This window comes from Achromobacter sp. 2789STDY5608621 (assembly GCF_001299375.1).
GTDB lineage: Bacteria > Pseudomonadota > Gammaproteobacteria > Burkholderiales > Burkholderiaceae_B > Achromobacter > Achromobacter insuavis.
Window position 1 is genome coordinate 1 of the sequence record NZ_CYTU01000008.1, and the last position, 112677, is coordinate 112677.

The window sequence follows — 112677 nt, forward strand, 5'->3', positions numbered from 1 at the left end:
GGCGGCGTCGGTCGCCGGCCTGCTGGTGTCGTACCACTTCAATGTGCCGGCCTCGCCCGCCATCATCCTGGCCGCCGGCGTCTGTTACCTGTTTTCCATCGTCTGCGGCCCGCATGGCGGGTTGCTGCGGGCGCCGCGCGTCTCGCGCCGGGCCTGAACTCTCAAGGAGATTCACCATGTCTTCCCTCTTTCCGGCGCTGGCGCGCCGCCGTGTCATGCTGGCCGCGGCCGGCCTGTGGCTGTCCACCGCCTTCGGCGCGGCGCAGGCGGCCGAACCGTTGCCGGTCGTGGCCAGCTTCTCGATCCTGGGCGACATCGTGCAGGAAGTCGGCGGCGCCGACATCAAGGTGAGCACGCTGGTGGGCCCGGACGGCGATGCCCACGAATACGAACCCACGCCCGCCGACGCCAAGAAGCTGGCGGCCGCCAAGGTGCTGTTCGTCAACGGCCTGGACTTCGAGGCCTGGCTGCCGCGCCTGGTCAAGGCCTCCGGCTTTGCCGGGCCGACCGTGGTCGCCTCCAAGGGCGTGACGCCGCGCAAGTTCGCGGGCCATGGCGACGAGCACGGTGACAAGCATGACGACAAGGACCACGATCATGGCCATGCCCACGACCACGGCGGCCATCACCACCACGACGCCGATCCGCACGCCTGGCAGAACCTGGCCAACGGCGTGATCTACGCGCGCAACGTGGCCGACGGCCTGGCCGCCGCCGATCCGGCCCATGCCGATGCCTACCGCAAGCGCGCCGATGCCTACATCGCCCGCGTGCAGGCGGCGGATGCGGCCGTGCGCAAAACCTTCGCGGCGATTCCGGCGGAGCGCCGCAAGGTGGTCACCTCGCATGATGCGTTCGGCTATTTCGGCGATGCCTATGGCGTGAGCTTCATCGCGGCGATGGGCATCTCGACCGAAGCCGAGCCGTCCGCCGGCGACGTGGCCCGCATCATCGAGCAGGTCAAGCGCGACAAGGTGCCGGCGGTGTTCATCGAGAACATCACCAGCCCGCGCCTGGTGCAGCAGATCGCGCGTGAAACCGGCGCGAAGGTGGGTGGTACGCTGTATTCCGATGCCCTGTCCAAGCCCGGACAGCCCGGCGCCACCTACCTGGAAATGTTTGAATGGAACGTTCGTCAACTCGCCGCGGCCTTGCAGCCCTGATCGCCGTGGCGGGCGCGCTGGCGGCCGGCGCCGCCGGCGCCCACCCGCATATGTGGATCGACGCGCGCGCCGTCATCGACCTGGACGAGCAGCACCGCGTGACGGCGGTGCGCCAGGTCTGGCTGTTCGATGAGATGTTCGGCGCCTATGCCACGCAGGGACTCAAGAAAGGCAAGGGCGGCGCCTTGCCCGAAGACACCCTGAAAGGCATGGCGCAGGATTGGATGAAGGCGCTGGGCGAACCGGTGTCGCATTACTTCACGCGGGTCACCGTGGCGGGCAAGAGCGCGGTGTTCGCCGCGCCGCGCGATGCGCGCGTGACCTGGAACGCCAAGACCGGCCGGCTGGCGCTGGCGTTCACGCTGCCGCTGGCCGAGCCCGCCGCGCTGGACGCCGCGGGCGCGCAGGTGGACATCTACGACCCGACCTACTTCGTGGCCTACGCCTTCGACGACAAGGGGGCGGTCGCGCTGGGCGGACCCGGCGCGGCGGCCTGCAAGCAGGCTTACCGCAAGCCCAAGGAACTGGATTGGAACACCATGCAGCAACTGGCCGCGATCCCGGCCGATCCGGACGCGCTGCCGGAAGAGCTTTTCGCCATCACCAAGGGGCTGACGCACCGTATCGAGGTGCAATGTTCGTAGCGCGACGTCCGACCGCCGCGCTGGCGTGGCTGTTCGCGCTGGCCGCGATGGCCTGGGCCGGCCTGGCCGACGCGCAGGGCGCGCATCCCTTCGGCGTGCCGGAGAGCGGCGCCGGCCTGGGCGGTCCCGGTTGGCTGGCGGGCTTCTTCGGCCAGGTTTCGGTGTGGCAGACCCATTTCTACCGCCAGCTCACCGCGGCTGTGCGCGCCTGGCAGGCCGATGGCGGCGCCTGGCTGCTGATCGGGCTGTCGTTCGCCTACGGCGTGTTCCATGCGCTCGGCCCGGGCCATGGCAAGGCGGTGATTTCCTCTTATGTGCTGGCAAACCGGCAGACCGCGCGCAACGGCGCGCTGCTGGCGTTGGTGTCGTCGCTGGTGCAGGCGCTGGTGGCGATCGCCATGGTGGCGGTGCTGGCGCTGGTGTTCAACGCCACGGCCGCGGCGATGAACCAGGCCACGCGCTGGCTGGAGCTGGCCTCGTATGGGCTGGTGACCCTGCTGGGCGCGTGGCTGGTCTGGATCAAGGCGATCCGGCCGCTGTTGCGGCGGCGTCCGGCCCGTGCTGCCGCGGTGGTCGCATCGCCTGCCGTGGCGGCGCCGGCCCTGAAGGGGGCCGCGGCCTTGCGCGCCATTGCGATCCACGCGCCGGCGCCGATTGCCCAGGGCGAGGTTCGTGGAGAGGGCCATGGTCACGCGCACGTTCATCCGCATGACCATCACGACGATTGCGGCTGCGGCCATGCCCATGTGCCACCGCCGGAGCAGGTGGCGGGGCCGTTGAACTGGCGCCGCGCCTGGTCGGCCATTTTCGCCGTGGGCTTGCGGCCCTGCAGCGGCGCGCTGATCGTGCTGGTGTTCGCGCTGTCGCAGGGATTCTTTCTGGCCGGGGTGGCCTCGGCCCTGGCGATGGGCCTGGGCACGGGCCTGACGGTGGCGGCGCTGGCCTGCCTGGCGGTCGCGGCCGGCGGCGCGGCCAATGCGCTGGGCGCGCGCCTGTCGGGCGTCGCGGCGGCGCGTTTGCGTTATGGGGTGGAAGCCTTGGCGGCGCTGGCGGTGCTGGCGCTGGGCGTGCTGCTGCTGGGCGGCATGCTGGCCGGCGGCGGTTGAAACGCCGCCGCGTTCAGGATTTGCGGCCCGCGCGCGGATGGGCCTGGTCGTAGGCCCGCGCCAGGTGCTGGAAGTCCAGCCGGGTATAGATCTGGGTGGTCGAGATGTTGGCGTGGCCCAGCATTTCCTGCACGGCGCGCAGGTCCTGCGCCGATTGCAACACGTGGCTGGCGAAGCTGTGGCGCAGCACGTGCGGATGCACATGGGTCGGCAGGCCGGCGGCCTGCGCGATCTGGGCCAGTTGCAATTGCACCACGCGCGGCGAGATACGCCGTCCACGGGCGCCAAGGAACAGGGCGGCGGCATCGTCGGCCGACGCGGCCGGGGGCGCCAACTGCTCGCGCACGTCGATCCAGCGCCGCAGCGCCGCCAAAGCGGCCTGGCCCACCGGCACCGAGCGGCGCTTGCCGCCCTTGCCCAGCACGATCACCTCGGCCTCTTCCAGGCTGAGCCAGCCGCGCGATTCATGCTCGGCCGAGCGCGTGTAGCGCAGGTCCAGCCCGACCAGTTCCGACAGCCGCAGGCCGCTGGAATACAGCAATTCGAACATGGCCTGGTCGCGCAGGGCGGCCGGCTCGGTGGCGACCTTGGCCGCAGGGCGATCCAGCAAGGCCTGGGTCTGTTCCACCGACAGGGCCTTGGGCAGGCCGCGCGGCGCCTTGGGCGCGCGCACCCCGGCCACCGGGTTGCCGGCCAGGCCGATCGTGGGCGCCCACCATTGGTAGAAGCCGCGCCAGGCCGCCAGCGTGCGCGCCAGGCTGCGCGGGCCGCGGCCCTGCGCATGCAGCCGCGCGACGAATTGGCGGATGTGGCCGTTGCCGAGCTTGTCGAGCGGCAGCTTGGCGCGTTCGGCCAGTTCGATCAGGAAGCGCAGCTCGCGCCGGTAGCCGTCCAGCGTGTGGGGCGAATAGCGGCGATTGCTTTCCAGATGGCGCAGCCAGGCGGCCATCGGATCGGGCAGTGGGGCGTCCGGCGCTTGCGTTGGCATGGCGTGTTCCGGGGCCCCCGCCGTCATGATCGGCTCAGGCCTTGGGCGCGGCCGGGTTCAGCCGGTGCAGCGCCGCCGAGGCCAACTGGCCGATGGCTTCCAGGAACGCGGTGCCCATCTCGGGCGTAAAGCGTTCGGCGTCGTCCGACCCCAGCACCAGCAGGCCGACGCTGGCGCCTTCGGCCTCCAGGCGCAGCGGCACCAGGGCCAGCGACTTGGGCTTGGCGTCCAGCCAGCCGACGGCTTCGAAGGCCGTGTCGGTGCCGCAGTACGGCGTCTTCAGGCTGTCGGTGAAGGTGCGCACGTCCTGCGTGACGGGTTCGCCATAGCCGGTGTCGGGCAGCTCGGGCAGGTTCCACAGGCGCAGCGCCACGTGGTTCAGTTCGAATTGTTCAGCCAGGCCCAGGGCGATTTCGCCGGGCACCAATTGCGGATCCGGTTCGGACAGCAGGCGGCAGCACCATTTGGAGATGTGGCTGCCGATGGTTTCGTTGGCGGTGGCGTTGCGCACCAGCTCGTTCAGGCGCCACTCGAGTTCGCGGTTGCGTTCGCGCAGCGTGAGGATCTGGCGTTCGCCCAGCGAAATGGCGCGCGAGCCGTGCGGGTGCGGCACCTGCAGCGTGGCGAAGACGTCGGCGTGCTCGTCGAAGAAGCCGGGGTGTTCCTGCAGGAAGTTGGCGATGTCCTGGGCGGTGAAAGCGGTATCGGTCATGGGGTTATCGGTTCAGCGCCATGGAGAAGACGAGCTTGTCGATGTCGACCTGCCCCGTGAAGACGGATTCGGCCGGTCCGGTCATGCGCAGCTGGTCGCCGTTCCAGGCGATGGTCAGCACGCCGCCGCGCGTCTGCACGCGCACCGGGGAATCGAGCAGGCCGCGGCGGATGCCGGCCGCGACGGCGGCGCAGGCGCCGGTGCCGCAGGCCAGCGTCTCGCCGGCGCCGCGTTCGTGCACGCGCAGGCGGATGTTGTGGCGATCGACGATCTGCATGAAACCGGCGTTGACGCGGCGGGCAAAGCGCGGGTGGTTCTCGATCAGCGGACCGACGATGGCGACCGGCGCGGTGTCGACGTTGTCCACCACCTGCACGGCGTGCGGGTTGGAGATGGCCACGGCCGACAGGGCCACGCTGCGCGGCAGGCCGGCGGGCACGTCGAGTTCCAGCTCCCACAGCGTGTCCTGGCCTTCGGTGCGGGAGGCGAGCCCGGAGGTGTCGAACGGCAACGCGGCCGGGTCGAAGCGGGTGCTGCCCATGTCGACCGTGACCTGCTCGTCGTCGCCCTCGTCCAGCACCAGGATGCCGGTGGCGATCTCGGCGCGCAGCGGGTTGCGGTCGGACAGGCCCTGCTCGTGCACGAAGCGCACGAAGCAGCGCGCGCCGTTGCCGCAGTGCTCGACCTCGCTGCCGTCGGAATTGAAGATGCGGTAGCGGAAGTCGGCGTCGGGCCGGGTGGCGCGTTCGACCAGCAGGATCTGGTCGGCGCCGATGCCGAAGTGGCGGTCGCCCAGCGCGCGGGCGCGCTCGGGCGTCATTTCGATGGCCTGGCGGACCCCGTCCAGGACGACGAAGTCGTTGCCCGCGCCATGCATTTTGGTGAAGTTCCAGTTCATGGGGGGATTATCGCCCATTCTGGCCCGGGAAACCGCCCCGGCGCGGGCCTGCCCTAGTAGATCTTGGGCTCGCCCGGCGGACGGGTCTTGAAACGGCGGTGGACCCAGTAATACTGGCTGGGGCAGCGCCGCACCCAGCCCTCCAGCTCGCGGTTCAGGCGCGCCGTGGCTTCTTCCAGCGTATCGTCGCCGGGGAAGTTCTCCAGCGGCGGCAGCACCTCGGCGTGGTAGCGGCCAGTCTCCGGGTTCCAGAAATCCAGGATCGGCAGCACGGCCGCGTCCCATTTCTTGGCCAGCTGCGCGGTGGCCAGCAGGGTCGCCGCCTGGATGCCGAAGAACGGCGCGAACACGGCGCCCTGGCGGCCGAAGTCCATGTCGGGCAGGTAGTACACCGGGCGCGGCGCGCGCAGGTGGCGGATCAGGTCGCGCACGCCGTCCTTGCGGCTGACCAGGAACACCTCGTTGAAGCGGGCGCGGCCGGCGGCCACCACGGCGTCGATGTGCGGGTCGCTCTGCGGCGTGTACATGGTGGCCGCGCTCGGCACTTCCATGGTGAGGCGGGTGGCGGCCGCGTCCAGGCCGATGAAGTGCGGCGCCAGCAGGATCACCGCGCGGCCCTGGGCGGTCAGTTCATTGATGCGGTCGGCGCCACTCTGCGTGACCATGTCCTTGATGGCTTCGGGGGTGCCGTACCACAGCACGCCGCGGTCGACGATGGACTGCGCCAGCGCCCGGAAGTGCTCGCGCACCCAGCGTTCGCGCACTTCCTCGGGCTGCTCGGGAAAGCACAGTTCGAGATTGCGGCGCACGATGCGGGTGCGCGATTTGGCCAGGCGCATGGCCAGCCAGCCGAGCGCGGCGCCGATGCGTAGCCGGGTGGACGGCCGCATGCGGCCGAACCATTTCAGCAGATTGACCAGCGTGCGCGTTTTCGATTCTTTCATGGACAGGTGGGGAGCTTGAGACCAGGGCGGCGGGGCGTGGGCGGCCGGCTTCAGTGGGGCGCGGTGGCCGCGTCGTCGGCGGGGGCGGGCGGGGCGCCGCGCGGGGTCTTGTAGCGGTTGTAGCTCCAGAGATACTGCTGCGGGCAGCGGCGGATCAGCGTTTCCATGGCGGCGTTGAGCAGCGCGGCCTGGGCTTGCGGATCGGCGGGCAGCGGCTCGGGCACCCGCACATAGTGGATGCGCCAGCCGCGGCCGCCCGGCAGGCGTTCGCCGGCGGTCAGGATGATGGGGACGCCGGTCTGGGTGGCCAGTTTGCCGGGCAGGGTCATGGTGTACGCCATGCGTCCGAAAAATGGCGCCCAGACGCCGTCGCCGACGCCCGGCGCCTGGTCGGGCAGCATGCCGACCGACTCGCCGCGCCGCAGGGCCCGCACGAATTCCCGCACGCCCTGCATGGTGGCCGGCACGGCGTTGACGGCGGAGCCGTTGCGCGCGGTTTCCAGCAGCGGCGCCAGGATGTCCTTGCGCGGCGGGCGGAACATCACCGTCATGGGCATCAGGCGGGCCAGATAGCGCGCGGTGATCTCGAAACAGCCCAGGTGAGGGGTCAGGAACAGGATGCCGCGGTTCTCGGCGCGGGCCGCGGCCACCACGTCGTTGTCGTCGGACACGACCTGGGCCAGGCTTTGTTCATTGCGGAACCAGACCCGCGGCATCTCCAGGATCATGGCGCCGGCCTCGCCGGCCGCGCGGCGGGCAAAGGCCGCGTCGGGGTAGCCGGCCTGCGTCGCATTGGCCCGCAGGCGGCGCCGGTACTTGCCGGGAAACGCATACGCGATGCGGCCGAGCAGGCGCCCGAGCGCGTGCGCGACGGGCAGGGGCAGGGATGCGAACAGGCGGAACAGGGCGAGCAGCATGCGGCAAATGGGCGATATCGGGCATGGTGGTGCCGGTGCTCGGGCGAAAGACCCCACCCGTGGCACAAGCATAAGAACCGCATTTTCGCTTAAAATCGACCCGTCGCCGAGTTAACCGACAACTTGCGGGGCGACGGCAGGATCCCGGCGCGTTGCGCGTCGCTTGCCAAATCCGCTAAAGCGTCGCGCCCAGATCAGCGTATTCCATGCAGTCCGGGGTGCAACGCGCCTCGTGAACCTAAGTTCCGGCTGTACCGGACATCAAAGGACGCATCTGTGGCCAATAACGACTTTCTCTTCACCTCCGAATCCGTTTCCGAAGGGCACCCCGACAAGGTAGCCGACCAGGTTTCCGACGCGATTCTGGACGCCATCTTCACCCAGGACCCGAACGCCCGCGTGGCCGCGGAGACCCTGTGCAACACGGGTCTGGTCGTGCTGGCCGGTGAAATCACCACCACCGCCAACGTCGACTACATCCAGGTCGCGCGCGACACGATCCGCCGCATCGGCTACGACAACACCGAGTACGGCATCGACTACAAGGGTTGCGCGGTGCTGGTCGCCTACGACAAGCAATCGCCGGACATCGCCCAGGGCGTGGACCGCAGCTCGGAAGACTACCTGAACCAGGGCGCGGGCGACCAAGGCCTGATGTTCGGCTACGCCTGCGACGAAACCCCCGACCTGATGCCGGCCCCGATCTGGTACGCGCACCGCCTGGTGCAGCGCCAGAGCGAACTGCGCAAGGACGGCCGCCTGGCGTGGCTGCGCCCGGACGCCAAGTCGCAAGTGACCTTCCGCTACGTCGACGGCCGCCCGGCCGAAGTCGACACCGTGGTGCTCTCGACCCAGCACGCGCCGGAAGTCTCGCAGGAGACCATCCGCGAAGCCGTGATCGAAGACATCATCAAGCCCAGCTTCCCCGACGGCCTGATCACGCCCAAGACCAAGTTCCTGGTCAACCCGACCGGCCGCTTCGTCATCGGCGGCCCGCAGGGCGATTGCGGCCTGACCGGCCGCAAGATCATCGTCGACACCTACGGCGGCGCATGCCCGCACGGTGGCGGCGCGTTCTCGGGCAAGGATCCGTCCAAGGTCGACCGTTCGGCCGCCTACGCCGCCCGCTACGTGGCCAAGAACATCGTGGCCGCCGGCCTGGCGCGCCAGTGCCAGGTGCAGGTCAGCTACGCCATCGGCGTGGCCGAGCCCATCAACATCACCGTCTACACCGAAGGCACCGGCGTCATTCCCGACGACCAGATCGCCAAGCTGGTGCGCGAGCACTTCGACCTGCGTCCGAAGGGCATCGTCAACATGCTCGACCTGCTGCGCCCGATCTACACCAAGACCGCCGCGTATGGCCACTTCGGCCGTTCCGAGCCGGAATTCTCGTGGGAAGCCACGGACAAGGTCCAGGAACTGAAGAAGGGCGTGTAACGCACCCTTTCGAAGTAGAAAAAGCCCCGGCATGCCGGGGCTTTTTTTCATGGGCGCGAGCGTCGCGGTCAGAGGCCCCAGGCCGATAGATCGGGGGTCCGCGCGACCGGCGCCAGCACTGGTTCCAGCATCGCGGCCCGATCCAGCAGGGCCGCGTCGCCGCCGGCGGGCGCCAGCAACTGCACCGCCATCGGCATGCCTTCCTCGTCGAAGCCGGCCGGCAGGGCGATCGCGGCCGCGCCCAGGAAGTTGGCCGGGCGCAGCAGCCTGCCCAAGCCGGCGTGGCGGACGTCGGCCGCGTCCAGTGCCTGGGCCGCCTGGTCGCAGGCCGGCATCAGCAGGGCATCGATGCCTTGCATGGCGGCGGCGAACGTCGCCATGTCGGCCTGGCGCCGTTGCAGCGCCGCCTCGTAGTCGGCCCGGGCGATGCGGCCGCCGGCGGCGATGCGCGCGCGCACCACGTCCCACAGCGGCTGGGCCGGGTCTTCGGCCAGCGCGCCGAAGTAGCGATAGGCCTCGTAGGCCAGCACCAGCGAATTGTCGTCCGCCATGCGGGCGAACGACAGCGAGGCGGGCGGATGCCAGGTTTCGGGCGTCAGGCCGGCCTGATCCAGGCGTTCCTGCGCCTCGTGCCAGATCCGCAGGCCTTCATCGGCCAGCGGCGCGGGCCAGGCCTGCGGCGCCAGCACGGCGACGGCGCTGCCGCGCGGCGCGGCGGGGCGGCGCAGGGCGGCGATGCAGGCCGCTGGCAGCGCCAGGGTGGCGTCGTCGTCGATGTCGGGGCCGGCCAGCGCCTGGGTCAGCAAGCGGGCGTCGGCCACGCTGCGGGCGATGGGGCCGAGCACGTCCAGGGTGTCCGACAGCGGCAGGCAGCCGGCGCGGCTGATGACGCCCGATGACGGCTTGTAGCCCACCACGCCGTTCAGCGCGGCGGGGGCGCGCACCGAGCCGCCGGTGTCGCCGCCCAGCGCCAGCGGCGCCAGGCCGGCCGCCACCGCGACCCCGGCGCCGCTGGACGAGCCGCCGGGCGCGCGCGCGGTGACCGCGTCCCAGGGGTTGCGGGCCGTGCCCTGGGTCGGATTCTGGCCCGACAGGCCGAACGCGAATTCAGTCATGCGGGTCTTGCCCAGGATCACCATGCCCTGCGCCGACAGGCCGCGCACGGCGGCGGAGGTTTCATCGCTGACGATGTCGCGCCGGGCTTGCGAGCCACCGCTGGCGACGGTGCCCGCCCATTGCACGCTGTCCTTCACCGCCACCGGCACGCCATGCAGCGGGCCCATCGAAATACCGGCGGCCAGCAGCCGGTCGGCCGCTTCGGCCTGGGCCAGGGCGCGTTCGGCGGTGACCACGCTGTACGCGGCCAGGTCGGGCGCGCGGGCGATGCGATCCAGGAAATGGGCGGTGACCTGGCGCGAACTCAGTTCCCCCGCGCGGATGGCGCGGGCGAGTTCGCGGGCTTCTCGGAAATGCAGGGCGGTGTCTTGGTCTGGCATGGCTCTCACGAAAAGGAAAAGCTTTCCGGTCCTGGCGGAACCGGAAAGCGTTGATGCGGGGCGTCAGGGCCTGAGCGGGTCTTACTTCAGCGATTGGCCGCGGGTTTCAGGCATGCGGATGAAGGTGATCAACGTGATCACGGCGCCAGCCAGCACGTAATAGAAGAACCAGCGCTCCATGCCCTTGCTCTGCAGCCAGGTCAGCAGGTAGGGGGTGGTGCCGCCCAGCAGCGCCACGACCAGGTTGTACGGGGTGCCGATGCCGACGGCGCGCACGCTGGTGGGGAATTGCTCCGACATGATGGCCGGCGCGATCGACGTGTACATGGCGTACAGCACCAGGCCGAACAGTTCCACGGCCAGGATCGAGCCGAACGATGGGCCCAGCGTGGTCATCAGCGGGTAGAAGAACACCAGGTAGCCGGCGGCGAAGAAGATCAGCTGCGGCTTGCGGCCGATGCGGTCGGACAGCATGCCGAACACGGGCTGCACCAGCATGAAGACGATCAGCGCGACGGTGTTGGCGGCGAACGCGACCTGCGGATCGGCCTTGACCTGGCGGATGGCGTAGGTCGGCACGTAGGCCACGAAGATATAGAAGGCGAACGTCGTCAGGATCGAGAAGCCGACGATGCGCAGCACTTCACGCGGGTGCTCGCGCAGCAGGGTGCGCAGCGGCTGCTTTTCGATGCCGGCCTTCTTGGCGTGCGAGAACGCCTCGGTTTCCGGAATCGCGCGGCGGATCCACATGCCGGCCAGGCCGCCCAGCGCGCCCAGGAAGAACGGGATGCGCCAGCCCCAGTCGGCCATTTCGGCCTTGGTCAGGGTCGAGGTCAGCAGCCAGCCCACGGCGGACGCGGCCAGGATGCCCACGGCGGCGCTGAAGAAGACGAAGCTGGAATAGAAGCCGCGCTTGTTGGGCGGCGCCATTTCCGCCAGGAAGGTCGTGGCCGAGGCATACTCTCCGCCCAGCGACAGGCCTTGCAGCAGGCGCGCGGCGGTCAGCAGCAGCGGCGCGGCCAGGCCGATGGTGGCATAGGTCGGGGTGACGGCGATGATCAGCGAACCGCCGGCCATCATCAGGATGGTCAGGCCCAGCGCGGCCTTGCGGCCGTAGCGGTCGGAGAAGATGCCGAGCACCCAGCCGCCGACCGGGCGCATGAAGAAGCCGACGGCGAAAATGCCGAAGGTGGCCAGCAGGGCGGTGGTCTCGTTGCCATCGGGAAAGAACTGCTTTGAGAAGAAAATGGCGAATGACGCATAGATGGTCCAATCGAACCATTCCACCGCATTGCCTACACTACCGGCCAGAATCGTGCGGGCGCGCGACACGGGCGCGGCGTTTGCCCCCTGCGTGGCGCGCAGGGTTGCGGAAGGGGTACTCATAACGTCCTCGATTTTATTTTTGGTCAAATAGACCGTTAAATTTTATGTTTTTATCAATGCGCGAACGTTAGATTAATGAATATGGTCACGTCAAGTAAGGGTAAGCCCCTAATGCCGGCGCTCGATGACACCGATCTGGCCTGCCTGATCGCCCTGCAGGCCGACCCGCGCGCCTCCTGGCGCGAGCTGGGCGCGGCCACCGGCATCGCCGAGCGCACGGTGGCGCGCCGCATCAAGCGGCTGATGGATGCCGACGCCCTGCGCGTCATCGCCGAGGCCGATCCGCTGGCCACGGGCCGCGGCGTGGTGCTGCACGCCTGGGTGCGCTGCCGCTCGGGCCGCGTGGCCGAAGCGGCCGAGGCCCTGGCGCGGCTCGGCATCACCCAGCTGGTCGTGACGCTGGCCGGCACGGCCGATCTGATGGCGGAGCTGACGCTGGCGGATGCCGCCGACATGCCCGACGTGGTGACGCGCGTGCTGCCGTCCATCGACGGCGTCGAGCAGGTCGAAGCGCGCTTGGTGCTGCGGCCGTTCCGCCGCGCCGGCCAGTGGCGCATCCAGGCCGACGGCGCGGCGCCCGAGGCGCCGGATCCGGCCAGCCAGGCCCCGCTGGCGCTGACCGAGCCCGAGCAGCGCATCGTGGCCCATCTGATGCGCGACGGCCGCGCCAGCCTGGCCGAGTTGTCGGCCCACGCCGAGGTCAGCGAGCCGACCGCCCAGCGCCTGTTGCAGCACCTGGTCGAGCGGCGCGCGCTCAGCTTCCGCGTGGAGGTCGAACCGGCCCTGGTGGGCTTTCCGGTCGAGGCGGTGATCTCGGTGCAGGTGCGTCCGCAGGTCGTCGACGCCCTGGCCGCGCACCTGGCGCTGGATCCGAACACGCGTTGCCTGTTCGGCACCAGCGGCGCCTCGCAGTTGTTCTGGCATGTGCTGTGCCGCGATAGCCTGCACCTGTGGGACGTGGTCACGCGCAGGCTGGGCGAGCTCGATGGCGTGCTGGCCAGCGAGGTGGGCGTGGTGATGCGCGCCTACAAGCGCTGCGGCATCGTGCGCGAAGGCGCGCGGCTGGGCGCCGACGCCGCCTGAGCCTGCCGCGGCAGGAAACCCGACGCGCGTGGCGCGCCGGGCTGTCGCGCCTCAGGCGCCGAGATAGGCGCGCGCCAGCGTCCCATCCGCGGCGATCTCGCGCGCCGTGCCGTGCGCCGCCACGCGGCCGGATTCCAGCACGTAGGCGCGGTCCGCCAGCGACAGGGCCAGCGCCGCCATCTGGTCCACCAGCAGTATCGTCATCGATTCGGCCCGCAACCTGTCCAGCGCTTCGAACAATTCGTCGATGATCTTGGGCGCCAGGCCCAATGACGGTTCGTCCAGCAGCAGGATCACCGGCTTGGACATCAGCCCACGCGCGATCGCCAGCATCTGCTGCTCGCCGCCGGACAGCAGGCCGGCGCGCTGGTGCTGCCGCTCGCGCAGGCGGGGAAAGCGCGTCAGCATCTCCTGCACCCGGGCTTCGCGATCCGCCGGATGCAGGAAGGCGCCCAGCCGGATGTTGTCGAGCACGCTCAGGTCGGGGAACACCTGCCGCCCCTCGGGCACCAGGACCAGCCCTCGCGCCACGATGCGGTCCGCGCTCAACCCCTGCAATTCCTGTCCTTGCAGGTGCATGCCGCCCTGAGCGGGTCGATGCAGTCCGGCCAGGGTGCGCATCAGCGTCGACTTGCCGGCGCCGTTGGCGCCCAGCAGCGCCACCATTTCGCCCTCGCGGACCTGCAGGTCGATGCCATGCAGCACCGGGTTGGCGCCGTAGCCCGTGGTCAGGCTGCCCACGCCCAGCACTTCCGGCGCGACGCGGGAAGCGGCCGGACGCGCGCGCGCCGCGGGGGCGTGTCGCGCCGCGTCGTCGCCCAGATAGGCCTGCCGCACGGCCGCGGACTGCTGGATCTCGCCGGTGGATCCCTGCGCCAATTCGCGCCCCGCGTCGATGGCGACAACGTGGTCGGACACGCCCATCACCAAGGCCATGTCGTGCTCGACCAGCAGCACCCCGGCACCGGCGTCGGCAATGCGCCGCAGCAGGGCCGCCAGCCGGGTCTTGTCCTCGCGTGACAGACCCGCCGCAGGCTCGTCCATCAACAGGATGTCGGCGTCGGTGGCCAGCGCGCGGGCGATCTCCACCAGCCTGCGGTCCACGTGCGCCAGGTCGGCGGCCGGCGCATCGAGCGCGCCCTGATAGCCGCAGAAGGCCAACAGGGCGCGGGCGCGCTCGCGTGCATCGGACGACAGATAGCGGCGCGCGGCCAGCAGGCCCCCCAGCCGGCCGCGCAACAGGCCCAGCGCCACGTTATCCTCGACGCTCAGGGTGTCGAACAGTTGCGAGGTCTGGTAGGTGCGCGCGATGCCTTCGCGGGCCACGCGGTAGGCGGGCAGGCCGGCCAGCGGGGTCGCGCCCAGCGCGACGCTGCCGCGGGTCGGCTGGTAATAGCCGCTGAGCATGTTGATGACGGTGGACTTGCCGGCGCCGTTGGGACCGATCAAGGCGGTGACGGCGGCGGGCGCGACCTGGAACGATACGCCTTGCACCGCGCGTACGCCGCCGAACGTCATGGCCAGCGCGTCGGCGCGCAGGACGCGCCGCGCCTGGCCAGTGGCCGCCAGTCCGCCCTGGCGCGGCGTCAGCCGGGGCTGCGCGCCGCGTCGCCGCCAGCGGGCCAGGAGACCCGCCGCACCGTCGGGCGCGGCCCACAGTACCACCAGCAGGAAGGCGCCGAAGAACAACAGGCGATATTCCTCCAGGCTCGACAGCAGTTCGGGCAGCAGTCCGACCACCACCGCGCCCAGCAACGGGCCCGCCAGCGAGCCGGCGCCGCCGATGGTGACGGCCAGCACGAACAGGATCGATTGCATGAAGTTGAAGTTGTGCGGCGTGATCATGCCGGCCTGCGGCGCATACAGGCCGCCCGCCAGGCCCACCACCGCCGCCGAGACCATGAAGGCCACGGCCTTCACCAGCAAGGGGTTGATGCCGATGGATTCGCTGGCCGTTTCGCTGTCCTTGACCGCGCGCATCGCCGCGCCCCAGCTGCCGCGCGCAAGCAGGGCATAGCCGGCCAGCGCGGCGAACACGGCCACGATCGCGAGCATCGCCACGCCGCGGTCGCCGCCCAGCCCGCCGAGCGCGGGTTGGGCAATGCCCATCAACCCGTTCTGGCCGCCGGTGAGCTCGCCACCCTCGACCAGGGCATGTTCCACGATGAAGCCGAAGGCGATCGTGATCATCGCCAGGTAGGGCCCCTGGACCCGCAGCGCCGGCAGCGCCAGCAGCAGCCCGAATGCGCCCGCCACCAGCGCGGCCGCGGGCCACGCCAGCCAGAAACTCCAGCCCGCCTGGCCGGTCAGGATCGCCACCGTATAGGCGCCGATGGCGTAGAACGCGGCATGGCCGAAGGACATCTGGCCGGTCAGGCCCAGCAGCACGTTCAGGCCGATGCCGGCCAGCGCCAGCAGGGCCACGTTGCCGATTACGAAAACATAGTAGCCATTGACATAGGCCGCCAACGCCAGGCTGGCGATGGCCAGCAGGACATAGACAGCCAGCATCGGCCGCAACAGCGCAGATTGCCTGGCCATCAGACTTTCCTCACGGCCGCGCGGCCGAACAATCCGTTGGGCCGCATGGCCAGGATGGCGATGACCAGCGCGAAGCTGATGATCTGGGTGTAGCCGGAACCCAGCGCGACGGTGATCAGCCCTTCGGCCACGCCAAACAGCAGGCCGGCGAGCATGACGCCCCAGGCGCTGGTAATGCCGCCGAGGATGGCGACCACGAAAGCCTTCAGGCCGAACAGCGTCCCCATGTCGGCCTGGACGTTGAACAGCGGCGCGACCAGCGCGCCGGCCACGCCCGCGAACAGGGTCGAGACGGCAAAGGCCGCCATGATGGCGCGCCGCACCGGAATGCCCATCAGCCGCGCGGCGTTCGGGTTCTGCACCACGGCCAGCAGCGCCACGCCCCAGCGTGTGCGGCGCGACAGCGCATGCAGGGCGGCGGCCAATGCCAGTCCCACCAGGGGAATCAGCAATTGCAGCGGATAGACCCCCAGGCCCAGTCCGCCGATTTCCAGCGGCGCTTGCGCCAGCGGGGATGGCAAGCTGCGGGGCTCCTTGCCGAAGGTGAACATCACCAGGTTGTCCAGCACGATGCCAAGGGCCACAGTCGACATCAGCCAGGCGTTCGAGCCGCGGCTGGCGAATGGCCGCACCGCCAGCCGCTCGACCACCAGGCCATACAACGCGCACAAGGCCAGCGCGAGCGGCAGGGCGGCCAGCAGCGGCCAGCCCAGCGTCTGCGCGAAGGTATAGGTCAGCACCGCGCCCAGCATCATGGAGCTGCCCTGGGCGAAATTGACCGTGCCGGACACGGCGTAGGTCAGGTAGAAGCCCAGGGCCATCAGCCCATACATGCTACCCAGCCCCAGGCCGCTGACGATGGCGGACATCCACAGCATGCGTGTCTCCCCGGCGCTTATTGCGCGCCCTTGACGGGCAGGATGCGGTTGTCGACGAAGTGCGTCCACACGTAGTCGTCTTCGCGCAAGGCGTCGTGCGAGGCCGGCGTGAAAGGCTGCTCGTAGGTCTTGATCAGGCCGTCGTACTTGCCGATCTTGTAGAAGCCCTGGCGCACGGCATCGCCGTCGGTGGAGCCGGCCTGCGTGATCGCCAGCGCCGCCAGTTGCATGCCGTCATAGGCATTGGCGACGCCCACGGCCGGGGTGATGTCCTGCGGGCCCTTGATGTCCGAATATTTGGCCTTGAGCGCCTGCATCACTTTCTCGCCCACCGGCCCCTGCTTGCCGAAGAAACTGTAGGTCTGCACGAAGTGCACGTTCTTGGCGTTGGGGCCGGCCAGTTCGGTGAAGCGGCCGCCGGCCGGGCCCCAGTGCGACACCACCGGCACCTTCCAGCCCATGCGGTCCAGCGACTTCACCACCTGCGCCGACGGCCCGACGTTGCCCACCAGGAACAGCGTATCGGCGCCCGCCGCCTTCAGGCGGCTCAGCTGCGGCGTGATGTCGAGGTCGGCAGGCTGGAATTTCTCGACGCCCGCCGGCGTGATCTTGGCGGCGGCCAGCGCGGCATCCAATCCCTTTTCGTTCGATTCGCCCCAGGGATTGTTCACCAGGATCATGCCCGGCTTGGCGCTCTGGAAGGTCTTGCGGGCGTACTGCACCATGGCGCTGTCGACGATCTCGTCCATGGCCGAGACGCGGAACACGAAGTTGGGGTTGCCCTTGTTGTGCGTGATCGCGGTGCCGGCGGCCCAGGGCCCCATGAAGGGCACTTTTTCCTGGTTGACGATGGGCACGATGGCCATCGACACCGGCGTGTCCAGGCCGCCGAACAGCACGGCGACCTTTTCCTTGTAGATCAGCTCACGCGCCGCGGCCATGCCCTTGGCAGGGTTGCCTTCGTCGTCGCGCCGCACCAGCACGACCTGGCGTCCGTCCAGCAGGCCGCCCCTGGCGTTGATCTCGTCGATGGCGATGGTCATGCCGCGCGTCAAGGCCTCGCCGGCGCGCGCCGATTCCCCCGACAGGGCGGTGATCAGGCCGATCTTGATCGGATCGGCGGCCAGCGCGGGTTGCGCGGCCAGGCCCGCCGCGAACAGGGCGGCGGTGGCGCGGAGCATGAAGGAACGGCGGGTGGGACGCATCGGGGCACTCCTGGAAAAGTGGAATGGATCTTGCATGGGAGAGGTGCTGCTGCCGTTCCCGATGCAAGATCCATGCCACCCGACCCACGGGGGTATGCGCCAGGGGGAAGCCGGTGGTTTGTCGACGTTGGATCCTGTTTTTGTTTTCAAAAATCCAGGGTTTTGTTCACAATCATGCATCAGGATTTGCACCAAAATGAATCCATCCCTGCTTCAAGGCACTAATGCGGGGCTTGCCGCGCCCTGGACGCCCGCGCCGCTGGCCGGCCACGACCGCTTCGCCTACCAGCCCATCACGGAGCGCGCGGACTACGCCTGGCCGAACGGCGCGCGGCTGGCCGTCTACCTGGGGTTCAACATCGAGCATTTCGCTTTTGGCGAGGGGCTGGGCGCCGAGCTGGGCCCGGCCTCGCCGCACCCGGACGTGCTCAATTACGCCTGGCGCGAGTACGGCAACCGGGTAGGCGCGTGGCGCTGCCTGGAACTGTTCGACGCGTTGGGGCTGCCCGCGGGGGCGCTGATCAACACCGCGCTGTATGACCATTGCCCCGAGCTGGTGGACGCCTGCCTGGCGCGTGGCGATGAGCTGATCGGCCACGGCTACAGCAACGCGCATCGCCAGGGAGGGCTGGGCGAAGCCGAGGAAAGGGCGCTGCTGGAACATTGCCGCGACCGCATCGGCCGCCACGCCGGCAGTGCCCCGGCCGGCTGGCTGTCGCCCTGGATTTCGGAGAGCCGCGCCACGCCCGACCTGCTGGCCGAGGCCGGCTATCGCTACACCTTGAACTGGTGCCACGACGACCAGCCCACGCGCATGCGCACGCGCGCCGGCGACCTGTGGGCGATTCCCTACCCGCAGGAGCTGAACGACATTCCCATGATCATGGGCCGCAAGATGGACGCACGCGACTTTGCCGATATGATTCTCGACCAGTTCGAGGAAATGCGGCTCCAGGCGCAGCGCCAGCCTCTGGTGATGGGCATCGCGCTGCATCCTTACATCGTCGGGCAGCCCTATCGCCTGCGGCACCTGCGCCGGGCGCTGGCCCCGCTGGCGGCCGCGCGCGACCGGGGCGAGATCTGGTTTGCCACGCCCGGCCAGATCTGCCGGCACGTCGATGGCCTGTCGCCGGCGCCCGGACTGCCTTCCCGTTGATCGACCCCTTGCCTTCGTTGCCACCGAGTCCGCCATGCCTACCCGCGATCCCGCCAAATCCCGTCCCAAGGCGACGCCTGCGCGCCGCGCCGCCGCCGTGTCCGAACACCTGGAGGACGCGGCCCCCGATGCCGACATGGAGCGCCGCATCTGCGAGGCGGTCTATGAAAGCGTCATGAGCCAGCGGCTGACGCCCGGCACCAAGCTGCCCGAGGCGGCGCTGTGTGACATCTTCGGCGTGTCGCGCTCCGTCGCGCGCAAGGCGCTGCAGCGCCTGGCGCACGAGCACGTGGTCGACCTGCACCACAATCGCGGCGCGGTGGTGGCCGAGCCCACGGCCGAGGACACGCGCCAGATCTTCGAGGCGCGGCGCGCGCTGGAAGCGGCCCTCGTGCCGCTGGCGGCCGCGCGCGCCACCAAGGCCGACTACGCCTCGCTGCGCAAGCAGTTGCGCGATGAGCATGCCTTGCTGCACCGCGCCGGCCAGCCCGCCTGGGCGCGGCAGGCCAGCGCCTTTCATGTGCGCCTGGGCGAGTTGTCCGGCAACGGGATCCTGCACGGCTATCTGGCCGAACTGGTGTCGCGCTGCTCGCTGATCGTGGCTTTGTATGAACCGCCCGGCAACGCGGCCTGCGAGCATGGCGAACACGTGCAGATCGTCGATCTGATGGAACGGGGGCAGGTGGCCGAGGCGGTCAAGATCAACGACAACCATCTCGCGGACCTGGAGCGGCGCATCAGCCTGGAGCGCCCGCAGCCCGCACAAACCCTGGCCCAGATGCTGGGAATGGCCTGACATGGACATCGACTTCGATTCAATCACCGAATACCAGCGCTACAAGCTGATGGCCAGCCTGATCGTGCCGCGGCCGATCGCGCTGATCACCACCCTGTCCGAGACCGGCGTGGTCAACGCCGCGCCCTTCAGCATGTTCAACATGCTGGGCGAGGATCCGCCCATCGTCATGGTCAGCATCAACCGGCTCGAGGATGGCAACCTGAAGGACACCGCGCGCAACATCGCCCGCGACCGCGAGTTCGTGGTGCACCTGACCGACGAGGCCATGGCCGAGAAAATGCACCGCTGCGGCGACCGCCTGCCGGCGGATGTCAGCGAGCTGGCGCATGCCGGCCTGGACGCCGCGCCCAGCCAGCGGGTGGCGCCGCCGCGCATCGCGCAGGCGCCGGTGGCGTTCGAATGCACCTTGTTCGAGACCCTGGAAACCGCCAGCCGCCAGATCTTCATCGGCCAGGTGCGCTGGCTGCATGCGCGCGACGGCCTGATCGACACGGACACCTGGCGCGTGCGGCTGCAGGAGTATTTTCCGGTGGGCCGCTTTGGCGCCAGCTTCTACGTCACCACGCGCGATCGCTACGCCATCGGCGACATGCCGGCCAGCACCGCCATCGACGAGATCTGAGCGCGTGCAGTGCGCGTCACCACACCGCGGCCTGCGAGCCTGGCGCGCGCAGGTGGCGGGCGAAGCGCTGCGCCAGGAAATCGACGAAGGCCAGCGTCTTGGCCGGCAGGTTCAGGCGCTCCGGGTACAGCACGTGGATGTCGGCCGGCGGCGTCGACCATTCCGTCAGGATCTGCCGCAGGCGGCCGGCCCGCAGGTGGTCGGCGGTCTCCCATTCCGACCGCATGACGATGCCGTGGCCGTCCAGGGCCCATTCCAGCGCGCTCTGGCCGTCGTTGGAACTGACCGGGCCGCGCACCTTCACGGTCTCGGCGCGCTGGCCGGATTCGAGCCGCCAGGTGCCATAGGCGACATCGTTCTCGCGCACCACGATGCAGCGGTGGCGCTGCAGCTCGCCCGGCGCGCGCGGCTCGCCGAAGCTCTCCAGGTAGCGCGGCGAGGCACACAGCAGGCGCCGGTTGGAGGCGATCTTGCGGGCCGTCAGGCGCGCGTCGGGCAGGTCGCCGAAACGCACCGCCACGTCGAAACCTTCCTCGATCAGGTTCAGGGGCCGGTCGGTCAGGCGCAACTGCACCTCGACTTCCGGATACTGACGGGCGAAATCCGAGACGGCCGGGGCCACGTAGGCGCGGCCGAAACCGAAGGTGGCGTTCAGGCGCAGCAGCCCCTGCGGCTGCGCCCGGCTGCTGGAGACCGAGCGCTCCAGCGCCTGCAGGTCCGCCAGGATGCGGCCGCCTTCCGCCAGATACAGCTCGCCTTCCTGCGTGACGCTGACGCGGCGCGTGCTGCGATTGAGCAGGCGCACGCCCAGGCGCTGTTCCAGCTTGGCCAGCCGCGTGCTGACCGCCGGCGGCGTCAGCCCCAGCTCGCGCGCGGCCGCGGACAGGTTGCCGTGCTTGACCAGCAGCGAGAAGAAGGCCAGGTCGGAGAGCGCATCCATGGCGTTATTTATAAATCAGATTTAATAAAGATTTAGGTATTTAGCTAATTATAAGAATGAAGTGGGCTTATACACTGGGTTGACCGACATCTAGAGCCGCCCGACGCGGCCGTCCACGAGGAGACCCGACCCATGAAGATTCCCCACCTGTTGCGCAGCCTGGGCGTGCTTGCCGCCGCTTCCTGTTGGATGGCGCCGGCCGCCGCGGCCGACGCCTTTCCCCAGCGGCCCGTCACCCTGATGGTGCCGTTCGCGCCCGGCGGCAGCGTCGACATCGCCGCCCGCCTGATCTCCGACGCCTGGGGCAAGGCCCTGGGCCAGAGCGTGATCGTCGAGAACCGCGCCGGCGCCTCCGGCAACATCGGCATGGCCGCGGTGGCCCGCGCCGAGCCGAACGGCTACACGCTGGCCATCAACACCATGTCGCTGGCGATCAATCCGGCTTTGTTCCGCACCATGCCGTTCGACACCGTGCGCGACCTGCGCTCGGTCGGCACCGTCGGCACGTCGCAGCACGTGCTGACCGTGGCGCCGTCGCTGCCGGTGAACAACGTCAAGGAACTGCTCGACTACATCCGCGCGCGCCCCGCCAATGAGCTGAGCTTCGGCTCGGCCGGCACCGGCAGCACCTTCCACATGGCCGCCGAGCTGTTCAAGTCGGTGTCCGGCACGCAGATGCTGCACGTGCCCTACAAGGGCGGCGGCCCGGCCATGGTGGACACCATCAGCGGCCAGGTGCAGATGAGCTTTCCGGTGTTGTCGGCGGCCAAGCCGCAGGTCGATGGCAAGAAGCTCAAGGCGTTGGGCGTGACCGGCACCGCGCGGTCGCCGCTGCTGCCGGACGTGCCCACCATCGCCGAGTCCGGCCTGCCCGGCTACGCCTTCACCACCTGGTTCGTGATCAGCGCGCCCGCCGGCACGCCGCAGGCGGTGGTGGACACGCTCAACGCCAGGCTGGCGCAGGCGCTGCAATCGCCCGAGCTGTCCGAACGCATGCGCCGCGAGGGCTTCGATCCGCTGGTTTCCACGCCCGCCGAGACCGATGCCATGGTCAAGGGCGAGATGACGCGCTGGGCCGGCATCGTCAAGGACGCCGGCATCGAGGCCAACTGAGCGGCGCCGCAGGTTTCATCGCGTCCCCGCGCGGGCGCGTCTTTTTGCAAGGAAGCACCGACATGCCCGGCATGACGCTATACGACAAACTGGTGGCCAGCCATGAGGTGGCCCGCATCGACGACGAGCACATCCTGCTGTACGTCGATCTGCACATCATGAACGAGTACACCAGTCCGCAGGCCTTCAGCGGCCTGGCCGCCCGCGGCCGCGACGTCCTGCGGCCCGGGCAGCAGATGGCGGTGGTGGACCACATCATCCCCACCCACCCTGTGCCGGCCGCGTTGCGCGTGATTCCGGACGACGCCTCGTCGCGCCAGGCCCGCAACCTCAAGCGCAATTGCGACGAACAGCGCATCGCGCTGTTCGACACCACCGACCCGCTGCAGGGCATCGAGCACGTGATCGCGCCCGAGCACGGCATGATCCTGCCGGGCATGGTGGTGCTGTGCGGCGACAGCCACACCACCACCTACGGCGCGCTGGGGGCGCTGGGCTTCGGCATCGGCACCTCGGAAGTCGAGCACATCCTGGCGACGCAGACGCTGGTCTACCGGGTCGCGCGCAACATGCGCATCCGCGTCGATGGCCGCCTGGGCGTGGGCGTCTCGGCCAAGGATCTGGTGATCTACGTGGTGCACCGCATCGGCGCGCAGGGCGCGCGCGGCCACGCCGTGGAGTTCTGCGGCAGCGCCATCGACGGCCTCTCGGCGGAGGCGCGCATGACCCTGTGCAACATGACCGTGGAGGCCGGCGCGCGCGCCGCGCTGATCGCGCCGGACGCCACCACCGACGCCTATGTCGCGGCCCGCGCGCGGCACCTGGATGCCGCCGAGCTGGCGCAGGCGCGGGCCTACTGGGCCACGCTGCGCACGGATGCCGACGCCGTGTTCGACGCCGAGCATGTCTTCGACGCGGCGCGGATCGCGCCCTTCGTGACCTGGGGCACCAGCCCCGACCAGGCCATGCCGATCACCGGCACGGTCCCCGATCCCCAGGCCGAGCCGGACGCGCTGGCGCGCCTGGCGCTGGAAAAGGCCGTGGACTACATCGGCCTGCGACCCGGCGCGCCGATCGCCGGCGTGCCGATCGAGCGGGTCTTCATCGGCTCGTGCACAAACGGCCGCATCGAGGACCTGCGCGTGGTGGCCGATATCGTGCGCGGCCGCAGGGTGGCGGATGGCGTGCGCGCCATGGTGGTGCCGGGCTCGGGCGCGGTGCGCGCCCAGGCCGAGGCCGAGGGCATCGCCGCCACGCTGGTCGACGCCGGCTTCGAATGGCGCCAGCCGGGCTGTTCGATGTGCCTGGCCATGAACGACGATGTGCTGCGGCCGGGCGAGCGCTGCGCATCCACCACCAACCGCAACTTCGAGGGCCGCCAGGGCCGCGCCGGACGCACCCATCTGATGAGTCCGGCCATGGCCGCCGCCGCCGCGCTGGCCGGCCGCATCGTCGACGTGCGCGACCTGGAGAACCTGCAATGAACCAGATCATCAGCGGCGTCGCCGCGCCCCTGCCGTACTCCAATCTGGACACCGACCAGATCATGCCCAAGCAGTTCCTGCGCATCATCGACAAGGCCGGGCTGGACCGCGGCCTGCTCTATGACCTGCGCTTCGACGCCGACGGCGCGCCGCGGCCGGACTGCGTGCTGAACCAGCCCGCCTACGCCGGCGCCTCCGTGCTGGTGGCGGGGCCCAATTTCGGCTGCGGCTCCAGCCGCGAACACGCGGTCTGGGGCCTGATGCAGTACGGTATCCGCGCGGTCGTGGCGGCCAGCTTCGGCGAGATTTTCTATTTCAACGCCCTCAACAACGGCCTGCTGCTGGTGAGCCTGCCGCCGGCCGAGGTCGATGCGTTGCTGGCGCGGGTGTCCGATCCCGCCGGCAACCGCGTCGAGATCGACGCGCTGGCGGGCACGGTGCGGGCCGCGGACGGCTGGATCGGGCATTTCGACCTGCCGGCGCGGCACCGCCGCATGTTCTCGCAGGGGCAGGACATGGTGGGCGCCTCGTTACAGCAGTTGCCGGATGTGGAACACTTCGAGGCTGGCCACTGGGCCCGGCATCCCTGGATGAAAGACGTGGCGCGCCGCGTGCGCGACCGGCTCGGCCAATGAACGCCACAGACTGAGAGGCACAGACCGCAATGACCGCTTTCTTCGATCTTCCCGTGCGCCGCCACGAGGTCAATGGCATCCACATCGCCGCCCGCATCGACGGCCAGGGACCACCGCTGCTGCTGCTGCATGGCCATCCGCAGACCCACGCCATCTGGCACCGGGTGTGGCCCGAACTGACGCGCCGCCACACCTGTGTCGCGGCCGACCTGCGCGGCTACGGCGACAGCGACAAGCCCGCCGCGTCGCCCGACCACGCGGCCCATTCCAAGCGCGCCATGGCCGCCGACATGGTGGCGCTGATGCGCGCCCTGGGGCATGAACGCTTCGACGTGCTGGCCCACGACCGCGGCGCCCGCGTCGCGCACCGCCTGGCGCTGGACCATGCCGACGCCGTCGGACGCATGATGCTGCTGGATATCGCGCCGACGCTGGACATGTACGAGAACACCACCCGCGCCTTCGCCCAGGCCTATTACCACTGGTTCTGGCTGATCCAGCCGGCGCCCATGCCCGAGACCATGATCGAGCGCGACCCGGTGTTCTACCTGCGGTCGGTCATGGGCGGCCGCCCCGGCGGCCTGGCGCATTTTTCCGACGAAGCGATGGCCGAGTACGAGCGCACCGCGCGCCTGCCTGGCTGGGCCACCGGCATCTGCGAGGACTACCGCGCCTCGGCCACGCTCGACCTGGAGCACGACCGCCAGGGACGCGCGGCGGGCGAGCGCCTGCGCCTGCCGTTGCGCGTCCTGTGGGGCGAACGCGGCGCGGTGGGGCGCAATTTCGACGTGCTGGGCCTGTGGCGCGCGGTGGCGGACGACGTCTCCGGCGGATCGCTGCCTGGCGCCCACTACCTGGCCGAGGAGACGCCAGACGCCTTGTTGCGCGAGGTGTCCGATTTTTTTGGCTGGGACCGCGGCTAGCCGGCTGTCAATCAAGCCACGGCAGGGGGTAGGGACATCCAAAAAGGGACGCAACCCTGGTGGTAACCTTCGGCCATGAATGCTTCCTTTGCCGATCTGACCGAATTGCCTGAGCCCGAGGACGCGCAACGCGCGTTCCGGACCTCGGATTCCCCCTGCGTTGCCGTTTGTTCCACGCTGTTCGACGACATCTGCAGGGGCTGCGGCCGCACCGCCATGGAAGTGGCCAACTGGGTCTTCATGACCGAAGAGGAAAAGCGCGAGGTCTGGGTCCGCATCAAGGCCCAGGGGTATCCGCGCCGCAACAACTAGCGGCGGCGGGCGGCCGCGGGGGGCGCGGTCTTGAGCATGTCACATGCCGCGGGCTAAATCGCGCTATTGCCCACTTCCGGCCCCATCATGCGCATCGTCCTGGTTACGGATGCCTGGCATCCGCAAGTCAACGGCGTCGTCCGCACCTGGACGACCATGCAGCAGATCCTCACCGAATGGGGCCACGAACTGATCGTGGTGAATCCCCAGGGCAGCCGCACCGTGCCGGCCCCGTCCGAGCCGGACCTGCGCCTGTGCCTGCAGCCCGGGCGGCAACTGCGCCGCATCCTCGGCGACATCGTCCCCGACGCCCTGCACATCGCCACCGAAGGCCCGCTGGGCCTGGCGGCGCGGCGCATGGCGCTGTCGCGCGGCTGGCGCTTCACCACTTCGTTCCACACCATGTTCCCCGACTACCTGCAGGCGCGCATGGGCATTCCCGCCGCGCTGCCGTGGCGCTTCCTGCGCTGGTTCCACCGGCCGTCGCAATGCGTGCTGGTGCCGACGCCGACGGTGCGCGACATCCTGGTGCGGCGCGAGTTCGCCAACCTGCGCGTCTGGTCGCGCGGGGTCGATCCGCGCAAGTTCCAGCCGACCCCCGGCCAGGCGTTCCAGGACCTGCCGCGGCCGGTCTTCCTGTCGGTCGGCCGCGTGGCGCGCGAGAAGAATCTGGACGCGTTCCTGTCGCTGGACCTGCCCGGCAGCAAGGTGGTGGTCGGCGCCGGTCCCGACGAGGCGCGGCTGAAGAAGCGCTTTCCCGAGGCCGTGTTCCTCGGCATGCAGAACGATGACGCCTTGCCGGCCTTTTACAGCGCGGCCGATGTGTTCGTCTTTCCCAGCCTGACGGATACTTTTGGTCTGGTAATGCTGGAGGCCATGGCCTGCGGCACGCCGGTGGCCGCGTTCCGCAGCGAGGCGCCGCTGGCGGTGGTGGCGCAAGGTGTCACCGGTTTCCTCGACGAGGACCTGGCGCATGCCTGTCGCGCCGCGCTGACGCTGGACCGGCACGCGGTGCGCGAGCATGCGCTGACGCGCAGCTGGGATTCGGTGGCCTCGGACCTGCTGGCGTCGCTGGTGCCGCTGACGCCGGGCGCGGAACTGGCCAAACCGCTGATCCAGGCGGGCTGAGCCGCGTTCAGGGACGGGGCGGCCTGCCGTCGCTCCCGCCCGCCGGGCATTCCCCCAGGCAGGCCAAACCGGTACAATGCTCGGCAATCCTGAGGAGCGCTGCGACGACCCTGCGGTTCCCGTCATGGACCATGCCCTGGCCCATGACCCGCGGAACCCGGTTCGCCAGGCTCAGGAATCCTTGTTCAAACGTCGCGCCATGCGCGGCGTTACAGCAACGGCGCTCACCTTTGTCGCGTATGGCGGAAAAGGCGAGCACTCGATTGTCGTGGTGGTTTCGCGTTGTCCGGCCGTATCGTGCGCCGTTCGTTTTTCACGTGGAGCCTACAACACCATGAACGCTGTAACCGATAAATCCTTCTCCGACTACCTCGTCGCCGACATGTCGCTGGCCGGCTGGGGCCGCCGCGAGCTGGCCATCGCCGAAACCGAAATGCCCGGCCTGATGGCCATCCGCGAAGAGTTCGCCGCCAAGCAGCCGCTCAAGGGCGCCCGCATCGCCGGCAGCCTGCACATGACCATCCAGACCGGCGTCCTGATCGAGACGCTGGTGGCCCTGGGCGCCGAAGTGCGCTGGGCCTCGTGCAACATCTTCTCCACCCAGGACCACGCCGCCGCCGCCATCGCCGCGTCGGGCACGCCGGTCTTCGCCGTCAAGGGCGAAACGCTGGAAGAGTACTGGCAGTACACCCACAAGATCTTCGAATGGCCCAATGGCCAGAACGCCAACATGATCCTCGACGATGGCGGCGACGCCACGTTGATGCTGCACCTGGGCACCAAGGCCGAGAAGGACATCTCGGTGCTTGCCAACCCCGGCAGCGAAGAAGAGCGCGTGCTGTACGCCGCCATCAAGAAAACGCTGGAGCGTGATCCGAAGTGGTACTCGACCCGCCTCGCCCTGATCAAAGGCGTGACCGAGGAAACCACCACCGGCGTGCACCGTCTGTACCAGATGTCGCAGAAGGGCGAGCTGGCCTTCGCCGCCATCAACGTCAACGACTCGGTCACCAAGTCCAAGTTCGACAACCTGTACGGCTGCCGCGAATCGCTGGTCGACGGCATCAAGCGCGCCACTGACGTGATGGTCGCCGGCAAGATCGCCGTGGTCGCCGGCTACGGCGACGTGGGCAAGGGTTGCGCCCAGGCGCTGGTCGCCCTGCGCGCCCAGGTGTGGGTCACCGAAATCGACCCGATCTGCGCCCTGCAGGCCGCCATGGAAGGCTTCAAGGTCGTGACCATGGAAGAAGCCGCCGCCCACGGCGACATCTTCGTCACCGCCACCGGCAACTTCCACGTCATCACGCGTGACCACATGAACGCCATGAAGGACCAGGCGATCGTCTGCAACATCGGCCACTTCGACAACGAAATCGACGTCGCCGGCCTGGCCGACTGCAAGTGGGAAGAGATCAAGCCGCAAGTCGACCACGTCATCTTCCCGGACGGCAAGCGCATCATCCTGCTGGCCCAGGGCCGCCTGGTGAACCTGGGTTGCGCCACCGGCCACCCGTCGTTCGTGATGTCGTCGTCGTTCGCCAACCAGACCATCGCCCAGATCGAACTGTTCACGCGCAACGAAGCCTACAAGTCGGGCGAAGTCTACGTGCTGCCCAAGCACCTGGACGAGAAGGTCGCGCGCCTGCACCTGAAGAAGCTGGGCGTGAACCTGACCACGCTGCGCAAGGATCAGGCCGACTACATCAGCGTGCCGGTCGAAGGTCCTTACAAGCCGAATCACTACCGCTACTGATGCTTGTAGCAAAATAGGGAAGTACCGCGCCATGTCGGCGCGGGCTTTCCGGTCCGCGGGGGTTCCCCGTTTCGCCTGGCGATGACGGGGCCGCGGAGCGTCAATACTGGAGGTCGAACATGGCATTGATACTCGTCTGGATCCTGAACGCGGTGGCCCTGCTGGTGGTGGCCTACCTGCTGCCCGGCATCACCGTGGCCAGCTTCGGGTCGGCGCTCATCGCCGCGCTGGTGCTGGGTCTGGTCAACATGCTGGTCAAGCCGGTGCTGGTGTTGCTGACGTTGCCCATCACGATCGTCACGCTGGGTCTCTTCCTCATCGTCATCAACGCCTTGTTGTTCTGGTTCGTCGGCTCCGTGCTGAAGGGCTTCCAGGTCAACGGGTTCTGGTGGGCCGTGGGCGGTGCGATCCTGTACAGCATCATTTCGGGCCTGCTGACCAAACTGATCCCCTGAATTCCCACCCCCGAGCGCTACGCGCTCCCCCTCAAGGGGGCGTGCCAGCGGACCGGCAAAGCCGGCTCCGCGGCACCCCGAGGGGGCGCGCCTGTTTCATGCGATGCGCGTAGCGCTATGGATAACTGATCCGATATGTCCGACTCGACTTCCCCAGCATTCAGCCTGGAATTCTTCCCGCCGCGCGATCTCGCCGGCCAGGAACGGCTGGTCCGCGCGGCCAAGCAGATGCTGGCGATCCAGCCCAAGTACGTCAGCGTGACCTTCGGCGCGGGCGGCTCCACCCGCGCCGGCACGGCCGATGCCGTGCGCACGCTGCGCAACCTGGGCTGCGATGCCGCGCCGCACCTGTCGTGCGTCGGCGCCTCGCGCCAGGACCTGCGCGAGATCCTGCAGACGTACAAGAACGAAGGCGTGCGGCGCGTGGTCGCCCTGCGCGGCGACCTGCCCTCGGGCATGGGCGGCGACGCCGGCGAGCTGCGCTACGCCAACGAACTGGTCTCCTTCATCCGCGAGGAAACGGGCGACTGGTTCCACATCGAAGTGGCGGCCTATCCCGAAATGCATCCCCAGGCGGCCAGCGTATCGGCCGACATGGATCACTTCGTGGCCAAGGTCAAAGCCGGCGCCGATGCCGCCATCACCCAGTACTTCTTCAACGCCGATGCCTACTTCGACTTCGTCGACCGGGCCCAGGCCAAGGGCGTGCGGGTGCCGATCGTGCCGGGCATCATGCCGATCACGAACCACTCCCAGCTGCTGCGCTTCTCGGAAATGTGCGGCGCCGAAGTGCCGCGCTGGATCCGCCTGCGCCTGGCGGAACTGGGCGACGACAAGGCCTCGATCCGCGCTTTCGGCGTGGACGTGATCACCGAGCTGTGCCAGAACCTGCTGGACAACGGCGCGCCGGGCCTGCATTTCTACACGCTCAACCACGCGGAAGCGCCGTTGGCGGTGTGGAAGGAACTGGGCGTGTGATGCTCACGCCGCGCACCGCGCGGCAACGGCAAGGCCGGCATGCATGCCGGCCTTTTTTTTGATGTCGTCCACGGTTGTCTTACGGGGCTGCCATCAGGCGCGTCCTGCCGCCCCGGCCCGTCGGCGAGATCGCGCCATCGCCCGTCGATGGCGCGAGCCCGGCGGGTCAGTCCGCGTACACCCCGGCCTTGCGGATGACCGGGCCCCACTTGTCCACTTCGGACTGCAGCCAGCTCTGCAGCCCCGCGGGCGTCTGCTTGGATTCAGGCACGATCTCGGCGCCCAGTTCGGCCATTTTCTGCGTGAATGCCGGGTCTTTCAGCGCCGCGCGCAAGGCCTCGTTGAACTTGGCGATCACCTCGGGCGGCGTGCCCTTGGGGCCGTATACGCCGTGCCAGACCTTGACCTCGAAGCCTTTCAGGCCGTTCTCCTGCAGGGTCGGCGCATCCGGTAAGGTCTTGATGCGGTCCAGCGTGGTGACGCCATAGAGCTTCACGCGCTGCGCCTTGATATGCGGAATGGTCTGGGTGGTCTGGTCGCACAGCACATCCACCTGGCCGCCCAGCAGCGCAGTCAGCGCGGGCGCGGTGCCGGCATACGGAATGGTCGTGAATTGCGTGCCCAGCGCCTCCTGCAGCAGCATGCCGCACAGCTGCGACACCGCGCCCAGCCCGGCGTTGGCCAGGTTGATCTTGTTGCCGTTGGCGCGCGCGTACTTGATGAATTCGACCATGTCGCCCGGCGGCAGGTCCTTGCGGCCCAACAGCGTCATGGGCACGTCCGCCACCTGGCCGACATAGGTGAAATCGGTCAACGGATTGAACGGCAGCTTGCGGTACAGCGCCGGCGCCGTCGCCATGCCATTGTGGTGGATCAGAAAGGTATAGCCGTCGGGCGCGGCGCGCGCCACGTGGGTGGCCGCCAGCGTGCCGCCCGCGCCGGGACGGTTCTCGACCACGATGCTCTGGCCCAGCGTCTTCGACATGGCGGCGCCCAGGCTGCGCGCCACCACGTCGGTGGGACCGCCCGCCGCGAACGGCACGACCAGCGAAATGGGGTGGTTGGGATAGCCGCTCTGGGCCGCGGCGGTGCCGCCGGCCAGGCAGCCCAGGGCCAGCAACGGCCCGGCCAGGCGCCGCCAGGCGCGCGGGAAAATAGGGGTCATGTCTCGTCCTTATCGGTGTTATCGCAACCCGCAAGGCAAGGCATGGCGGGCTGGCGCCAGTGTGGCGCGCCAGCCGGAAGATGAGAATTTGCGGTTTTACAAGCCGGGCTTAGGGAAGGGGAAAGCCGGGTTTGTACGGTGGGACGGGTCCTGCGCCCCTATTCCCTAGTTCGGCTGATCCTTCCCCGGATCCTCCGCCAGCACCTGCGGCGCGGGATAGACCGCCTGCGGCACGTCCACGGGTTCGGCGCGCAGGGGCTGGTGGACGCGGCTGGCGGGGACCAGCGAGGCGGGGTCCTCGGGGCTGGCCCAGAGCGGGTCGGGGATCTCGGCGAAGACCTGGCGCAGGCGTTCGCCCCAGGTGCCGCGGATCATGCGGAAATACTCGTTGTGCTCGTCGATGCTGGCGAAGTGCGTGACGCGCAGCGCGTTGGTGTCGTACACCAGCAGGTCCAGCGGCAGGCCGACCGAGATGTTCGAGCGCAGCGTCGAGTCCATCGAGATCAGCGCGCACTTGGCGGCCTCGTCCAGCGTGGTGTCCGGGCGCAGCACGCGATCCAGGATGGGCTTGCCGTACTTGGCCTCGCCGATCTGGAAGTACGGGCATTCGGAGCCGGCCTCGATGAAGTTGCCGGCCGAATACACCTGGAACAGGCGGCAGCGCTCGGCGCCGATCTGGCCGCCGAAGATCAGGCTGACGTTGAAGTCCACGCCCTGCTCGTGCAGGGCCGCGGCCTCGCGCTGGTAGACCGCGCGCACCGCGGCGCCGACTCGGCGGGTGGCCTCGAACATGTCGGGCGCGTTCCAGACGGTTTCGCCGCCTTCGTCGTGCTGGCGCGCCAGCGCGTTCAGCACGGCCTGGCTGACGGCCAGGTTGCCGGACGTCATCAGCACCATCATGCGCTCGCCCGGACGCTCGAAGACGGTCATCTTGCGGAATACGCTGATCTGGTCGACCCCGGCGTTGGTGCGGGAGTCGGACAGGAACACCAGGCCGGAATCGAGGCGGGCTGCTACGCAGTAGGTCATGATCGGAAAAATAGGAAAACCACGCCGCAATTGTATTGCGGCGCGGCCGGCCGGGGTTTTATTGCTGGGAGGCGGTCTGGACCTGCACGCTGATCTCCATGGATTCGTCGCCGCCGCCGCTGCGCACGCCGCGCACGGGCGAGGCCGAGTCGTAATCGCGTCCCACCGCCAGGCGGCAGTGGCAATCGGACGCGAATTGGCGATTGGTGACGTCCACGCTGGTCCATCCGACGCCCGGCAGCCAGACGTCGGCCCAGGCGTGGCTGGCGGCGTGTTCGGCGGTGGTGTACAGGTAGCCGCTGACGTAGCGGGCCGGCACGCCCAGGCCGCGCACGCAGGCCAGGAACAGGTGAGCATGGTCCTGGCAGACGCCATGGCCCAGCGCCAGCACCTGGCCGGCGGCGGTGGTGACGTCGGTGGTGCCCGGCTCGTAAGCCACCCGGTCGTAGATGGCGCTGGCCAGCGTCAGTACGTCCGCCGGCGCGTTCAGGCCGTCCGGCAGCACGTCGCGGGCGAAGGACAGGATGGTGTCGTCGGCCTGCGTCAGCGGCGTCTGTACGCAATAGGCGTGCACCGGCAGGCGGCTGTCCTCGCCGCCCAGCGCGCCCTGCGCGAGCGAGCCGACCAGCACCTGCCCGACCACGCGCAGTTCGATCTCGGTGTGCGGACGGTTCAGTGTCAGCGTGTGGGTGATGTTGCCGTAGGCGTCCACCTGCTGCTCCAGCGCGCCGGGCGCCTCGATGTGCCAGCGCAGCACGCGCTGGTGCTCGTCGTCGCGCGGCGTCAGCCGCAGGGTCTGGATGCTGTAGGTGACGGGCGCGGTGTAGCGGTAGTGCGTGACGTGCGTGATGATCTGTTTCATGCCTGTCTCCTTTGTCATGCCGACAGCGGCACCAGGAAGTCCTGGCTGATGCGGTTGCCCAGGTCGTTGATGCGGTCCAGGAAGTGTTCCAGGTACTGGTGCAGGCCGTTGTGCAGGATGTCCTCGACTCGGCCGAACTGCAGCTCGGCGCACAGCATGCCGGCGCGCCGCTCGGTCTCGGTCGAGCGCTGGTTCGAGACGCGCGCCAGGTCGTCGGCCACCGCGCGCATCGCCGCCAGTAGCGAACGCGGCATGTCCGGATGCAGGATCAGCAGCTCGGCCACGCGGTCGGGCGTGATCACGTCGCGATAGACCTTGCGGTAGATCTCCAGCCCGGACATCGAACTGAGCAGCGCCGACCAGCGGTAGAACTCGCTTTGCAGCGAGCCGGACGCGCCTTGCTCGCCGCGGCCTTCCTGCTGCTGTTGCGGCGTGCCGTCGCCATCGCGTTCGTGAAACTTCACATCCAGCATGCGCGCGGTGTTGTCGGCGCGCTCCAGGTGCATGCCGATGCGCAGGAAGTACAGCGCTTCGTCTTCCAGCATGGTGCCGATGGTGACGCCGCGCGCCAGGTGCGAGCGGAACTTGACCCACTCGAAGAACTCGCCCGGGTTGCGTTCCAGCAGCCCGGTGTGCAGGTGCTTGAGCAGCTCCAGCCAGGTGGTGTTGTAGGTCTCCCAGACTTCGGTGGTGAGGCTGCCGCGCACGGCGCGGGCGTTCTCGCGGGCGGCGCGCATGCAGCTGTAGATGGACGAGGGGTTCTCGGCATCGCGCACCATGTACTGCAGCACATCCTGCGGCGACACCACGGCGTGCTTGGCGTGGTACAGCCGCTGCAGCTCGGAGATGCGCAGCACGGCGTTCCACGAGCCTTCGCGCGTCTGTGCGTCCTGTGGCAGCAGCGACATCTGCAGGTTCACGTCCAGCATGCGGGCGGTGTTCTCGGCGCGCTCGGTGTAGCGGCACATCCAGAACAGGTTGTCGGCGGTTCGGCTCAGCATCGTTATTCCTCCAGAACCCAGGTGTCCTTGGTGCCGCCGCCCTGGCTGCTGTTGACCACCAGCGAGCCCTCGGTCAGCGCCACGCGGCACAGGCCGCCCGGCACGGTGCGGATGTCCTTGCCGCACAGCACATAGGGGCGCAGGTCGACGTGGCGCGGCGCCACGCCCGACTCGACGTAGGTCGGCACCGTGGACAGCGCCAGCGTGGGTTGCGCGATGTAGTTGGCGGGGTTGGCGCGCACGCGGTCCTTGAACGCCTCGACCTCGGCGCGGGTGGCCGACGGGCCGACCAGCATGCCGTAGCCGCCGGCGCCGTGCACTTCCTTGACCACCAGGTCATGCATGTTGGCCAGCACGTGCGACAGCTCGTCCGGCCGCCCGCAGCGCCATGTGGGCACGTTCGACAGGATCGGCTCCTCGCCCAGGTAGAAGCGGATCATGTCCGGCACGTAGAGGTAGGTGGACTTGTCGTCGGCAATGCCGGTGCCGATGGCGTTGGCCAGCGTCACGCGGCCGGCGCGGTACACCGACAGCAGGCCCGGCACGCCCAGCGCCGAATCGGCGCGGAACGACAGCGGATCGAGGAAGTCGTCATCCAGCCGGCGGTAGATCACGTCGACCTTGCGCGGTCCCTGCGTGGTGCGCATGTACACCGTGTTCTGTTCGACGAACAGGTCCTGGCCCTCCACCAGCTCCACGCCCATCTGCTGCGCCAGGAAGGCATGCTCGAAGTAGGCCGAGTTGTACATGCCGGGCGTCAGCACCACCACGGTGGGATCGTCGCCGCCATGCGGCGCCACTTCGCGCAGGTTGTCCAGCAGCAGGTCGGGGTAGTGCGCCACCGGCTCGACCTTGATGCGGCTGAACGCGGCGGGCATCAGGCGCATCGACATCTTGCGGTTCTCCAGCATGTACGACACGCCGGACGGCACCCGCAGGTTGTCCTCCAGCACGTAGAACTCGCCGGCGCCGGCGCGCACGATGTCGACGCCGGCGATGTGGCAGTAGATGTCCTCGGCCACATCCACGTCCTGCATCTCGGGGCGGTATTGGGCGTTCAGGAACACCTGCTCGGCCGGCACCACGCCGGCGCGGACGATGTCATGGCCGTGGTAGATGTCGTGGATGAACATGTTCAGCGCCCGCACCCGCTGCTTCAGGCCGGCTTCCAGGCCGCGCCACTCGTCGGCGGGGATGATGCGCGGGATCATGTCGAACGGGATCAGGCGTTCGGTGCCGGCGGCGTCGCCGGCCACCGAAAAGGTGATGCCGACCCGCCGGAAACTCAGGTCGGCCTCCAGGCGGCGCGCCGCCATGGCTTCCGCCGATTGCTCCTGGTGCCAGCGCTCGAAGGCCTGGTAATGGGAGCGTATGCCGCCGGCGCTGTCGCGCATTTCGTCATAGGCGGCGGGACGGGATGGTCTGTCCTTCATGGCTCCTCCGTTGCAGATGCTGACGGCCGGCTTGGGCGCGGCCGTTGTCCGGTCCGTGCAGGACCGGTCTGACTGAATAAGCAACCCGCATGCCAGCTTGGGCAGGCGCGCGCGGGGGCCGCCCTGGAGGTAAATATCCTCTCGTCGGCGGCGGATGGCTACCCTCCGGATGAACGGCGGGTTCGATGGCGCAAGCGGGACGGCAGGCCCCGCTTGGGGGTGAATGGCGGCAATGCCGGGGTGAAACGGGTCGGAATCCTGGCGGCGAGGGGTGACGACGGCAGGGCGGACGGGCCGCGCGGGCGACGCGGGGGTCGCCCGCGGGGGACGCCGCGCGAGGCGGCAATCGGCAATATCAGGGGCAGATCATAGGGCTTGCACCGTTTTGGTGCAAGCCCTTGGGCGAGACTGGTGCGTCAGCGCAGGGTGTAGTGGTGCAGCGTGGTGCCGCCCGGGCCCGGTTGCTCGTTGGGCACATGCGGCACCCAGCCGTCCGGAGTGATGACGGCATCCAGGCGGAAGTCGTGCGCGGCCGGCGCGTAGTCGGCATCCAGCTCGCCGCAGCTCCAGGCCACGCCGATGGCGGTGAAGGCATGGCCGCGGTCGCGCAGCGCCGCCAGGGTGCGGTCGTAGTAGCCGCCGCCATAGCCCAGGCGGTCGGCGGATTCGGTGTAACCCAGCGTGGGCACCAGCAGCACGTCGGGCAGCACTTCGGCGCCGTGCACCGGTTCCTGGATGCCGTAGGGGCCGGCGCGCAGTTCGGCGTCGGGCGTCCAGGGCAGGAAGGCCAGGGGCGCGTTGCGTTCACGCACCACCGGCAGCGCCACCGTGACACCGTTTTCCGTCCACTGCTCCAGCAACGGACGCAGGTCGGGCTCGTCTTCCATGGGCCAGAAGGCGGCCACGGTGCGGGGGGCGGGCCGGCCGGCGCGGACGGCTTCGTCTCGGGCCACGTTGAGCCAGGTGAACAGGCGCGCGCGCATCAGCAGGCCGCCGCGGCTGCGCTGGTCTTCGGGCAATTCGGCACGCAGTTTCCGCAATCGCGTGCGTAGCTGGCTTGCGGTATCCTCTGGAGTATTTTGCGTAGTCATGCGGTAGCTGTAACAGGGGTGAAAAATGAAGGCGACAATGCGGGTCAGCGATAACACGTATAACGGCGCGAACCTGCGCGCGAACCACCGCGTCGGCAACCGCGCCAATGACCGCGCGTATCACCACGCCTGTCTATGCGCCTATCACTGCGCCGACCCGCAAGCCGCCGCCAAGGTCCGCGCATGAAGGCCGCGCGCAACCCCATGACGGCAGTCCGGGCCCCGCAATCCGGACGGTATCAGAAAACCGGCGGGAAATCCCCGCGCGGCGCCGACGCCCGCGCCGGCCTGCGCCGCTGGCTGCCCCTGCTGGCGCTGTTCACCGCCGCGTGCGCGCCGGTCGACGCCCAGCAGCGCACCGCGGCCGTCAGTCCCCAGCCGCAACCCGCCGCGCAGGCGCCGCAGCCGGCCATCGCCGTGCCGCCGGCCGTGCTGGCGGGCCTGCCGCCCACCGCCGATACGCCGGCGCTGGCCGCCGTGGTGGCCGCGCGCGAAGCGATGAACCGCAAGCAGTGGTCGGTGCTGGGGGCGCTGGTGCCCCAGGCCAAGTCCGACCCGCTCGGCATGTACCCGGAATACTGGCTGTTGCGCTACCAGCTGTGGAGCCCGCCCGCGGGCGGCCGGCCCAACACCGACCTGCAGAAATTCATCAGCGGCAACGGCGATGCCTACCTGGCCGACCGCTTGCGCGCCGACTGGCTGCTGGCCGCCGCGCGCAGCGGCGATTTCGACCTGGTGCGCAAGCTCGCGCCGGTCAAGAACAGCAACGCCCAGGTCGAGTGCGCCATCCTCAACGCCAAGCACATGACCGGCCAGCGCGCCACGGCCGCGCAGGCCATGGCCGTGTTCGCGCCGGGCGGCGCCTGCTGGACGCTGTACGACCAGCTGGTCGCCGACAACGTCCTGGGCTGGGATCAGCTCGAACCGCAGTTGCGCGACGCCATCGAGGCCAACAAGACCACCGACGCGCGCAAGTTCGTGCAGTACATGTTCGAGCCGCGCGACCAGAAGACCTACGACGTCCTCATCAAGGACCCGATGCGCTGGCTGACGCGGCAGGACCGCCTGCCGGTGGGCCGCAACGAAAAAGAGCTGGTCACCATCGCGCTGGCGCGCCTGGCCCGCTCCGACATCAATGTCGCCGATTCCTACCTGCGGCGCGAATGGGCCAAGTCCATGGCCAAGTCGAACCTGGCCTGGATCCGCGGCCAGTACGCGCTGGTGGCCGCGCTCAACCTGGACAGCCGCGCCGACGACTGGTACCACGAGGCCGGCCACATCCGCATGACGGAATACAACGCCGGCTGGAAGGTGCGGGCCGCGCTGCGCCAGCCCAAGATCGACTGGAAGTGGGTCATCGACTCCATCGACCAGATGCCGGAGGCGCAACGCCAGGATCCGTCCTGGGTCTACTGGAAGGCGCGCGGCATGGCCGCCACCGGCCGCCGCGACCAGGCCAACGCGGCCTACGCGTCCATCGCCGACCGCTTCGACTTCTACGGCCAGCTGTCCGCCGAGGAATTGGGCCGCCGCATCACCGTGCCGCCGCGTCCGGCGCCCATCAGCGATAGCGAGATCGCCGAGGCGCGCGCCAATCCGGGCCTGCGCCGCGCGGTGCAGCTGTTCCGCCTGGGCTGGCGCCAGGAAGCCGTGCCCGAATGGAACTACGCGCTGCGCGGCATGAGCGACCGCCAACTGCTCGCCGCCGCCGAATTGGCGCGCGCCGAGAACATCTACGACCGCGTGGTCAACACGTCCGATCGCACCGAGAAGGAATTCGACTTCAGCCAGCGCTTCATCGCGCCGTTCGAAGGCCGCGTCGCCGCCAAGGCCAACGCCATCGCGCTGGACCCGGCCTGGGTCTACGGCCTGATCCGCCAGGAATCGCGCTTCATCATGGACGCGCGCTCGCACGTCGGCGCCTCCGGTCTGATGCAGCTGATGCCGGCCACGGCCAAGTGGGTCGCGGGCAAGATCGGCATGAGCAACTTCACGCCCGACAGCGTCAACGACTTCGATACCAACACCGAGCTGGGCACCAACTACCTGAACATGGTGCTGCGCGACCTGAACGGCTCGCAGATGCTGGCCAGCGCCGGCTACAACGCCGGACCGCGCCGTCCGCACAACTGGCGCTCCACCTTCAACCATCCGGTCGAAGGCGCGATCTTCGCCGAGACCATCCCGTTCAACGAGACGCGCACCTACGTCAAGAACGTGATGTCCAACTCGGTCTACTACGCCGCCATGTTCAGCGGCCAGTCGCAGTCGCTGAAAGAGCGGCTGGGCAACGTGGTGCCGCTGGGCGCGGAAAGCACCACCCTGCCATGACGGGGGATGCGGCAACAGCGGGCCTGCAGGTCTACATCGTGGGCGGGGCGGTGCGCGATGCGCTGCTCGGCCTGACGCCCGGCGATCACGACTGGGTGGTGGTCGGCGCCACGCCCGAGGACATGGCGCGGCGCGGCTTCATGCCGGTGGGCGGCGATTTCCCGGTGTTCCTGCACCCGGTGACCAAAGAGGAATACGCGCTGGCGCGCACCGAGCGCAAATCGGGCCGCGGCTACAAGGGCTTCACCTTCTACACCGGCGCCGACGTCACGCTTGAAGAAGACCTGCGCCGCCGCGACCTGACCGTCAACGCCATCGCGCAGAAGCAGAACGGCGAGCTGGTCGACCCGCTCGGCGGCGCCGCCGATGTGCGGGCGCATGTGTTCCGCCACGTCGGCGAGGCCTTCGAGGAAGACCCCGTGCGCATCCTGCGCCTGGCCCGCTTCGCCGCGCGCTTCGCCGATTTCAGCGTCGCGCCCGAGACCCTGGCGCTGTGCCGCCGCATGGTCGAGGCCGGCGAGGCCGATGCCCTGGTGGCCGAGCGCGTCTGGAAAGAAGTGTCGCGCGGCCTGATGGCCGCCGCGCCGTCGCGCATGCTGGACGTGCTGCGGCAGTCCGGCGCGCTGCAACGTGTGATGCCTGAATTGCAGGGGTCCGAGGAAACCGGCGGCGATGTCGATCGCGCGGCCTCCCGCAAGCTGTCCTTGCCCGGCCGCTATGCGCTGCTGTGCCGCCTGTCGCCCGAACGGGAAGCCCTGGGCCGGCGCCTGCGCGTGCCGACCGAATGCAACGACTACGCGCGTCTTCTACCCGAGATGTTGACGGGGTTGGCGGCCGCGCAAGCCGCCGGCGTCGATCAGGCCGACGCGCAGCTCGCGCTGATGGAGCGCGTCGATGCGCTGCGCAAGCCCGAACGCTTTTTCGATCTGCTCGAGACGGTGGCGGTGTTGCGGCCGGTGGATATCGACGCCTGGCGCGAACGCGCCGAGGCGGTGCGCGGCGTGGATGCCGGCGCCATCGCCCGGGCCTGCGCCGGCGATCCGGCGCGCATCAAGCAGAGCGTGCGCGAGGCGCGGCTGGAGCGTCTGCGCGCCGCCTGAAGCCGCTTCTTCTACAGCTTGCCGAGACGGTCGCCGCGGGCAAAGCCGATCAGCGGCTGCGTGATGCCGCGGCCCACCGCCAGCACCTTGAACAGTTCGCCCATCTCGGCTTCCGACAGCAGCTTCTGCACGGGCGCCACCGCCTGCGCGTAGGCCTGCGCATCGGTCGGATCCAGCTGCGCCAGCAATTCCATCAGCCCGGCGTTCATCAGGAAGCGCGCCTGCGACGTATAGCCCAGCACCTGCAGGCCGGCCGCCTGCGCCGCGTCCGCCATGGCGGTGAAGTCGACGTGCGCCGTGATGTCCTGCAGGCCGGGGGCGGTGAACGGGTCGCCATGCGCGTGGTGGCGCAGATGGCACATCAGCGTGCCGCCGGCGCGCTGCGGGTGGTAGTACTCGTTGCGTGGAAAACCGTAGTCGATCAACAACGCCGCGCCCTGTTCCAGCCAGCCGTTCAAGCCGTCGATCCAGGCCTCGGCCTGCAGGTTGATCTCGGACACATAGCCCGGCAGCGCCGGCATGCGCGCCGTCACCGCGTCGGCCAGGCGCGGCGGGGCCGGCCGGTCTTCCCAGACAAAATCCTGTGCGGCGTCCAGCGCCACGCCGCGCTCCAGCACCACGCCGTCGTCGCTCCAACGGAACAGCGATACCGGCATGGCGTCCAGCACCTCGTTGGCCAGCACGCAGCCACGAAAGCCCGTGGGCAGCGCGTCCAGCCAGCGCACCCGGTCGCCGAACGGCGCCAGCCGCTCGACCTGGCGCGCGCGCAGGTCGGCCGACACTTCGAGAATCAGGTACTGCGTGTCCGGCAAGCCCTGCGCGTCCAGCTCGCGCAGCACGCCTTCGGCCAGCGCGCCGGTGCCGGCGCCGAACTCCAGCACCGTCTGGGTATCGGTCTGGCGCAGCACCTGGGCTGCCTGGCGCGCCAGGGTGCGCGCGAACAGCGGCGTCAATTGCGGCGCCGTGACGAAATCGCCTGCGGGTGCGCGTGCATCGGCTTGCGCCAGCTTGACGTTGCCGGCCGCGTAGTAGCCCAACCCCGGCGCATACAGCGCCTCGGCCATCCAGTGATCGAACGGCAGCCAGCCTGAAGCGGCCGCGATCGCGGCGCGCAGGTGCGCGGCGGTGGCGTCGCTGTGGGCCTGGTCGGCGGGAGAGAGGGGGGGCAGGTTGGCGGGAGCGGGGCGTTGCATGGCGAAAGAAGGGCGTCGTGAATAAGGCATTTTCCCAAAAAACAAACCCCGCGACAGGCGCGGGGTTTGCTGGGTAGCCTCAGGGCTTAGCCGCGGCGGGCGCCGGCCGGCTTGTTGAAGCGCTTGGCGGGGCCGCCGGGGCGCTTGTCGAAGCTGGGACGGTCACGGAAGCCGCCTTCCGGGCGGTCGCCGCCGCGGAAGCCGCCTTCACGCTGCGGACGGTCGCCGAAGCTGGGGCGATCGCTGAAGCTCGGGCGCGAATCGCGGTCGCCGCCACGGAAGCCGCCTTCACGCGGGCCGCGCTCGTTGAACGGGCGCGGGTCGCGCTGCGGGCGATCACCGAAGCTGGGACGGTCGCCGAAGCTGGCGCGGTCGTTGTTGTAGCTCGGACGCGAATCACGGTCGCCGCCGCGGAAGCCGCCTTCACGCTGCGGACGGTCGCCGAAGGGACGATTGCCCTGGTAGCCGCCTTCGCGCTGGGGACGATCGCCGAAGCTGGGACGATCGCTGAACGAACGGGCCGGGCGGTCGCCGAACGGGCGATTGCCTTGGTAGCCACCAGCGCCGCCTTCGCGGGCGCCCTGGTAACCGCCTTCACGCGGCTTGAATTCGCCACGCGGGCCGCCGAACGAACGGCCTTCACGCGAACCGCCTTCACGGTGACCCTGGTAGCCGCCGCCGAAGCCGCCCGGACGCTTGCCGAAAGGCTTGCCGCCACGCGGCGCGCCGCCGGTCGAGGGGCGCGGGGTGCGCTTGGGTTCCAGGCCGGCGATCACTTCGGGCGTGATGGACTGGCCGATGTAGTGTTCGATGCGGCGCACCTTGTGGCGCTCGGAGTGCGTGGCCAGCGTGAACGCCAGGCCATTGCGACCGGCGCGGCCGGTACGGCCGATACGGTGCACGTAGTCTTCGGCCTGCATCGGCAGGTCGAAGTTGACGGCGTGGCTGATGCCCTGCACGTCGATGCCGCGGGCGGCCACATCGGTGGCCACCAGGATGCGCAGCTGGCCGCGTTGCAGTTGCGACAGCGTGCGGGTGCGTTGGCGCTGGTTCATGTCGCCGTGCAGGGCGGCGGCGGCAAAGCCCTGGTCGGCCAGACGGTCGGCCAGATCATCGGCGCCGCGCTTGGTCGACGTGAAGACGATGGCCTGGTCCAGCGAGGCGTCGCGCAGGACGTGGTCCAGCAGCTGCATCTTGTGGCTGGCGTCGTCCGCGTACAGCAGGCTCTGCGTGATGTTGGTGTGCTTTTCCTTGGCGCCGGCGATCTCGATGCGCTGCGGATCGCGCATCATGCGCGCGGCCAGCTTGGCAACGGTGCCGTCCAGCGTGGCCGAGAACAGCAGCGTCTGGCGTTCGGCCGGCAGGCGGCCGATGATGGTTTCGATATCCTCGATGAAACCCATGTCCAGCATGCGGTCAGCTTCGTCCAGCACCACCGTGTGAACGGTGTTGAGTTTGACGCGGCCCGAGTTCAGGTGATCGATCAGGCGGCCGGGGGTAGCGACCAGCACGTCGACGCGGCGCGACAGCGCCTTCAGTTGCGCGCCGTAGGGCATGCCGCCGACAACGGTGGCGGTGCGCAGGTCGGCCAGCTTGCGGCCGTAGGTGGCGGTGGCGTCGGTGACCTGCAGGGCCAGCTCGCGGGTCGGGGTCAGCACCAGCACTTGCACGCCGACGCCCTTGTTGGCGGGCATCTGGGCGATGCGGTGCAGGGCCGGCAGCATGAAGGCCGCGGTCTTGCCGCTACCCGTCTGCGAGGACACCATCAGGTCGTGGCCGGCCAGCGCTTGCGGAATGGCCGAGGCTTGCACGGCGGTGGGGGTGCTGAAGCCAGCTTCTTGCAGGGCCGACAACAGAGCGGGCGCGAGGCCCAGGTTTTCGAAAGACATAACTTTCCCTTGCCGCGATCAAATGCGACGCAGTGCTTGGTCGGGCCAGGGGATTAGGCGGCCGGATCCAGGCGACGGTTGATGGAGCATCGTGCCGACCGAATCAACCGTGCGCGTGGCGCGTTCCCGTAATGCTGCTTGGAACGCAGGGCGAAAGGAAAGGAGGTCAGGAATCGATGATGTTCGGCATGGGCCTGGGCTTGGTTGCCCGGCAGACTGCTGAAATTTCCGCTAAATCAAGGCGGTAAATGCCGAACTCGTTTGGTGCAGTGCGGCGATCATAACCCGAATTCGCCTTGCAGGGGAATTGTTTTTTTGTCCAGCCCCCAATCAATAGGGTTTTTCCCTTGGTCGGCCAGCCACCGGTTGGTCGCCAGGAAGTGGCCGCAGCCCAGGAACGGCACGGGCGGGCGCCGGGCGGACAACGGCGAGGGATGATTGGACATCAGGACCAGGTGGCCACTGTTGTCCGGAAGCAACGCCTGCTTGGCCTGGGCGTGCGCGCCCCACAGCATGAAGACCTTGGGCGACGGATCCTGCGCGACCCGGGCGATCAGGGCGTCCGTCACCGTTTCCCAGCCACGCTTGGCGTGCGACGCGGGCTGGCCGTCTTCCACTGTCAGCGCGGTATTTAGCAGCAGCACGCCCTGTGCGGTCCACGGACTGAGGTCGTTGCCGGCCGGCAGCGGCGTGCCCGGATATTCCTGGGCGATCTCATTGAAGATGTTGCGCAGGCTGGGCGGACGCTTGCAATCGTCCGGCACGGAAAACGCCAGCCCCTGCGCCTGGCCGGGGCCGTGATACGGATCCTGTCCCAGGATCACCACCCGCACATCCGAGGGCGCCAGCCCGTGCAAGGCGCGAAACGGTTCGGCCGGATACACCACCGCGCCTTCGGCCAGGCGCTTTTCCACATGGGCGGTCACGGCCTCCAGCGCCGCGGCGACGCGCGGGGCCTGCAGGGCGGCCTGCCAGGCGGCGGGCAATTGCGCCGTCTGGGCGGCGAGGGCGGAGGGAATCAGGCGGTTGTCGATTGGCATGGGCGCGATTTTGGCACAGCGCGGGCTGCGTCAGCGTGGCCGGCAATGCGGGGTTCTCCGGTGATTTCAGACGGTTCTCATCGCCAGCCAACCACCGGGCCGCTAACTTGTCGACGTAATGGCATGTAACTGTGTGGCCATTGCCTCGGCGCTGCATATTCTCGATTGTCGCCAGAAAATCCGTGAAAAAGCTGGCATAAATTGAAATATGCGCTTAATTAATCCGATTTCTCTCCGTTATGGGAAGAAACCGGTAATTTCAATAAGAAACACGTGCATACCATCGTATCGCGAAGCCGCCTCCGGCAGAGGCTGCTTCCCTGCCTGGCGCTGTCCGTTTCGTCCATCGCCTTCCTGCCCCCCCTGGCCGCGCAATCCCTGCCCGTGGAGGCCGCCACGCGCGCCAGCGAGATCCAACGCCGTCAGGAGCAGGAGCTCGACGCCCAGCGCGCCCGCGCCGCCGAACGGCCGGACGTGCTGTCGGCGCCGCCCGCCGTCGCCGGCGAGGGACCGCTCGTCTTCCCCGAGGAATCGCCCTGCTTCACGATCGGCCAGGTGGTCTGGGATGGCGCCGGCCCGCCGACCGCGTTGCGCCGCGACGCCGAGACCACGCTGGGGCAGTGCATCGGCGGGCAGGGGCTGCGCGTGCTGCAGGAACACCTGATGGCGCGCCTGATCGACCGCGGCCAGATCACCGCCCGCGTGCTGGTGCCGGAGCAATCGCTGGCCACGGGCACGTTGACGCTGCGCTACGTGCCCGGCCGCATTTCGGGCGTCAAGAGCGAGGGCGCGCCCGGCTGGTGGCGCACCGCGCTGCCCACCTGGCCGGGCGGCGAGGTCAACCAGCGCGACCTCGACCAGGCGCTGGAAAACATCCGCCGGCTGGCCGGCCAGGCCGACGCTTCCATCGACGTGGCGCCGGGTCCCGAACTGGGCGACTCGGACATCATCATCAAGCCAGGCACCGGCAAGCGCTGGCACGCCTATGTGGGCGGGGACAACGCCGGCATGGAGTCCACCGGCAAGAACCAGGTCAACGCCGGTCTCACGCTCGATTCGCCGCTGTTCCTGTACGACCAGTTGTCGGTCTCCTGGAACAGCAACGCCGACCTGCGCAACAGCGACGCCGGCTCGCGCGCCGCTTCCATCAACTACAGCATCCCGTTCGGCTACTGGACGTTATTCGCCGGCGCCAGCAAGTCGCGCTACCGCCAGACCGTGGCCGGCTTCGATGAACCCATCGTCTACGGCGGCACCAGCAAGCAGGTGGAGGCGGGCGTGTCGGTGGTGCCCTACCGCGGCGCCAGCTACAAGGGCACCGCCATGCTGAAGTTCCTGCGCAAGCGCGCCAACAGCACCCTCAACGACATCGACATCGAGGTGCAGCGGCGCGACGTGGTCGGCTACGAGTTCAGCTATGGCCATCGTCACTATATCGACCAGATGGTGCTGGACCTCGGCGGCGGCGTGCGCGGCACGCTGCCCCAGTTCTCCGACCAGCCCGGCTACGTCTACGGCGATCCCGACTGGAACGGCCGCAGCACCATCCTGACGGCCAATGCCGGCCTGTACCTGCCCTTCAAGGTGGCCGGCCAGCAGCTCGCCTATCAAGCCAATTGGCAGATCCAGCGCGCCAAGACGCCCATCGTGCCCGCCGACTACTTCACCATCGGCAACCGCTACGCGGTGCGCGGCTTCGATGGCCAGATGACGCTGGCCGCGGAAGACGGCTGGACCCTGCGCAATGACCTGTCGTTGAACCTGGGCAACCTGGGCCAGCAACTGTACGCCGGCCTGGACGCCGGCCGCGTTGGCGGCCCGGCGGCGCAGTACCTGGCCAGCCGCACCCTGGTTGGCGCGGTCGCGGGGTTGCGCGGCCGCATCGCCGTGCCCGGGGTTGCCAATGCGGTCAACGCCAGCTACGACCTGTCGGCCGGCTGGCCGCTGAAAAAGCCCGACAACCTGAAGACCCAAAGCACGGTCTTCGCCGCCACGCTGATGTTCGAGTTCTAGACCGGGCGGGGCCCGTGCGCCCCGCCCGCCGTCCGACAAGTTGCTTCACGCTTACCGGGAGTTGCCTCGCCATGTCCAAGCTTCGCTCCGCAGTTGTCTGGTTGGTCCTGTACACGCAGATCTGGACGCCCGTCCTGGCGCAGACGCTGCCCATCTCCGTCGACAAGAGCGTGCCGGGCCAGAAGCCCGTGGTGGGCGTGACCAATGGCGTGCCGGTGGTCAACATCGCGCCGCCTTCGGCCGGCGGCGTCTCGAACAACCGCTACACCCAGTTCAACGTCGGCCCCTCGGGCGTGGTGCTGAACAACAGCGGCGCGGCCAGCCAGACACAACTGGCCGGGCAGGTCGCGGGCAACCCGATGCTGGGCAACCAGCGCGCCGCCACCATCCTGAACCAGGTGACGGCGCCCAACCCGTCGCAACTGATGGGCATGCTGGAAGTGGCGGGCAACCGCGCCAACGTCATCGTCGCCAACCCGGCCGGCATCACCTGCAACGGCTGCGGCTTCCTGAACGCCAACCGCGCCACGCTGACCACCGGCAAGCCGGTCATCGGTCCGGATGGCACGCTGGGCTTCGACATCACGGGCGGCCGCCTGGGCATCGAAGGCGCGGGCCTGTACGGCGCCAACCTCAGCCAGCTCGACCTGATGGCGCGCACGCTGGAACTGAACGCGCAGATCTGGGCCAACGACCTGAACGTGGTCGCGGGCGCGGCTCGCGTGGGCTATGGCGGCATCGACGTCTCCGCCCTGACCGGCGCCGGCGTCGGCACCGGCGTGGCATTGGACGTCGCCGCGCTGGGCGGCATGTACGCCAACAGCATCCGCCTGATCGGCACGGAAGCCGGGGTGGGCGTGAACATCGGCGGCAACCTGGCGGCGTTGACCGGCACGCTGACGGTCAGCGCCAACGGCGACGTCCGGATCCAGCCGTCGGGCCGGCTGCAGGCCGCCACCAACCTGTCGGTGCAAAGCGGTCGCGACATCGTCAACGACGGCACGGTCGCCGCGGGCGGCGCGCTGGGCTTGAGCGCCGCCGCCAAGGTCATCAACAACCAGGCCATGTCCTCGGCGGGCAACGCCAGCATCGTGGCGCGCCAGCTGGAAAACCGTGGCGGACTCACGGCCGGCCTGCAGGCCGATGGCTCCATCAGCCCGCTCGGCGCGCTGAGCGCGCAGGTGGACCAGTTGCTCAACCCCGGCACGCTGGTGGCGGGCGGCGATGCCGCCATCACCGCGAATGTCCTGGGACTGTCGGGCGGCAAGCTTGTCGCCGGCGGCGCATTGCGCGTGGACGCCACGGGCGCGGTCACCAATCGCGGCGGCTCGGTCTATGGCGGCTCCGTGGCATTGCGCGCGGCCGGCCTGGACAACACGGGCGGCAAGCTCACCAGCGGCGCGGCGCTCGACGGCCAGGTGGCGGGCGCCATCGACAACACCGGCGGCACGCTGGCCGGCGCCGGCGCGGTGGACCTGCGCGGCCGCTCCGTGGTCAACGCGGCCGGCGGCGTGGTTTCGGGCCAGAGCGTGGCGCTGCGCGGCGCCGACGGCATCGACAATCAGGGTGGTTCGGTGCAGGCCAACGACGCCTTGCGCGTCGAGACGGCGGGGGCGCTCGACAACCGGGGCGGCAAGCTGCTTGGCGGCAGCGCCGACATCCAGGCGGCCGCCGTCGACAATCGCAATGGCATCGCCCAGGCCGACGGCAAGCTCGCCGTCACCACCGGCGGCGCGCTGCAGAACCAGGCGGGCGGCCTGTATGGCGGCACGCTTGGCATCGACGCCGCGAGCCTGGCCAACAGCGGCGGCAAGGTCGCCAGTGGCGGCGCATTGGACCTGAAGACGGTCGGCGCGATCGACAACACCGGCGGCACCGTCGCCGCCCAGGGCCTGGCCACGCTGAATGCGCAAAGCCTGTCCAACACGCGCGGCATCATCGCGGCCGGCGGCCTGACGCTCAAGACGCAAGGCGTGCTGGACAACAGCGCCGGCCTGATCCAGGCCGACGACGCACTGGCATTGACCGCCGGCAGCCTGAAGAACCGTGACACCCTTGCCAACGGCATCGCCGGCGCGGGCGGCACGACCGCGGGCGCCCTGGGCCTGATGGGCAAGCAGGTCACGCTGGACACAACCGCCATCGACAACCAGGCCGGCCGCATCGGCGCCGGCCAGGACCTGGCCCTGACCACCGGCGCGCTCGACAACGCGCGCGGCAACGTGTCGTCGGACGCCAAGGCCAAGCTCGCCTTCAGCAGCATGACCAACACCGGCGGCGCGTTGACCGCCGGCACCTCGCTGGAGCTGGTCACCGGCAACCTCGACAACGACGGCAAGATCCACGCCGGCCAGGACCTGAAGATCACCGCGACGACCCTGACCAACCGGGCCGGCGGCGAGCTGATCGCGGCGCGCAACAACGAACTGAACATCGCCGGCCTGTTGAGCAACGCCGGCCTGATCGACGGCGGTTACACCTTCATCACCGCCGGCAATCTCCTCAACACCGGCCGCATCTATGGCGATCGCATCGGCATCAAGACGCCGCTGCTGCAGAACGAGCCCAACGCCGTCATCGCCTCGCGCGGCGACATGGACCTGGGCGTGGGCACGCTGACCAATCGCGAGCACGCGCTGATCTACGCCGCGGGCGACCTGCGGCTGGGCGGCACGCTGGACGCCACCGGCAAGGCCACCGGCCAGGCCGCGCTGTTGTCCAACGAGTCCGCCACCATCGAGGTCGAGCGCAACGCCGACATCGCCGCGGCCAGCATCCAGAACCGCAACCTGCACTTCGCCAGCGAAAGCGTCGAGGTCGGCCGCGAAGCCAAATGGTTCTATCGCCTGGACGGCACCACCGACATCGTCGACGGCGAAGGCATGTGGTTCTGCAACACCGTCAAGTCCATCTGCGGCCGCGACCCCAGCTGGATGGGGCAGTACGACGAGCGGCGCCTGCTGATGCCGTCCGCGCGTTATCCGGAAAGCCAGTATGGGCCGCCGTTCGATTACAGCAACATCCAGGAGGACCAGCAGGGGCGCGCGGGTGTCAGCGCGCCGATCGGCCTGGCGTACATTCCGGAGATCTATGACTGCAGTGGCGGTGACGCGGGCAACTGCTACACGAATCCTGCCCAGTTTCTCTACAAGCCGGACGCCAAGATCTGGTCCGTATTCGAAGTGGAGCGCCCCAGCGGAATCCGGCGGCCGCCGTCGCCCGATGACTGCGGCTGGCGTTGCCCCGCGGATCTGGCCCAGCAACAGGCCCAGTACGACCACGACCTGGTGCTGTACGACACGCTGAACGAGAAGATCAAGGCCTTCAACGCCGACTTCCGCGGCAGCCGCATGATCAAGGACTTCACCTTCTACCAGGTGACCGAGATCACGCGCGAGACCCGCATCACGGAGAGCGATCCAGGCAAGATCATCGTCGGCGGCAACGCGCGCTTTTCCGGCAACATCGTCAACGACAAGAGCCGCATTCTCGCCGGCGGCACCCTGAAAACCGAGGGCGGCACGCTGAGCAACGTCGGCGCCGAGGGGCTGCGCACGGTCGATCGTGTCGGCACCATGGCCTACACCTACGAGAAGAACGACTCCCGCAAGTACAACCGTTCCGACTACAACGCCACCGTCCTGGCCGAACGCATCGAGACCGGCCTGGGCGACGCGAAGGGCGGCGTCGCGGTCACGCCCTCCGTCCCGGCGCCCGGGGCCAGCACCGTCGTCCAGGCGCTGCCGCCGGCAACGCTGACGCGCATCACGCTGCCCGGCAACCAGACCATTGCCGTCGTCGTGCTGCCGCCGACCATCCCGACCAGCAAGCTGTACCAGGTCATCACGGCGCCCAACGCGCCTTACCTGATCGCCACCGACAGCCAGTTCGTCGGTTCGCGCGCCGTGGTGTCCAGCGACTTCCTGCTGGAGAAACTGAAGCAGGACCCGGGCCACATCCTCAAGCGCCTGGGCGACGGCTTCTACGAGCAGAAGCTGGTGGCCGAGCAGGTCATGCTGGCCACCGGCCAGCGTTTTGTCGGCGACTACACCGACAACGAAACCCAGTACAAGGCGCTGCTTACCGCCGGCGCCGACTTCGCCAACCAGTTCGGCCTGGCCGTGGGCACCGCGCTCACCGAAGAGCAGATGCGCCATCTGACCAGCGACATCGTCTGGATGGTGGAGCAGACCGTCACGCTGCCCGACGGCACGCAGCAGAAGGTGCTGGCGCCGCAGGTCTACCTGGCCGTCAAGCCGGGCGACCTGCGCGGTGATGGCACGCTGATCGCCGGTCGCGACACGCAGATCAGCGCGACGGGCGACGTGGACAACAGCGGCACCCTCGGCGCGCGCAACGCGTTGGTGGTGGATGCGCAGAACGTGCGCAACACCGTGGGCACGATCCAGGGCAAGACCGTTAACCTGAATGCGCGCAACGACATCGACAACCTGGCCGGGCTGCTCAAGGGTGACGGCGTCACGCTGACCGCGGGCCGCGACATCAACCTCACGGCCAGCACCCAATCGAACGTGCGTGGCGGAATCAGCAACACCATCGTTGACGGGGTTGCCCGTATCGACGCCGGAACGCTGAATGCGCAGGCGGGCCGCGACGTCAACGCCCAGGCCGCCGCCATCGTCGCCAGCGGTGACGCGAGCATTCGCGCCGGCAACGATATCAATCTGATTGCCGCGGGGACGAGCTATGGGGAATCCTTCAACTTCGGCAAGAAGAACCGGTCGGAGATGCGTACGACGGAAGACGTGGGAACCCGCATTGCCGCTGCCGGAAATCTGACGTTGATGGCCGCGCAGGATATCAATGCCATTGCCGCGCAAGTGTCTTCCGACAAGCAGTTGGCGGTGGGAGCGGGGCGCGACATCAATGTGCTGGCGGGGGATTCCAGCGGGTATACGTATAACGAGATTTACTACAAGACGAAGGGGTTCCTTTCCAGTAAGACGACGCACCGCGTCAAGGAAGCGTCTTGGACCCAGGCGGTGTCTTCCACCTTCACCGGCGATAGCGCCGTGATGGTGGCTGGGCGTGATCTGAATGTGCTGGGTTCCAATGTGGCGGCACAGAACGACTTGGTTATGTCGGCGGATCGCAATGTCAATATCGTTGCCGAAAAGAACTCCGCCAACGAATACCAGTACGAGAAGATCAAGAAGTCCGGCTTTGGTGGACTGGGAGGCCTCAGCTACGGATCCCGTCAGACGACGGATTGGATGGACACCAAGCGTGGCCTGAATACTGGTAGCACCATCGGCAGTGTGACGGGAGACGTACTGATCAACGCGGGCGGTTCGTTGAACGTGCTTGGCAGCGATGTCCTGGCACGGCAAGGCGACATCACCATGATCGGCCGGGACGTCAGTATCGTTGGCAGTTTCGACACGATGCGCCAGCGTGAAGTGCACGAGATGAAGCAGTCTGGCTTCAGTGTCACGGCCAGCACACCTGTGGTCAGCGCCATGCAAACGGCCGGACGTATGGCGGAAGCATCCGGAAAGTCCGGCAATCCTGTCATGACCGCGCTGGCGGGTGGAACCACAGCGCTTGCGGCCAGTAACGCCTATGACGCAGTCAAGGCCGCCGGCGCGGTAAAGGACGCCGGTGCCATCGACAAGATGGGCGGCGGCAGCATCAAGATTAGCTTCGGCAGCAGCAAGAGCAGCAGCACTACGGATAGAAGCTCGTCCACCTCGGTCGGCTCGAACATTGCCGCGGGCAGGGATCTGACGATTGTCGCAAAGGGTGCGGGGAGCGCATCGGACATCACGGTTTCAGGTTCCAACCTGTCGGCGGGTAACAATGCCGTTCTGAAGGCCGATGGCGATATCCTGCTGCAGGCGGCCAAGAATTTCTACGAGCAGAAGACGGATAGCAAGAGCAGCGGATTCAGTATAGGTATCGGCTACAGCACCGGCACATCCAACGGCTTGACGGTGGAGTTGGGAGCCTCCATTGCACGGGGCAAGGAGAACGGCCGGGACGACAGCTGGACCAACAGTTCCATCACCGCGGGCAACGTGCTCGCATTGCAATCAGGCGGAGACACGACGCTAAGAGGCGCATCCGGAAAGGCGGAGCAGATTCTGGCCTCGGTCGGAGGCAACCTGTTGCTGGAGAGCCTGCAAGATACAAGCACGTACACCTCAAAACAGACCAGCGCTGGCGTGAATATCACGTTGTGCATTCCGCCATATTGCTATGGCCAGAGTACGGCTGCCGCTAACTTCGGCACCGGCAAGATGAACAGCAACTTCAAGTCTGTCACTGAACAGACGGGTTTGTGGGCGGGCGACGGCGGGTTCCTGATCGACGTCAAGAACAACACGACCTTGATCGGCAGCGTCATCGCCAGCAGTGACAAGGCTGTAGCGGAGGGCCTGAACAAGCTCAGCACGGGCACCCTGGTCACGCAGGACATCAAGAACTCCGCCAGCTACAGCGCCAATCAGATTGCGGTAGGCGGTGGCTTCGGGTTTGGCGGCGGGGCCTCGAAAGAGGGGTCGGCGGGGCTGGGCACCACCAAGGGCAACCAGGTGGCGGGCGGCGCGACCAAGGACGCAGGCACTTCCTTGGCGTCGAGTGGGGGCTTTTCCGCCAATCTACCGACCGTGGTTGCGGCCAGCGGCAATAGCAGTTCCACGACCCAAAGCGCCATCAGTGGCGGCACCATCATCATCCGCGATGAAGAAGGACAGCGGGCGCTGACAGGCAAGACTGCGGCGGAGATGATTGCGGCGCTGAATCGGGATACGTCGGATACGTTGAACACGCTAAAGCCGATCTTTGACAAGGAGAAGATCGAGGCGGGGTTTGAAATCGTGTCGGAAGCCAGTCGGCAGACGGGACAGTTCTTGACGAATCGGGCTAAAGAGGCTGATGCGCTCAAGAAGGCAATGGATGACGAGACCGACCCTGCGCTAAAGAAAGATCTCAAGGCTCGGTATGAAGAAGCAGCCAAATGGGGGCCGGACGGCTCGTATCGGATTGGGTTGACCGCAATTTCGGCCGCTGCGGGAGGAAACGTCACTGGAAGCGCGGGTCAATTCCTGCAGTCCGCCGCGGCGAACTATCTGCAGGCGTTAGGCGCAGGCAAGGTGAAGCAGATTGCTGATGCGTTGGATAGCGAGGCGGCTCGGACAGCGTTACAAGGCTTGGTGGGTTGTGCTGGAGCTGCAGGTCAAGGAAGTAGTTGTAGTGCTGCCGCGGCAGGGGCGGCTGCGAGCGTGGTCCTCAACAACCTCATCCAGGGGCTCTCTGCTCAAGACGCGAAAGAGTTGACGGCCGAGCAGAAAGAAGCACGCGTCAACCTTGTCGCTAGCCTTGTCGCTGGCCTTACTGTTGCATTGGGTGGAGATAGCGCTGTCGCGACGTTGGCCGCCCAGATCGAGACCGAGAACAACTATCTCGGGCAGAAACCCGAGGGGTTCTGGGCTGCCGAACAGCGCCAATTCGACGCGGCAATCGCTTCTTGCGGTCCCGGGAATCCAGATGCCTGCAATCGGGCGCGAGAACTGGGAGGCATATCGGCGCAACGCGACAAAGACCTGGCAAGCGCCTGCGCGGATCGGACATCTCCCCTGTGCGGCGTGGCAATCCAACTGGCAACAACGAGCGGTAACGTTGTGTTCTTCGATCAGCACGGTGTGCCTTTTGCCGTGCCGGCTGATTCTCCTATGATTCAAGCGACGCCCGATCCTCGCGATGGAAGTTGGCATTACACGATCGCCGCCAGTGTTGCTGAGGGACTGGCGATTGATAGTGGTGGCGGGGCGCTGATGGGCGTTGGCTCAGCAATCCGAGGCTTATTTAGACCTGGCGTGGCGGAAATAGCCGCCGGGGCAAAAGGAACGAAGGTCCTGAATCGAGCTACGACAGGCATTGAATGGGGTAAAGGCATTCAGGGGCAGGGGCTACCGTGGGAAAATTACTTGGCGACCCAATTGCCCTCGGGGTCCCGGCTGCCAGCCAAATTCAAGACTTTCGACTTTTATGAGGCCTCGACGGGTACTGCAATTAGTGCCAAAACGCTGGATACGACAACAGTTGCGAGATTGACGAATCCTGCTCAGATATATTCCTCGTTGAAAGGAAACATCAACGCTGCTGCCAAATTTGAATCATATAAGCTTGCAGACGTTCCCTTGAATAGCGGCATGATCAATTCACGAGAGCTTCATGTTGCCATTCCTGCGAAGACGACATCCGCGCAATGGGATCAAATAAATAGGGCGATCGACTATGGTCATTCCCAGGGTGTGAAATTAATCATAACGTTGATAAAGTGATTGAGAATGAGCGGACCTGCCAAAAAACCTTGTATCTACGTTAAGTCAAATAATGAATTCATTTTCTTGGAAACGTACTCCGGGTATTGGAATTTTCTACCGGATTCAGAAGGGGAGCGGTACTTGTTGTCGCATTCTTCTTCCGATGCTGATCTAGGTTCAGCTGCGATTGCAGCAATTTCTGCGAGTCGCCAAATTGATCCAAAAAATGATCCGAACTTTTTTGATATTGCTGGGCGGGTCGTTCCAAAATACAAAGATTGGGTATCCGAAATGATGGAGAGGTTTGGGTATAAAACCAAGCGGTCCATGTTCAAGGATATGAAGAGTTGTTCGGTGGAATTGGTGGGGGGGGCATATGTAATGCAGCCTAGCCATCATGAAAAGCTGGAAGCTTGGAGCGGAGAGGGGTTGACTGAAAATGATTATGTGCTCCTGCCAGCGGATAGCTCCTCGGAGCGAGTGGGCGCTGCCTTGCGGTTGACTCTCGCCCGGTGCACGTAAAAAGGGAGCCTTGTCGGCTCGGCCCCCGTTTTGCCCGTCCGTCGTTTAATAGCAGGATATGTCCTGTTTCTCAACCGGCAAGCCTTCGGCTTCCGAGAAGCTGCTACTTGAGTCAATTCAAAAGCACGCCGAATGGAAGTTGAAGGTCCGTTCCGCCATCAGCAGAAAGGAACAGATGGATGCGGAAACCATCGGCAAGGACAATTGTTGCCAGCTTGGGGTCTGGCTATATGGTGAAGGGAAGCTGAAATACAGCGCCAAACCCGAGTTTGGCGCAATCATCCAGAAGCACAAGGTGTTTCATGCCGAGGCGGGCAAGATCGCCCGGCTGATCAACAGCAATCAGTACGCGTTGGCGGAAAAGGAGATGGGCACGGGCACGCCGTATTCCCAGGCTTCCAGCGCGGTGGGCGCGGCCATCATCGCGTTCAAGCGGCACCTGTAGGGGGTGCGACGCGGCGCCTGCCGCACGGCCGGCGCCGCGTCTTGCTTCACACCGGCCATTCCCCCAACCGATACGCCGAATCCCAGAACATCCATTCCAACTGCGCCGCATGTGTATAGGCGCGGTGCATCTCATCCCGCGTCTGTGCCGACGCCTTGTCCGCCGCCTGGTCCACCGATGCGATCACTTCGCGCACCAGGGTGTGGAATTCTTCTCCGGCGTAGGTATCGATCCACGCGCCATAGGGATTGGGACGCGTCGCGCGCGAGTGGATGTCGCGCCCGATCTCGGCATAGATCCAGAAGCACGGCAGCAACGCCGCCAGGGCCACGGGATACGGCGCGCTCCACGCGGTGGCGATGAGGAAGCTGGTGTAGTGATGGCTGGCCGGCGACAGCGGGGTGCTGGCGAACGTGTCGCCATCGATGCCGAATTGCTTCATGAAGCCTTCGTGCAGGCTGCGTTCGACCACCACGGCGTTCTTGGCGGCGTCGGCGAACTGCACCACGCCGTCGGCATGGTCGGCCTTGGCGGCGGCGACCGCCAGGGCGCGGCCGAAGGCCAGCAGGTAGTGGGCGTCCTGGATCATGTAGTGGCGGAACGCCTGTTCGCTGAGCTGGCCGCTGGCCAGTTCCTGATTGAACGGCATGGTGCGCGTTTTTTCGTACAGCGCGGCGTTGCGCGCCCAGGCGTCGGTGCTGAAAGACATGGCAATCCTCAAGGCAGGGTCGAACGGTGCGCCAGGGCGCGCCGTGGTGGTGGACCCAAGGGTATCAAGACGGGCGCGCAGGCAAGCATGGCGCGGACTGGCAGCGCCCAGTGTATTCATTAATTGAGAATCATTGTTAATATGGCCGTCCTTTTTGCCTTGACGCGACGTTCGGCCCAATGCCCCGCCCCATTAACCCCCTGAAAGGTTGGCTCGCCTATTACGGCGAGCTGGTGGGTTCGTGGGCCAAGCGCAATTCGCGTCCTTGCGACGCGGAGGATGCGGCGCAGGATGTGATGGCGCATCTGTTGAGCGATGGCAACGTGGCGGCGGCTGCACCCAAGTCCTATCTGTACCGGGCGACGCAGAATCGGCTGATCAGCGAGATCCGGCGGCAGGAACGCCACCCGCAGACTTCGCTGGAGATGCTGGCGGCCGAAGACCATCCGCTGCTGCACGATCCCGAAGCGGGCGTGCGCGCGCGGCAGTTGGCCGAGGCGCTGGAACAGGCATTGGCGAGCCTGCCGCTGAAGAAGCGGCAGGCCTATGTGTGGCACAGGCTGGAAGGCTATTCGCAGCCGGAAATCGCGCAGCGCATGGGCCTGGCGCTCAATACGGTTGAACGCTATATCATGGACGCCACCCGTGAAATGCGCGAACAGCTCGAACGTTTCTGCCCGGATTGACCCGCCGCGCGATGACTGACTCCCCCGACCCCGACACCCTGCGTGACCCGCGCGATGCCGCCGCGTACTGGTTCGCGCGCGTCCGTTCGGGGCGGATGGATGCCGCGCAGCAACAGCGCTTCGACGCCTGGCGGCAGGCGGACCCGGCGCATGAGCGGGAATACCAACGGGCCTGCGGCCTCTGGAATGGGTTTGCGTTGGTGAATCCGGCCAGGTTGCGGGCGCTGGCGGCCGAACCGGCGCCGCGCTCCGGGCGGGGTTCCCGCTCGCGCAAGCCTTTGGGGGTTGGCCTGGGACTGGCGTGTGCCGTGGTCGTTGCCGGCGTGGCGCTGCCGCAGTGGTTCATGGGGACGCCGGCGTTCAGCCAGCAGTACGCAACGCAACCGGGTCAGCGTATGCAGGCATCGCTGCCGGACGCCTCCGTGGTGGACCTGAACACCGCGACGCGATTGTCGGTGCGCCTGTTCGAGGATCGCCGCGTTGTCGAACTCCAGGCGGGCGAGGCCACTTTCACGGTGACGCCGGATCCGCAGCGGCCTTTCTACGTGGAGACGGGCGCGACCACCGTCCGCGTCACGGGCACGCGCTTCAATGTGCGCCGCGATGGCGAACAGGTGCGGGTGGCGGTGGATTCGGGCACCGTGGCCGTGCAATCCGGCCACTGGTGGAATCGCAGCCAGGTGTTGCTGACTGGCGGCCAGGGCACGCGCACGCTGGCGCAGGGCGGGTTGTCGCCGTCGGAAAAGGTGGCGGTGTCGGACTTGCTGGCCTGGCATGCGGGACGGGTGGTGTTCCGCGACCAGGCGTTGGCGGATGCCGTGGCCGAGATGAACCGCTATGGCCGCATGGACATGCGCGTCGCGGACGTGGCCGTCGGGCGCATCCATATTTCCGGGGTGTTCAGCGTGGACAACCCGCAAGCGTTTCTCGATCTCCTGCCCGCGATCGCACCGGTGCGGGTGCAGACCGCGGCCGATGGCGTCGCGACGATCCAGGCACGTTGATCTGGCTGGCACGACAGCTTGCGCCGCTGGTCGGTCCGGAAAATGCCGTCCGCGGCGCGTTGCATTTAGTTTCAAATAATCGATGATTTTTCATCAGGAATTGGGCGCGCCACGGCGTCCTGGGGATAGGCGTGCCGATCAGCGCCGCTTCATATCGCCACGTTCGCGGGCTGCTCAGGCCCGCTGCTGCCGATCCCGGGAAAATCATCAGGAAAGCTCGTTCCGTGAACCGTTCAACCATTGGATTCTATTCATCGCCGCGCAGGCTGGCGTCTGCCCAAGGCCTGGGTGCGCTGGCTTTGTCGTTGCTGCTGGGGGTGGCGTTGTCGCCGACCGTCGCGCAGGCGCAGGAAGCGGCGCTGCAGCTCAACATGCCGGCGCAATCGCTGGAAAGCGCGCTGGTCGACCTGGCCACGCGGGCCTCGTGGGATCTGGCGTATTCGCCGGATGCCGTGCGTAATCTGCGTGCGCCGGCCGTGTCGGGCCGGCTGACGCCGGACGAGGCGTTGCGCGCCTTGCTGGCGGGCTCTGGCCTGGTGTTTGAAAGAACGGGCAACCGGGTTGCCCTGTCGCGCGGTGCCGGCGATGCCAGTGTGGTGATGCAGAGCATCACGGTCGTGGGCAAGGGTAATGAGTTCACGGAAGGCACCGGCTCGTACACTACCGGCGCGATGAACACGGCGACCAAGCTGCCGCTGACCATCCAGGAAACGCCGCAGTCCGTCAGCGTGGTGACACGCCAGAAGCTGGATGACTTCGCGATGCAGACCATCGATGACGTCGCCAACAGCACCACCGGCGTGACGGTGAACCACTGGAGCAATGATCGCTCGCGTTATTTTTCCCGGGGCTTCACGATCAATACATTCCTGCTGGACGGGATGCCGGTGACCTACGAGACGGACACGTCCACCTACAGCACCACGGCGATGTACGACCACGTGGAGGTGGTGCGAGGACCGACCGGCCTGATGACGGGCATGGGCGATCCATCGGGCGCCATCAACTTCGTGCGCAAGCAGCCGACCGACGTGGCGCAGTTCATCGCCACCGCGCGCGCGGGCAACTGGGATAATTTCTCGGGCGAATTCGATGCGAGCGGCCCGTTGAATGACAGCGGCTCGATCCGGGGGCGCTTCGTCACGTCGCAGCAGTCGCGGCAGTATTTCACGGATGGCTACAGCAGCCGCAAGCACCTGTACTACGGCGTCGTCGATATCGATCTGACCTCGCGCACCACGCTGAGCCTGGGCGGCCATTCCAACACCGAGGACAATCCGGGGTCCGAATGGATGGGGGTTCCCACGGCCCCCGACGGTTCGCCGCTGGATATCCGGCGGTCACGGCGGTTTTCGCCATCATGGAGCTATTGGGACAAGAAGGAATCGAGCCTGTTCGCCGAGCTCAAGCACAAGTTCGACAGCGGCTGGGTGGCCAAGGCCGCCGCCCGCTCCGTCAATGCGTCGTCGGCGCTGGACGGCGCCTATTTCGTCAGTGGCAGCTATGATGCGCAGGGCAATATGCTTTACGACGTGATGGGCGGCCGCTATGACTACGATAAGAAGCAGCAGAGCTTCGACGTGTCGGCGCAAGGGCCGGTCAAGCTGTTCGGCCGTTTCCACGACATTGCGTTCGGGGCGAGCTACCGCAAGGATACGTGGCGCGACGATGGCTACAGCTACCTGGATTCGCCGACCGGCTATTACATGCTGGGCGGCGTCAATCCGTACACGTGGGACCCGGATTCGATTCGCCGTTCCGACTTCGTGAAGGACACGCTCTGGAGCCGCGACCAGCGCTCGGCACTGACGTCGGCCTACGCCACCGGCCGTTTCCGCCTGGCGGACCCGCTCAGCATGATTCTGGGCGCGCGGCTGGATTGGTTCGACTTCGACAACAAGCAGTATCAAGGCGCATGGAGCAGTCATCGCAAGTTCAGCGAAGACAAGCACTTCACGCCGTATGCCGCGCTGACCTATGATCTGAACGACAACCACTCGGTCTACGCCAGCTATTCCAGCATCTTCAAACCGCAGTACTACCTGGACACGTCGGGTACGGTGCTCAAGCCGGTGGAGGGCACCAACTACGAAATCGGCCTGAAGGGCAGCTATCTGGACGAGCGTATCAACGCCGCCATCGCGGTGTTCTCGACGACGCAGTCCAACCTGCCGCAGGCGGTGACCGACATCTCGTCGTGCTTCGTCGCCACCAATTGCTATCGGGCGGTGGGCGAGGTCAAGAGCGAAGGCGTGGAGATCGACATCAATGGCGAGCTGCTGCCACGCCTGAACGTGGGCATCGGTTATTCCTACACGCGCGCCAAGGTGTCTTCGGGCGGCATCGACGGCGCCGCAGGCCAGCCCTATGCCAGCTATGTCCCGCAGCACCAGTTGAAAGTCGCCGCCATGTATCACCTGCCGGGGGCGTACGAGAAATGGCGTATCGGCGGCGCGGTGCGGGCACAGAGCAAGACCTCGACGCAATCGTTGACGAGCGCGGAGGGCTACGTGGTCAAGCAGTCGCCGTTCACGGTGGTGGATCTGGTGGCCGGCTACAAGGTGAACCGGCAGCTGGATATCCAGTTCAACGTCAACAACCTGTTCGACAAGCGCTATTTCGAGTCGATGCAGGGTAACAATGGCGGCAACTACTACGGTACGCCGCGTAGTTTCCTGCTGACGACACGCTATCAGTTCTAGCGGCATGGCTGGCTGCGCATCGCGATGGCGATGGCGCAGTCAGCCGTGGCGGCCTCATCGTCGGGGGGAGTTCGTCCGACGGCGTTCGGGCGAGGGCTAGACGTCGTCGAAATAGAACGCCTTGTCGATCTTCGCTTCAAGCGCGAGATAGGTGGGCGATTCCTGCCAGTTCTGGGTGAAGCCGATCAGCAGCAGCGCGCCGACGACCGCGCCGATGGCGCCCATCCAGCCGAAGCCGAACGCCAGTATCAGCAGCGGCCCCGCGCAGACCAGTGGCAGCCACCATTGCAGCAGCAACTTCAGCAGCATGCCCAGGCAGAAATAACCGACGATCAGCGCCACGATGATGGCAATGACGATCAGGAATTCCATGACAGCTATGCCGCCAGGATGCGGGCTTTCTGCTCGGCGAATTCGGCGTCTGTCAGCACGCCGCGGTCGCGCAGGCTGGCCAGTCGCTCCAGTTTGGCGATGACGTCGTCATCCGGACCGGCGGCCTTGCCGGCGGCGGGTTGCCGCATGAAGCGGGATTTGCGCGCTTCGATGGCCTCCTGCACGCGGTTGGTGAATCGCATGACGGTTTTCTTCCAGACGTTGCGTATCTGGTAGCTACCGGCGCTGTCCTGGATGGAGATATTGCCGAACATGATGCCGGTTTCACCGGAAACGGCATTGACCTTGTCCAGGTCGATCGCGGTCTGGCGCAGGCCGTAGACCAGGCCTTTGTCGAGGAAGATGATGCGCCGGTCGGTCAGCGTGATGAGCCAGGTGTTGTTGTTCATCATGCCGCTGGTGAAGGCCAGCACCTCTTCGCCGTCGTGCAGCACGTGGGGCAGGTGGTTCAGTTCCTTCTTGGTGAAGAACTGGTCATCGCCCATCTCCTTGGCGATGGCGTTGTAGCGCGCCTTCAATTCCTCGGGCGGCGCGTTTTTATAGTCGAAGGCCATGCACTTCCTTGCATCCGGTTATGGCATCAGCAGCCAAAGCGCGCCTATCTTAAGCCACGGGTCGGGCAGGCGGAGGCGTGCTCGGAAAAAAACCTCCGGGCCGGCGGCCAGTCCGGAAGGCTCCCTGTCGATTGTCGAGATTCGAAGCGGCGCACGGCCAGCCGCGCGCGCCGCATTCCCGGCGGCGCAAGGCCTATTGCATGTACCACCCATGGCTGACCACGAACGACTGCCCCGTGAACGCCGCGCTGGGGAAGGTCGACAGGAACAGCGCCGTCTGCGCCACGTCGTCGACCGTGGTGAAAACGCCGTCGACGGTATCGCCCAGCATCACCTTCTTGACCACGTCTTCTTCGCTGATGCCCAGTTCCTTGGCCTGTTCGGGAATCTGCTTCTCGACCAGCGGGGTGCGCACGAAGCCGGGGCAGATGACGTGCGAACGCACGTTGTGCTTGGCGCCTTCCTTGGCCAGCACGCGCGCCAGGCCCAGCAGTGCGTGCTTGGCGGCGACGTAAGCGGACTTGAGCGGCGAGGCTTCGTGAGAGTGCACCGAGCCCATGTAGATCACGACGCCGCCGCGATCATCCTTGTACATGTGCTTGAGCGCGGCCTTGGTGGTGAGGAAGGCGCCATCGACGTGGATGGCCTGCATTTTCTTCCAGTCGGCGAAGGCGAAGTTCTCGATGGGGTTGACGATCTGGATGCCGGCGTTCGAGATCAGGATGTCGATGCTGCCGTAGGCGGCGGCGACGCGGTCGATGCCCTGGTTGACGGCGTCTTCGTTGGTGACGTCCATGGCCACGCCCATGGCCTTGCCGCCGGCCTGTTCGATTTCGCGGGCGACGGCGTCGGCGCCGGCCTGGTTCAGGTCGGCGATAGCGACCGCGGCGCCTGCGCGCGACAGGGTCAGCGCGATCTCCTTGCCGATGCCGCTGGCCGCGCCGGTGACGACGGCCACTTTTCCGTTCAGATTGCTCATGCTGGGGAACCTCCGGGTAAGGATGCCGCGGGCCGGGGTGCGCCCGCGGATGCGAGGGGCATGGCTTGATGGTAGCGCTCCAGGATGAGCGCAGCCTGAACGCCACAGCCAGGGTAACTTTCTATGTCATTTGCTTCCGCCGCATGTCAGGGCGGCGCTGGGGCGCGCGCTCGCGGTTCCCGGGGCGGGCGCCATGGGCGGCAGGCCGCGCCAGGGACGGGGCCCGGCAGGCTTTGTTACCAAGCCCGGCCGCGCGCCGCATTCGGCCATTGCCGGTTGCGCCGGGCTGCGCGAGAATCCGCCGGATTCGGTCCCGCCCTGATTGTGGCGGGATCCTTGTTTCCTACAGAGCGAAGACTAGCGTGTCATCAGTCATGGACGGTCGGGCGGGCAAGCGGGTGGCGGCAGGTTGGGCGCGTGGCGTCGCGGCGGCCGTGCTGGGGGTGGCGGCGCTGTCGGCGCAGGCGGCCTATGTGGTGGTGGACACCGGTCATACGCCCAAGCAGCCGGGCGCCATGGGCGCCAGCGGCCGGGTGGAGTACCAGTACAACCTGGACCTGAGCGGCGCGGTGGCCACGGATCTGCTGGCGCTGGGAGACCGGGTGACGCGCGTGTCGGCCGATGGCGCCGAGATTGCGCTGGGCCGGCGCGCGCGGACGGCGCCGGACGCGGACTTCTTCATCTCGATCCACCACGATTCGATGCAGCAGAAGTACATCGATGCCGGCCGCCAGCGGGAGTTCGCGGGCTTCGCCATCTTTGTCTCGCAGCTCAATCCCCGCTACGAGGACAGCCTGCGGTGCGCCAAGGCCATCGGCGAGGCGCTGGTGGCGGCGGGCGAAAAGCCGTCGCTGTACCACGCCGAGCCCATCGCGGGCGAGAACCGGCCATTGCTCGATCGCCGCCTGGGCGTGCATCGCTACGATGGGCTGGCGGTGCTCAAGACCGCGGCCATGCCGGCGGTGCTGGTGGAGGCCGGCGTGATCGTGAATCCCGACGAAGAGGCGCGCCTGGCGCGGCCAGAGACCATTCAGCGCCTGGCGCGGGCGATCGCGGACGGCACGCACGCCTGCCAGCGGCGCTAGCGCGGCGTTGGGGGCCAGCGGGCGGATGCGGGATGAAATCGCAAGGGATGGATAAAATCCGGCATTCGTATAGTGGGCCGCCGCGCCCGGACGACGCGGTTGCGCAGGGCGGGGGCGATCCCGGCCGTGGCGAGCGTTCCGAGAACAAGGACTGATGATGCTGAAAAGAAAACTGACGATGTTGGCCGCGTCCCTGGCGCTGTCGATGACCGGGCTGTCCGTCGCGGTGGCGCAGACGCAGGCGCCGGCGCAGCAGCAGGAGGAGCCCGAACGCTACGGCCCGTTCTTCTTCCTGCCCAGCCAGCCCAACCTGCTGGTCTACGTGGGCGCGGTGGGCGCCAACGACATGCTCAACCTGAAGAAGGCGCTGCGCGAGCACCCGACCATCTCCACCCTGATCCTGCAGAACAACGGCGGCGGCCTGGTCCACATCGGGCTGGTGGTGGCCGAAGAGGTCTACGAGCGCGGGCTGAACACCTATATCCCGAAGGACAGCTATTGCGCGTCGGCGTGTTCGTTCGTGTTCTTCGCCGGGCGCCAGCGCCTGGCGGAAGGCCGCCTGGGCGTGCATCAGATCTCCGCGCCCGAGATGACGGGCGAGCAGGCGCAGTTCGGCGTGTCGGACATCGTCGCGACCCTGCCGAAGTACGGCGTGTCGGCGGACGTGCTGGGGATCATGTTCAGCACGCCGTCCAAGGAGATGTATTTCTTCTCGCCGCAGGAGATCATCAGGTACGGCATCAACCGCACCGGCAACGTCAGGACGGCCAGCAATGACGTGCAGCCGGGCACCGGCCAGCGTGCGGCCCCCGCGCCCGCCGCGGCGCCGGCGCCGCAGGCGCAGTCGCCGGGGGATGCCAAGCTGCCGCCGCGCAAGCCGGCGTCGCCCGATGCCGCGCCGGCGCCGGCCGGTCCCGTGGCCAATCCGTACATGCCGAAGGAGACCGCGCCGGCGGCGATCACGGATGAGCAGAAGGCGATCAACGCCGCGGCCCTGATGATCCAGGCGGGCAGCGGCACCAATGAAGAGGCGCTGAAGTTCACGCGCGAGTTCTACGCCGATACGGTCGACTACTTCAAGAAGCAGCGGCCGAAATCCGAAATTCTGGCGGACAAGGAGGCGTACTTCGCGCGCTGGCCGGTGCGTCGTTTCGTGGTCGACCAGAATTCGCTGCGGGCCAAGTGCCAGGACCAGATGTGCATGGTCAAGGGCCTCTACGACTACAAGGTATCCAGCCCGGAGCGCGGCAAGACCGCGACCGGCACGTCGAATTTCACTTACGTCCTTGACCTGCGCAACCGCTACCGCATCGTCATGGAAGACAGCGAGGTCATCAGCCGCTGATGTAGCGGGCCGATGCCAGGGAGAATTGCAATGAGTTTGAGGAATCGCGCGGCGCGGCTGCTGTGCCTGGTGGGGTTGAGCGTGCTGGCGGCGCCGGCGTTGGCGATCAACTGCCAGAAGGCCAGCACGGTCCCCGAGAAGCTGATCTGTTCGGATCGCAAGGCGGTGGCCGCCGATGGCGAGCTGAACCGCGCCTATGCGGCGGTGCTGAAGCAGGCGCCCGACGAGGAGATCCACAAGATGCTGGTGGACAGCCAGCGGCGCTGGCTCAAGGCCCGCGACCAGGTGCTGGACGGGCTGACCGACGATTCCGACGCGTTGCAGGACGACAAGACGCCGGGGCAGCTGGCGGCCGACCTGATCCTGAACCGCATCGCCCAGCTCAAGGAGATCCGGAAGGGCGACAAGCTGCCCGCCATGATCGCCACGGCGCTGCGCCAGCGGGAGTTCAACAAGCAGTTCACCGGCGGCCCCTACGCCGGCTTTGATGTGTCCTGCGACCTGCTGCCGCGCGACTACAAGTACTACGGCTGCTTCGCGATCCGCCACTACCAGAACAACGATCGCCTCTGCAGCGCGGAGGAATACTGGGCCACGGGTTCGGTCTATGTGCAGCGCTATGTGGCCAAGGTGGTGGATAACAAGCCGGTGCCGGTGGCCTCGTGCTCATTCAATGGCGTCGACGCCAACTGCCCGGGCGGGATTTCGGATGACGCCCACTGGAACACCGGCCCCGAGGTGCACAAGGTGGACTATTCATCCACGCCGTTGCCCAAGGTGGATGGCGAAGTCCACGACGAGGATGACAACGACTGGCTCAAGGCCTGCCTGACCGATCCGTCTTTCCCGCTGTCCGACCCGAAGGGCGCCGGGCGCTAGTCGGGGCGCGCCGAGCCGTATCAGGCCGGGTCGTCGGCGGCGGCCCGGGCCAGGCGCTTGCGGTGGCGCCTGGCGTAGTCCTGCAACGCGTCGCGCAGCACCACCGCCTGGTTGTGCGCGGTATTGCGCGCGCCATACAGCAACGTCAACGGGCGCGCGCCGGCGGCTTCCAGCAACGCGGCCATGCGGGCCTGTTGCGCCGGGTCGGCCAGCTCGGCCAGGTATTTTTCCCGGAACGCATCCCAGCGTTCGTCCTGGTGACTGAACCATTTGCATAGTTCGGCGCTGGGGGCGATGTCCTTGGCCCATTCATCCAGCCCCAGGTCGGCGCGGCGCAGGCCGCGCGGCCACATGCGGTCCACCAGCGCCCGATAACTGCCGTCGGGGCCGAGGCCTTCATAGACACGCTGCACGGAGATGGCGGACGGTTTCATGGGAGAGCGGCTCCTGTGACGGACCGCCCCAGTCTACTCCCGCCCCGCATCCGGCCGCCGCCGACCGGCGACTCCGGGACGCATTCCGGCGCGACGGGTCAGGCGGCGGCCTTGGCCGGCTCGGCCGCGCCGCTGGCGCGCAACAGCAGGAAACCCACCACCGCCGAGGCCAGCGAGCCGGTCAGGACGCCGATCTTGGTGGCGTCGACCGCCGCCGGGTCGGTGAAGGCCAGCGCGCCGATGAACAGGCTCATGGTGAAGCCGATGCCGCACAGCAGGGCCACGCCGTACAGCTGCGTGAAGCTGGCATGGCGCGGCAGGCTGGCCACGCCCGTGCGGATGGCGAGCCAGGCGAAGCCGAACACGCCCAGCTGCTTGCCCAGGAACAGGCCCAGCGCCACGCCCAGCGGCACGGGCTGCGCCAGGCTCGACAGGCCCATGCCGGCGAACGACACGCCAGCGTTGGCGAAGCCGAACAGCGGCACGATCAGCAGCGCCACGGGCTTGTGCAGCGCATGTTCCAGCGCATGCAGCGGCGAATGCTCGCCCGCGCGGCCCTGGTTCTGGGGGCGCAGCGGAATGGTCAGCGCCAGCGCCACGCCCGCGAGCGTGGCGTGCACGCCGGACTTCAGCACGAAGTACCACAGCACCGCGCCGATCAGCAGGTAGGGCGTCAGGCGCAGCACGCCGGCCCGGTTCAGGCAGAACAGGCAGGCCAGCAGCGCGCCGGCCATGGCCAGCGCGAACAGGTTCAGCTCGGAGGTATAGAACAGCGCAATGATGACGATGGCGCCCAGGTCGTCCAGGATCGCCAGCGCCGTCAGGAACACCTTCAGCGAGGTCGGCACGCGGCTGCCCAGCAGGGCCAGGATGCCCAGCGCGAAGGCGATGTCGGTGGCGGCGGGAATGGCCCAGCCGCGCAGGGTCTCGGGGCTGCCCAGGTTGAGCAGCACGTAGATCAGCGCCGGCATGGCCATGCCGCCCACGGCGGCGATGCCCGGCAGCACGATGCGGGCGACGCCGCGCAGCTGGCCGTCCAGCACCTCGCGCTTGATCTCCAGGCCGACCAGCAGGAAGAACACGGCCATCAGGCCGTCGTTGATCCAGTGCAGCACCGATTCCTTGAGCATCACCGGTCCGACCTGGAAGCCCAGTTTGGTGCCGAGGATGTCGAAGTATCCGGCCGCCAGGGGACTATTGGCGACGATCAGGGCGACCACCGCCGCCAGCATCAGGACGTAGCCGCCGAGGGCTTCGGAACGCAGGAACGCCTGCAGGAAAGAGACGGGCCGGGACGGGGGCGAGGCCTGCAGGGTCAAGATTCACTCCTTGGGTGCTGCGTACAGCGTAAAACCTGAATTTTACCTGAATTAAGCATGCCCCGCCGGATGGAAGGCCTTGATTTCTATAGGATTTGGCCTTTCGGGATCAATGCCACAGCAACGCGTTCATGGCCTCGACCAGCCGGTTGCGATAGCGCGGCAGCAGCGCCCGCACGCGGGCCTGGCGGTCGGTCCATTCGGCCGGTTCGGCGCCGGCGGCGATGCGCGGCGGCGCCCAGATCGGATCGGGGAAATGGCGGTCGCCGCGCCAGCGCGGAATCACGTGCCAGTGCAGGTGCGGCACCATGTTGCCGAGCGACGCCAGGTTGATCTTGTCGGGCGCCAGGATCGACTGCTGCGCTTCCTCGACCACGTACACGGCGCGCATCAGCAGGTCGCGGCCGTGGGTCGACAGGCTGGTCATCTCGGCCAGGTGGGCGTTCCAGATGACGCGGGTGAAGCCGGGGTAGTCGGGGTCGTCGACCTCGATCAGGCGCAGGTGCGGCCCGCGCCACAGCAGCGTGCCGCCGTCGGTCTGGCACAGCGGACAGTCGGGGTCGCGCGCGCTCAAGGCAGCACCTTGCGGTATTGGATGAAGCCGGAACGGTCGGCGATGCGGTCGTACAGCTGCATGGCGGTGGCGTTGGTTTCGTGGGTCAGCCAGTAGACGCGAGCGCAGTTGGCCGCGGCCGCCTGCGCGTAGACGTGCTCGATCAGCTTGCGGCCGGCGCCGGTGCCGCGCGTCTCGGGATCCACATACAGGTCCTGCAGGTAGCAATAGTCGCCCGCCGTCCAGGTGGAGCGGTGGAAGATCCAGTGGACCATGCCGACCGCGCGGCCGCTGTCGTAGGCCAGCGCGGCGTTGACCGGCTCGGCCGGGTCGAGGAAGCGGGCCCAGGTGTTGCGGGTGACGGCGTCGGCGATGTCGACGCGGTAGAAGTCCTGGTAGCCCTTCCAGAGCGGCAGCCAGACATCAAAATCGGCGGCGACGACGGGGCGGATTTCAGCCGAGCTCATGGGGAAGGTCTCCTGCGGGTCAGAGTTGGTTTTCCAGGGCTTCGACGATATGCCGCAGCACCTGAAGGCGAGCGTAGCGCTTGTCGTTGGCCGAGACCAGATGCCACGGCGCATGCTGGACATCGGTGCGCGCCAGCATTTCGTTGGTGGCCGCGGCGTATTCCTTCCACTTGTCGCGGTTGCGCCAGTCGTCGGGCGTGATCTTGAAGTTCTTGAAGGGCGACTTCTCGCGGCCCTTGAAGCGTTCGAGCTGCACGTCGGCGGTGACCGCCAGCCAGAACTTCAGCACCAGCGCGCCGCTGCCGGCCAGTTGCGCCTCGAAGTCGTTGATCTCGGTGTAGGCGCGGCGCCAGTGGGCGGGCGGAGTGATTTTCTCGACGCGCTCGACCAGTACCCGGCCGTACCAGGAGCGGTCGAAGATGGCGATGCGGCCCTGGCGCGGCACGTGGCGCCAGAAGCGCCACAGGTAGGGGCGCGACAGCTCGTAGCTGTTGGGCGCGGCCACCGGGGTGATGTCGAACTGGCGCGCGTCCAGCGCATGCGTGATGCGCCGGATGGCGCCGCCCTTGCCGGCGGCGTCCTGGCCTTCGAACACCAGCACCAGCGAGCGTTCCTGGAATTTCCTGGAGCGGGCGGCGCGCGCCAGCCGGCCCTGCAGCAGGCCCAGTTCGGATTCGTAGTCTTCGCGGTCGAGCTTGGCGTCGTAGTCCAGCTGGCCGAGCCGGTCAAGGATGCGGGCGGGGCCGGTATGGGCCACGAACGAGGCCGGGATGCGCGGCACGCGGTTCTGGCGCATGGCGGCCAGCACGGCTTCGGCGGTGCGCGCGGCGCGCATGTTCTCGTCGGCGCTGGGGATCACCACCCAGGGCGCGTGGCCACTGTCGGTGTGGTTGATGACGACCTGGCCGCTGTTGCGGATGCGGTCGTATTTCTTGTGCACCTTGAGGTCGATCGGGCTGACCTGCCAGGAGGTCTCGGGACTGGCCAGCAGGCGCTTGGCCCGCGCCCGCTGGGCGTCCGATGACAGGTGGAACCAGAGCTTGAGGATCTGCACGCCTTCGGCGGCCAGCATGGCCTCGAAGCGGCGGATGGCGACCGACTGCGCCTCGATGCTGTCCTGGTTGGGATGCTTGCGCGCGGCTTCGCGGATCAGCGGCGTGTACCAGGAGCCGAAGACGATGCCGGTGCTGCCCTTGGGCGGCAGGTCTTTCCAGTAGCGCCACATGGGCGGGCGTTCGAGTTCGTCGCCTTCCGGGGGACCATAGGCCAGCGTCTTGATGTGGCGCGGGTCCATCCACTCGTTGAGCAGGTTGACGGTGGCGCCCTTGCCGGCGCCGTCGATGCCGGCCACCACCACCAGCAGGGATTTCTCGGCCTTCTGCAGGCGCTGGTATTGGGCGTTCAGCAGCGCGACGCGCAGCTTGGCCTCCAGCGGTTTGAAGGCTTCCTTGGACAGGACTGGGTCGGCTTCGGCTTCGGCGAACATGAGGGATTCCGTGAGATCGGCGATCTTGTGACCGGCCGATCTTGCGGGATATCCCGGCGGCGCGCAAGTGCGCGGCCGGCGGAACCCTTGCGGCCGCCGGCTAGAGGGCGTCGACCGGGATCTTCAGGTAGCGCACGCCGTTGTCTTCCGGCGGCGGGAAGTGGCCGGCGCGGATGTTGACCTGGATGGCCGGCAGGATCAGCGTGGGCATGGACAAGGTGGCGTCGCGCCGCGTGCGCATGGCGACGAAGTCGTCTTCGGTGACGCCGTCGCGCACGTGGATGTTGGCGCGGCGCTGCTCGGCCACGCTGGTCTGCCACGCGGCCTCGCGGCCGGCCGGCGGATAGTCGTGGCACATGTAGAGGCGGGTGTCGTCGGGCAGGCTCAGCAGATGCCGGATGGAGCGGAACAACTGGTGGGCGTCGCCGCCGGGAAAGTCGCAGCGCGCGGTGCCGACGTCGGGCATGAACAGGGTGTCGCCGACGAAGACCGCGTCGCCGATGCGGTAGGCCATGTCGGCGGGGGTGTGGCCGGGCACGTGCATGGCGCTGGCCGTGAGCGCGCCGATCGAGAACGTTTCGCCGTCGGCGAACAGGCGGCCGAACTGCGAGCCGTCGAGCTGGAACTGCGGCTCGAGGTTGAAGATTTTCTTGAACACGCCCTGCACCGTGCGGATGCTCTGGCCGATGGCGATGACGCCGCCCAGCGCGCGCTGCAGGTAGGGGGCGGCCGACAGGTGATCGGCATGCGCGTGGGTCTCGAGCAGCCATTCGGTGCGCAGGCCGTGTTCGCGGACGTAGGCGGCGACCCGGTCGGCGCTGGCGGTGCTGGTGCGGCCGGACTTGGGGTCGTAGTCCAGCACCGAGTCGATGATGGCACAGGCGCCGCCGGGCGCGGGCTCGTGCACCACGTAGGTGACGGTGGCGGTGGCCGGGTCGAAAAAGGCTTGGATCTGCGGGGTCATGGGCGGCGGCCTCGGGCGTGCGGCGGCGGCGCGCACGAAACAATATATGTATTTGAATAATATTGTTGGATAGTTTATCCGTCAATATAATGATCAAGTCCTTTCCGGCCGATTGATCCTCATCAAATGCTGACTGCCCTGAACGAATGCGAAGTCGCCGCGCTGCGCGAATCCGCCTCCCAGGCCTGCGCGCTGCTCAAGGCGCTGGCCAACGAAGACCGGCTGCTGCTGCTGTGCCAACTGGTGCAGGGCGAGCGCAACGTCGGTGAACTGGAATCCCTGACCGGCATCCGCCAGCCGACCCTGTCGCAGCAGCTGGGCGTGCTGCGCGACGAGGGCCTGGTGAGCACGCGGCGCCAGGGCAAGTACGTGTACTACCAACTGGCCAGTTTCGAGGTCAACCAGGTCATGAAAACCCTGTCCAGCCTGTATTGCGGCCGCGCGATGGCGGCGCTCGCATCATGATCGACTGGCCCGCTTTCACGCCCGGGAGCGCGGTTGCCGGCGGCGCGTTGATCGGCGCGGCCGCCGTGTTGCTGATGCTGGGGGCGGGCCGCATCGCGGGCATCAGCGGCATCCTGGGCGGCCTGCTGCCGCCGGACCGCCACAGCGGCTGGCGGCTGGCGTTCGTGGTCGGCCTGGGCCTGGCGCCGTGGCTCTATCAGTGGGCCGCGACGCTGCCGCCCATCGTGGTGGAGGCGGGCACGGGCCGGCTGATCGCCGCGGGCCTGCTGGTGGGGATCGGCACGCGCTACGCCTCGGGCTGCACCAGCGGCCATGGCGTCTGCGGCCTGGCGCGCGGTTCGCGCCGCTCGCTGGCGGCGACCGCGTTGTTCATGGCCGCGGGGTTCGTCATGGTCTATCTCGTGCGCCACGTGATCGGAGCCTGACATGGTCATCGCGTTCGCTTTCGTCGCGGGACTGGTATTCGGCCTGGGCCTGATCGTCTCCGGCATGGCCAACCCCGCCAAGGTGCTGGGCTTCCTGGATCTGGCGGGGCCGTGGGACCCGTCGCTCGCGCTGGTGATGGGCGGCGCGCTGGCGGTGACCGCCGTGGGTTTCGCCGGGTTGCGGCGGCGCCGCGCCAGCCTGTCCGGCGGCCCGCTGCAATGGCCCGCCGCGACGCGCGTCGATCCGCGCCTGGCGCTGGGCAGCCTGACGTTCGGCGCGGGCTGGGGCCTGGCGGGGTTCTGCCCGGGGCCGGCGCTGGTGGCGGCCGCGGCCGGCGTGCGCGAGGCCCTGATCTTCGTGGCCGCCATGGCGGCGGGCATGGCGCTGTTTTCGATCATCCAGCATTTCAATCGCCGGCCCCCGCGGACCGGTTCATAACCGGGAGACAAGCATGCAGACGGCAGCACAGGCGCAGCGCGATTTCGACGTGGTGGTGGTGGGAGGCGGTTCGGCCGGCATCGGCGTGACCGCCAGCCTGCTGCGCCGCCGTCCGGACCTGCGCATCGCGGTCATCGAGCCCAGCGACAAGCACTACTACCAGCCGGCCTGGACGCTGGTGGGCGGGGGCGCGTTCGACATCGCCAAGACGGTGCGGCCGACCCGCTCGGTGATGCCGGGCCGCGCCACCTGGCTGCAGGCCGCGGCCGCCGGTTTCGAACCCGAGGCCAACCAGGTGCGGCTGGCCGATGGCAGCGCGGTCAGCTATCAGCAATTGATCGTGTGCCCGGGCCTGCGCCTGGCCTGGGACAAGGTGGAGGGGCTGTCGGATACGTTGGGCCGCAACGGCGTCAGTTCCAACTACCGATTCGACCTGGCGCCGTACACCTGGGAACTGGTGCGCGGCCTGAAGGGCGGCAAGGCGCTGTTCACGCAGCCGGCGATGCCGATCAAGTGCGCCGGCGCGCCGCAGAAGGCCATGTACCTGGCCTGCGACCACTGGCGCCGCGGCGGCGTGCTGGATCGCATCGACGTCGAATTCGACCTGGCCGGCGCGGTGCTGTTCGGGGTGCCGACCTTCGTGCCGCCGCTGATGCGCTATGTGGAGAGCTACGGCATTTCGCTGGCCTTCAATTCGGCGCTGGTGGCGGTGGACGGCCCGGCGCGCAAGGCCTGGTTCGACGTCAAGGACGCCGAGGGCGCGGTCACCCGTGTGGAAAAGTCGTTCGACATGCTGCACGCGGTGCCGCCGCAGGTGCCGCACGACTTCCTGCGCCAGAGCGCGCTGGCGGACGCGGCGGGCTGGTGCGAGGTCGATCCGGCCACGCTGCGCCATGTGCGCTACGACAACATCTTCGGGCTGGGCGACGGCATCAGCACCACCAACGCCAAGACCGCGGCGGCGGCGCGCAAGCAGATCGTCACGGTGGCCGAGAACCTGCTGGCGGTGCGCGAAGGGCATGCGCTGCCGGTCACGTATGACGGCTACGGTTCGTGCCCGCTGACGGTCGAGCGCGGCCGCATCGTGCTGGCCGAGTTCGGCTATGGCGGCAAGCTGCTGCCGACGTTCCCGCTGGATCCGACGGTGCCGCGCAAGAGCGCCTGGTTCCTGAAGGCGACGATGCTGCCGTGGATCTACTGGAACGGCATGCTCAAGGGCCGTGAATGGCTGGCCCGTCCGCTGGGCAACTGAAGCCGCCGTTGCCGCGGGGAAGGCGCTGTCGCGCCCGGGCTTTGCCGGTCCCGGGCGCGCGCCTTGCTTGTTATTCGTAGGTGCGGATGTCGTCGATGACCTTGCCGTCGTTCGGCAGGGCGCCGGCCTCGGCCCATTCGACGTCGCTGCGCAGCTTGGTCACGTCGCGCACCGATTCGGCGATGCGCGCGCCCAGGTCTTCGCCGCGCACGCGCGACTCCACCCGCAGCACCATCTTGTCCGACCCCGTGGTGCCGCTGATGACCAGCCGCGCCCGCAGGATCTCGGGATGGCGGCGCACCACGTCGGCCACCTGCGAGGGATGCACGAACATGCCGCGCACCTTGGTGGTCTGGTCGGCGCGCCCCATCCAGCCCTTGATGCGGGTGTTGGTGCGGCCGCAGGGCGAGATGCCGGGCATGACCGCCGACAGGTCGCCGGTGCCGAAGCGCACCAGCGGGTAGTCGGGGTTGAGCGTGGTGACCACGACTTCGCCGACCTCGCCGTCGGGCACGGGTTCGCCGGTGCCGGGACGCACGATCTCGACGATGATGTCCTCGCCCAGCACCAGGCCCTGGCGGGCCGGCGTCTCGAACGCGATCATGCCGAGGTCGGCGCTGCCGTAGGCCTGGTAGCCCTCGATGCCGCGCGCCGCCAGCCAGTCGCGCAGCGACGGCGGGAAGGCTTCGCCGGAGACCAGCGCGCGGCGCAGCGAATCCAGTTTCACGCCGAGCTCGTCGGCCTTTTCCAGGATGATTTTCAGGAAGCTGGGCGTGCCGGTGTAGCCGCTGGGCGCCAGGTCCTGGATCGCGCGCACCTGCTGCTCCGTCTGGCCGGTGCCGCCGGGGAACACGGTGCAGCCGACGGCGTGCGCGGCGGTCTCCATCATCGAGCCGGCCGGCGTGAAGTGATAGGAAAAGCAGTTATAGGCCAGCTCGCCGGCGCGAAAGCCCGCGGCGTACAGCGCGCGGGCAAAGCGCCAGTAGTCGGCGCGCGCGCTTTCGGGTTCATAGATCGGGCCGGGCGAGGCGAACACGCGCATGGCTTCGCCCCAGCCGATGGCCGAGAAGCCGCCGAAGGCCTTCTGCGGGCCGGCCGGTTGCGCGGCCTGCTCGCGGCTGTGCTGCTGGCGCTCCAGCAGCTCGTGCTTGCGCAGCACTGGCAGGCGCGCCAGCGCGGCGCGCGAGGTGACCGTGGCGGGGTCGATGCCGCGCAGCTGCTCGGCAATGGCCGGCGCTCGGGCGATGGCGCGGGCGATGGCGCCGGGCAGGGCCGCCATCAGCTCGCGCTCGCGTTGCTCGGGCGCTCGGGTTTCCAGGACATCGAAAAACTCGGACATGGGATCGCACCCTCTCGTGTGCCGTACTGCGGTGTCGTTGCCGGCGGCGCACCGGACCGCGCCGGCGTCGCCGCTCCAGGGATCAGGCCAGCCAGCGTTTGCGGCGGCGGTAGAACTTGTTGTCGCGGAAACTCTTGCGCTCGCCGCTGGAAATGCCCAGGTAGAACTCTTTCACGTCCTCGTTCTGGGCCAGGTCCTTCGCGGCGCCGTCCATCATCACGCGGCCGTTCTCCAGGATGTAGCCGTAGTCGGCATAGCGCAGCGCGATGTTGGTGTTCTGCTCGGCCAGCAGGAAGCTGACGCGCTCGCGCTGGTTCAGGTCGCGCACGATCTCGAAGATCTCTTCGACGATCTGCGGCGCCAGGCCCATGGACGGCTCGTCCAGCAGGATCATGTTGGGGTTGGCCATCAGCGCGCGGCCGATGGCGGTCATCTGTTGCTCGCCGCCCGAGGTGTAGCCGGCCTGGCTGGCGCGGCGCTGCTTCAGGCGGGGGAAATACTGGTAGACGCGCTCCAGCGCCGCGCTGGTGTCGCCGCGGCCGAGGTCGCGGGTATAGGCGCCCGTCAGCAGGTTCTCTTCGATGGTGAGGTGGGCGAAGCAATGGCGGCCCTCCATCACCTGCACCACGCCGCGCTTGACCAGCTCGGCCGGCGACAGCTTCTCGATGCGCTGGTCGCGGTACTGGATGTGGCCCTTGGTGACGTCGCCGCGCTCGCCCTTGAGCAGGTTCGAGATGGCGCGCAACGTGGTGGTCTTGCCGGCGCCGTTGGCGCCCAGCAGGGCCACGATCCGGCCTTCCGGCACCTGCAGGGAAACGCCCTTGAGCACCAGGATGACGTGGTTGTAGATCACCTCGATGCCGTTCACATCGAGCAGCACCTTGGGGGTGTCGGCGGTAGTAGCGGTAGTCGTTGCTGCGGTCATGGCGGTTCCTGCGGCATGGTGGCGGCCGACGCCCGGGGGCGCCGGCCGCCGGTTCACATCAGTTCTCGCAAGTGCGGGGCGTGATGTTCTTTTCCTTGGCGTACTTCGCCGCGGCTTCCTTCACCATCGGGTCCAGCAGGGTCTTGTCGGCCTGGTACCAGTCCGAGGCGACCTTGAACTTGGCGCCGTCCCACTGCACGATGCGGGCCCAGTCGTCACCCTTGTGGTTGCTGCACGAGGTCTTGACCGGACGCATGATCTGGCCGAAGCCCAGCTGGTTCAGGCGTTCCTGCGTCAGGTTCAGGTTCTCGAAGCCCCAGCGCACCTGTTCGGGCGTGAGCGCCTTGCCCTTGCCGAACTTTTCCTGCGCGGTGCGGATCGCCTCGACCTGCAGCATCGAGATCATCATGCCGCGGGTGTGGGCGATGGTGCCGAGCGTGGTCTTGCCCGTCTTGTCCGAGCCCTGGCCCTTGTCGTAGACGTACTTCTTCAGATCGTCATAGACCTTGTCGTGGTCGGCGCCGCTGTTGTGGATGGTGATGGCGTTGTAGCCCTTGGCGACATCGCCCAGGTCCTTGACGTCGCCTTCCGAGCCGGCCCACCAGATCGCGTACATCTTGTCGCGCGGGTAGCCGCTGGCCTGCGCTTCGCGGATGGCGGTGGGCGTCATGATGCCCGCGCTCCACAGCAGCACATAGGCCGGGCGGGCCTGGCGGATCTGCAGCCAGGTGGACTTCTGTTCCACGCCGGGGGCGGTCACCGGATACAGCAGCAGCTCGAAGCCTTCCTTGGCGGCGCGCTTCTGCAGCAGCGGGATCGGTTCCTTGCCGTAGGGCGAGTCATGGTAGACCAGGGCGATCTTCTTGCCCTTGAGCTTGTCCATGCCGCCTTCTTTCTTGGCGATGTCCTGGATCATCACGTCGGCGGCGGTCCAGTAGGTGCCCAGCAGCGGGAAGTTCCACTCGAACACGCTGCCGTCGACCGATTGCGACAGGCCGTAGCCCATCGTCTCGACCGGCACCTTGTCGACCATGGCCTTGTCGCTGACCGCGAAGGTGATGCCGGTCGATTGCGTGTCGAAGCCCGAGGCGCCGGTGCCCTTGCCCTTCAGGCGCTCGTAGCACTCCACGCCGCGGTCGGTGGCGTAGGCGGTTTCGCATTCCTCGTAGGTGATCTTGACGCCGTTGACGCCGCCGTCGCGTTCGTTGACCAGCTTCAGGTAATCCAGCTTGCCGTCGGCCCAGGGAATGCCCAGCGGCGCGAACGACCCGGTCCGGTACACCAGCAACGGAACGAACTGCTCTTCCGCCGCCATTGCCGGCGTGGCCACGGCGCCCACGGCGCCGGCTGCGGCCACCAAGGCTGCCGCCAACTTCAGGTTAAGACGCTTCATCTCCATTTACCTCCTGCGTGGTGTTTGGGTCATAAACCCTCGGACACCGGGGTTGGCCCGGTCTTGAGCCGGGTATTCAGGATGTGGGCCACGGCGCTCGTGCCGCCGGGGCCCGCAGAAATCAATGCGAAATCAGTGAGGGAAGGGCCAGATGCGGAGCTTCTCCTTGCCGATGCTCCACAACCGCGCCAGCCCGTGCGGCTCGGCGATCAGGAAGAACACGATCAGCGCGCCGAACACCATGTGCTCGACGTGCGCGGCGGTGTCCACCGACAGCGACAGGCCCAGCATGTGCGGCACGTTGGTCAGCGCCACCGGCACCAGCACGATGAAGGCCGCGCCGAAGAAGCTGCCGATGATGGAGCCCAGGCCGCCGATGATGACCATGAACAGCAGCTGGAATGAACGCGTCAGGTCGAAGGCCAGCGGTTCCCACGAACCCAGGTGGATGTAGCCCCACAGCGCGCCGGCCACGCCGACGATGAACGAGCTGACCGCGAACGCGGTGAGCTTGGCGTACATCGGGCGGATGCCGATGACCGAGGCGGCCACGTCCATGTCGCGGATCGCCATCCATTGGCGGCCGATGGCGCCGCGCACCAGGTTCTTGGCCAGCAGACTGAAGACAACCACCAGGATCAGCACGAACAGGTACTTTTCCAGCGCGCTCTGCACCGGCAGGCCGAAGGCGGTCAGCGGCGGCACCGAGACGTTGCCCGACGACGAGTAATTGGTGAAGAACGGGATGCGCAGGAACGCCCAGTCGACGAAGAACTGCGCCGCCAGCGTGGCCACGGCCAGGTACAGGCCGCGGATGCGCAGGCTGGGAATGCCGAAGATAACGCCGACGATGGTGGCGAAGCAGCCGCCCAGCAGGATCTGGACGATCAGCGGCATGCCGGGAAAGCGCACGCCGAAGTTCCAGGCGGCATACGCGCCCACCGCCATGAAGGCGCCCGTGCCCAGCGAGATCTGGCCGCAATAGCCCACCAGGATGTTCAGGCCGACGGCGGCCAGCGACAGGATCAGGAACGGGATCAGGATGGCGCGCAGCAGGTAGTCGCTGGACAGCGCCGGGATGGCGATGAACGCCACCGCCAGCAGCAGCCAGATGAAGACGCGGTCCTGGCGGATCGGGAAGATCTGCTGGTCGGCGCGATAGCTGGTCTTGAATTGGCCGTTTTCGCGATAGAACATGTTTTTATCCTAGAAGGCCGTGGTCAGACGCGGTCGATGATCTTCTCGCCGAACAGCCCTTGCGGACGGAACAGCAGGAACACCAGCGCCAGCACATAGGCGAACCAGATTTCGATGCCGCCGCCCACCAGCGACCCCAGGTAGACCTCGGACAGCTTTTCGCCCACGCCGATGATCAGGCCGCCGAGAATGGCGCCCGGCACCGAGGTCAGGCCGCCCAGGATCACCACCGGCAGCGCCCGTAGCGCCGCGGTCGAGAGCGTGAACTGCACGCCGAACTTGGAGCCCCAGATGATGCCGGCCACCAGCGCCACCAGGCCGGCGACGCTCCAGACGATGACCCAGATGCGGTTCAGCGGAATGCCGATGGACTGCGCCGCCTGGTGGTCATCCGCCACGGCGCGCAGCGCACGGCCGGTGGAGGTGAACTGGAAGAACAGCGCCAGCGCGGCCACCAGCAATGCGGCGATGACCGCGGCGGTCAGGTCTTCGAGGTTGATGAGCAGGCCGCCTTCGAACACCGAGTCCAGGATCATCAACGGATCCTTCGGCATGCCGACGTTGATGGAATAGACCGAGCTGCCGAACGAGATCTGGCCCAGGCCATCGAGGAAATAGCTGATGCCCAGCGTGGCCATGAGCAGGGTGGTGGCCTCCTGGTTGACCAGGTGGCGCAGCACGAAGCGCTCGATCGCCACGGCCAGCAGGAACATGATGATGGCGCTGACGATGAAAGCCAGCACGTTGGCCAGGATCATGTTTTCGAAGCCGAACCAGCGCGGTATCCACTCCGAGAAGCGCGCCATCGACAGCGCCGCCACCAGCACCATGGCGCCCTGCGCGAAGTTGAACACGCCCGACGCCTTGAAGATCAGCACGAAGCCCAGGCCGATCAGGGCGTACAGCATGCCGCTCATCAGGCCGCCGAATAAGGTTTCCAGAAAAAATCCCATGTCTCGTCCGCCTTAGTGCGACACGCCCAGATAGGCTCTGATTACGTCTTCGTTGGCGCGCACCTCATCGGGCTTGCCGTCGCCGATCTTCTTGCCGTAGTCCAGCACCACCACGCGGTCGGAGATGTCCATGACCACGCCCATGTCGTGCTCGATCAGCACGATGGTGGTGCCGAATTCGTCGTTCACGTCGAGGATGAAGCGGCTCATATCCTGCTTCTCTTCGATGTTCATGCCGGCCATCGGCTCGTCCAGCAGCAGCAGGCGCGGCTCCATGGCGAGCGCGCGGCCCAGGTCGACGCGCTTTTGCAGGCCGTAGGGCAGACGCCCCACGGGCGTCTTGCGATACGCCTGGATCTCGAGGAAGTCGATGATGTTCTCGACGAACTGGCGGTGCTCGATCTCTTCGCGTTCGGCGGCGCCCAGGCGGAAGGCCTGCGCCAGCAGCCCGCACTTCATGCGCAGGTTGCGGCCCGTCATGATGTTGTCCAGCACGCTCATGCCCTTGAACAGGGCGAGGTTCTGGAAGGTGCGGGCGATGCCCATTTCGGCGGCGCGGCGCGGATTCATGCGCGAGAAGCGCTCGCCGCGAAAGGCGATGCCGCCCTGCTGCGGGGTGTAGACGCCGTTGATGACGTTCAGCATCGAGCTCTTGCCCGCGCCGTTGGGGCCGATGATGGCGCGGATCTCGTGCTCGCGCACATTGAAGGAAATGTCCGTCAGCGCCTTGACGCCGCCGAAGGACAGCGAGATGTTCTGCATGTCCAGCATCACGTCGCCGATGCGCTGGTCGCGGTCGTTGTTGCTCATGGTCTCTACGCGGCTCGGGCGGTGATGGCGGGGAACGTCTTGACCGGGCGGATCTTCAGGTCGGCGGCGATCTTGCCGGTGCGGCCGTCCTCGAACTTCACTTCGGTTTCGATGTACTGGGACTGCTTGCCTTCGAACAGGGCGTCGATCAGCACGCCGTACTTCTGCGCGATGAAGGCGCGCCGCACCTTGCGGGTGCGCGTCAGTTCGTCGTCATCGGGATCCAGTTCCTTGTGCAGGATCAGGAAGCGGCCGATCTGCGAGGCCGACAGCTTGGGATCGGTGGCCAGGTCGGCATTGACCTGCTCGACGCAGTCGGCGATGAGCTGGTAGACCTCGTCCTTGCCCGCCAGGTCGGTATAGCCGGCGTAGGGCAGGCCGCGGCGCTCGGCCCAGTTGCCCACGGCTTCCAGGTCGATGTTGATGAAGGCGCACACGTCCTGGCGGCCGGCGCCGAACGCCACCGCTTCCTTGATGTGCGGGAAGAACTTGAGCTTGTTCTCAAGGTACTTGGGCGCGAACAGGCTGCCGTCGGCCAGCTTGCCGACGTCCTTGGCGCGGTCGATGATCTTGAGCTGGCCGTCGGTGTCCAGGTAGCCCGCGTCGCCCGTGTGGAACCAGCCGTCGGCGCTGCGCGCTTCCTGGGTGGCGTCGGGGTTGCGGTAATACTCCTTGAACAGGCCCGGGCTCTTGACCAGGATCTCGCCGTTGTCGGCCACGCGGATCTCCACGCCGGGCACGGGCGGGCCGACCGTGTCGTCGCGCACCTGGCCGTCCGGCTGCACGCAGACGAACACCGAGGTCTCGGTCGAGCCGTAGAGCTGCTTGAGGTTGATGCCGATGGAGCGGTAGAACACGAACAGGTCGGGGCCGATGGCCTCGCCGGCGGTGTAGGCCACGCGCACGCGGCTCATGCCCAGCGCATTGCGCAGCGGACCGTAGATCAGCACATTGCCCAGCGCGTAGCGCAGGCGGTCCCAGGCGTTGACCGATTCGCCGTCCAGGATGCGGGTGCCGACGCGGCGCGCCAGCTTCATGCAGGCATGGAACAGCTTGCGCTTGATATAGCCGGCGTCTTCCATGCGGATCATCACATGGGTGAGCAGCCCTTCCAGCACGCGCGGCGGCGCGAAGTAGTAGGTGGGGCCGATGTCGCGCATGTCGATCGACACGGTATCGGGCGACTCCGGATGGTTCACGGTGAAGCCAGTGACCAGCAGCTGCGTGTACGAGAACATGTTCTGCCCGATCCAGGCCGGCGGCAGGTAGGCCAGCACGTCCTCGCGGTCGGTCAGGTTCTCCATCTCGGACACGGCGCGGGCGCGATCGATCAGCGCATGGTGCGTCAGCACCACGCCCTTGGGCTTGCCGGTGGTGCCCGAGGTATAGAACATCGCGGCCGCGTCGTGCGGCTGCACCGCGGCCACGGCGCGGGCGAAGAAGTCGGGATGCTGCGCGGCGTAGTCGCGGCCGATTTCCTCGAGCTGGTCATACGACAGCAGCATCGCATCGGTGTAGTGGCGCAGGCCGCGCGGGTCGTCGTAGACCACGTGCTTGAGCGCGGGGCATTGCTCGCGCACTTCCAGCATCTTGTCGACCTGTTCCTGGTCCTCGACCACGGCGACGCTGATTTCGGCGTCCTGCAGCACGTAGACCATTTCCTGGGCCACGGCGTCCTGGTAGAGCGGAACGGGAATGGCGCCGAGCGATTGCGCGGCCATCATGGCCATGTACAGGCGCGGCCGGTTTTCGCCGATCACGGCCACGTGCATGCCGGGCTGGATGCCCAATGACGCGAGCCCGTGGGCGACCTGGCGCACGTGCTCCGCCACATCGGACCAGGTAAGGGTCTGCCAGATACCCAGGTCTTTCTCACGTATCGCGGGCCGCGACCCGCGTACGTCGGCATGCGCGAACAGCAGCGCCGGAAAAGTATCCAGCGCCGCCGGCATCTGTGCGGATGCGGGCGATGAATGTGCCACGTTGTCTCCTCCGGTTTGGGCACAGCGGACCCGCAGCCACGAGACGTGGCGCACGAGCGGTTGCGCTTGACCAGTTGGTTTTAGATTTACGGCAGGAGTTAAGGTATAAGGTTGGGTTGCTACCAACTGTCACCATCGCGACATTCAAGGAACTTTTAGGGTATTCCCGATGCAGCTATCCGACTCCCTGCAACTTGCCGCGGCCTGGTTTCGCGTGCTCGACGGCGAGCAGCAAGCGCGCGTCGAGCGAGACCTGTCCGTGCAGCAGGCCGCCGCCGGGTCGATCATAGAGCGCAAAGGCGAACTCGCCCAGGCGTGGATCGGCGTCCTGGCCGGCCTGGTGAAGGTGTCGGTGGGCAATGCCGAGGGCAAGGTCGCGTCGCTGACGGGCGTGCCCGCCGGCGGCTGGATCGGCGAGGGCTCGCTGCTCAAGCGCGAAGTCCGCAAGTACGACATCGTGGCGCTGCGCGATTCCGTCGTCGCGCGCCTGCCAGCCGCCACCTTCGACTGGCTGCTGGACACCAGCATCCCCTTCAACCGCTACCTGCTGCACCAGCTGAACGAGCGTGTCGCGCAATTCATCGGCAAGGCCGAATACGACCGCCTGCTCGACCCCGACGCCCGCGTGGCGCGCTGCCTGGCCGAACTCTTCAACCCGCTGCTGTATCCCGGTATGGGCATGCGCCTGACCATCACCCAGGAAGAAGTCGGCTACCTGGCCCGCGTCTCGCGCCAACGGGCCAACCAGGCGCTGCGCAAGCTGGAAGAGGCGGGCCTGTTGAACGTCGAATACGGCGCCGTGCGGGTGCTGGACCTGGACGGCCTGAAACAATACGGCTCGGACCGCAGCGCAGTGGAAGGCGAGCACGTCGCCTAGGCGGCAGGGCCGTGGCGCCTGCCGCCCACGCGGCGGTCAGATTCCCTGGCCGCCCGACACCTCGATCCGCTGCGCATTGACCCACCGGTTATCGTCCGACAGCAGACTGGCGATCATCGGCCCCACATCGTCCGCCACGCCAACCCGGCCCAGCGCAGTCATCTCTGCGAAATGGCGGTTGAACGCAGGCGTGTCGCGCACGGCGCCGCCAAAGAAGTCGGTTTCGATGGCGCCCGGCGCCACCACATTCACCGCAATCTTGCGGCTACCCAGTTCCTTGGCCAGGTAGACCGTCAACACTTCGACGGCCCCCTTGACCGCCGCATAGGCCGCCCAGCCCTCGGCCGACACGCGGGTCAGTCCGCTGGACAGGTTCACGATACGGCCGCCGTCGGCTAGCAGCGGCAGCAACGCCTGCGTCAGGAAGAACACGCCCTTGAAGTGCACGTCGACCAGCTTGTCGAACGCGTCCTCGCGCATGTCGGCGATGGGCGCCACGTCGCCGTGCCCGGCGTTATTGACCAGGTGGTCGAACTGCTCGCGCTGCCAGGTCTGCTGCAGCGCCGCACGCAGGCGCGCCGCGAAGTCCACGAAGGTGGCCGTCGCGCCCGCATCCAGCTGCAAGGTCACCGCTCGGCGGCCCAGCGCCACAATCTCGGCGACCACCGCGCGCGCCTCGGCCTCGCGCTGCTGGTAGGTGATGATGACGTCGCCGCCTTTGCGGGCGATGTTCAAGGCCGTGTTGCGGCCCAGGCCGCGGCTGGCGCCGGTAACGAGGGAAATCGTGGTCATGCGGGGCTCCTTGGAAGCGAATGACAGGGTGAGGGCATTCTGCCGCCGGGGCCGTTGCCAGCCTTTGCCCGAATCGCGGCGTTGTTTGCCTATTTCCCCAATGCCGCTGCCACTGCGCCGACGGCGCACCCGATTGCCGCTACGATGGCCGGGTGCCACGGATTTCCGCCCGAATCGCATGAACGACGCCTTGCTCGATAGCGTGCGCCGCTACGTCCACGCCCATGCCGGCCCCTTGGGCGTGGCGCTGACGCCCGTGCCCGGCCTGACCACCATCCGGGCCACATCCCCCAGCGGCCTGGACTACGCCATGTCGCGCCCGTTGGCGTGCCTGGTGCTGCAAGGAAGCAAACACGTCATGACGGGGACGGATACCGTCGCCTTTTCCGCGGGCGACTCCCTGCTGATCACCGCCGACGTTCCCACCATCAGCCAGATCACCCACGCCAGCCCCGACCAGCCCTACCTGTCCCTCGTGCTGGACCTGGACCTGCCGCTGCTCGCCGAACTGGCATTGGCCATGGCGCCCGTGCCCGCCGCCCCGGGGCTGCGCGTGCGGGTGGAGCCCACCGACACCGAAGTGGCCGACGCCGCGCTGCGTCTCATGCGCCTGCTCGAACGCCCGGCCGCCTTGCCGGTACTGCACCGCCAGCTTGTGCGCGAAATGCACTACTGGCTGCTGGCCGGCCGCCACGGCCCCGCCTTGCGCCATCTGGCCCGCCCGCAGGCCCATGCCCAGCGTGTCGCCCGCGCCGTCACCTTGCTGCGCACCGCCTTCGCCCAACCCCTGCCGATCGAACGCCTCGCCGAGGCCGCCGGCATGAGCCCGTCCTCGTTCTATCAGCACTTTCGCGCGGCCACCTCGCTGTCGCCCCTGCAATTCCAGAAACAACTGCGCTTGATCGAAGCCCGCCGCCTGATGACCGCCGAAGGCCTGTCGGCCAGCAGCGCCGCCTTTGCCGTGGGCTATGAAAGCGTGCAGCAGTTCACCCGCGAATACCGCCGCATGTTTGGCCTGCCCCCCGGCCGCGACGCCGAAGCCGCCAAGCTGTCCGCCTGAAGCCGGCCCGCCCCAAGCCCTGGACAGCAAAAGCCAAAAAAAGCTTGACGATAAATAGTGCGCTATTTAATATTGCGCAATGAAATCCAGATCCCAGCCGAAAGGCGCCTTCAACCCGCTGCTGCTAGACAGCCAATTGTGTTTCGCCCTGTACTCGACCTCGCTGGCGATGAACAAGGTGTACCGCAAGCTGCTGCGTGGCCTGGATCTGACCTACCCGCAATACCTGGTCATGCTGGTGCTGTGGGAACGCGACGAAATCACGGTCACCGACATCGGCGAACGCCTGTTCCTGGACTCGGCCACCCTGACGCCCCTGCTCAAGCGGCTGGAGGCGGCGGGCCTGGTCACCCGGACCCGCGCGCAGGATGACGAACGCCAGGTCATCGTCACCCTGACCCGGCAAGGCCGCGACCTGCGCAACCAGGCCGAAGCCGTGCCTCACGCCATCGCCGCCGCGGCCCAGTGCTCGCTGGAAGGGGCGCAGGGCACCATGAAGTCGTTGCACGAATTGCGGGAAAAGTTGGTCAACAGTCTTTGATTCGCAGTCTTTGAGGCGGATGATGGCAACTGCTGTCATCCCCGGTTAAAGATAGTGCGCTATGAAATAGCACGCTATTTGATTAGTAAGGGCCGTAGCGGGAAGGGTCCCGCCAGCCTGGCAGTCCCACCTTCATCCAAAAGGAACGCACCATGTCCATCGAAAAAGTCCTGTACCGCGCCCACGCCCACGTCACCGGCGGCCGTGAAGGCACCGGCGTCTCCGACGACGGCAACCTGAACGTCAAGCTGACCACCCCGAAGGAACTGGGCGGCGCCGGCGCGGCTGGCACCAACCCCGAGCAACTGTTTGCCGTCGGCTACTCCGCCTGCTTCATGGGCGCCATGAAGTTCGTCGCCGGCCGCGACAAGATCGCCATGCCCGCCAACGCCACCATCGACGGCTCGGTCGGCATCGGCCCCATCCCCACCGGTTTCGGCATCGAAGCCGAACTGAAGATCTCGCTGCCCGGCATGGACCGCGCCGAAGCCGAAAAGCTCGTCGCCGCCGCCCACATCGTCTGCCCCTACTCGAACGCCACCCGCGGCAACATCGACGTCACCCTGACCATCACCGTCTAAGCAAAGCGCGCGTTCCGCGCGCAAAAAAACAAAGGCAGGATTGCGCCACCGCGCAATTCTGCCTTTTTTCGTTCAGCCGCTCGCCCACTCACTCCAAGAGCCGGCGCCCCACCAAGCCGCCCGCCACCCGTCACCCGCGCGCAGCGTCATCCGCCAACGCAAAATCAGCGCGTAAGCCCAAACAGGCCGCCCGCGCGGCCGCCTTTGGGCGGGCCCCGCAAGACCTTCAGCGAGAGCACCCACGGCCAAAGCATGCCAAGCACACGGCTCACCCCAGCAACGCAGGAATCAGAACAATCGCGAGCACGGCGGGGCGGCGGCCGGTGGCGGGCGGGGCGTGTAGATGCGCCCGAGGGAATCCGTAGGGAGCCGAAGGCGTACGAGGATGACAACGGGGAAGTCCGGAGCGAACGCTCCGGACCGCAATCGTAGCCCCGCCCGCCACCGGCCGCCGCCCCGCCGTGCGTCTCAAGAACTCACCCCCGCCAGCAAAAAAACTCAGTGCGACCCCCCAAGATAAGCCGCCACCACAGCCGGATCATGCTTCAACTTCTCCGCACTTCCATGCACAGAAATCCGCCCGTTCTCCAACACATACCCATAATCCGCGACATTCAACGCCGCCGCCGCAAACTGCTCGACCAGCAACATCGTCACCCCTTCGTCCTTGAGCCGCGCAATGATCCGGAAAACCTCCTCCACCAGAATCGGCGCCAACCCCATCGACGGCTCATCCAGCAGCACCAGCTCCGGATTCAGCATCACCGCCCGCGCCATCGCCAGCATCTGCTGCTCGCCGCCCGACAGCGTCCCGGCCAGCTGATCGCGCCGCTCCTTCAGGCGAGGAAACAGATCCATCGCCCGCCCCAGATCCGCCTGCACGTCGCCCTTGGGCCGGCTCCCCGTCAGGCGCGGAAACGCGCCCAGCAGCAGGTTGTCGGTCACCGACAGCGTCGGAAACACCCGCCGTCCTTCCGGCGAATGCGCCAACCCCAGCCGCGCGATCCGATGCGACTCCAATCCGTCGATGCGCTTGCCCCCCAGCGTGACCTCGCCCGCCGTCGGTCGGATCATCCCCGACAGCGCCCGCATCGTCGTCGTCTTGCCGGCTCCGTTCGAGCCGATCAACGTCACCACCTTGGCCTTCGGAACCTCCATGCTGATGCCGTGCAGCACCTTCACCTTCCCGTAGCCCGCTTCCAGATTCTTGATCGATAGCATGTTGTCGTCCTTGGCGTCAGGCGGGCGCGCCGCCCAGATACGCCTCGATAACCTTGGCGTTGCTCTGCACTTCGTTGGGCAGCCCCTCGGCGATCTTCTGGCCGAAGTCCAGCACCGACACGGTGTCGCACACTCCCATCACCACATCCATGTGGTGCTCGATCAGGATCAGCGTGATGCCGTGGTCGCGCACCTTGCGGATGATGGCCAGCAGCTCGACGATGTCGGGCGCCGTCAGGCCGGCCGCCGGTTCGTCCAGCAACAGCAGCTGCGGATCCAGCGCCAGCGCGCGGGCGATCTCCAGCAGGCGCTGCTTGCCGTAGGGCAGGTTGCGCGCCTCCTCGTTCGCCATGCCTTCCAGGCCGACGAACTCCAGCAGCGCCAGCGCGCGGGCGCGGGCGCCTTGTTCCTCGCCCTTCCACTTCGGCGTGCGCAGCGCGATGCCCGCCAGGCCGGTGGTGAAAGTGTGGTGCAGGCCCACCAGCACGTTCTCCAGCGCCGTCATCTCGCCGAACAGCTGCACGTTCTGGAACGTGCGGGCGATGCCCGAGGCGGCGATGTCGGCCGGCGCCAGGCCCACCAGCGACTTGCCCGAGAATTCCACCGAGCCGGCCGTCGGTACGTAGATGCCGGTCAGCACGTTCATCATGGTGCTCTTGCCCGAGCCGTTCGGCCCGATCAGCCCGTGGATGGTGCCGCGCTTGACGGTCAGGTCGACCTGGTTCAGCGCCTTCAGGCCGCCGAACTGCATCAGCACCTGTTTGGCCGTCAGCAGGGTTTCGCCCTGGCCTTGGGCGCTTTCAGGCACGACCGCCTCCTGCTCCTTGACCAGGTCCTTCTTGACCGACAGCGCCGCGCGGCGGGTCGAGAAGAACAGGTTGCGCACGAAGCCGACGATGCCGTCGGGCAGGTAGTACACGACGAACAGGATCATGGCGCCGAAGATCGTCAGGCGCCAGTCGGTCACCGCGTCCAGCCAGTACGAGAAGATCGCCAGCAGGATGGTGCCGACCACCGGCACCGCCACCCGGCGGGCCTCGGTGCGGCCCTTGGAGATGGCGATGGCGCTGCCCACCGTCACCAGGATCGCCACGCCCAGCGCGATCAGGCGGAAGGTGCCGATATCGTCCAGCATCTTGGGCAGCAGCACGATGATCGACGCGCCCAGCAGCGCGCCGGTGCGGCTCTTGCGTCCGCCCATGATGATGGCCAGCAGGAACAGGATGGTCAGTTCGAAGTTGTAGGTGTTGGGCGAGATGTACTGCTCGGAATACGAGTACAGCGCGCCCGCCAGGCCGGCGAAGCCGGCGCTGATGACGAAGGCGAATACCTTGTGCCGGTAGACCGACACGCCCATGCAGTCCGACGCGATCGGGCTGTCGCGCAGGGCCTCGAACGAGCGGCCCAGGTGCGACTTGAGGATACGGTGCACCACGATCAGCGACAGCACCAGCAACGCCGCCACCAGCCAGAAGTACTCGCTCTTGGTCAGGATGTGCCCGCCGATCGACGGCTTGGGAATCTTGATGCCGAGCGGGCCTTCGGTCATGAAGGTCATCTCGTTGATCAGGATCTGGATGATGGTGCCGAACGCCAGCGTCACCATCGCCAGGTACGGCCCGGTGACCCGCAGCGCCGGCAACGCCAGCACCGCGCCGAATGCCGCCGCGATCAGGATGGCCGCCGGCAGCGTTACCCAGATCGGCATCTGCAGATGGAAGAACAGCACGCCGGCCACGTAGGAGCCGATGCCGAACAGGCCGGCGTGGCCCAGCGACACCTGGCCGGTATAGCCCACCACGATATCGAGCCCGAACAGCAGGATCGAATAGATCATGATGGTTTCGATCAGGTGCAGGTAATACGTGTTGGTCACGCCCAGCGGCACGGCGGCCAGGCAGGCCACGGCCACGATGGATAGCAGAAGGTGCAGGGGTTTCATCGCTTACACCTTCTTGATCGCGGTCTTGCCGAACAGGCCGGCGGGCTTGAAGGTCAGTACGAGCAGCAGCAGGACCAGTCCCGGCACGTCTTTGTACCCCGTCGAAAGATAGAAGCCGGTCGTGGTTTCGGCGATCCCCAGGATCAGCCCGCCCACCACCACGCCCATGCCGCTGGACAGGCCGCCGATGATGGCGACCGCGAAGGCCTTCAGGCCCAGCACCGCGCCCATGGTGGCGCCGGTCAGCGTCAGCGGCGCCACCAGCACGCCCGCGAAGGCGGCGGTCAGCGACGACAGGGCATACGAAAACGTGATCACCATGCCGGTGTTGATGCCCATCAGGCCGGCGGCGTCGCGGTCATTGGACGTGGCGACGAAGGCCTTGCCGTAGATCGACTTGCGGTTGAACACTTCCACCAGCAGCATCATGGCCAGCGCGCCGAACACCACCAGCAGTTCCATCGGCAGCACGTTGGCGCCCAGCACCTCGATCGGCGCCTCGGGCAGCGGCGAGGGAAAGCGCAGGTCGTCGCGGCCCCAGATGTTCTCGGCCACGTTCTTGAAGATGATGCCCAGCGCGATGGTGGCCATGATCCAGCCGAATTCCGACCGCGTCTTGATGGCCGGCCGCACGCCGACCCGCTCGACCAGCACGCCTTGGGCGAAGCCGAAGATGCAGACGATGGGGATCATGACCCAGTAGTTCACGCCCAGTCCGACCAGCGTGAGCCCGACCAGCGCGCCCAGCATCAGGGCTTCGCCCTGGCCGAAGTTCAGGGTGCCGGATGTGGCGAAGGTGAGCTGGTACCCGAACGCGATGACGGCATAGATCATGCCTAGCGCGATACCGCTATAGATAAGCTGTAGAAGAATCATGGTATGTGTCGTGAGGCGCTGTGTTCCGTCCCAACCCCCTTGGGCAGAACGCTGTTGTCAGGCGACTGCATGCCGGCGTCCCCGCGCGCGGGAACGCCGGCGGCGGCGGCCGGGCAGCCGCCGCCGCATTGCTGCGGACGAACTTAGTTGGCCTTGACCACGCGGCCGCCCTTGACCTCGCCGATGACCACTTCCTTCGCGCTGATGGCGTCGTGGTTGTCGTGGGTGAAGGGCTTGTTGTAGGTCATCACCACGCCTTCGACGGGCGTCTGCAGGTTCTCGAGCGCTTCACGGATCTTCGGGCCGTCCGTGGAGTTGGCCTGCTTGATGGCCGCGGCCAGCAGGAAGATCGAGTCATAGCCCTGGGCCGCCGACACCGGCGAGTCGATGCGGTTGTTCTTGGGCTTGAACTTGGCAAGGTAGGCGTCGATGAAGGCCTTGCGCTTGGGCGTGTCCGGGTCCTGGATGAAGGTCTGCGGCATGCGCGCGCCTTCGCCGTTGGCGCCGGAGTTGTCGATGTAGTTGGCCATCGACAGCGTCCAGCTGCCGATGATCGGCACCTTCCAGCCCAGCTTGGCCATGCCGTTGGCGATCTGCGCCAGTTCGGGGCCGATGCCGTAGGTCAGCACGGCTTCGGCGCCCGCGGCCTTGGCCTTGAGCAGCTGGGCCGTCATGTCGACGTCCTTGATGTTGAATTTCTCGACGGCCACCGGCTTGATGCCCTTGGCGTCCAGGGCCTTTTCCAGGTCCTCGCGGCCGAGCTGGCCGTAGTTGGTGGAGTCGGCCAGGATCGCGACCTTCTTGAAGCCGCGGCGGGTCACGGCCTCTTCGACGATCATCGGCGCCTGGATGCTGTCGTGCGCCGCGTTGCGGAACACGTAGTTGTCCGGGTATTCCGGCGCCTTGAACTGGTGCGTGATGACGCTGCCGGTGGCGACGTTGTTGAACACCGGGATCTTGGCGTCCTGGTAGAAGCGCTGCGAGGCCAGCGCCACGCCGGTGTTGATGTAGCCGACCGTGGCCGTGACCTGTTCCTTGTTGATCAGCTCCTGGGCGATCTGCACGCCGCGCTCGTTCTTGGCTTCGTCGTCACGCTCCACCGCGACCAGTTGCCGGCCGAGCACGCCGCCGCCCTTGTTGATTTCCTCGATGGCCAGGCGCACGCCGTCGCGCATGCTGACGCCCATGGAGGACGAGCCCCCGGTGTAGGGACCGGCCACGCCGATCTTGATGGGGTCGGCGGCGTAGCCCGCGGCCGATACGGCAAAAGCAAGGGTTCCTGCAAGCAGCTTCAAACGAAAATCCATGGATGTCTCCGTTGTAATTAGTAGAACTGCGTGGAAAACCGTGTGCCGGCGCCAGGCGGCGAGGAAAGAGGTTGGTGGCGCGCTCCTGTGTTGCGTGTTGTGACTGTCTGCTTAATCGCTTACGCGAATCTGACCGCGCGGGGTTTTTCCGCGTAAATACCTAGTACGGGCGCACGAGTTGCGTGCCGGGCGCGGCCATGTTCGGCGCATCCTAGCCAGCGATGCGCCATGGTGCGCGGAATTTCCTTCCGCCCGGGGCTGGAAATTTATTCCGGCTTGGCCGGCAGGCCGCGTGGCCATTGGGATGCGCGTTCGCAGACCTCGGCCAGCCATAGGGAAAACGCTTGGGCCGCGCCGCCGGGCGGGCGCGAGATTTCGGTGCACAGGTGGTACTGCGATTCACCCGGGGTCTCGATGTCGAGCACGCGCAGCAATTTGCCCTCGTCGAGCCATTCGGCGGCGAGCGTGCGGCGGGTCAGGGCGATGCCCTGGCCGGCGCGGGCCGCCGCCAGCATCATGCCCAGGTCGACCAGCCAGACGCCGCGGGCGGGCTCGGGCCAGTCCAGTCCCGCCGCGCCCAGCCACGGGCGCCAGGGCTCCATCGGGCAGCGCAGCAGCGCGGCGCGCGCCAGGTCCTGGGGGCGTTCGAACGGGCCATGGGCGTCGCGATAGGCCGGCGAGCACACGGCGAACACGGGGTCGCTGGTCAGGGGGCGGGCATGCAGGCCGGGGTACTTGCCGCTGCCGAAACGGATCCAGACATCGGCGTTGGGCGGCATGATGTCCAGGTAGGGAATGGACAGCATGATCTCCAGCTCGACGTCCGGATGGGCGGCGGTGAAGCCGGGCAGGGCGGGGATCAGCACCTGGCGGGCGAAGGTGGGCGTGGACACGACCCGCAGGGGTTCCAGCTTGGGTTCGCCGCGCTTGTGCAGCGAGGCGTCCGACAGCAGGTCGAGCGCCGTGCGCACCTGTTCCAGGTATTCGCGCCCGGCGGCGCTCAGGGTGGCGCCGCGGCTGCTGCGGATGAACAGGGTGACATCCAGTTGTGCCTCCAGCGCGGCGATGCGCTTGCCGATGGCGCTGGCGGTGACGAACAGTTCTTCGCTGGCGCGCTCGAACGAGCCGAGCCGGGCGGCCGCCTCGAAGGCCTGGATGGCGGCCAGCGGCGGCAGGCGCACGTCTTTGGAGGGAGAGGGTCCGCGCATGATCGTCTGGCGGGCCGGCCATGCGCCCGACGAAAGAGTGGCAACCCGGCGATTATAAAAGTGCTGGGCTCGGCAGTCCGTCCCCGTATTCCCTTAGCACCTGGGCGATGACCACCCGGTAGCCGTCCAGCCAGCGCGACTGCGCGGCCTTGGCCTGCTGGTGGGCAGGGTGGCGGATCAGGGCTTCCAGGGCTTCAAGCGATTCCCAGTAGTAGACATTGGCGTACAGGCCGCGCGCGGGATCTTCCCAGGCTTCCTCGCCCAGGTAGCCCGGGGTGGTCCGCGCCGCCGTGGCGATGGCCTGGTCGAGACGGTGGAAGTCGTCGTCGAACTGCTTCTTGGCGAAGATGAAGGTGGCGGTGTAGCGCGCCGGCCCCGCGTGGGCGGGGCCGGCCGGACAGGCGGCGTCGGGCATGGCCGTCAGACGCCCTTGACCGCCAGGCTGATCGCCAGGCCGGCCATGACCACGGCGATGACGCCGTCCAGCACGCGCCAGGCCGAGGCGCTGGCGAAGAAGCGCGCGAACAGGCGCGACCCGATGCCCAGCACGGCCAGCCACAGCAGGCTGGCGGTGAAGGCGCCGGCGGCAAACGCCATGCGGGCGTCGTCGAAGCCGTGGGCCAGCGAGCCCACCACCACCATGTCGAGCCAGAAATGCGGATTCAGCAGCGAAAAGCCCAGCGCGCCCAGCATCGCGGCGCGGCGCGAGGGCACCACGTCGCGCGCGGCGGCCAGGCCGCCGGTGGCGGTCCAGGCGCGGCGCGCCGACTGCAGCGCGTACCACGACAGGAACGCCACGCCGAACCACAGCACCGCGGTGGTCAGCCACGGGAACCAGGCGGTCAGGGCCTGCAGGCCCGAGACGCTGGCGAAGATGAAGATGGCGTCGATCAGCGCGCAGATGGCGACCACGGACAGCAGGTGCGCGCGCATCAATCCCTGGCGCAGGATGAACGCGCTTTGCGCGCCGACGACGGCGAACAGGCCCAGCCCGGTGGCCGTGCCGCTGGCCCAGGCGGTGAGGAAGAGGGGGGATGACAACGTGGCGAACATGACGCGAACCTTTTGACTGCAACGCCTTGTGGTGGCGCTTGGGATACCGGGCCGGCAGCGTCGCGCATACCGGCAATGCAACATTTTCGCTTGCCGCCAATATGAAATACAGCTAATTTTCCTTCACTATCTTAAGTAAAACTAATCATATGAAGATCGATCATGGCAACCTGCGCGCCCTGGCCGCGGTGGTGCGCGAAGGCAGTTTCGAACGGGCCGCGCTGGCGTTGAGCGTGACGCCGTCGGCGGTGTCGCAGCGGATCAAGGCGCTCGAAGACCGCATGGGCCGGCTGCTGGTCCAGCGCACCGTGCCGGCCGCGGCCACCGGCGATGGCCAGGTGCTGGTGCAGCTGGCCGAGCAGACCGCGCTGCTGGAGCACGACGCGCTGAACCGGCTGGGCGTGGCGGACGACGACGTACCGCACGCCAGCATCCCCATCGCGGTCAACCACGACAGCCTGGAGACCTGGTTCGTCGACGCGGCGCTGCAGTTCTCCAGCCGCACCCGCGCCACGCTCGACATGCAGTCCGAAGACCAGGACCACACCGCCGCGCTGCTGCGCAACGGCTCGGTGCTGGGCGCGGTGACGACGCTGGCCGACCCGGTGCAGGGCTGCCGCATCCATGCGCTGGGCAGCATGCGCTATGTGGCGACGTGCACGCCGGCCTTCCACAAGCGCTATTTCGCGCAGGGCGTGAACGCGCAGACGCTGGCGCAGGCGCCGGTGCTGGTGTTCAACCGCAAGGACGCGCTGCAGGCCCGCTTCGCCCACAAGATCTCCGACCCCGCGCCGTGGCAACCGCCGGTCTGGTGGGTGCCGTCCACCCGCGCCTTCGTGCAGGCGACGTTGGGCGGGCTGGGCTGGACCATGAATCCGCTGCCGCTGGTGCAGGAGCACCTTGACGCAGGTCATCTGGTGCTGCTGCGGGGGCGCGCCTGGGAGGACGTGCCGCTGTATTGGCAGCATTGGCGGGTAAACTCCGAAGCGATGGAAGCCTTGACGGATTCGGTCCTGTCAGCCGCCCGCAGCCTGGTCCGGCGGCGTTAACCCCATAGGAGAACACCCCATGAACATCCGCAAGTTCGCCGCTGTCGCCGTCCTGGGCCTGTGCGCGGCCGGTTCGGCCTGGGCCAAGGACTACAAGGTCGGCGAGGTCGAGATCGATGATCTCTGGGTGCGCGCGTCCGCCCCGGGCCAGTCCAACGGCGCCGGCTACATGGACATCGACAACGAGGCCAAGACGGCCGACCGCCTGCTGTCGATCTCTTCCGACGCCGCCGAGCGCGTCGAGCTGCATACGGTCGAAACCACCAACGGCGTGGCCAAGATGCGCCAGGTCGAGGGCGGCATCGCGCTGCCGGCCAACGGCGAGGTCAAGCTGTCCCCGGGCGGCTACCACGTCATGTTCATCAAGCTGAAGGCGCCGTTCGCCGAGGGCGCCACGGTGCCGGCCACGCTGAAGTTCGAGAAGGCGGGCGAGGTGGCGGTGCAGTTCAAGGTCAAGCCGGCTTCGCACAATCCCGGCATGAGCCACGATCACGGCGCGATGAAGCACTGATCCCGCCAGGCGGTCCGGAATAAAGCAAGGCGGCAGGCTGTTCGAGCCTGCCGCCTTGCTTTTGCCGCCAGCCGGCGCACGGGGCGCCGGCTTGTCGATCAGTACAGCCCTTGCTGGCGCATCGCGTCCGCGACCTTGACGAAGCCGGCGATGTTGGCGCCGTCCAGGTAGTTCACGTATTCGCGCTCGCTGTGGCCGTGGCGCACGCAGTTCTCGTGGATGTCGCGCATGATGGCGTGCAGGCGCGCGTCCACTTCCTCGCGGGTCCAGGCCAGGCGGGCCGAGTTCTGGGCCATTTCCAGGCCCGACACGGCCACGCCGCCGGCGTTGCTGGCCTTGCCCGGAGCGTACAGCACGCGGGCGGCGATGAAGGCCTTGGCGGCGTCCAGGGTGGCGGGCATGTTGGCGCCTTCGGCCACGCACTGCACGCCGTTCTTGATCAGCGTCTGGGCGTCTGCCAGTTCCAGTTCGTTCTGGGTGGCGCAGGGCAGTGCCACATCGACCGGCACGTGCCAGGGGCGCTTGCCGGGTTCATAGACCAGGCCGAATTGGCGGGCGTAGGTGTCCAGGCGGCCGCGCAGGTCGTTCTTGACGTGCATCAGCGCCACCAGCTTCTCATGGTTGAAGCCGGCTTCGTCGACCACCGTGCCGTTCGAGTCGGACACCGTCACGACCTTGGCGCCCAGCGCCATGGCCTTCTCGATGGCGTACTGGGCCACGTTGCCCGAGCCCGAGACCGACACGCGCAGGCCGTCGAACGACTTGCCGACGCGCTTGAGCATTTCCTCGGCGAAGTAGACGGTGCCGTAGCCGGTGGCTTCGGGGCGGATCAGGCTGCCGCCGAAGGTCAGGCCCTTGCCGGTGAAGACGCTGGCGGTGGAGTTCGACAGCTTCTTCATCATGCCGGCCATGAAGCCGACTTCACGCGCGCCCACGCCGATGTCGCCGGCCGGCACGTCGGTGTCCGGACCCAGGTGACGGTACAACTCGATCATCAGGGCCTGGCAGAAGCGCATGACTTCGGCGTCGGACTTGCCCTTGGGGTCGAAGTCGGAACCGCCCTTGCCGCCGCCCATGGGCAGCGTGGTCAGCGAGTTCTTCAGGGTCTGCTCGAACGCCAGGAACTTCAGGATCGACAGGTTCACCGAGGGGTGGAAACGCATGCCGCCCTTGAACGGGCCGATGGCCGAGCTGTGCTGGATGCGGAAAGCGCGGTTGACCTGCGCCTGACCCTTGTCGTCGGTCCAACACACGCGGAACTGGATCACGCGTTCCGGCTCCACCAGGCGCTCGAGCAGGGCGTGCTCGGCGTAGTGGGGGTGCTTTTCGATGAAAGGCCACAGGCTCAGCATCACCTCCTGGACGGCTTGCATGAATTCCGGTTGCTGCGGATCGCGCGCGGCGACGCTACGCAGGAAGTCGTCCAGACGCTGCACTTTCAACATGATCTCCTTGGGGGTGCTTCGAATGAGTGCGGAGATGCGCTGTTTTGGGGCGTCGGCTCTCCGAATTGGTGCAAGGCGCACCGGCTTGGTGCGAGATTGTAGGGCCAATTTGTTGCCCTGCGCAAAGCCGAAAATTGCGCCATCACCTTGATATCAAAGCACTTTTTTCTTATTTTATTGGGGACGCATTTGGCTTTGACGAGTGGGCGGAGAACCCGAGGCTTCATAGGAGAAGCCATGAGGCATTGAATTCACAGGGAAAATTAATATGTCCCCAATATTGTTGGAATCTGGGGGGCGGTGCGGAATCGCCGCCTCATAGGGAAATCCAGCCTTTTGGCGGGATATGGTCCTCATCTTGCGGGGCCAGATCCGCTTTATACGTCCCTAATTATATTTTGAGCCGGATCATGCTCGGGCGGCGGAATCCGTCTTCCGCCGCCCGCGTCTTCAGAGCGTCGCGTCGTAGTCGATGGTCAGCGGCGCGTGGTCGGAAAAGCGTTCGTCCTTGTAGATGGCGACGCTGCGCGCGCGGGCGGCGATGCCCGGCGTGGCGATCTGGTAGTCGATGCGCCACCCGACGTTCTTGGCCCAGGCCTGGCCGCGGTTGCTCCACCAGGTGTATTGGTCGGGACGGTCGTCGATGGTGCGGAACACGTCGACGAAGCCGCGTTTGTCGAACACGTCGGTCAGCCAGGCGCGTTCCTCGGGCAGGAAACCGGAGTTCTTCAGGTTGCCCTTCCAGTTCTTGAGGTCGATTTCCTTGTGGGCGATGTTCCAGTCGCCGCAGATGATGAATTCGCGGCCGGTCTTCTTGTGTTCGTGCATCAGCTCGTCGATCCACGGGCCGAAACGGTCCAGGAAGCGGTATTTGGCCTGCTGGCGTTCGTCACCGCTGGAGCCCGACGGCAGGTAGGCGCTTATGACGGACAGGTTCTTCCAGTCGGCGCGGATGACGCGGCCTTCGGGGTCGAATTCTTCGCAACCCAGGCCGATGTTGACGCGCTCGGCCGCGTCGCGCAGGTAGATGCCGACGCCGCTGTAGCCCTTTTTGACGGCGTGGTGGAAGTGGCCGGTGTAGCCGGGAGGGTGGCGCAGGTCTTCAGTCAGGTCCTCGTCCGACACCTTGATTTCCTGCAGGCACAGCACGTCGGCGGCGTGCTTCTCCATCCAGGGTTGCAGGCCCTTGCGGAAGGCGGACCGGATGCCATTGAGGTTGATCGACGTGATGCGCAGCAAAGCGGGACTCCTGTAGAGCGGCCGGAAACGGCCGGAACAATGCCAGGAATTTAACCGACTCGACGACGTTGCCCGGGAATAGCCCCGACAACGGATAAAATGCCGGGGTTTGCCACCTCTCGGATCCTCCTCGCATGTCTGCCGCCCACGCCGCCTCCGCCACCTCGCTTGATTTTGTCCGCTTCGCCCTGAACGAAGGCGTGCTGCGCTTCGGCAGCTTCAAGGTCAAGTCCGGCCGTATCAGTCCCTATTTCTTTAACGCGGGCCTGTTCAACAGCGGTGGTTCGGTCGGCAAGCTGGCGGGCTTCTACGCCCAGGCGCTGCTGGACTCGGGCGTGGCCTTCGACATGCTGTTCGGCCCGGCCTACAAGGGCATTCCCCTGGCGACGGCCACCGCCGTCGCGCTGGCCGGCCATCCGGCGATGCAGGGCCGCAGCGACGTGCCGTTCGCCTACAACCGCAAGGAAGCCAAGGACCACGGCGAAGGCGGCACCCTGGTGGGCGCGCCGCTCAAGGGCAAGGTCGTCATCATCGACGACGTGATCACCGCGGGCACCTCGGTGCGTGAGTCGGTGGAGATCATCCGCAACGCCGGCGCCGAGCCGGCGGCCGTGCTGATCGCCATGGACCGCATGGAACGCGCGGGTGCCGACGACGCGCTGTCGGCGCACTCGGCGGTGCAGGACGTGGCCAAGACCTACGGCATCCCGGTGGTGGCGATTGCCTCGCTGGCGGACATCATGGCGCTGCTGCAGGACGACGCCGCGTTTGCCGAACACCGCGATGCGGTGCAGGCCTACCGGACGAAGTACGGGGTGAAGTAAGCGCGAGTCCGGCAAGGCAGTGCCGGCCGCCGTATCGCAGGACAGGTTCTTCGAGCCTGTGGGCTGGTTCATGCCCGACGACCAACACGCCGCTCGCCTGGGCCGCCTGCGCCAGACGTTTGTCGAACGTGGCCAGCGCGGCGCCGCGCCATAGCGCGAGTTCCAGGTACGAGGCGTCATAGATGGTAAGCCCGTGTTCGCGGGCGAGCTGCTCGCATTGAGGCAGCCAGGCGGTAGAAGGGCGCGATTCGTTGACGACGGGCACGCTGTTCAGCACGGCAGAGAATTTGGCCAGTGTGGCTGCCGTGGCCTGCTGCTGCCGCTCGACGCGCAAGGCGCCTTGAGCCACTTCCATTGGCCAGATCTGCGGGACCAGGACGGCTTCGCCGTTCAGGTCGTCCAGGATGGCAAACGCCTGTTCGCTGCAGGTTTGGCTGGGCAATCGCAGCCAGCTCAACGCGACCGAGGCATCGAGCACGAGCTTCATTCGCGGATCCCTTTGACGGCATACCACCAGGTGGCTTCGTCGGTGTACGGGATGCCCGGGAACCGTTTCAGTTCTTCTATCGCATTGTGACCCGCCTCGGTCATCAGGGGATTGACCCGCCTGAGCTGCGCTTGCGCCAGACCGTCCTGGGTGATGACAACGAACACGCCATCGTTTGCGGCCTGGATCATTTCGTCGAGCCGGTCCGCAACTTGTTCGCGTGGGATGGATAGGTAGGGGGCGTTCATGGCCAAATCTCCAGTCGAAATCGACCGGATCATTCTTGGCCAAACAAAAGGCCGCGACAAGATGCCGCGGCCCTAGGAGGGGTCTGATCTTGCACGCCGCCCCGAGGTCGGGACGGCGCAGGGAGATCAGCTGTCCAGCTTCTGCTTGAGCAGGTCGTTGACCTGCTGCGGATTGGCCTTGCCGCGCGCGGCCTTCATGATCTGGCCGACCAGCGAGTTGAACGCCTTCTGCTTGCCGGCGCGGTATTCCTCGACGATGGCCGGATTGGCCGCCAGCACCTCGTCGATCATGGCGCCGATGGCGCCGGTGTCGCTGATCTGCTTGAGGCCGCGGGCGTCGATGATGGCGTCGGGCTGGCCGCCGTTTTCGCCGGCCCACATGGCGCCGAACACTTCACGCGCGATCTTGTTGGAGATGGTGCCGTCGATGATGCGGTTGATCAGCGCGGCCAGGGCCGGCGCCTGCACCGGCGCCGCGGCGATGGCCTTTTCTTCCTTGTTCAGGGTGGCGGCCACTTCGCCCATGATCCAGTTGGCGGCCAGCTTGGCCTGGCCGGCCGGCAGCGCGTGCGCCACGGCTTCGAAGTAGGCGGCCAGGTCGCGGCTGACGGTCAGCTGGGCGGCGTCGTAGGCCGGCAGGCCGTATTCGGATTCGAAGCGGGCGCGCTGGGCGGCCGGCAGCTCGGGCATGGCGGCGCGGACCTGGTCCACCCACTCGCGCGAGATCACCAGCGTGGGCAGGTCGGGATCGGGGAAGTAGCGGTAGTCGTGCGCGTCTTCCTTGCTGCGCATGCTGCGGGTCTCGTCGCGGTCGGCGTCGTACAGGCGGGTTTCCTGGACCACGGTGCCGCCGTCCTCGATCAGCTCGATCTGGCGCCGCGCCTCATAGGTGATGGCGCGTTCCAGGAAGCGGAACGAGTTGACGTTCTTGATCTCGGTGCGGGTGCCGAATTCCTTCTGGCCGACCGGGCGCACCGAGACGTTGGCGTCGCAGCGGAACGAGCCTTCCTGCATGTTGCCGTCGCAGATGCCGAGCCACACCACCAGGCTGTGCAGGGCGCGGGCATAGGACACGGCCTCGGCGGCCGAGCGCATTTCCGGTTCGGTGACGATTTCCAGCAGCGGCGTGCCGGCGCGGTTCAGGTCGATGCCGCTGGCCGGCGCGCCGTTGGCCAGGGCGAAGTTGTCGTGCGACGACTTGCCCGCGTCCTCTTCCAGGTGGGCGCGCGTCAGGTTGACGGTCTTCTCTTCCTCGCCGACGAAGAACGACAGCGAGCCGCCCACCACCACCGGCAGCTCGTACTGGCTGATCTGGTAGCCCTTGGGCAGGTCGGGGTAGAAGTAGTTCTTGCGCGCGAACACCGAGCGCGGTGCGATCTCGGCGCCGACCGCCAGGCCGAAGCGGATGGCGCGTTCGGCGGCGCCGCGGTTCATGACCGGCAGGCTGCCCGGCAGCGCCAGGTCGACTTCATTGGCGTGGGTGTTGGGCGCGGCGCCGAACTCGGTGCTGCTGCCCGAAAAGATCTTGGAGTCGGTGGAAAGCTGGGTGTGCGTTTCCAGGCCGATGACGATTTCCCAGTTCATGCTTAGGCGTCCTGCTGGGCCGGCGTGGCCTTGTGCCACGTCGTGACTTGTTGGTAGCGGTCGGCGATGGCCAGGAGGCGGCCTTCGTCGAAGTAGTTGCCGATGATCTGCAGGCCGACGGGACGGCCAGCGCCGCCGGGCCGCCCCAAGGCGCTGGCAGCCCCCTCGGGGGGCAGCGAGCCTGGCGAGCGTGGGGGCGTCTTTCCTGCGCCGGCGCCGAATCCGCACGGAACCGACATCGCGGGCAGGCCCGCCAGGCTGACGCCCAGCGTGTAGACGTCGGCCAGCCAGTCGGCGGTGGGGTCGTCGCGGTTGTCGCCGATGTTCTTGGCCACCGTCGGGGTCACCGGACCCATGATGACGTCGCACTGGCCGGCGAAGGCGCGCTGGAAGTCCTGGGCGATCATGCGGCGCAGACGCTGGGCCTGCAGGTAGTAGGCGTCGTAGTAGCCGTGCGACAGCACGTAGGTGCCGATCAGGATGCGGCGCTTGACCTCGTCGCCGAAGCCTTCGGCGCGCGAGCGGCTGATCATCTCGTTCAGGTCGCCATACTGCGCGGCGCGGTGGCCGTAGCGCACGCCGTCGTAGCGCGCCAGGTTGCTGGACGCTTCGGCGGGGGCGATGACGTAGTAGGCGGGGATGGCCAGCTCGGTGCGCGGCAGCGACACCGGCACGCGCACCGCGCCCAGGGCCTCGAACTGGGCCAGGGCGGCCTGCACCGCGGCGGCCACGTCCGGCGCCAGGCCGGCGCCGAAGTATTCCTCGGGCACGCCGATGCGCAGGCCCTTCAGGGGCTGGCTGCCGGCGGCGTCGAACTTGCCTTGCGCGGCATCGAAATCGCGCCGCACGCGGCCCGGTTCGTTGACGGCGGCGTCGCATTTTTCCAGGCTGGTGGCGTCGCGCGGGTCGAAGCCGCTGATGACGTCCAGCAGTTCGAGCAGGTCGCGGCTGCTGGGGGCCAGCGGGCCGGCCTGGTCCAGGCTGGAGCCGAAGGCGACCATGCCGTAGCGCGAGACGGTGCCGTAGGTCGGCTTGATGCCGCTGACGCCGCACAGCGCGGCGGGCTGGCGCACCGAGCCGCCGGTGTCGGTGCCGGTGGTGGCGGCCACCAGGCGGGCGGCGACGGCGGCGGCCGAACCGCCCGAGGAACCGCCAGGCACGGCGGCCGGATCCCAGGGGTTGCGGACCACGCCGTAGGCCGAGTTTTCGTTGCCCGAGCCCATGGCGAATTCGTCGCAGTTGAGCTTGCCCAGCGACACGGCGCCGGCGGCCTGCAGGCGTTCGACCACGGTGGCGTCGAACGGGCTGACGTAGCCGTCCAGCATCTTGCTGCCGGCGGTGGTGCGCCAGCCGCGGGTGACGAAGGCGTCCTTGTGGGCGATGGGCACGCCCGCCAGCGGGCCGGCAGTGCCGGCGGCCAGCGCGGCGTCGGCGGCGCGGGCCTGGGCCAGCGTCAATTCGGCGTCAATATGTAAGAAGGCGTTCAGGCCGCTGGCCGCGTCGGCGGCCGCCAGCGAGCTTTGCGCCAGCTCGACGGCGCTGACCTGGCGTTGGGCGAGGGCCGCGCGCAGGGCGGCGATCCCCTCGAATTGGGTGTGCAGGGCGGGTTGGGTCATGGCTTAGTCGAGAACCTTGGGGACCAGGAAAAGACCGTCCTGGGCGTCGGGGGCATTGGCCAGCAGCTCTGCGCGGCGGGCCTCCGAGGCGGTTTCGGTCACGGCGTCCTGGCGCAGGCGCAGCACGATGTCTTCGTGGGCCGACAGCGGGTGGGCCAGGGGTTCGACGCCCTGGGTGTCGACGGCCTGCAGCCGTTCGATCAGGTGGAGGATGCCATTGAGCTCGGCCTGCGCGTGTTCGCGCTGGTCCGGGGTCAGTTCGATTCTGGCCAGCTTGGCAATGCGGGCCACATCTGTGTCATTGAGCGCCATGGGGATTGCAAATATCGAGAAGCGGAGGCCGAGGGGCGGGACTGGGCAGTATGCACATGCCAAACCCGTTACAAAGCTTGAATAGCCTGCATTTATGCGCTATTTCCGGGGAAATTATAAGTTATGATTCACGGTTTAATCGCCGTGATGACAGGCGCACCCAGGCTTTCCTGGGCCGTACGCCCCGCGGCATGACCCCAATTCCCCCCAGAATTTAGCTGAGCTCCCATGTTCGGATTCCTGCGCAGTTATTTTTCCAGCGATATGGCGATCGACCTCGGTACCGCCAATACGCTGATCTACGTCCGCGGCAAGGGCATCGTGCTCGATGAGCCCTCCGTGGTCGCTATCCGTCATGAAGGCGGGCCTCACGGCAAGAAAATCATCCAGGCCGTCGGCCAGGAGGCCAAGCAGATGCTCGGCCGCGTGCCCGGCAACATCGAGGCCATCCGGCCCATGAAGGACGGCGTCATCGCCGACTTCACGGTCACCGAGCAGATGCTCAAGCAGTTCATCCGCATGGTGCACCCCCGCAACATGCTGGCGCCCAGCCCGCGCATCATCGTGTGCGTGCCCTGCGGCTCCACCCAGGTTGAACGCCGCGCCATCCGCGAATCGGCCCTCGGCGCCGGCGCCTCGCACGTGTTCCTGATCGAAGAACCCATGGCCGCGGCCATCGGCGCCGGCCTGGCCGTCTCCGACGCCAGCGGCTCCATGGTCGTCGACATCGGCGGCGGCACCACCGAAGTGGCGGTCATCTCGCTGGGCGGCATGGTCTACAAGGGTTCGGTGCGCGTCGGCGGCGACAAGTTCGACGAGGCCATCGTCAACTACATCCGCCGCAATTACGGCATGCTGATCGGCGAACCCACCGCCGAACTCATCAAGAAGGAAATCGGCTCGGCGTTCCCGGGTTCCGAAGTCCGCGAGATCGAGGTCAAGGGTCGCAACCTGGCCGAAGGCGTGCCGCGCAGCTTCACGGTCTCGTCCAACGAGATCCTGGAATCGCTGACCGACCCGCTCAACCAGATCGTCTCGGCCGTCAAGATCGCCCTGGAACAGACCCCGCCCGAACTCGGCGCCGACATCACCGACAAGGGCATCGCCCTGACCGGCGGTGGCGCGCTGCTGCGCGACCTCGACCGCCTGCTGCAGGAAGAAACCGGCCTGCCGGTGGTGGTCGCCGATGATCCCCTGACCTGCGTCGTGCGCGGTTGCGGCGAGGCGCTGGAACACCTTGAGAAACTGGGCGCGATCTTCATCAACGACTAATCCTGCCCGCCAGCCCGGAGCCCCGCTTTTTCACGGCTCCGGCCGCTGCGGGGGCTGCGGGCGCGGGCGCCCGGGCTGAGATTCATGCAACGACAAGGGACTCCCCCCCTATTCAGGCGCGGCCCTCCGGCGGAGGTGCGGCTGGTCATCCTGGTCGTCCTGGCACTGGCTTTGATCATCATGGATTCGCAGTGGCGCATGCTGGAACCGGCGCGTCGCGCGATGTCTGTGGCGCTGTATCCCTTCCAGCGCGCCGTCATGGCGCCGCGCGATCTGGTCCAACAGGTCAACGAGTGGGTCAACGCCGCCAACCTCATCCGCACTGAAAACGAAGCCTTGCAGCGCCAGCGCATCGAGCTGGCCCAGGTGGCCACGCATGCGGCGCAGCTGGCCGCCGAAAACGCGCAATTGCGCCGCCTGCTCGGCGTGACCGATACCGTGGCGCAGTCGGCCGTGGTGGTGGAAGTGCTGTACGAGCCCACCAACGCCTTCAACCAGCGGCTGGTGTTCAACAAGGGCAGCAAGGCCGGCCTGGCGCCGGGCATGCCCGTGATCGACGAAGGCGGCGTGGTCGGCCAGATCGTGCGCGTGACGCCCATGACGGCCGAAGCCGCGCTGGTCACCGACGAGCAGGTGTCCATCCCGGTGCAGCTGCTGCGCAATGGTCTGCGGCTGATCGCCTTTGGCGGGAACTCTCCCGGCAAGATGGAGGTCCGTTACCTCGCGGCCAATGCGGACATCAAGGAAGGCGATACTATCGTCACCAGTGGCGTCGGCGGGCTGTTTCCCGCCGGCCTGCCGGTGGCCAAGGTAACCTCGGTCGAGCGCGATACCGCTTCCGGCTTCGCGCGAGCCGTCTGCGAACCGCTGGCCCACCCTGAACGTTATCGCCACTTCCTGGTCCTGCAGGTGGACGTGGAACGTGCCGAGTCCAACCGTCAGGAGGTCGATTCCGGTGGATCGGACTAATCAACAATCATCCGGGCAACCGCGGCGCCGGCTGGGCACGCCCAGCAACGTGCACCCGGAACGCCTGTCGGGCCCCGCACACGGGGTCTTCGTCTGGGGCACCATCCTGCTGGTCTGGCTGGTGTCGCTGCTGCCTTGGCGCCTGTGGCAGGGCGCGCCCGACGTCCTGATCCTGATCATCGCCTTCTGGTGCGTGCACGAGCCGCGCCGCGTCGGCCTGTTCACCGCCTTCTGCTTCGGCCTGCTGATGGACGTGCACGACGCCGGCCTGCTCGGCGAGCATGCGTTGTCCTACACCCTGGTCGCCTACGGCGCCGTGGTGCTGCACCGCCGCCTGCAACGTTTCGACCTCTGGAGCCAGGCCATGCACATGCTGCCTGTGTTCCTGATCGCCCGCTTCCTCACCCAGATCATCCACGCCTGGCTGGCCGGCAAATGGCCGGGTTGGGACTGGGGCATCAGCGTGGCCATCACCGCCGCCCTGTGGCCGCTGGCGGGCTGGGTCCTGCACTTGCCGCAGCGCGGTGCCGATGACGCCGAATCTTCCTCCGCCTGACGGCGGCGCCGCGTCACATGTTCGAATTCAAGAAAACCGGCCAGCAGCAAAAGCAGCGCTTCCGCCTGCGCGCCTGGGTGGGCGGCGTGTTCGCGCTGGCCTGCTTCGGCGTGCTGGTGGGCCGGTTCTGGTACCTGCAGGTCGACCGCTACGAGGGCCTGTCCGAGCGCGCCGACCGCAATCGCATCGCCGTGGTGCCGATCCCGCCGCGCCGCGGCGAGATCCTCGACCGCAACGGCGAGGTGCTGGCGCGCAACTACCGCACCTACACGCTTGAAGTGGTGCCGGCCCAGGCCGGCAACATGAACGCGCTGTTCGAGCGGCTGACGCAGGTGGTGTACATCAGCCCGGCCGATCAGCGCCGCTTCAAGCGCCGCGCGGCCGAATCCAGCCGCTACGCCAGCCTGCAGCTGCGCAACAACCTCAACGAGACCGAAGCCGCCTGGTTCGCCGCCCACGCCTTCCAGTTCCCGGGCGTCGAGCTGCGCGCGCGCTGGGTGCGCGAGTATCCGCAAGGCCAGTCCGCCGCCCACGTGGTCGGCTACATCGGCCGTATCGCCGAGGGCGACATCGAGGAACTCGAGCGCGCCGGCCAATTGGGCAACTACCGCGGCACCGACGTCATCGGCAAGAAGGGCATCGAGAAGACCTGGGAAGAAGCGCTGCATGGCCGCACCGGCCTGGAAGAGGTCGAGGTGACCGCGGGCGGCCGTCCCATGCGCACGTTGCGCCGCATCGACCCGGTGCCGGGCTCGGACATCATGCTGTCGATCGACCTGGGCCTGCAGAAAGTGGCCGAGGAAGCCTTCGTGGGCCAGCGCGGCGCGTTGGTGGCGATCGACCCCGACACCGGCGAGGTGCTGGCGTTCGTGTCGCAGCCCTCGTTCGACCCGAACCTGTTCGTCGACGGCATCGACGTGGACAACTGGCGCATGCTGAACGAGTCGCCGGACCACCCGCTGATCAACCGCCCGCTGTACGGCACCTATCCGATCGGCTCGACCTACAAGCCCTTCGTCGGCCTGGCGGCCCTGGAGCTGGGCAAGCGCCGCGCCACCGACCGCATTTCCGATCCCGGCTACTTCGAGTTCGGCGGCCAGAAATTCCGCAACGCCGGCGGCGCCGCCTACGGCATGACCGACATGCACAAGGCCATCGTGGTGTCGTCGGACACGTATTTCTATTCGCTCGGCCCCGAGATCGGCGTGAACGCGCTGCACGATTTCACCAAGCAGTTCGGCTTCGGCCAGATCACCGGCATCGACCTCGAGGGCGAAAAGCGCGGCGTGCTGCCGTCCACCGACTGGAAGCGTTCGGCCTACAAGGACAAGGAACGCCAGCGCTGGTACGCCGGCGAGACCATCTCCGTCGCCGTGGGCCAGGGCTACAACGCCTTTACCCTGCTGCAGCTGGCGCAGGGCACTTCGACCCTGGCCAACGACGGCCTGTATCGCCGGCCGCACCTGGTGCACGCGGTGCGGGACCCGCGCTCGGGCGTGGCCAAGCCCACCGAGTCCGCGCCCGACTACCGCATTCCGCTCAAGCAGGCCAACGTCGACGTCATCAAGAACGCCATGGCCGACGTGGTGCGCGCCGGCACCGCGCGCCGCGCCTTCGCCAACGCGCCCTACCAGGCCGCCGGCAAGACCGGCACGGCCCAGGTGTTCAGCCTGCGCGGCGGCCACTACCGCGCCAGCGCCATCGACGAACGCCTGCGCGACCACGCGCTGTTCATGGGCTTCGCGCCGCTCGAACACCCGCGCATCGCCGTGGCGCTGATCGTCGAGAACGCCGGCTGGGGCGCCAGCGTGGCCGCGCCGGTGGCGCGCAAGGTGTTCGACTACTGGCTGGCCAAGGATCGCCAGGACAAGATCCAGCGCCCTGAGCGCAACGCATCGACGGCCTCGGTCGAAAACATCACCTCCGACCTGGTGCGCCAACAATGAAGCGTCTCGGCCTGATCCTGCTGCGCGTCTTCACGGCCTTCGACTGGCCGCTGCTGGCGATCCTGATGATGTTCGCCGCGCTCGGCCTGACCGTCATGCATTCGGCGGTGGGCGGCACCGACTGGCGTTTTGCCGAGCAGTCGCGCAATTTCATCATCGCTTTCTTCGCCATGTGGACCATGGCGCTGATTCCGCCCAAGTGGCTGATGAAGCTGGCGCTGCCGTTCTACGTGGTCGGCGTGGTGCTGCTGCTGGGCGTGGAATTCTTCGGCGAGACCAGCAAGGGCGCGACGCGCTGGCTCAACCTGGGCGTGACCCGCATCCAGCCGTCCGAGATGATGAAGATCGCCGTGCCCATGATGCTGGCCTGGTACTTCCAGCGCCACGAGGGCGCGGTCCGCATCCGCGACTTCCTGGCCGCCGCCGCGATGCTGGCGGCCCCCTTCGGCCTGATCGTGCTGCAGCCCGACCTGGGCACCGCGCTGCTGGTGTTCGGCGCCGGCTTCTTCGTCATCTACTTCGCCGGTCTGTCGTTCAAGCTGCTGGTCCCGGTCATGCTGGCCGGCATCATCGGCATCGGCACGCTGGTCTACTACGAAGACCAGCTGTGCGAACCGGACGTCAACTGGGTGGTGCTGCACGATTACCAGAAGCACCGCGTCTGCACGCTGCTCAACCCCAGCTCCGACCCGCTCGGCAAGGGCTTCCACACGATCCAGTCGATGATCGCGGTGGGCTCGGGCGGCGTCTACGGCAAGGGCTACATGAAGGGCACGCAGACCCACCTGGACTTCATCCCCGAGCGCACCACGGACTTCATCTTCGCCGTCTACGCCGAGGAATTCGGCCTGTACGGCGGCATCGCCATCCTGGTGCTGTACGGCCTGATGATGGCCCGCGGCCTGACCATCGCTTCGCGCGCATCATCGCAGTTCGGGCGGCTGCTGTCCGGGGCGTTGACGATGATGCTGTTCATCTATGTATTTGTGAACGTGGGCATGGTGACGGGGATTCTGCCTGTGGTCGGGGTGCCATTGCCGTTCATGAGCTATGGGGGGACAGCCTTGTTCACCATGGGGATTGCGTTTGGGATCATGATGAGCATTAGTCGGCATCGGTCGGTCAAGAGCTGATTTTTTTCTTCGTAGGCCGCCCCGGGCTACCGGTTTCGAGAAGTGGGGCGCTGCCGCAGCGTGGGGTAAGGAGAGAGTTTTGCGTCGCCCGCCGATGATGGCCGCGCGGGCGGCCATCATCGGCATACATGGTGTGTGGCGTTGGGGCGGTGTGCGCTGCGCGGGGGTGACGAGGGGGGCTGATAATTCCGCATGGTTGGGGGAGGGGCGGTGGTGGTCGGCGCGGCGAAAAACATGTTGCGCGTGGCGAGCCTTTCGCGCCGACCACAAACAGTCTGGGTGCGAGCGGTGTGTCATTGGCGCATGATTGCGATGCGGCAGTGGCCGCCTTTCGTTGTAGTGGCAGCCGTCTCAGTCTTCAGCCCACGACGCCGATGAACATCACACGTCCCTCACCAGCGGCTCCGCCGCCACCCCCTCGACGCCCCACATCGCGTAAGCCCAAAAAGGCCGCCCGCGCGGCCGGCTTTGGGCGGGCCCCGCAAGATCCTCCTCTCCCCCAGTCGCTGGCAAAAACGCCAAGCACACAATTCGCCCCTGCGATGTTGAACCCGAGACGACGTGAGCCCGTTGCGTTGGCGGTCGGGGGTGGCGGGGCGTGTAGATGCGCCCGAGGGAAACCGTAGGGAGCCGAAGGCGTACGAGGTTGACAACGGGGCAGTCCGGAGCGAAGGCTCCGGACCGCAATCGTAGCCCCGCCACCCCCGACCGCCAACGCAACGGGCGGCTCAAGAACCCCTGAGCCGCCCGCAAAAACACCCGTAAACACAAACCCTCAAGGCAACGCTTCAGGCACCCCAAGGTCCGCGGCCAGCTTCTTCAATCCATCCCAGATTGGGGGCGCGAATTCCAGCGACTCCGCGTTCAGTTCGCGGTTGCGGGCTTCGTACTCGCCCGGATACTGGACGCCGTCCACGCCTGGTTGCGGCGGGCAGGCATGCAGGTAGTCGATGAACGCGCCCACTTCCATCGAGCGCCAGTCCGTATTGAAGTCCACCTGCGGATCCAGCAGCAGCGCGAACATGTTGTTCGTCGCCACCCCGTTGCGCGGATGCTCCGGCTGGATCGTGCCGCCGCCGGACAGCACGCCCGCCAGCAGCTCGGCCACCAGGCCCATCGCGTAACCCTTGTGGCCGCCGAACGGCAGCAGCGCGCCCGGCGGATCGGTGAACAGCGCGCCCGGGTCCGTGGTCGGATTGCCTTGCGCGTCGATCAGCGATCCCGGCGGCGCCTGCTCGCCCTTGGCCGCCAGCACGCGGGCCTTGTTCACCGCGATCGAGCTGGTCGCCATGTCGACGATGAACGGCGGGCGGCCGCCTGGCAGCGGGCCGGCGAAGCACAGCGGATTGGTCGTCAGGCAGGCGCGCGCGCCGCCGAACGGCGCCACCGTGGGCGCGCGGTTGATGACGTTGGTGAAGGCCAGCAGGATCAGGCCCTTGGCCGCCACCATCTCGCCGTAGTGGCCCATGCGGCCCAGGTGATGGCTGCGGCGCAGCGTCAGGATGCACTGGCCGTGCTCCTGCGTGCGTTCGATGGCCTTTTCGATCACGACCTTGCCGACGTACTGGCCCAGGCCGTTGTGGCCGTCATAGGCTAGCATCGCGCCGCGGTCGTTGAGCAGCTCGGGGCGGCCATCGGCCTGCGCCAGGCCTTCGCCCAGCACGCGTCGGTAGTTGGTCAGGATCGACAGGCCGTGGCTGGTGTAGCCGACCCGGTCGGACTCCACCAGGTGCTCGGCCACGTCGCGCGCGATATCTTCGGGCACGCCTTGCGCCATCAGCACGCGGCGGCCGTATTCATTGGCTTGGGCAATGGAGATTTTCATGATGCGACCTCCTTACAGCCAGCCCAGCCAGCGCCAGTAGGTCATGCCCATCAGCATCATCAGCGCGTAGCCGATGATGGTGACCAGGATGCCGACCTTGGCGAACTGCTTGGCGTTGAAGGTCTCGGTGCCCAGGCAAACCATGTTCTGCGGCGCGTTGATCGGCAGGATGAAGCCGTAGCTCACCACGAAGCCCAGCAGCATGGTCATGCCCAGGCGGCTGAAGTCGCCCGGCAGCGTGGCCAGCACCGAGATCAGGATCGGCAGCATCGCCGATGTCAGCGCGGTGGCGCTGGCGAACCCCAGGTGGATGATGATCAGGAAGGCCGACAGGATCGCGAAGATGGCGAGCGGGCCGAGGTGGTCCAGGCCGGTGTGCGCCACCACCTGGTTGCCCAGCCATTGGCCGGCCTGCGTGGTCAGCAACGCGGTGCCCAGGCTGATGCCGACGCCGAACACGATCACGGTGCCCCATGGGATGCGCGACTGCACGTCTTTCCAGGTCATCACGCCAAAGCGCGGCAGCAGCAGCAGGACCAGGCCGAAGTAGGTGGTCGAGGTGGTGTCGAACTTGTGCAGCTTGCCTTCGGTCGACCAGAACAGCAGCAGCATGACCGACACGGCCATCAGGCGTTTTTGCGCGCCCGTCATGGGACCCAGTTCAAGCAGCGATTTCTCGACGGCTTCCTTGCCCCCCGCGATGCTGTCGCTTTCCGGCGGCAGCAGCTTGAGCACGATGATGATCAGCACGGCCGACATGATCAGCGACCAGGGCGCGCCGGCGATCAGCCAGTCCGACCAGGCCACGCGCTGGCCCAGCATCTTTTCCATGAAGCCGACCGTCAGCAGGTTCTGCGCGGCGGCGGTCTGGATGCCGACGTTCCAGATGCTGGTGGCCTGCGCCACGATGATCATGATGCCGGCGGCGATGTTCGAGCGCTTGTCCACGCCGAAGGCCGCGATCACGCCCATCATGATGGGCACCACGGCGGCGCTGCGGGCGGTGGCGCTGGGCACCACCAGGCTCAGCACGATGGTCACCGCGATACATCCGATCAGGATGCGGCGCGTGCTGGTGCCGACCTTGGACAGCGTCACCAGCGCGATGCGCCGGTCCAGTCCGGTGAAGGTCATGGCCGCGGCGATGAACAGGGCGCCGGTGACCAGCGCCAGCGCCGAGTTGGCGAAGCCGGTCAGCGCCATGCTGATGGCGGCGGAGGTGCCGTACAGCACCTGCGGGTCCTTGATGGTGGGCGCGGTGCCCAGCAGGAAGGCCATTAGCGTCGTGATCATGATCGCGCTGGCTTCGTAGGACACGGCTTCCGTGATCCACACCACCACCGCGAACGCCAGGATCGCCAGCATGCGATGGCCGGCGACGGGCAGGTCGGCCGGCAACGGCAGCATCAGCACGCCGATCATGACGAGGAAGCCGGCGACCAGGCCGATCGGGATTTTTGTTTTCTTGGGGGCTTGCGAGGCAGGGACAGCGGTTTCCGCAGTCATATCCATCTCCGGTTGAGGTCAAACTGACGGCACCTCGTCACAGCCCTGGGCTGGATCAAAACGAAGTGCCGACGCTACAGAATGATCGTGACGGCATTGAGGAAAACCCGTATTGATGCATATCAATTCGAGGGACAATCGTGCTTGTCGGAAAACCGATCCGGAGATTATGCTCGTCGGCCGGCGAAAATCGCAACCCTGTGAATGTTGCGTAAAAACAAACAAATAACGCGAGCGCGGTCGTGCGGGACCGCTAATTCGTTCGGGTCATGACGCGAATCAGGTCAGCCCAGCGCCAGGCGCAATTGCTCATCCAGGTGCAGCGTGGGCGCCACGCGCCAGCCGCTCTGGGCATAGCGCAGCCATCGTCCCAGCACCAGGTGCGTCAGCAGGCTGGCATGCGCGGCCACGTTGGCCTCGGGCGGCAGGCCGCCATCGGTGACGGCGATGCGCAGCGATTGCTTGATCGACGCCTCGATGCGGTCGTTGATGTGGTTGATGCGTTCCTGCAGGCGGTTGTCCTCGGTGACCAGGGCGTCGCCGGTCAGCACCCGCGTCATGCCCTTGTTGCGTTCCGAGAACGTCAGCAGCATCGACACCGTCTGGTGCGCTTGCGACAGGCCGTAGGGTTCGGCCATGGCGATCTGGTTCACCAGCGTGAAGATGCTGGTCTCGATGAACTCGATCAGCCCCTCGAACATCTGCGCCTTGCTGGCGAAATGCCGGTAGAGCGCGGCTTCCGAGACCTCCAGGCGGGCGGCCAGCGCCGCCGTGGTGATGCGCGAGGCGTGCGGCTGCTCCAGCATCTCGGCCAGGGTCTGCAGAATCTGGGTCTTGCGCTCGCCGGGTTTGCTCGC

The 112677-nt window shown here is 67.3% G+C and carries 102 protein-coding genes and 1 riboswitch (1 of these 103 only partly in view); of the genes, 47 read left to right on the forward strand and 55 right to left on the reverse strand.

All coding sequences use genetic code 11. The annotated features are described in order from the left end of the window. From AOZ53_RS10670 to AOZ53_RS10685, 4 genes are all read left to right on the forward strand, one after another. The coding region (locus AOZ53_RS10670; protein ID WP_197286473.1) for a metal ABC transporter permease at positions 1-157 on the forward strand (157 nt) is incomplete at its 5' end. Between the two features lie 19 nt (positions 158-176). Further along, the gene (locus tag AOZ53_RS10675) at positions 177-1163 is read left to right on the forward strand and encodes a metal ABC transporter solute-binding protein, Zn/Mn family (RefSeq protein ID WP_054487780.1); all 987 of its coding nucleotides are present in this window, start codon (positions 177-179) and stop codon (positions 1161-1163) included. After that, positions 1124-1807 (forward strand): DUF1007 family protein, encoded by a 684-nt coding sequence (locus AOZ53_RS10680; RefSeq protein WP_054430773.1) that lies wholly within the window; start codon positions 1124-1126, stop codon positions 1805-1807. The genes AOZ53_RS10675 and AOZ53_RS10680 overlap by 40 nt, the downstream gene beginning before the upstream one ends. Next, positions 1798-2913 carry a nickel/cobalt transporter gene (locus AOZ53_RS10685; RefSeq protein WP_054487782.1) on the forward strand — a complete coding sequence of 372 codons (1116 nt, stop codon included), beginning with the start codon at positions 1798-1800 and terminating at the stop codon, positions 2911-2913. The genes AOZ53_RS10680 and AOZ53_RS10685 overlap by 10 nt, the downstream gene beginning before the upstream one ends. 13 nt (positions 2914-2926) lie before the next feature. On the opposite strand, the gene xerC is transcribed toward AOZ53_RS10685, so the two are convergent. From xerC to AOZ53_RS10710, 5 genes are read right to left on the reverse strand one after another with little or no spacing between them, the layout of a single operon-like run. Continuing rightward, positions 2927-3901, reverse strand: coding sequence for a tyrosine recombinase XerC (gene xerC, locus AOZ53_RS10690; protein WP_054487784.1), 975 nt, complete (start codon positions 3899-3901; stop codon positions 2927-2929). A gap of 34 nt (positions 3902-3935) precedes the next feature. Further along, positions 3936-4613, reverse strand: a complete 678-nt coding sequence (locus AOZ53_RS10695) for a DUF484 family protein (protein ID WP_054430770.1) — start codon at positions 4611-4613, stop codon at positions 3936-3938. Between the two features lie 4 nt (positions 4614-4617). Beyond that, positions 4618-5529 carry a diaminopimelate epimerase gene (dapF, locus tag AOZ53_RS10700; RefSeq protein WP_054430769.1) on the reverse strand — a complete coding sequence of 304 codons (912 nt, stop codon included), beginning with the start codon at positions 5527-5529 and terminating at the stop codon, positions 4618-4620. A 35-nt stretch (positions 5530-5564) separates the two neighbouring features. After that, entirely contained in the window at positions 5565-6455 is an 891-nt protein-coding gene (locus tag AOZ53_RS10705; protein ID WP_054430768.1) for a lysophospholipid acyltransferase family protein, read from the reverse strand. Positions 6456-6505: 50 nt separating this feature from the next. Continuing rightward, positions 6506-7372, reverse strand: a complete 867-nt coding sequence (locus AOZ53_RS10710; RefSeq protein WP_054430767.1) for a lysophospholipid acyltransferase family protein — start codon at positions 7370-7372, stop codon at positions 6506-6508. 276 nt (positions 7373-7648) lie between these two features. Here AOZ53_RS10710 and metK point away from each other — a divergent pair, with 276 nt between their 5' ends. Next, complete coding sequence (metK, locus tag AOZ53_RS10715; protein ID WP_006391903.1) at positions 7649-8812, forward strand: methionine adenosyltransferase; 1164 nt, start codon at positions 7649-7651, stop codon at positions 8810-8812. A gap of 68 nt (positions 8813-8880) precedes the next feature. On the opposite strand, the gene AOZ53_RS10720 is transcribed toward metK, so the two are convergent. Together AOZ53_RS10720 and AOZ53_RS10725 are read right to left on the reverse strand one after the other, a co-directional pair. Continuing rightward, the gene (locus AOZ53_RS10720; protein ID WP_054487786.1) at positions 8881-10308 is read right to left on the reverse strand and encodes an amidase; all 1428 of its coding nucleotides are present in this window, start codon (positions 10306-10308) and stop codon (positions 8881-8883) included. Positions 10309-10389: 81 nt separating this feature from the next. Then, positions 10390-11694, reverse strand: a complete 1305-nt coding sequence (locus AOZ53_RS10725; protein ID WP_054430765.1) for an MFS transporter — start codon at positions 11692-11694, stop codon at positions 10390-10392. 111 nt (positions 11695-11805) lie between these two features. Between AOZ53_RS10725 and AOZ53_RS10730 the strand changes: the two genes are divergently transcribed. Then, a complete protein-coding gene (locus tag AOZ53_RS10730) occupies positions 11806-12777 on the forward strand; it encodes an Lrp/AsnC family transcriptional regulator (protein WP_231689881.1) in 972 nt (323 codons plus the stop codon). A gap of 51 nt (positions 12778-12828) precedes the next feature. Here the strand turns inward: AOZ53_RS10730 and AOZ53_RS10735 are convergent, their stop codons facing one another. The 3 genes from AOZ53_RS10735 to AOZ53_RS10745 are packed head-to-tail and all read right to left on the reverse strand — an operon-like array spanning position 12829 to position 17401. Beyond that, complete coding sequence (locus AOZ53_RS10735; RefSeq protein ID WP_054430763.1) at positions 12829-15318, reverse strand: branched-chain amino acid ABC transporter ATP-binding protein/permease; 2490 nt, start codon at positions 15316-15318, stop codon at positions 12829-12831. After that, positions 15318-16196: a branched-chain amino acid ABC transporter permease gene (locus tag AOZ53_RS10740; protein ID WP_054430762.1), complete on the reverse strand. Its 879-nt coding sequence runs from the start codon at positions 16194-16196 to the stop codon at positions 15318-15320. Before AOZ53_RS10740 ends, AOZ53_RS10735 begins: the two co-directional genes overlap by 1 nt. 17 nt (positions 16197-16213) lie before the next feature. After that, the gene (locus AOZ53_RS10745) at positions 16214-17401 is read right to left on the reverse strand and encodes an ABC transporter substrate-binding protein (RefSeq protein ID WP_054487788.1); all 1188 of its coding nucleotides are present in this window, start codon (positions 17399-17401) and stop codon (positions 16214-16216) included. 196 nt (positions 17402-17597) lie between these two features. Here AOZ53_RS10745 and AOZ53_RS10750 point away from each other — a divergent pair, with 196 nt between their 5' ends. Genes AOZ53_RS10750 through AOZ53_RS10760 form a run of 3 tightly spaced genes read left to right on the forward strand, consistent with a single transcriptional unit; the run spans position 17598 to position 19978 of the window. Then, positions 17598-18557: a polysaccharide deacetylase family protein gene (locus tag AOZ53_RS10750; RefSeq protein WP_054487790.1), complete on the forward strand. Its 960-nt coding sequence runs from the start codon at positions 17598-17600 to the stop codon at positions 18555-18557. Positions 18558-18591: 34 nt separating this feature from the next. Further along, entirely contained in the window at positions 18592-19353 is a 762-nt protein-coding gene (locus AOZ53_RS10755) for a GntR family transcriptional regulator (RefSeq protein ID WP_054487792.1), read from the forward strand. A 1-nt stretch (position 19354) separates the two neighbouring features. Beyond that, positions 19355-19978, forward strand: a complete 624-nt coding sequence (locus AOZ53_RS10760; RefSeq protein WP_054430758.1) for a flavin reductase family protein — start codon at positions 19355-19357, stop codon at positions 19976-19978. 16 nt (positions 19979-19994) lie between these two features. Here AOZ53_RS10760 and AOZ53_RS10765 read toward each other — a convergent pair whose 3' ends face one another. Continuing rightward, entirely contained in the window at positions 19995-20918 is a 924-nt protein-coding gene (locus AOZ53_RS10765; protein WP_054430757.1) for a LysR family transcriptional regulator, read from the reverse strand. A 132-nt stretch (positions 20919-21050) separates the two neighbouring features. Between AOZ53_RS10765 and AOZ53_RS10770 the strand changes: the two genes are divergently transcribed. The 9 genes from AOZ53_RS10770 to metF all read left to right on the forward strand — a co-directional run bounded on the left by AOZ53_RS10770 (position 21051) and on the right by metF (position 29699). Continuing rightward, a complete protein-coding gene (locus tag AOZ53_RS10770) occupies positions 21051-22031 on the forward strand; it encodes a tripartite tricarboxylate transporter substrate binding protein (protein WP_054487794.1) in 981 nt (326 codons plus the stop codon). Between the two features lie 62 nt (positions 22032-22093). Continuing rightward, the gene (leuC, locus tag AOZ53_RS10775) at positions 22094-23515 is read left to right on the forward strand and encodes a 3-isopropylmalate dehydratase large subunit (RefSeq protein ID WP_054430755.1); all 1422 of its coding nucleotides are present in this window, start codon (positions 22094-22096) and stop codon (positions 23513-23515) included. Continuing rightward, positions 23512-24150, forward strand: a complete 639-nt coding sequence (gene leuD, locus AOZ53_RS10780; RefSeq protein ID WP_054474496.1) for a 3-isopropylmalate dehydratase small subunit — start codon at positions 23512-23514, stop codon at positions 24148-24150. The genes leuC and leuD overlap by 4 nt, the downstream gene beginning before the upstream one ends. A 29-nt stretch (positions 24151-24179) precedes the next feature. Next, a complete protein-coding gene (locus AOZ53_RS10785) occupies positions 24180-25073 on the forward strand; it encodes an alpha/beta fold hydrolase (protein ID WP_054430753.1) in 894 nt (297 codons plus the stop codon). A 75-nt stretch (positions 25074-25148) separates the two neighbouring features. Then, positions 25149-25385, forward strand: coding sequence for a DUF1289 domain-containing protein (locus AOZ53_RS10790; RefSeq protein ID WP_006391895.1), 237 nt, complete (start codon positions 25149-25151; stop codon positions 25383-25385). 87 nt (positions 25386-25472) lie between these two features. After that, the gene (locus AOZ53_RS10795) at positions 25473-26513 is read left to right on the forward strand and encodes a glycosyltransferase family 4 protein (RefSeq protein ID WP_054431096.1); all 1041 of its coding nucleotides are present in this window, start codon (positions 25473-25475) and stop codon (positions 26511-26513) included. Between the two features lie 85 nt (positions 26514-26598). After that, positions 26599-26746: riboswitch (S-adenosyl-L-homocysteine riboswitch) on the forward strand. A gap of 101 nt (positions 26747-26847) precedes the next feature. Continuing rightward, entirely contained in the window at positions 26848-28266 is a 1419-nt protein-coding gene (gene ahcY, locus AOZ53_RS10800) for an adenosylhomocysteinase (RefSeq protein ID WP_054430752.1), read from the forward strand. A 119-nt stretch (positions 28267-28385) separates the two neighbouring features. Next, entirely contained in the window at positions 28386-28721 is a 336-nt protein-coding gene (locus AOZ53_RS10805; RefSeq protein ID WP_006391891.1) for a phage holin family protein, read from the forward strand. 135 nt (positions 28722-28856) lie between these two features. Then, a complete protein-coding gene (gene metF / locus AOZ53_RS10810; protein WP_054487795.1) occupies positions 28857-29699 on the forward strand; it encodes a methylenetetrahydrofolate reductase [NAD(P)H] in 843 nt (280 codons plus the stop codon). Positions 29700-29865: 166 nt separating this feature from the next. Here metF and AOZ53_RS10815 read toward each other — a convergent pair whose 3' ends face one another. The 6 genes from AOZ53_RS10815 to AOZ53_RS10840 all read right to left on the reverse strand — a co-directional run bounded on the left by AOZ53_RS10815 (position 29866) and on the right by AOZ53_RS10840 (position 36280). After that, positions 29866-30864 (reverse strand): tripartite tricarboxylate transporter substrate-binding protein, encoded by a 999-nt coding sequence (locus tag AOZ53_RS10815; RefSeq protein ID WP_054487797.1) that lies wholly within the window; start codon positions 30862-30864, stop codon positions 29866-29868. Between the two features lie 165 nt (positions 30865-31029). After that, complete coding sequence (locus tag AOZ53_RS10820) at positions 31030-31893, reverse strand: proteasome-type protease (protein WP_054430749.1); 864 nt, start codon at positions 31891-31893, stop codon at positions 31030-31032. A gap of 58 nt (positions 31894-31951) precedes the next feature. Next, complete coding sequence (locus AOZ53_RS10825) at positions 31952-32755, reverse strand: transglutaminase family protein (RefSeq protein ID WP_054430748.1); 804 nt, start codon at positions 32753-32755, stop codon at positions 31952-31954. Between the two features lie 14 nt (positions 32756-32769). Then, a complete protein-coding gene (locus tag AOZ53_RS10830) occupies positions 32770-33756 on the reverse strand; it encodes an alpha-E domain-containing protein (RefSeq protein ID WP_054474492.1) in 987 nt (328 codons plus the stop codon). Positions 33757-33758: 2 nt separating this feature from the next. Further along, complete coding sequence (locus tag AOZ53_RS10835; protein WP_054430746.1) at positions 33759-35189, reverse strand: circularly permuted type 2 ATP-grasp protein; 1431 nt, start codon at positions 35187-35189, stop codon at positions 33759-33761. Between the two features lie 416 nt (positions 35190-35605). After that, positions 35606-36280, reverse strand: a complete 675-nt coding sequence (locus AOZ53_RS10840; protein WP_054430745.1) for a 5-formyltetrahydrofolate cyclo-ligase — start codon at positions 36278-36280, stop codon at positions 35606-35608. 25 nt (positions 36281-36305) lie between these two features. On the opposite strand from AOZ53_RS10840, the gene AOZ53_RS34160 reads away from it, so the two are divergent. From AOZ53_RS34160 to AOZ53_RS10850, 3 genes are read left to right on the forward strand one after another with little or no spacing between them, the layout of a single operon-like run. After that, a complete protein-coding gene (locus tag AOZ53_RS34160) occupies positions 36306-36467 on the forward strand; it encodes a hypothetical protein (protein WP_156333354.1) in 162 nt (53 codons plus the stop codon). A 17-nt stretch (positions 36468-36484) separates the two neighbouring features. After that, the gene (locus tag AOZ53_RS10845; protein WP_054487855.1) at positions 36485-38611 is read left to right on the forward strand and encodes a lytic transglycosylase domain-containing protein; all 2127 of its coding nucleotides are present in this window, start codon (positions 36485-36487) and stop codon (positions 38609-38611) included. Further along, the gene (locus tag AOZ53_RS10850; protein WP_054487799.1) at positions 38608-39711 is read left to right on the forward strand and encodes a tRNA CCA-pyrophosphorylase; all 1104 of its coding nucleotides are present in this window, start codon (positions 38608-38610) and stop codon (positions 39709-39711) included. Before AOZ53_RS10845 ends, AOZ53_RS10850 begins: the two co-directional genes overlap by 4 nt. A gap of 11 nt (positions 39712-39722) precedes the next feature. On the opposite strand, the gene AOZ53_RS10855 is transcribed toward AOZ53_RS10850, so the two are convergent. From AOZ53_RS10855 to AOZ53_RS10865, 3 genes are all read right to left on the reverse strand, one after another. Further along, entirely contained in the window at positions 39723-40904 is a 1182-nt protein-coding gene (locus AOZ53_RS10855) for a class I SAM-dependent methyltransferase (RefSeq protein ID WP_054487801.1), read from the reverse strand. Between the two features lie 86 nt (positions 40905-40990). Further along, positions 40991-42793, reverse strand: a complete 1803-nt coding sequence (locus AOZ53_RS10860) for a DEAD/DEAH box helicase (RefSeq protein WP_054430742.1) — start codon at positions 42791-42793, stop codon at positions 40991-40993. Positions 42794-43071: 278 nt separating this feature from the next. After that, entirely contained in the window at positions 43072-43833 is a 762-nt protein-coding gene (locus tag AOZ53_RS10865; protein WP_054430741.1) for a uracil-DNA glycosylase, read from the reverse strand. 273 nt (positions 43834-44106) lie between these two features. On the opposite strand from AOZ53_RS10865, the gene AOZ53_RS10870 reads away from it, so the two are divergent. The 4 genes from AOZ53_RS10870 (at position 44107) to AOZ53_RS10880 (ending at position 55101) form a co-directional block, all read left to right on the forward strand. Continuing rightward, positions 44107-45846 (forward strand): ShlB/FhaC/HecB family hemolysin secretion/activation protein, encoded by a 1740-nt coding sequence (locus AOZ53_RS10870; protein WP_054487803.1) that lies wholly within the window; start codon positions 44107-44109, stop codon positions 45844-45846. 71 nt (positions 45847-45917) lie between these two features. Then, positions 45918-54152 carry an endonuclease toxin domain-containing protein gene (locus AOZ53_RS10875; RefSeq protein ID WP_231690600.1) on the forward strand — a complete coding sequence of 2745 codons (8235 nt, stop codon included), beginning with the start codon at positions 45918-45920 and terminating at the stop codon, positions 54150-54152. Positions 54153-54158: 6 nt separating this feature from the next. Continuing rightward, entirely contained in the window at positions 54159-54656 is a 498-nt protein-coding gene (locus AOZ53_RS33380) for a contact-dependent growth inhibition system immunity protein (RefSeq protein WP_082380334.1), read from the forward strand. A 58-nt stretch (positions 54657-54714) separates the two neighbouring features. Then, positions 54715-55101, forward strand: coding sequence for a CZB domain-containing protein (locus tag AOZ53_RS10880; RefSeq protein WP_054474488.1), 387 nt, complete (start codon positions 54715-54717; stop codon positions 55099-55101). Between the two features lie 46 nt (positions 55102-55147). Here the strand turns inward: AOZ53_RS10880 and tenA are convergent, their stop codons facing one another. Further along, the gene (gene tenA / locus AOZ53_RS10885; RefSeq protein ID WP_054430738.1) at positions 55148-55810 is read right to left on the reverse strand and encodes a thiaminase II; all 663 of its coding nucleotides are present in this window, start codon (positions 55808-55810) and stop codon (positions 55148-55150) included. A 179-nt stretch (positions 55811-55989) separates the two neighbouring features. Between tenA and AOZ53_RS10890 the strand changes: the two genes are divergently transcribed. From AOZ53_RS10890 to AOZ53_RS10900, 3 genes are all read left to right on the forward strand, one after another. Continuing rightward, a complete protein-coding gene (locus AOZ53_RS10890; protein WP_054487805.1) occupies positions 55990-56496 on the forward strand; it encodes an RNA polymerase sigma factor in 507 nt (168 codons plus the stop codon). Between the two features lie 11 nt (positions 56497-56507). Then, a complete protein-coding gene (locus AOZ53_RS10895; RefSeq protein ID WP_054487807.1) occupies positions 56508-57500 on the forward strand; it encodes a FecR family protein in 993 nt (330 codons plus the stop codon). Between the two features lie 293 nt (positions 57501-57793). Further along, the gene (locus AOZ53_RS10900; RefSeq protein WP_369816807.1) at positions 57794-60202 is read left to right on the forward strand and encodes a TonB-dependent siderophore receptor; all 2409 of its coding nucleotides are present in this window, start codon (positions 57794-57796) and stop codon (positions 60200-60202) included. A 96-nt stretch (positions 60203-60298) separates the two neighbouring features. Here the strand turns inward: AOZ53_RS10900 and AOZ53_RS10905 are convergent, their stop codons facing one another. The 3 genes from AOZ53_RS10905 to AOZ53_RS10915 all read right to left on the reverse strand — a co-directional run bounded on the left by AOZ53_RS10905 (position 60299) and on the right by AOZ53_RS10915 (position 62128). Beyond that, positions 60299-60574, reverse strand: coding sequence for a hypothetical protein (locus AOZ53_RS10905; protein ID WP_054474485.1), 276 nt, complete (start codon positions 60572-60574; stop codon positions 60299-60301). 5 nt (positions 60575-60579) lie between these two features. Continuing rightward, entirely contained in the window at positions 60580-61149 is a 570-nt protein-coding gene (locus tag AOZ53_RS10910) for a PH domain-containing protein (protein WP_054430734.1), read from the reverse strand. 193 nt (positions 61150-61342) lie between these two features. Further along, positions 61343-62128, reverse strand: coding sequence for a 3-hydroxybutyrate dehydrogenase (locus AOZ53_RS10915; RefSeq protein ID WP_054430733.1), 786 nt, complete (start codon positions 62126-62128; stop codon positions 61343-61345). A 443-nt stretch (positions 62129-62571) separates the two neighbouring features. Here AOZ53_RS10915 and AOZ53_RS10920 point away from each other — a divergent pair, with 443 nt between their 5' ends. The 3 genes from AOZ53_RS10920 (at position 62572) to AOZ53_RS10930 (ending at position 65437) form a co-directional block, all read left to right on the forward strand. Continuing rightward, a complete protein-coding gene (locus AOZ53_RS10920; protein WP_054487857.1) occupies positions 62572-63213 on the forward strand; it encodes an N-acetylmuramoyl-L-alanine amidase family protein in 642 nt (213 codons plus the stop codon). 178 nt (positions 63214-63391) lie between these two features. After that, positions 63392-64558, forward strand: coding sequence for a COG3904 family protein (locus AOZ53_RS10925; protein ID WP_054430732.1), 1167 nt, complete (start codon positions 63392-63394; stop codon positions 64556-64558). Between the two features lie 30 nt (positions 64559-64588). Beyond that, a complete protein-coding gene (locus AOZ53_RS10930) occupies positions 64589-65437 on the forward strand; it encodes a lysozyme inhibitor LprI family protein (RefSeq protein WP_054430731.1) in 849 nt (282 codons plus the stop codon). Between the two features lie 20 nt (positions 65438-65457). On the opposite strand, the gene AOZ53_RS10935 is transcribed toward AOZ53_RS10930, so the two are convergent. The 6 genes from AOZ53_RS10935 to AOZ53_RS10960 all read right to left on the reverse strand — a co-directional run bounded on the left by AOZ53_RS10935 (position 65458) and on the right by AOZ53_RS10960 (position 70660). Beyond that, positions 65458-65871, reverse strand: coding sequence for a DUF488 domain-containing protein (locus AOZ53_RS10935; RefSeq protein ID WP_054430730.1), 414 nt, complete (start codon positions 65869-65871; stop codon positions 65458-65460). A 98-nt stretch (positions 65872-65969) separates the two neighbouring features. Beyond that, positions 65970-67190, reverse strand: a complete 1221-nt coding sequence (nhaA, locus tag AOZ53_RS10940; RefSeq protein ID WP_054487809.1) for a Na+/H+ antiporter NhaA — start codon at positions 67188-67190, stop codon at positions 65970-65972. A gap of 109 nt (positions 67191-67299) precedes the next feature. Next, complete coding sequence (locus AOZ53_RS10945) at positions 67300-67764, reverse strand: HIT family protein (protein WP_054474481.1); 465 nt, start codon at positions 67762-67764, stop codon at positions 67300-67302. Further along, positions 67761-68210 (reverse strand): GNAT family N-acetyltransferase, encoded by a 450-nt coding sequence (locus AOZ53_RS10950; RefSeq protein ID WP_054430727.1) that lies wholly within the window; start codon positions 68208-68210, stop codon positions 67761-67763. The genes AOZ53_RS10945 and AOZ53_RS10950 overlap by 4 nt, the downstream gene beginning before the upstream one ends. A 19-nt stretch (positions 68211-68229) precedes the next feature. Further along, entirely contained in the window at positions 68230-69696 is a 1467-nt protein-coding gene (gene pap, locus AOZ53_RS10955) for a polyphosphate:AMP phosphotransferase (protein ID WP_054487811.1), read from the reverse strand. Positions 69697-69796: 100 nt separating this feature from the next. After that, on the reverse strand, positions 69797-70660 hold the full coding sequence (locus tag AOZ53_RS10960) for an MBL fold metallo-hydrolase (protein WP_054487813.1): 864 nt from the start codon (positions 70658-70660) through the stop codon (positions 69797-69799). A gap of 126 nt (positions 70661-70786) precedes the next feature. Here AOZ53_RS10960 and AOZ53_RS10965 point away from each other — a divergent pair, with 126 nt between their 5' ends. From AOZ53_RS10965 to AOZ53_RS10980, 4 genes are read left to right on the forward strand one after another with little or no spacing between them, the layout of a single operon-like run. Further along, positions 70787-71125 (forward strand): ArsR/SmtB family transcription factor, encoded by a 339-nt coding sequence (locus AOZ53_RS10965; protein WP_006391860.1) that lies wholly within the window; start codon positions 70787-70789, stop codon positions 71123-71125. Next, the gene (locus AOZ53_RS10970) at positions 71119-71550 is read left to right on the forward strand and encodes a YeeE/YedE family protein (protein ID WP_054431092.1); all 432 of its coding nucleotides are present in this window, start codon (positions 71119-71121) and stop codon (positions 71548-71550) included. The genes AOZ53_RS10965 and AOZ53_RS10970 overlap by 7 nt, the downstream gene beginning before the upstream one ends. A 1-nt stretch (position 71551) precedes the next feature. Beyond that, complete coding sequence (locus AOZ53_RS10975; protein WP_054487814.1) at positions 71552-71989, forward strand: YeeE/YedE family protein; 438 nt, start codon at positions 71552-71554, stop codon at positions 71987-71989. Between the two features lie 13 nt (positions 71990-72002). Then, a complete protein-coding gene (locus tag AOZ53_RS10980; protein WP_054487816.1) occupies positions 72003-73241 on the forward strand; it encodes an NAD(P)/FAD-dependent oxidoreductase in 1239 nt (412 codons plus the stop codon). A gap of 70 nt (positions 73242-73311) precedes the next feature. On the opposite strand, the gene AOZ53_RS10985 is transcribed toward AOZ53_RS10980, so the two are convergent. From AOZ53_RS10985 to AOZ53_RS11015, 7 genes are all read right to left on the reverse strand, one after another. Next, a complete protein-coding gene (locus AOZ53_RS10985; RefSeq protein WP_054430722.1) occupies positions 73312-74580 on the reverse strand; it encodes a phenylacetate--CoA ligase family protein in 1269 nt (422 codons plus the stop codon). An 82-nt stretch (positions 74581-74662) separates the two neighbouring features. Then, positions 74663-75505, reverse strand: a complete 843-nt coding sequence (locus AOZ53_RS10990; protein ID WP_054430721.1) for an ABC transporter ATP-binding protein — start codon at positions 75503-75505, stop codon at positions 74663-74665. A gap of 58 nt (positions 75506-75563) precedes the next feature. After that, positions 75564-76904 carry an ABC transporter substrate-binding protein gene (locus tag AOZ53_RS10995; RefSeq protein ID WP_082380318.1) on the reverse strand — a complete coding sequence of 447 codons (1341 nt, stop codon included), beginning with the start codon at positions 76902-76904 and terminating at the stop codon, positions 75564-75566. Positions 76905-77030: 126 nt separating this feature from the next. After that, complete coding sequence (locus tag AOZ53_RS11000) at positions 77031-78095, reverse strand: branched-chain amino acid ABC transporter permease (RefSeq protein WP_006389832.1); 1065 nt, start codon at positions 78093-78095, stop codon at positions 77031-77033. Positions 78096-78118: 23 nt separating this feature from the next. Beyond that, complete coding sequence (locus AOZ53_RS11005; protein WP_054431090.1) at positions 78119-79048, reverse strand: branched-chain amino acid ABC transporter permease; 930 nt, start codon at positions 79046-79048, stop codon at positions 78119-78121. 12 nt (positions 79049-79060) lie between these two features. After that, on the reverse strand, positions 79061-79858 hold the full coding sequence (locus tag AOZ53_RS11010) for an ABC transporter ATP-binding protein (RefSeq protein ID WP_054474474.1): 798 nt from the start codon (positions 79856-79858) through the stop codon (positions 79061-79063). Between the two features lie 5 nt (positions 79859-79863). Further along, the gene (locus AOZ53_RS11015; RefSeq protein ID WP_054430719.1) at positions 79864-81840 is read right to left on the reverse strand and encodes an AMP-dependent synthetase/ligase; all 1977 of its coding nucleotides are present in this window, start codon (positions 81838-81840) and stop codon (positions 79864-79866) included. 169 nt (positions 81841-82009) lie between these two features. On the opposite strand from AOZ53_RS11015, the gene AOZ53_RS11020 reads away from it, so the two are divergent. Further along, positions 82010-82717: a Crp/Fnr family transcriptional regulator gene (locus AOZ53_RS11020; protein ID WP_054430718.1), complete on the forward strand. Its 708-nt coding sequence runs from the start codon at positions 82010-82012 to the stop codon at positions 82715-82717. 36 nt (positions 82718-82753) lie between these two features. Here the strand turns inward: AOZ53_RS11020 and AOZ53_RS11025 are convergent, their stop codons facing one another. Then, positions 82754-83509, reverse strand: a complete 756-nt coding sequence (locus AOZ53_RS11025) for an SDR family NAD(P)-dependent oxidoreductase (protein WP_054487818.1) — start codon at positions 83507-83509, stop codon at positions 82754-82756. A 178-nt stretch (positions 83510-83687) separates the two neighbouring features. Between AOZ53_RS11025 and AOZ53_RS11030 the strand changes: the two genes are divergently transcribed. From AOZ53_RS11030 to AOZ53_RS11040, 3 genes are all read left to right on the forward strand, one after another. Then, positions 83688-84569 carry an AraC family transcriptional regulator gene (locus AOZ53_RS11030; RefSeq protein WP_054487820.1) on the forward strand — a complete coding sequence of 294 codons (882 nt, stop codon included), beginning with the start codon at positions 83688-83690 and terminating at the stop codon, positions 84567-84569. Between the two features lie 79 nt (positions 84570-84648). Further along, positions 84649-85110 carry a MarR family winged helix-turn-helix transcriptional regulator gene (locus AOZ53_RS11035; protein ID WP_054487823.1) on the forward strand — a complete coding sequence of 154 codons (462 nt, stop codon included), beginning with the start codon at positions 84649-84651 and terminating at the stop codon, positions 85108-85110. A 152-nt stretch (positions 85111-85262) separates the two neighbouring features. Next, entirely contained in the window at positions 85263-85691 is a 429-nt protein-coding gene (locus AOZ53_RS11040; protein WP_054430714.1) for an organic hydroperoxide resistance protein, read from the forward strand. Between the two features lie 498 nt (positions 85692-86189). On the opposite strand, the gene AOZ53_RS11045 is transcribed toward AOZ53_RS11040, so the two are convergent. The 7 genes from AOZ53_RS11045 to AOZ53_RS11075 all read right to left on the reverse strand — a co-directional run bounded on the left by AOZ53_RS11045 (position 86190) and on the right by AOZ53_RS11075 (position 93298). Beyond that, the gene (locus AOZ53_RS11045) at positions 86190-86912 is read right to left on the reverse strand and encodes an ABC transporter ATP-binding protein (RefSeq protein WP_054430713.1); all 723 of its coding nucleotides are present in this window, start codon (positions 86910-86912) and stop codon (positions 86190-86192) included. Positions 86913-86928: 16 nt separating this feature from the next. Then, positions 86929-88854 carry a branched-chain amino acid ABC transporter ATP-binding protein/permease gene (locus AOZ53_RS11050; protein WP_054430712.1) on the reverse strand — a complete coding sequence of 642 codons (1926 nt, stop codon included), beginning with the start codon at positions 88852-88854 and terminating at the stop codon, positions 86929-86931. A gap of 3 nt (positions 88855-88857) precedes the next feature. Beyond that, positions 88858-89730, reverse strand: a complete 873-nt coding sequence (locus tag AOZ53_RS11055) for a branched-chain amino acid ABC transporter permease (protein WP_054430711.1) — start codon at positions 89728-89730, stop codon at positions 88858-88860. A gap of 143 nt (positions 89731-89873) precedes the next feature. Further along, positions 89874-91037 (reverse strand): ABC transporter substrate-binding protein, encoded by a 1164-nt coding sequence (locus AOZ53_RS11060; RefSeq protein ID WP_054430710.1) that lies wholly within the window; start codon positions 91035-91037, stop codon positions 89874-89876. Positions 91038-91303: 266 nt separating this feature from the next. Further along, complete coding sequence (locus AOZ53_RS11065) at positions 91304-92245, reverse strand: LysR substrate-binding domain-containing protein (RefSeq protein ID WP_054430709.1); 942 nt, start codon at positions 92243-92245, stop codon at positions 91304-91306. Positions 92246-92297: 52 nt separating this feature from the next. Further along, positions 92298-92660, reverse strand: coding sequence for an antibiotic biosynthesis monooxygenase family protein (locus AOZ53_RS11070; protein ID WP_054474469.1), 363 nt, complete (start codon positions 92658-92660; stop codon positions 92298-92300). A gap of 5 nt (positions 92661-92665) precedes the next feature. Next, positions 92666-93298 carry a LysE/ArgO family amino acid transporter gene (locus AOZ53_RS11075; protein ID WP_049076948.1) on the reverse strand — a complete coding sequence of 211 codons (633 nt, stop codon included), beginning with the start codon at positions 93296-93298 and terminating at the stop codon, positions 92666-92668. A gap of 149 nt (positions 93299-93447) precedes the next feature. Between AOZ53_RS11075 and AOZ53_RS11080 the strand changes: the two genes are divergently transcribed. Together AOZ53_RS11080 and AOZ53_RS11085 are read left to right on the forward strand one after the other, a co-directional pair. Continuing rightward, entirely contained in the window at positions 93448-94347 is a 900-nt protein-coding gene (locus AOZ53_RS11080; RefSeq protein WP_006391839.1) for a LysR family transcriptional regulator ArgP, read from the forward strand. Between the two features lie 19 nt (positions 94348-94366). Next, positions 94367-94858, forward strand: coding sequence for a copper chaperone PCu(A)C (locus AOZ53_RS11085; RefSeq protein ID WP_054487825.1), 492 nt, complete (start codon positions 94367-94369; stop codon positions 94856-94858). Positions 94859-94956: 98 nt separating this feature from the next. On the opposite strand, the gene gdhA is transcribed toward AOZ53_RS11085, so the two are convergent. Continuing rightward, positions 94957-96303, reverse strand: a complete 1347-nt coding sequence (gdhA, locus tag AOZ53_RS11090) for an NADP-specific glutamate dehydrogenase (protein ID WP_054430706.1) — start codon at positions 96301-96303, stop codon at positions 94957-94959. A gap of 450 nt (positions 96304-96753) precedes the next feature. Continuing rightward, the gene (locus tag AOZ53_RS11095) at positions 96754-97542 is read right to left on the reverse strand and encodes an exodeoxyribonuclease III (protein ID WP_054430705.1); all 789 of its coding nucleotides are present in this window, start codon (positions 97540-97542) and stop codon (positions 96754-96756) included. A 134-nt stretch (positions 97543-97676) separates the two neighbouring features. On the opposite strand from AOZ53_RS11095, the gene pyrE reads away from it, so the two are divergent. Beyond that, positions 97677-98366 carry an orotate phosphoribosyltransferase gene (gene pyrE / locus AOZ53_RS11100; RefSeq protein ID WP_054430704.1) on the forward strand — a complete coding sequence of 230 codons (690 nt, stop codon included), beginning with the start codon at positions 97677-97679 and terminating at the stop codon, positions 98364-98366. Here the strand turns inward: pyrE and AOZ53_RS33385 are convergent. The 5 genes from AOZ53_RS33385 to gatC all read right to left on the reverse strand — a co-directional run bounded on the left by AOZ53_RS33385 (position 98281) and on the right by gatC (position 102613). Beyond that, the gene (locus tag AOZ53_RS33385) at positions 98281-98853 is read right to left on the reverse strand and encodes a type II toxin-antitoxin system VapC family toxin (protein ID WP_082385599.1); all 573 of its coding nucleotides are present in this window, start codon (positions 98851-98853) and stop codon (positions 98281-98283) included. The genes pyrE and AOZ53_RS33385 overlap by 86 nt on opposite strands. Further along, positions 98850-99101, reverse strand: coding sequence for a hypothetical protein (locus tag AOZ53_RS11105; protein ID WP_054430703.1), 252 nt, complete (start codon positions 99099-99101; stop codon positions 98850-98852). Before AOZ53_RS11105 ends, AOZ53_RS33385 begins: the two co-directional genes overlap by 4 nt. Before the next feature lie 126 nt (positions 99102-99227). After that, positions 99228-100685, reverse strand: a complete 1458-nt coding sequence (gene gatB / locus AOZ53_RS11110; RefSeq protein ID WP_054474466.1) for an Asp-tRNA(Asn)/Glu-tRNA(Gln) amidotransferase subunit GatB — start codon at positions 100683-100685, stop codon at positions 99228-99230. A 2-nt stretch (positions 100686-100687) separates the two neighbouring features. Then, positions 100688-102301, reverse strand: a complete 1614-nt coding sequence (gatA, locus tag AOZ53_RS11115) for an Asp-tRNA(Asn)/Glu-tRNA(Gln) amidotransferase subunit GatA (protein ID WP_054430701.1) — start codon at positions 102299-102301, stop codon at positions 100688-100690. A 3-nt stretch (positions 102302-102304) separates the two neighbouring features. Then, a complete protein-coding gene (gatC, locus tag AOZ53_RS11120; protein WP_054430700.1) occupies positions 102305-102613 on the reverse strand; it encodes an Asp-tRNA(Asn)/Glu-tRNA(Gln) amidotransferase subunit GatC in 309 nt (102 codons plus the stop codon). Between the two features lie 228 nt (positions 102614-102841). Between gatC and AOZ53_RS11125 the strand changes: the two genes are divergently transcribed. From AOZ53_RS11125 to rodA, 5 genes are all read left to right on the forward strand, one after another. Next, positions 102842-103885, forward strand: a complete 1044-nt coding sequence (locus tag AOZ53_RS11125; RefSeq protein WP_006391829.1) for a rod shape-determining protein — start codon at positions 102842-102844, stop codon at positions 103883-103885. 84 nt (positions 103886-103969) lie between these two features. After that, positions 103970-104854, forward strand: coding sequence for a rod shape-determining protein MreC (gene mreC, locus AOZ53_RS11130; protein ID WP_049076925.1), 885 nt, complete (start codon positions 103970-103972; stop codon positions 104852-104854). After that, the gene (mreD, locus tag AOZ53_RS11135; RefSeq protein ID WP_054430699.1) at positions 104841-105410 is read left to right on the forward strand and encodes a rod shape-determining protein MreD; all 570 of its coding nucleotides are present in this window, start codon (positions 104841-104843) and stop codon (positions 105408-105410) included. The genes mreC and mreD overlap by 14 nt, the downstream gene beginning before the upstream one ends. Before the next feature lie 17 nt (positions 105411-105427). Next, positions 105428-107356, forward strand: coding sequence for a penicillin-binding protein 2 (mrdA, locus tag AOZ53_RS11140; RefSeq protein ID WP_054430698.1), 1929 nt, complete (start codon positions 105428-105430; stop codon positions 107354-107356). Then, on the forward strand, positions 107353-108489 hold the full coding sequence (rodA, locus tag AOZ53_RS11145; protein WP_049076918.1) for a rod shape-determining protein RodA: 1137 nt from the start codon (positions 107353-107355) through the stop codon (positions 108487-108489). Before mrdA ends, rodA begins: the two co-directional genes overlap by 4 nt. Before the next feature lie 775 nt (positions 108490-109264). Here rodA and AOZ53_RS11150 read toward each other — a convergent pair. From AOZ53_RS11150 to slmA, 3 genes are all read right to left on the reverse strand, one after another. Further along, entirely contained in the window at positions 109265-110314 is a 1050-nt protein-coding gene (locus AOZ53_RS11150; RefSeq protein WP_054474894.1) for an Ldh family oxidoreductase, read from the reverse strand. 12 nt (positions 110315-110326) lie between these two features. Further along, entirely contained in the window at positions 110327-111820 is a 1494-nt protein-coding gene (locus AOZ53_RS11155) for a DASS family sodium-coupled anion symporter (protein ID WP_082385600.1), read from the reverse strand. A 284-nt stretch (positions 111821-112104) separates the two neighbouring features. Further along, positions 112105-112677: the 3' portion of a nucleoid occlusion factor SlmA gene (gene slmA / locus AOZ53_RS11160; RefSeq protein ID WP_054429279.1), read on the reverse strand. The gene runs 3 nt beyond the window's last position; only the last 573 of its 576 coding nucleotides appear in the window; the start codon falls outside the window, past its right edge; the stop codon is at positions 112105-112107.

Bases quoted from the DNA above. Each gene is read 5' to 3' on its own strand.
- AOZ53_RS10770 (WP_054487794.1), top strand. From the start codon at position 21,051: ATGAAGATTCCCCACCTGTTGCGCAGCCTGGGCGTGCTTGCCGCCGCT.
- AOZ53_RS10915 (WP_054430733.1), bottom strand. From the start codon at position 62,128: ATGAGCAATCTGAACGGAAAAGTGGCCGTCGTCACCGGCGCGGCCAGC.
- AOZ53_RS10815 (WP_054487797.1), bottom strand. From the start codon at position 30,864: ATGACCCCTATTTTCCCGCGCGCCTGGCGGCGCCTGGCCGGGCCGTTG.
- AOZ53_RS10795 (WP_054431096.1), top strand. From the start codon at position 25,473: ATGCGCATCGTCCTGGTTACGGATGCCTGGCATCCGCAAGTCAACGGC.
- AOZ53_RS10680 (WP_054430773.1), top strand. From the start codon at position 1,124: ATGGAACGTTCGTCAACTCGCCGCGGCCTTGCAGCCCTGATCGCCGTG.
- AOZ53_RS10705 (WP_054430768.1), bottom strand. From the start codon at position 6,455: ATGAAAGAATCGAAAACGCGCACGCTGGTCAATCTGCTGAAATGGTTC.
- AOZ53_RS11045 (WP_054430713.1), bottom strand. From the start codon at position 86,912: ATGCTATCGATCAAGAATCTGGAAGCGGGCTACGGGAAGGTGAAGGTG.
- AOZ53_RS33380 (WP_082380334.1), top strand. From the start codon at position 54,159: ATGAGCGGACCTGCCAAAAAACCTTGTATCTACGTTAAGTCAAATAAT.
- ahcY (WP_054430752.1), top strand. From the start codon at position 26,848: ATGAACGCTGTAACCGATAAATCCTTCTCCGACTACCTCGTCGCCGAC.
- AOZ53_RS10845 (WP_054487855.1), top strand. From the start codon at position 36,485: ATGACGGCAGTCCGGGCCCCGCAATCCGGACGGTATCAGAAAACCGGC.
- AOZ53_RS10855 (WP_054487801.1), bottom strand. From the start codon at position 40,904: ATGCAACGCCCCGCTCCCGCCAACCTGCCCCCCCTCTCTCCCGCCGAC.
- AOZ53_RS11075 (WP_049076948.1), bottom strand. From the start codon at position 93,298: ATGTTCGCCACGTTGTCATCCCCCCTCTTCCTCACCGCCTGGGCCAGC.
- gatC (WP_054430700.1), bottom strand. From the start codon at position 102,613: ATGGCGCTCAATGACACAGATGTGGCCCGCATTGCCAAGCTGGCCAGA.
- AOZ53_RS11035 (WP_054487823.1), top strand. From the start codon at position 84,649: ATGAAATCCAGATCCCAGCCGAAAGGCGCCTTCAACCCGCTGCTGCTA.
- AOZ53_RS11010 (WP_054474474.1), bottom strand. From the start codon at position 79,858: ATGAGCAACAACGACCGCGACCAGCGCATCGGCGACGTGATGCTGGAC.
- AOZ53_RS10880 (WP_054474488.1), top strand. From the start codon at position 54,715: ATGTCCTGTTTCTCAACCGGCAAGCCTTCGGCTTCCGAGAAGCTGCTA.
- pap (WP_054487811.1), bottom strand. From the start codon at position 69,696: ATGTTCGCCGAAGCCGAAGCCGACCCAGTCCTGTCCAAGGAAGCCTTC.
- AOZ53_RS10995 (WP_082380318.1), bottom strand. From the start codon at position 76,904: ATGGAGATGAAGCGTCTTAACCTGAAGTTGGCGGCAGCCTTGGTGGCC.
- AOZ53_RS10975 (WP_054487814.1), top strand. From the start codon at position 71,552: ATGGTCATCGCGTTCGCTTTCGTCGCGGGACTGGTATTCGGCCTGGGC.
- AOZ53_RS10895 (WP_054487807.1), top strand. From the start codon at position 56,508: ATGACTGACTCCCCCGACCCCGACACCCTGCGTGACCCGCGCGATGCC.
- AOZ53_RS10735 (WP_054430763.1), bottom strand. From the start codon at position 15,318: ATGGCCAGGCAATCTGCGCTGTTGCGGCCGATGCTGGCTGTCTATGTC.
- tenA (WP_054430738.1), bottom strand. From the start codon at position 55,810: ATGTCTTTCAGCACCGACGCCTGGGCGCGCAACGCCGCGCTGTACGAA.
- AOZ53_RS10725 (WP_054430765.1), bottom strand. From the start codon at position 11,694: ATGAGTACCCCTTCCGCAACCCTGCGCGCCACGCAGGGGGCAAACGCC.
- AOZ53_RS10860 (WP_054430742.1), bottom strand. From the start codon at position 42,793: ATGTCTTTCGAAAACCTGGGCCTCGCGCCCGCTCTGTTGTCGGCCCTG.
- AOZ53_RS10825 (WP_054430748.1), bottom strand. From the start codon at position 32,755: ATGAAACAGATCATCACGCACGTCACGCACTACCGCTACACCGCGCCC.
- AOZ53_RS10685 (WP_054487782.1), top strand. From the start codon at position 1,798: ATGTTCGTAGCGCGACGTCCGACCGCCGCGCTGGCGTGGCTGTTCGCG.
- AOZ53_RS11055 (WP_054430711.1), bottom strand. From the start codon at position 89,730: ATGATTCTTCTACAGCTTATCTATAGCGGTATCGCGCTAGGCATGATC.
- AOZ53_RS10760 (WP_054430758.1), top strand. From the start codon at position 19,355: ATGGACATCGACTTCGATTCAATCACCGAATACCAGCGCTACAAGCTG.
- AOZ53_RS10675 (WP_054487780.1), top strand. From the start codon at position 177: ATGTCTTCCCTCTTTCCGGCGCTGGCGCGCCGCCGTGTCATGCTGGCC.
- AOZ53_RS10790 (WP_006391895.1), top strand. From the start codon at position 25,149: ATGAATGCTTCCTTTGCCGATCTGACCGAATTGCCTGAGCCCGAGGAC.
- xerC (WP_054487784.1), bottom strand. From the start codon at position 3,901: ATGCCAACGCAAGCGCCGGACGCCCCACTGCCCGATCCGATGGCCGCC.
- AOZ53_RS10750 (WP_054487790.1), top strand. From the start codon at position 17,598: ATGAATCCATCCCTGCTTCAAGGCACTAATGCGGGGCTTGCCGCGCCC.
- AOZ53_RS10950 (WP_054430727.1), bottom strand. From the start codon at position 68,210: ATGAGCTCGGCTGAAATCCGCCCCGTCGTCGCCGCCGATTTTGATGTC.
- leuD (WP_054474496.1), top strand. From the start codon at position 23,512: ATGAACCAGATCATCAGCGGCGTCGCCGCGCCCCTGCCGTACTCCAAT.
- mrdA (WP_054430698.1), top strand. From the start codon at position 105,428: ATGTTCGAATTCAAGAAAACCGGCCAGCAGCAAAAGCAGCGCTTCCGC.
- AOZ53_RS11000 (WP_006389832.1), bottom strand. From the start codon at position 78,095: ATGTTCTATCGCGAAAACGGCCAATTCAAGACCAGCTATCGCGCCGAC.
- AOZ53_RS10930 (WP_054430731.1), top strand. From the start codon at position 64,589: ATGAGTTTGAGGAATCGCGCGGCGCGGCTGCTGTGCCTGGTGGGGTTG.
- AOZ53_RS11085 (WP_054487825.1), top strand. From the start codon at position 94,367: ATGAACATCCGCAAGTTCGCCGCTGTCGCCGTCCTGGGCCTGTGCGCG.
- AOZ53_RS10695 (WP_054430770.1), bottom strand. From the start codon at position 4,613: ATGACCGATACCGCTTTCACCGCCCAGGACATCGCCAACTTCCTGCAG.
- AOZ53_RS11150 (WP_054474894.1), bottom strand. From the start codon at position 110,314: ATGAAAATCTCCATTGCCCAAGCCAATGAATACGGCCGCCGCGTGCTG.
- AOZ53_RS11060 (WP_054430710.1), bottom strand. From the start codon at position 91,037: ATGGATTTTCGTTTGAAGCTGCTTGCAGGAACCCTTGCTTTTGCCGTA.
- AOZ53_RS11020 (WP_054430718.1), top strand. From the start codon at position 82,010: ATGCAGCTATCCGACTCCCTGCAACTTGCCGCGGCCTGGTTTCGCGTG.
- AOZ53_RS11050 (WP_054430712.1), bottom strand. From the start codon at position 88,854: ATGAAACCCCTGCACCTTCTGCTATCCATCGTGGCCGTGGCCTGCCTG.
- AOZ53_RS10890 (WP_054487805.1), top strand. From the start codon at position 55,990: ATGCCCCGCCCCATTAACCCCCTGAAAGGTTGGCTCGCCTATTACGGC.
- AOZ53_RS11125 (WP_006391829.1), top strand. From the start codon at position 102,842: ATGTTCGGATTCCTGCGCAGTTATTTTTCCAGCGATATGGCGATCGAC.
- AOZ53_RS11005 (WP_054431090.1), bottom strand. From the start codon at position 79,048: ATGGGATTTTTTCTGGAAACCTTATTCGGCGGCCTGATGAGCGGCATG.
- AOZ53_RS10730 (WP_231689881.1), top strand. From the start codon at position 11,806: ATGCCGGCGCTCGATGACACCGATCTGGCCTGCCTGATCGCCCTGCAG.
- AOZ53_RS11065 (WP_054430709.1), bottom strand. From the start codon at position 92,245: ATGCGCGGACCCTCTCCCTCCAAAGACGTGCGCCTGCCGCCGCTGGCC.
- AOZ53_RS10835 (WP_054430746.1), bottom strand. From the start codon at position 35,189: ATGAAGGACAGACCATCCCGTCCCGCCGCCTATGACGAAATGCGCGAC.
- AOZ53_RS11155 (WP_082385600.1), bottom strand. From the start codon at position 111,820: ATGACTGCGGAAACCGCTGTCCCTGCCTCGCAAGCCCCCAAGAAAACA.
- leuC (WP_054430755.1), top strand. From the start codon at position 22,094: ATGCCCGGCATGACGCTATACGACAAACTGGTGGCCAGCCATGAGGTG.
- AOZ53_RS10720 (WP_054487786.1), bottom strand. From the start codon at position 10,308: ATGCCAGACCAAGACACCGCCCTGCATTTCCGAGAAGCCCGCGAACTC.
- AOZ53_RS11030 (WP_054487820.1), top strand. From the start codon at position 83,688: ATGAACGACGCCTTGCTCGATAGCGTGCGCCGCTACGTCCACGCCCAT.
- AOZ53_RS10960 (WP_054487813.1), bottom strand. From the start codon at position 70,660: ATGACCCCGCAGATCCAAGCCTTTTTCGACCCGGCCACCGCCACCGTC.
- AOZ53_RS11105 (WP_054430703.1), bottom strand. From the start codon at position 99,101: ATGAACGCCCCCTACCTATCCATCCCACGCGAACAAGTTGCGGACCGG.
- AOZ53_RS11080 (WP_006391839.1), top strand. From the start codon at position 93,448: ATGAAGATCGATCATGGCAACCTGCGCGCCCTGGCCGCGGTGGTGCGC.
- AOZ53_RS10875 (WP_231690600.1), top strand. From the start codon at position 45,918: ATGTCCAAGCTTCGCTCCGCAGTTGTCTGGTTGGTCCTGTACACGCAG.
- AOZ53_RS10935 (WP_054430730.1), bottom strand. From the start codon at position 65,871: ATGAAACCGTCCGCCATCTCCGTGCAGCGTGTCTATGAAGGCCTCGGC.
- AOZ53_RS10785 (WP_054430753.1), top strand. From the start codon at position 24,180: ATGACCGCTTTCTTCGATCTTCCCGTGCGCCGCCACGAGGTCAATGGC.
- AOZ53_RS11070 (WP_054474469.1), bottom strand. From the start codon at position 92,660: ATGCCCGACGCCGCCTGTCCGGCCGGCCCCGCCCACGCGGGGCCGGCG.
- dapF (WP_054430769.1), bottom strand. From the start codon at position 5,529: ATGGGCGATAATCCCCCCATGAACTGGAACTTCACCAAAATGCATGGC.
- gatB (WP_054474466.1), bottom strand. From the start codon at position 100,685: ATGAACTGGGAAATCGTCATCGGCCTGGAAACGCACACCCAGCTTTCC.
- AOZ53_RS10980 (WP_054487816.1), top strand. From the start codon at position 72,003: ATGCAGACGGCAGCACAGGCGCAGCGCGATTTCGACGTGGTGGTGGTG.
- AOZ53_RS10755 (WP_054487792.1), top strand. From the start codon at position 18,592: ATGCCTACCCGCGATCCCGCCAAATCCCGTCCCAAGGCGACGCCTGCG.
- metF (WP_054487795.1), top strand. From the start codon at position 28,857: ATGTCCGACTCGACTTCCCCAGCATTCAGCCTGGAATTCTTCCCGCCG.
- pyrE (WP_054430704.1), top strand. From the start codon at position 97,677: ATGTCTGCCGCCCACGCCGCCTCCGCCACCTCGCTTGATTTTGTCCGC.
- AOZ53_RS34160 (WP_156333354.1), top strand. From the start codon at position 36,306: ATGAAGGCGACAATGCGGGTCAGCGATAACACGTATAACGGCGCGAAC.
- AOZ53_RS10905 (WP_054474485.1), bottom strand. From the start codon at position 60,574: ATGGAATTCCTGATCGTCATTGCCATCATCGTGGCGCTGATCGTCGGT.
- AOZ53_RS10910 (WP_054430734.1), bottom strand. From the start codon at position 61,149: ATGGCCTTCGACTATAAAAACGCGCCGCCCGAGGAATTGAAGGCGCGC.
- AOZ53_RS10925 (WP_054430732.1), top strand. From the start codon at position 63,392: ATGTTGGCCGCGTCCCTGGCGCTGTCGATGACCGGGCTGTCCGTCGCG.
- AOZ53_RS10850 (WP_054487799.1), top strand. From the start codon at position 38,608: ATGACGGGGGATGCGGCAACAGCGGGCCTGCAGGTCTACATCGTGGGC.
- AOZ53_RS10740 (WP_054430762.1), bottom strand. From the start codon at position 16,196: ATGCTGTGGATGTCCGCCATCGTCAGCGGCCTGGGGCTGGGTAGCATG.
- AOZ53_RS10965 (WP_006391860.1), top strand. From the start codon at position 70,787: ATGCTGACTGCCCTGAACGAATGCGAAGTCGCCGCGCTGCGCGAATCC.
- rodA (WP_049076918.1), top strand. From the start codon at position 107,353: ATGAAGCGTCTCGGCCTGATCCTGCTGCGCGTCTTCACGGCCTTCGAC.
- AOZ53_RS33385 (WP_082385599.1), bottom strand. From the start codon at position 98,853: ATGAAGCTCGTGCTCGATGCCTCGGTCGCGTTGAGCTGGCTGCGATTG.
- AOZ53_RS10865 (WP_054430741.1), bottom strand. From the start codon at position 43,833: ATGCCAATCGACAACCGCCTGATTCCCTCCGCCCTCGCCGCCCAGACG.
- AOZ53_RS10990 (WP_054430721.1), bottom strand. From the start codon at position 75,505: ATGACCGCAGCAACGACTACCGCTACTACCGCCGACACCCCCAAGGTG.
- gdhA (WP_054430706.1), bottom strand. From the start codon at position 96,303: ATGTTGAAAGTGCAGCGTCTGGACGACTTCCTGCGTAGCGTCGCCGCG.
- AOZ53_RS10820 (WP_054430749.1), bottom strand. From the start codon at position 31,893: ATGACCTACTGCGTAGCAGCCCGCCTCGATTCCGGCCTGGTGTTCCTG.
- AOZ53_RS10765 (WP_054430757.1), bottom strand. From the start codon at position 20,918: ATGGATGCGCTCTCCGACCTGGCCTTCTTCTCGCTGCTGGTCAAGCAC.
- AOZ53_RS11025 (WP_054487818.1), bottom strand. From the start codon at position 83,509: ATGACCACGATTTCCCTCGTTACCGGCGCCAGCCGCGGCCTGGGCCGC.
- AOZ53_RS10805 (WP_006391891.1), top strand. From the start codon at position 28,386: ATGGCATTGATACTCGTCTGGATCCTGAACGCGGTGGCCCTGCTGGTG.
- AOZ53_RS10745 (WP_054487788.1), bottom strand. From the start codon at position 17,401: ATGCGTCCCACCCGCCGTTCCTTCATGCTCCGCGCCACCGCCGCCCTG.
- AOZ53_RS10830 (WP_054474492.1), bottom strand. From the start codon at position 33,756: ATGCTGAGCCGAACCGCCGACAACCTGTTCTGGATGTGCCGCTACACC.
- gatA (WP_054430701.1), bottom strand. From the start codon at position 102,301: ATGACCCAACCCGCCCTGCACACCCAATTCGAGGGGATCGCCGCCCTG.
- AOZ53_RS10710 (WP_054430767.1), bottom strand. From the start codon at position 7,372: ATGCTGCTCGCCCTGTTCCGCCTGTTCGCATCCCTGCCCCTGCCCGTC.
- AOZ53_RS11040 (WP_054430714.1), top strand. From the start codon at position 85,263: ATGTCCATCGAAAAAGTCCTGTACCGCGCCCACGCCCACGTCACCGGC.
- mreC (WP_049076925.1), top strand. From the start codon at position 103,970: ATGCAACGACAAGGGACTCCCCCCCTATTCAGGCGCGGCCCTCCGGCG.
- AOZ53_RS10840 (WP_054430745.1), bottom strand. From the start codon at position 36,280: ATGACTACGCAAAATACTCCAGAGGATACCGCAAGCCAGCTACGCACG.
- AOZ53_RS10985 (WP_054430722.1), bottom strand. From the start codon at position 74,580: ATGTCCGAGTTTTTCGATGTCCTGGAAACCCGAGCGCCCGAGCAACGC.